This window comes from Bradyrhizobium xenonodulans (genome assembly GCF_027594865.1).
GTDB classification, from domain to species: Bacteria; Pseudomonadota; Alphaproteobacteria; order Rhizobiales; family Xanthobacteraceae; genus Bradyrhizobium; species Bradyrhizobium xenonodulans.
On sequence record NZ_CP089391.1, the window covers coordinates 2,782,223 to 2,897,565 of the forward strand.

94 protein-coding genes (2 of these 94 running past the window's edge) are annotated in these 115,343 nt (G+C 65.3%); 44 read left to right on the plus strand and 50 right to left on the minus strand.

Annotated features, from left to right (window positions below; genetic code table 11):
- The 10 genes from I3J27_RS12880 to I3J27_RS12925 all read left to right on the plus strand — a co-directional run.
- A protein-coding gene (locus I3J27_RS12880; protein WP_270169661.1) for an enoyl-CoA hydratase/isomerase family protein crosses the window boundary here: on the plus strand, positions 1-610 show its 3' portion. 197 nt of this gene lie to the left of the window's left edge; only the last 610 of its 807 coding nucleotides appear in the window; its start codon lies off the left edge, out of view; it ends in the stop codon at positions 608-610.
- Positions 611-682: 72 nt separating this feature from the next.
- Positions 683-2,014 carry an MFS transporter gene (locus I3J27_RS12885; protein ID WP_270169663.1) on the plus strand — a complete coding sequence of 444 codons (1,332 nt, stop codon included), beginning with the start codon at positions 683-685 and terminating at the stop codon, positions 2,012-2,014.
- Positions 2,015-2,281: 267 nt separating this feature from the next.
- Positions 2,282-3,715 (plus strand): NAD-dependent succinate-semialdehyde dehydrogenase, encoded by a 1,434-nt coding sequence (locus tag I3J27_RS12890; protein ID WP_270169665.1) that lies wholly within the window; start codon positions 2,282-2,284, stop codon positions 3,713-3,715.
- A 112-nt stretch (positions 3,716-3,827) separates the two neighbouring features.
- Positions 3,828-5,375: a MocR-like pyridoxine biosynthesis transcription factor PdxR gene (gene pdxR / locus I3J27_RS12895; protein ID WP_270169668.1), complete on the plus strand. Its 1,548-nt coding sequence runs from the start codon at positions 3,828-3,830 to the stop codon at positions 5,373-5,375.
- Between the two features lie 427 nt (positions 5,376-5,802).
- The gene (locus tag I3J27_RS12900; RefSeq protein ID WP_270169675.1) at positions 5,803-7,812 is read left to right on the plus strand and encodes a hydantoinase/oxoprolinase family protein; all 2,010 of its coding nucleotides are present in this window, start codon (positions 5,803-5,805) and stop codon (positions 7,810-7,812) included.
- Positions 7,809-9,389 (plus strand): hydantoinase B/oxoprolinase family protein, encoded by a 1,581-nt coding sequence (locus tag I3J27_RS12905; RefSeq protein ID WP_270169677.1) that lies wholly within the window; start codon positions 7,809-7,811, stop codon positions 9,387-9,389. Before I3J27_RS12900 ends, I3J27_RS12905 begins: the two co-directional genes overlap by 4 nt.
- 10 nt (positions 9,390-9,399) lie before the next feature.
- Positions 9,400-10,695: a class-III pyridoxal-phosphate-dependent aminotransferase gene (locus I3J27_RS12910; RefSeq protein WP_270169679.1), complete on the plus strand. Its 1,296-nt coding sequence runs from the start codon at positions 9,400-9,402 to the stop codon at positions 10,693-10,695.
- Between the two features lie 65 nt (positions 10,696-10,760).
- Entirely contained in the window at positions 10,761-12,374 is a 1,614-nt protein-coding gene (locus I3J27_RS12915; protein ID WP_270169682.1) for a long-chain-fatty-acid--CoA ligase, read from the plus strand.
- A 103-nt stretch (positions 12,375-12,477) separates the two neighbouring features.
- Entirely contained in the window at positions 12,478-13,410 is a 933-nt protein-coding gene (locus I3J27_RS12920; protein ID WP_270169684.1) for an N-carbamoyl-D-amino-acid hydrolase, read from the plus strand.
- Positions 13,411-13,415: 5 nt separating this feature from the next.
- Positions 13,416-14,069: a flavin reductase family protein gene (locus I3J27_RS12925; protein ID WP_270169686.1), complete on the plus strand. Its 654-nt coding sequence runs from the start codon at positions 13,416-13,418 to the stop codon at positions 14,067-14,069.
- Here I3J27_RS12925 and I3J27_RS12930 read toward each other — a convergent pair.
- Positions 14,066-14,728, minus strand: coding sequence for an aspartate/glutamate racemase family protein (locus tag I3J27_RS12930; RefSeq protein WP_270169688.1), 663 nt, complete (start codon positions 14,726-14,728; stop codon positions 14,066-14,068). The genes I3J27_RS12925 and I3J27_RS12930 overlap by 4 nt on opposite strands.
- A 56-nt stretch (positions 14,729-14,784) precedes the next feature.
- On the opposite strand from I3J27_RS12930, the gene hydA reads away from it, so the two are divergent.
- From hydA to I3J27_RS12995, 13 genes are all read left to right on the plus strand, one after another.
- Complete coding sequence (gene hydA, locus I3J27_RS12935) at positions 14,785-16,254, plus strand: dihydropyrimidinase (RefSeq protein WP_270169690.1); 1,470 nt, start codon at positions 14,785-14,787, stop codon at positions 16,252-16,254.
- 16 nt (positions 16,255-16,270) lie between these two features.
- The gene (locus I3J27_RS12940) at positions 16,271-17,245 is read left to right on the plus strand and encodes an NAD-dependent epimerase/dehydratase family protein (RefSeq protein WP_270169692.1); all 975 of its coding nucleotides are present in this window, start codon (positions 16,271-16,273) and stop codon (positions 17,243-17,245) included.
- 1 nt (position 17,246) lies between these two features.
- Complete coding sequence (locus I3J27_RS12945) at positions 17,247-17,996, plus strand: SDR family oxidoreductase (protein ID WP_270169694.1); 750 nt, start codon at positions 17,247-17,249, stop codon at positions 17,994-17,996.
- Positions 17,993-19,429, plus strand: a complete 1,437-nt coding sequence (locus tag I3J27_RS12950; RefSeq protein ID WP_270169696.1) for an NAD(P)-binding domain-containing protein — start codon at positions 17,993-17,995, stop codon at positions 19,427-19,429. The genes I3J27_RS12945 and I3J27_RS12950 overlap by 4 nt, the downstream gene beginning before the upstream one ends.
- A 119-nt stretch (positions 19,430-19,548) precedes the next feature.
- Positions 19,549-21,168, plus strand: a complete 1,620-nt coding sequence (locus I3J27_RS12955; RefSeq protein ID WP_270169698.1) for an ABC transporter substrate-binding protein — start codon at positions 19,549-19,551, stop codon at positions 21,166-21,168.
- A gap of 28 nt (positions 21,169-21,196) precedes the next feature.
- A complete protein-coding gene (locus I3J27_RS12960; RefSeq protein WP_270172725.1) occupies positions 21,197-22,231 on the plus strand; it encodes an ABC transporter permease in 1,035 nt (344 codons plus the stop codon).
- Positions 22,228-23,076, plus strand: a complete 849-nt coding sequence (locus I3J27_RS12965; protein WP_270169700.1) for an ABC transporter permease — start codon at positions 22,228-22,230, stop codon at positions 23,074-23,076. The genes I3J27_RS12960 and I3J27_RS12965 overlap by 4 nt, the downstream gene beginning before the upstream one ends.
- Entirely contained in the window at positions 23,073-24,743 is a 1,671-nt protein-coding gene (gene nikE / locus I3J27_RS12970) for a nickel ABC transporter ATP-binding protein NikE (protein ID WP_270169702.1), read from the plus strand. The genes I3J27_RS12965 and nikE overlap by 4 nt, the downstream gene beginning before the upstream one ends.
- 141 nt (positions 24,744-24,884) lie before the next feature.
- Complete coding sequence (locus tag I3J27_RS12975; RefSeq protein ID WP_270169704.1) at positions 24,885-26,489, plus strand: ABC transporter substrate-binding protein; 1,605 nt, start codon at positions 24,885-24,887, stop codon at positions 26,487-26,489.
- 17 nt (positions 26,490-26,506) lie between these two features.
- Positions 26,507-27,448 carry an ABC transporter permease gene (locus I3J27_RS12980; protein ID WP_270169706.1) on the plus strand — a complete coding sequence of 314 codons (942 nt, stop codon included), beginning with the start codon at positions 26,507-26,509 and terminating at the stop codon, positions 27,446-27,448.
- Complete coding sequence (locus I3J27_RS12985; protein WP_270169708.1) at positions 27,445-28,368, plus strand: ABC transporter permease; 924 nt, start codon at positions 27,445-27,447, stop codon at positions 28,366-28,368. The genes I3J27_RS12980 and I3J27_RS12985 overlap by 4 nt, the downstream gene beginning before the upstream one ends.
- A gap of 19 nt (positions 28,369-28,387) precedes the next feature.
- Positions 28,388-29,377, plus strand: a complete 990-nt coding sequence (locus I3J27_RS12990) for an ABC transporter ATP-binding protein (RefSeq protein WP_270169710.1) — start codon at positions 28,388-28,390, stop codon at positions 29,375-29,377.
- Positions 29,374-30,366, plus strand: a complete 993-nt coding sequence (locus I3J27_RS12995; RefSeq protein ID WP_270169712.1) for an ABC transporter ATP-binding protein — start codon at positions 29,374-29,376, stop codon at positions 30,364-30,366. Before I3J27_RS12990 ends, I3J27_RS12995 begins: the two co-directional genes overlap by 4 nt.
- Before the next feature lie 177 nt (positions 30,367-30,543).
- On the opposite strand, the gene I3J27_RS13000 is transcribed toward I3J27_RS12995, so the two are convergent.
- The 11 genes from I3J27_RS13000 to I3J27_RS13050 form a co-directional block, all read right to left on the minus strand.
- A complete protein-coding gene (locus I3J27_RS13000) occupies positions 30,544-30,831 on the minus strand; it encodes a YciI family protein (protein ID WP_015687161.1) in 288 nt (95 codons plus the stop codon).
- A gap of 75 nt (positions 30,832-30,906) precedes the next feature.
- Positions 30,907-31,881 (minus strand): sugar ABC transporter substrate-binding protein, encoded by a 975-nt coding sequence (locus I3J27_RS13005; protein ID WP_270169716.1) that lies wholly within the window; start codon positions 31,879-31,881, stop codon positions 30,907-30,909.
- Positions 31,882-31,922: 41 nt separating this feature from the next.
- Positions 31,923-32,900 carry an ABC transporter permease gene (locus I3J27_RS13010; protein WP_270169718.1) on the minus strand — a complete coding sequence of 326 codons (978 nt, stop codon included), beginning with the start codon at positions 32,898-32,900 and terminating at the stop codon, positions 31,923-31,925.
- A complete protein-coding gene (locus I3J27_RS13015; protein ID WP_270169720.1) occupies positions 32,897-33,847 on the minus strand; it encodes an ABC transporter permease in 951 nt (316 codons plus the stop codon). Before I3J27_RS13015 ends, I3J27_RS13010 begins: the two co-directional genes overlap by 4 nt.
- Positions 33,840-35,366 (minus strand): sugar ABC transporter ATP-binding protein, encoded by a 1,527-nt coding sequence (locus I3J27_RS13020; RefSeq protein ID WP_270169722.1) that lies wholly within the window; start codon positions 35,364-35,366, stop codon positions 33,840-33,842. Before I3J27_RS13020 ends, I3J27_RS13015 begins: the two co-directional genes overlap by 8 nt.
- The gene (locus tag I3J27_RS13025; RefSeq protein WP_270169724.1) at positions 35,363-36,757 is read right to left on the minus strand and encodes an FAD-linked oxidase C-terminal domain-containing protein; all 1,395 of its coding nucleotides are present in this window, start codon (positions 36,755-36,757) and stop codon (positions 35,363-35,365) included. The genes I3J27_RS13020 and I3J27_RS13025 overlap by 4 nt, the downstream gene beginning before the upstream one ends.
- A 57-nt stretch (positions 36,758-36,814) precedes the next feature.
- The gene (locus I3J27_RS13030; protein WP_270169726.1) at positions 36,815-37,699 is read right to left on the minus strand and encodes an intradiol ring-cleavage dioxygenase; all 885 of its coding nucleotides are present in this window, start codon (positions 37,697-37,699) and stop codon (positions 36,815-36,817) included.
- A 15-nt stretch (positions 37,700-37,714) separates the two neighbouring features.
- Positions 37,715-38,617 (minus strand): NAD(P)-dependent oxidoreductase, encoded by a 903-nt coding sequence (locus tag I3J27_RS13035; RefSeq protein WP_270169728.1) that lies wholly within the window; start codon positions 38,615-38,617, stop codon positions 37,715-37,717.
- Between the two features lie 21 nt (positions 38,618-38,638).
- Positions 38,639-40,003, minus strand: a complete 1,365-nt coding sequence (locus I3J27_RS13040; RefSeq protein WP_270169730.1) for an amidohydrolase family protein — start codon at positions 40,001-40,003, stop codon at positions 38,639-38,641.
- 4 nt (positions 40,004-40,007) lie between these two features.
- Positions 40,008-41,087 carry a maleylacetate reductase gene (locus I3J27_RS13045; RefSeq protein ID WP_270169732.1) on the minus strand — a complete coding sequence of 360 codons (1,080 nt, stop codon included), beginning with the start codon at positions 41,085-41,087 and terminating at the stop codon, positions 40,008-40,010.
- Positions 41,084-41,407 (minus strand): Dabb family protein, encoded by a 324-nt coding sequence (locus I3J27_RS13050; protein ID WP_270169734.1) that lies wholly within the window; start codon positions 41,405-41,407, stop codon positions 41,084-41,086. The genes I3J27_RS13045 and I3J27_RS13050 overlap by 4 nt, the downstream gene beginning before the upstream one ends.
- Before the next feature lie 108 nt (positions 41,408-41,515).
- On the opposite strand from I3J27_RS13050, the gene I3J27_RS13055 reads away from it, so the two are divergent.
- The 8 genes from I3J27_RS13055 to I3J27_RS13090 all read left to right on the plus strand — a co-directional run bounded on the left by I3J27_RS13055 (position 41,516) and on the right by I3J27_RS13090 (position 50,291).
- Positions 41,516-42,439 (plus strand): LysR family transcriptional regulator, encoded by a 924-nt coding sequence (locus I3J27_RS13055; RefSeq protein WP_270169736.1) that lies wholly within the window; start codon positions 41,516-41,518, stop codon positions 42,437-42,439.
- Positions 42,440-42,452: 13 nt separating this feature from the next.
- On the plus strand, positions 42,453-43,898 hold the full coding sequence (xylB, locus tag I3J27_RS13060; RefSeq protein WP_270169738.1) for a xylulokinase: 1,446 nt from the start codon (positions 42,453-42,455) through the stop codon (positions 43,896-43,898).
- Positions 43,899-44,028: 130 nt separating this feature from the next.
- The gene (locus tag I3J27_RS13065; RefSeq protein WP_270169740.1) at positions 44,029-45,552 is read left to right on the plus strand and encodes a sugar ABC transporter ATP-binding protein; all 1,524 of its coding nucleotides are present in this window, start codon (positions 44,029-44,031) and stop codon (positions 45,550-45,552) included.
- Positions 45,545-46,582 carry an ABC transporter permease subunit gene (locus I3J27_RS13070; protein ID WP_270169742.1) on the plus strand — a complete coding sequence of 346 codons (1,038 nt, stop codon included), beginning with the start codon at positions 45,545-45,547 and terminating at the stop codon, positions 46,580-46,582. Before I3J27_RS13065 ends, I3J27_RS13070 begins: the two co-directional genes overlap by 8 nt.
- A 182-nt stretch (positions 46,583-46,764) precedes the next feature.
- The gene (locus tag I3J27_RS13075; protein WP_270169744.1) at positions 46,765-47,607 is read left to right on the plus strand and encodes an ABC transporter substrate-binding protein; all 843 of its coding nucleotides are present in this window, start codon (positions 46,765-46,767) and stop codon (positions 47,605-47,607) included.
- A gap of 128 nt (positions 47,608-47,735) precedes the next feature.
- Positions 47,736-48,203, plus strand: a complete 468-nt coding sequence (locus I3J27_RS13080) for a MarR family winged helix-turn-helix transcriptional regulator (RefSeq protein WP_270169746.1) — start codon at positions 47,736-47,738, stop codon at positions 48,201-48,203.
- Between the two features lie 46 nt (positions 48,204-48,249).
- Positions 48,250-49,959: an FAD-dependent oxidoreductase gene (locus tag I3J27_RS13085; RefSeq protein WP_270169748.1), complete on the plus strand. Its 1,710-nt coding sequence runs from the start codon at positions 48,250-48,252 to the stop codon at positions 49,957-49,959.
- Positions 49,960-50,072: 113 nt separating this feature from the next.
- A complete protein-coding gene (locus tag I3J27_RS13090) occupies positions 50,073-50,291 on the plus strand; it encodes a thiamine pyrophosphate-dependent enzyme (protein ID WP_270169750.1) in 219 nt (72 codons plus the stop codon).
- On the opposite strand, the gene I3J27_RS13095 is transcribed toward I3J27_RS13090, so the two are convergent.
- The 3 genes from I3J27_RS13095 to I3J27_RS13105 all read right to left on the minus strand — a co-directional run bounded on the left by I3J27_RS13095 (position 50,288) and on the right by I3J27_RS13105 (position 54,512).
- The gene (locus I3J27_RS13095) at positions 50,288-51,817 is read right to left on the minus strand and encodes a glucosamine inositolphosphorylceramide transferase family protein (RefSeq protein WP_270169751.1); all 1,530 of its coding nucleotides are present in this window, start codon (positions 51,815-51,817) and stop codon (positions 50,288-50,290) included. The genes I3J27_RS13090 and I3J27_RS13095 overlap by 4 nt on opposite strands.
- Positions 51,818-51,846: 29 nt before the next feature.
- On the minus strand, positions 51,847-53,022 hold the full coding sequence (locus I3J27_RS13100) for a glycosyltransferase family 4 protein (RefSeq protein WP_270169754.1): 1,176 nt from the start codon (positions 53,020-53,022) through the stop codon (positions 51,847-51,849).
- A 143-nt stretch (positions 53,023-53,165) separates the two neighbouring features.
- Positions 53,166-54,512 (minus strand): lipopolysaccharide biosynthesis protein, encoded by a 1,347-nt coding sequence (locus I3J27_RS13105; RefSeq protein WP_270169755.1) that lies wholly within the window; start codon positions 54,510-54,512, stop codon positions 53,166-53,168.
- Between the two features lie 443 nt (positions 54,513-54,955).
- Between I3J27_RS13105 and I3J27_RS13110 the strand changes: the two genes are divergently transcribed.
- Positions 54,956-56,155: an FAD-dependent oxidoreductase gene (locus tag I3J27_RS13110; protein WP_270169757.1), complete on the plus strand. Its 1,200-nt coding sequence runs from the start codon at positions 54,956-54,958 to the stop codon at positions 56,153-56,155.
- 28 nt (positions 56,156-56,183) lie between these two features.
- Here the strand turns inward: I3J27_RS13110 and I3J27_RS13115 are convergent, their stop codons facing one another.
- Positions 56,184-57,320 carry a GNAT family N-acetyltransferase gene (locus tag I3J27_RS13115; RefSeq protein ID WP_270169759.1) on the minus strand — a complete coding sequence of 379 codons (1,137 nt, stop codon included), beginning with the start codon at positions 57,318-57,320 and terminating at the stop codon, positions 56,184-56,186.
- A 229-nt stretch (positions 57,321-57,549) separates the two neighbouring features.
- Here I3J27_RS13115 and I3J27_RS13120 point away from each other — a divergent pair, with 229 nt between their 5' ends.
- Positions 57,550-58,836 carry an O-antigen ligase family protein gene (locus I3J27_RS13120; protein WP_270169761.1) on the plus strand — a complete coding sequence of 429 codons (1,287 nt, stop codon included), beginning with the start codon at positions 57,550-57,552 and terminating at the stop codon, positions 58,834-58,836.
- A gap of 21 nt (positions 58,837-58,857) precedes the next feature.
- Entirely contained in the window at positions 58,858-59,883 is a 1,026-nt protein-coding gene (locus tag I3J27_RS13125) for a glycoside hydrolase family 5 protein (protein ID WP_270169763.1), read from the plus strand.
- 53 nt (positions 59,884-59,936) lie between these two features.
- On the opposite strand, the gene I3J27_RS13130 is transcribed toward I3J27_RS13125, so the two are convergent.
- From I3J27_RS13130 to I3J27_RS13150, 5 genes are read right to left on the minus strand one after another with little or no spacing between them, the layout of a single operon-like run.
- A complete protein-coding gene (locus I3J27_RS13130; protein ID WP_270169765.1) occupies positions 59,937-61,301 on the minus strand; it encodes a four-carbon acid sugar kinase family protein in 1,365 nt (454 codons plus the stop codon).
- Positions 61,298-62,521: a ribulose-bisphosphate carboxylase large subunit family protein gene (locus tag I3J27_RS13135; RefSeq protein WP_270169767.1), complete on the minus strand. Its 1,224-nt coding sequence runs from the start codon at positions 62,519-62,521 to the stop codon at positions 61,298-61,300. Before I3J27_RS13135 ends, I3J27_RS13130 begins: the two co-directional genes overlap by 4 nt.
- Before the next feature lie 4 nt (positions 62,522-62,525).
- On the minus strand, positions 62,526-63,065 hold the full coding sequence (locus tag I3J27_RS13140) for a VOC family protein (RefSeq protein WP_270169769.1): 540 nt from the start codon (positions 63,063-63,065) through the stop codon (positions 62,526-62,528).
- Positions 63,066-63,084: 19 nt separating this feature from the next.
- Entirely contained in the window at positions 63,085-64,974 is a 1,890-nt protein-coding gene (locus I3J27_RS13145; RefSeq protein WP_270169772.1) for a TRAP transporter large permease, read from the minus strand.
- Between the two features lie 26 nt (positions 64,975-65,000).
- Entirely contained in the window at positions 65,001-66,017 is a 1,017-nt protein-coding gene (locus I3J27_RS13150) for a TRAP transporter substrate-binding protein (RefSeq protein ID WP_270169774.1), read from the minus strand.
- Between the two features lie 136 nt (positions 66,018-66,153).
- Here I3J27_RS13150 and I3J27_RS13155 point away from each other — a divergent pair, with 136 nt between their 5' ends.
- Complete coding sequence (locus I3J27_RS13155) at positions 66,154-67,209, plus strand: LacI family DNA-binding transcriptional regulator (RefSeq protein WP_270169777.1); 1,056 nt, start codon at positions 66,154-66,156, stop codon at positions 67,207-67,209.
- Positions 67,210-67,950: 741 nt separating this feature from the next.
- Here the strand turns inward: I3J27_RS13155 and I3J27_RS13160 are convergent.
- On the minus strand, positions 67,951-68,682 hold the full coding sequence (locus tag I3J27_RS13160) for a DUF3750 domain-containing protein (protein WP_270169783.1): 732 nt from the start codon (positions 68,680-68,682) through the stop codon (positions 67,951-67,953).
- 122 nt (positions 68,683-68,804) lie between these two features.
- Between I3J27_RS13160 and I3J27_RS13165 the strand changes: the two genes are divergently transcribed.
- Positions 68,805-69,065 (plus strand): hypothetical protein, encoded by a 261-nt coding sequence (locus I3J27_RS13165; RefSeq protein WP_270172728.1) that lies wholly within the window; start codon positions 68,805-68,807, stop codon positions 69,063-69,065.
- Positions 69,066-69,384: 319 nt separating this feature from the next.
- Positions 69,385-72,489, plus strand: coding sequence for a DEAD/DEAH box helicase (locus I3J27_RS13170; protein ID WP_306417070.1), 3,105 nt, complete (start codon positions 69,385-69,387; stop codon positions 72,487-72,489).
- A gap of 4 nt (positions 72,490-72,493) precedes the next feature.
- On the opposite strand, the gene I3J27_RS13175 is transcribed toward I3J27_RS13170, so the two are convergent.
- From I3J27_RS13175 to I3J27_RS13290, 24 genes are all read right to left on the minus strand, one after another.
- Positions 72,494-73,120 carry an FMN-dependent NADH-azoreductase gene (locus tag I3J27_RS13175; RefSeq protein ID WP_270169788.1) on the minus strand — a complete coding sequence of 209 codons (627 nt, stop codon included), beginning with the start codon at positions 73,118-73,120 and terminating at the stop codon, positions 72,494-72,496.
- A 3-nt stretch (positions 73,121-73,123) separates the two neighbouring features.
- Positions 73,124-74,701 carry an isochorismatase family protein gene (locus tag I3J27_RS13180; RefSeq protein WP_270169790.1) on the minus strand — a complete coding sequence of 526 codons (1,578 nt, stop codon included), beginning with the start codon at positions 74,699-74,701 and terminating at the stop codon, positions 73,124-73,126.
- 22 nt (positions 74,702-74,723) lie between these two features.
- Positions 74,724-75,572 (minus strand): N-acyl homoserine lactonase family protein, encoded by an 849-nt coding sequence (locus I3J27_RS13185; RefSeq protein WP_018318076.1) that lies wholly within the window; start codon positions 75,570-75,572, stop codon positions 74,724-74,726.
- A gap of 28 nt (positions 75,573-75,600) precedes the next feature.
- Positions 75,601-76,485, minus strand: coding sequence for an amidohydrolase family protein (locus I3J27_RS13190; RefSeq protein ID WP_270169795.1), 885 nt, complete (start codon positions 76,483-76,485; stop codon positions 75,601-75,603).
- Positions 76,482-77,603 carry a vWA domain-containing protein gene (locus tag I3J27_RS13195; protein ID WP_270169801.1) on the minus strand — a complete coding sequence of 374 codons (1,122 nt, stop codon included), beginning with the start codon at positions 77,601-77,603 and terminating at the stop codon, positions 76,482-76,484. Before I3J27_RS13195 ends, I3J27_RS13190 begins: the two co-directional genes overlap by 4 nt.
- Positions 77,600-78,481, minus strand: coding sequence for an AAA family ATPase (locus I3J27_RS13200; RefSeq protein ID WP_270169803.1), 882 nt, complete (start codon positions 78,479-78,481; stop codon positions 77,600-77,602). The genes I3J27_RS13195 and I3J27_RS13200 overlap by 4 nt, the downstream gene beginning before the upstream one ends.
- A gap of 12 nt (positions 78,482-78,493) precedes the next feature.
- On the minus strand, positions 78,494-79,516 hold the full coding sequence (locus tag I3J27_RS13205; protein ID WP_270169805.1) for a xanthine dehydrogenase family protein molybdopterin-binding subunit: 1,023 nt from the start codon (positions 79,514-79,516) through the stop codon (positions 78,494-78,496).
- A complete protein-coding gene (locus I3J27_RS13210) occupies positions 79,517-81,112 on the minus strand; it encodes a xanthine dehydrogenase family protein molybdopterin-binding subunit (RefSeq protein WP_270169807.1) in 1,596 nt (531 codons plus the stop codon).
- A 12-nt stretch (positions 81,113-81,124) separates the two neighbouring features.
- Positions 81,125-81,601 (minus strand): (2Fe-2S)-binding protein, encoded by a 477-nt coding sequence (locus I3J27_RS13215; RefSeq protein ID WP_270169809.1) that lies wholly within the window; start codon positions 81,599-81,601, stop codon positions 81,125-81,127.
- 6 nt (positions 81,602-81,607) lie between these two features.
- On the minus strand, positions 81,608-82,426 hold the full coding sequence (locus I3J27_RS13220) for an FAD binding domain-containing protein (protein ID WP_270169811.1): 819 nt from the start codon (positions 82,424-82,426) through the stop codon (positions 81,608-81,610).
- Positions 82,427-82,429: 3 nt separating this feature from the next.
- Entirely contained in the window at positions 82,430-82,873 is a 444-nt protein-coding gene (locus I3J27_RS13225; RefSeq protein WP_270172730.1) for an SRPBCC family protein, read from the minus strand.
- 5 nt (positions 82,874-82,878) lie between these two features.
- On the minus strand, positions 82,879-83,316 hold the full coding sequence (locus I3J27_RS13230) for an SRPBCC family protein (protein WP_015686997.1): 438 nt from the start codon (positions 83,314-83,316) through the stop codon (positions 82,879-82,881).
- Between the two features lie 10 nt (positions 83,317-83,326).
- Positions 83,327-86,227 (minus strand): flotillin family protein, encoded by a 2,901-nt coding sequence (locus I3J27_RS13235; protein ID WP_270169814.1) that lies wholly within the window; start codon positions 86,225-86,227, stop codon positions 83,327-83,329.
- Between the two features lie 26 nt (positions 86,228-86,253).
- Entirely contained in the window at positions 86,254-87,087 is an 834-nt protein-coding gene (locus I3J27_RS13240) for a phosphoenolpyruvate hydrolase family protein (RefSeq protein ID WP_270169816.1), read from the minus strand.
- Positions 87,088-87,090: 3 nt separating this feature from the next.
- A complete protein-coding gene (locus tag I3J27_RS13245) occupies positions 87,091-89,307 on the minus strand; it encodes an ABC transporter permease (protein WP_270169818.1) in 2,217 nt (738 codons plus the stop codon).
- Positions 89,300-90,082 (minus strand): ABC transporter ATP-binding protein, encoded by a 783-nt coding sequence (locus I3J27_RS13250; protein ID WP_270169820.1) that lies wholly within the window; start codon positions 90,080-90,082, stop codon positions 89,300-89,302. The genes I3J27_RS13245 and I3J27_RS13250 overlap by 8 nt, the downstream gene beginning before the upstream one ends.
- A complete protein-coding gene (locus I3J27_RS13255; RefSeq protein ID WP_270169822.1) occupies positions 90,075-91,163 on the minus strand; it encodes a branched-chain amino acid ABC transporter permease in 1,089 nt (362 codons plus the stop codon). The genes I3J27_RS13250 and I3J27_RS13255 overlap by 8 nt, the downstream gene beginning before the upstream one ends.
- A gap of 1 nt (position 91,164) precedes the next feature.
- Positions 91,165-92,175 carry a branched-chain amino acid ABC transporter permease gene (locus I3J27_RS13260; protein ID WP_270169824.1) on the minus strand — a complete coding sequence of 337 codons (1,011 nt, stop codon included), beginning with the start codon at positions 92,173-92,175 and terminating at the stop codon, positions 91,165-91,167.
- Positions 92,176-92,366: 191 nt separating this feature from the next.
- The gene (locus tag I3J27_RS13265) at positions 92,367-93,194 is read right to left on the minus strand and encodes a helix-turn-helix transcriptional regulator (protein WP_270169826.1); all 828 of its coding nucleotides are present in this window, start codon (positions 93,192-93,194) and stop codon (positions 92,367-92,369) included.
- A 131-nt stretch (positions 93,195-93,325) separates the two neighbouring features.
- Entirely contained in the window at positions 93,326-94,576 is a 1,251-nt protein-coding gene (locus tag I3J27_RS13270; protein ID WP_270169828.1) for an ABC transporter substrate-binding protein, read from the minus strand.
- Positions 94,577-94,858: 282 nt separating this feature from the next.
- On the minus strand, positions 94,859-95,449 hold the full coding sequence (locus I3J27_RS13275; RefSeq protein WP_270169830.1) for a HupE/UreJ family protein: 591 nt from the start codon (positions 95,447-95,449) through the stop codon (positions 94,859-94,861).
- 23 nt (positions 95,450-95,472) lie between these two features.
- Complete coding sequence (locus I3J27_RS13280) at positions 95,473-96,078, minus strand: HupE/UreJ family protein (protein WP_270169832.1); 606 nt, start codon at positions 96,076-96,078, stop codon at positions 95,473-95,475.
- A 16-nt stretch (positions 96,079-96,094) separates the two neighbouring features.
- The gene (locus I3J27_RS13285; protein WP_370691974.1) at positions 96,095-97,036 is read right to left on the minus strand and encodes a HupE/UreJ family protein; all 942 of its coding nucleotides are present in this window, start codon (positions 97,034-97,036) and stop codon (positions 96,095-96,097) included.
- Positions 97,037-97,083: 47 nt separating this feature from the next.
- A complete protein-coding gene (locus tag I3J27_RS13290) occupies positions 97,084-97,989 on the minus strand; it encodes a peptidylprolyl isomerase (protein ID WP_270169835.1) in 906 nt (301 codons plus the stop codon).
- Positions 97,990-98,297: 308 nt separating this feature from the next.
- On the opposite strand from I3J27_RS13290, the gene I3J27_RS13295 reads away from it, so the two are divergent.
- The 3 genes from I3J27_RS13295 (at position 98,298) to I3J27_RS13305 (ending at position 101,479) form a co-directional block, all read left to right on the plus strand.
- A complete protein-coding gene (locus I3J27_RS13295) occupies positions 98,298-100,310 on the plus strand; it encodes a hypothetical protein (protein WP_270169837.1) in 2,013 nt (670 codons plus the stop codon).
- A 91-nt stretch (positions 100,311-100,401) separates the two neighbouring features.
- Positions 100,402-100,743, plus strand: coding sequence for a hypothetical protein (locus I3J27_RS13300; protein ID WP_270169839.1), 342 nt, complete (start codon positions 100,402-100,404; stop codon positions 100,741-100,743).
- A 112-nt stretch (positions 100,744-100,855) separates the two neighbouring features.
- Positions 100,856-101,479 (plus strand): putative 2OG-Fe(II) oxygenase, encoded by a 624-nt coding sequence (locus tag I3J27_RS13305; RefSeq protein ID WP_270169841.1) that lies wholly within the window; start codon positions 100,856-100,858, stop codon positions 101,477-101,479.
- 10 nt (positions 101,480-101,489) lie between these two features.
- Here the strand turns inward: I3J27_RS13305 and I3J27_RS13310 are convergent, their stop codons facing one another.
- Together I3J27_RS13310 and I3J27_RS13315 are read right to left on the minus strand one after the other, a co-directional pair.
- Entirely contained in the window at positions 101,490-104,126 is a 2,637-nt protein-coding gene (locus tag I3J27_RS13310) for a spermidine synthase (protein ID WP_270169842.1), read from the minus strand.
- A gap of 106 nt (positions 104,127-104,232) precedes the next feature.
- Positions 104,233-106,395, minus strand: a complete 2,163-nt coding sequence (locus I3J27_RS13315) for a TonB-dependent receptor (RefSeq protein WP_370691975.1) — start codon at positions 106,393-106,395, stop codon at positions 104,233-104,235.
- A 442-nt stretch (positions 106,396-106,837) separates the two neighbouring features.
- On the opposite strand from I3J27_RS13315, the gene I3J27_RS13320 reads away from it, so the two are divergent.
- From I3J27_RS13320 to I3J27_RS13330, 3 genes are all read left to right on the plus strand, one after another.
- The gene (locus tag I3J27_RS13320; protein ID WP_270169847.1) at positions 106,838-107,455 is read left to right on the plus strand and encodes a hypothetical protein; all 618 of its coding nucleotides are present in this window, start codon (positions 106,838-106,840) and stop codon (positions 107,453-107,455) included.
- 469 nt (positions 107,456-107,924) lie between these two features.
- Positions 107,925-109,553 carry a DUF1521 domain-containing protein gene (locus tag I3J27_RS13325; protein WP_270169849.1) on the plus strand — a complete coding sequence of 543 codons (1,629 nt, stop codon included), beginning with the start codon at positions 107,925-107,927 and terminating at the stop codon, positions 109,551-109,553.
- Positions 109,554-109,627: 74 nt separating this feature from the next.
- Positions 109,628-110,224: a hypothetical protein gene (locus tag I3J27_RS13330; RefSeq protein WP_270169851.1), complete on the plus strand. Its 597-nt coding sequence runs from the start codon at positions 109,628-109,630 to the stop codon at positions 110,222-110,224.
- A 79-nt stretch (positions 110,225-110,303) separates the two neighbouring features.
- On the opposite strand, the gene I3J27_RS13335 is transcribed toward I3J27_RS13330, so the two are convergent.
- Both I3J27_RS13335 and I3J27_RS13340 read right to left on the minus strand, forming a co-directional pair.
- Positions 110,304-113,639 carry a LysM peptidoglycan-binding domain-containing protein gene (locus I3J27_RS13335; RefSeq protein WP_270169853.1) on the minus strand — a complete coding sequence of 1,112 codons (3,336 nt, stop codon included), beginning with the start codon at positions 113,637-113,639 and terminating at the stop codon, positions 110,304-110,306.
- Between the two features lie 154 nt (positions 113,640-113,793).
- On the minus strand, positions 113,794-114,360 hold the full coding sequence (locus I3J27_RS13340; RefSeq protein WP_270169855.1) for a hypothetical protein: 567 nt from the start codon (positions 114,358-114,360) through the stop codon (positions 113,794-113,796).
- 478 nt (positions 114,361-114,838) lie between these two features.
- Here I3J27_RS13340 and I3J27_RS13345 point away from each other — a divergent pair, with 478 nt between their 5' ends.
- Positions 114,839-115,343, plus strand: partial view of a response regulator gene (locus I3J27_RS13345; protein WP_270169857.1) — the 5' portion only. Its footprint extends 272 nt past the window's final position; 505 of the gene's 777 nt are visible here — the first part of the coding sequence; its start codon is at positions 114,839-114,841; its stop codon lies beyond the right edge, outside the window.

Below are 115,343 nucleotides of genomic sequence, written 5' to 3' on the forward strand. Positions count from 1 at the left end.
GGTGCGCGGCGAGGGTGAGCATTTCTCCAGCGGCGGCAATATCGGCGGCTTCATGGAGGCGAGCCCGGAGCACGTCTCCAAGCTCGCCTGGAACATCGCCGCGCCCGCGCGCTGCGCGAAACCCGTCATCGTCGCCAACCGCGGCTATTGCTTCGGCGTCGGCTTCGAGCTGTCGCTCGCCTGCGACTTCCGCATCGCGTCCGAGACGACGCAATACGCACTCCCGGAGCAGAAGCTGGGGCAGATCCCGGGCTCGGGCGGCTCGGCCCGCTTGCAGAAAATGGTCGGTATCACCCGAACCAAGGACATCGTGATGCGCTCCAAGCGCATCTCGGCCAAGCAGGCCTACGAGTGGGGCATCGCCACCGAATGCGTGCCGGACGCCGAGCTGGAAAAGGCGACCGACAAGCTGGTCGATGAATTGCGCACCTTCTCGCCGCTGGCGCAGCGCACGGCCAAGAAGCTGCTCAACGACACCGAGGATTCGACGCTCGCCATCGCGATCGAGCTCGAAGGCCATTGCTACAGCCGCCTGCGCCAGTCGGACGACTTCAAGGAAGGCGTCGAGGCCTTCAACACCAAGCGTCCGCCGAGATTCACCGGCCGCTGAGACACGCCAAAACTGCCGCGGTTCGCAATGGCGCGGACCGCGGCGCTATTCAAACGGGGGAGGTCAAACAAAATGGCTGAGATGGATATGCCGGTCGCGGGTGCGCAAGCATCGGCGGATAACAAGCAAATGGTCAATGCGATCATCGCATCGGTGCTCGGATGGGCACTCGATCTGTTCGATTTGTTCATTCTGCTCTACGTGGCGCCTGTTATCGGCGCGCTGTTCTTTCCGTCGAGCAATGCTGCGCTGTCGCTGGCGGCGGTCTACGGCTCGTTCGCAGTGACGCTTCTGATGCGTCCGCTCGGCTCGGCGGTGTTCGGACATTATGCCGACGTGCACGGCCGCAAGCAGGCCATGCTGATCGCCATCGTCGGCGTCGGCCTCAGCACCGCGGCGTTCGGCCTGCTGCCGACCATCGCCCAGGTCGGCGTGATCGCGCCGATCATCTTCCTGGTCCTGCGCCTCGTGCAGGGCATCTTCGTCGGCGGCGTCGTGGCCTCCACCCATACGATCGGCACGGAATCGGTGCCGGCGAATTGGCGCGGCGCGATGTCGGGACTGGTCGGTGGCGGCGGCGCCGGCATCGGCGCGCTGCTGGCGTCCTTCATCTTCCTGATCACGTCCTCGATCTTCCCCGGCGATGCCTTCGCGGTGTGGGGCTGGCGCTGCATGTTCTTCTCGGGCCTTTTGAGCTCACTGCTCGGCTGGTTCATCTTCCGCAACCTCGAGGAGTCGCCTTACTTCAAGGAGCTCAAGCGCCAGCAGGGCAACAAGCAAGCGAAGGTCTCGAAGGCGCCGGTCAAGGACGTGTTCTCGGGCGAGTATCGCGGCGTCCTGCTGATCAACCTGCTCATCACCTTCGGCGGCGGTGCGGGCTATTACCTCACCTCCGGCTATCTTCCGAGCTTCCTGAAGGTGATCAACGCGGTCCCGAACCAGACCTCGTCGCTGATCCTGATGGGCGCGAGCGTGTCGGCGTTCTTCTCCGCGGTGCTGGTGGGCGCGCTGAGCGACCGCATCGGCCGCAAGAAGACGTTCCTGCTGATCGGCGTCCTGGCAGCGGTGCTGCTGCCGCTGTGCTATCTCAATCTCGCGGCGACCAAGGACACGACCCAGATCACGCTTCTTGCGCTCGCGATCGCCTTCATCGGCAATGCCGGCTATGCGCCGGTGCTGATCTTCCTGAACGAGCGTTTCCCGACCGCGCTGCGCGCGAGCGGCACGGGCCTGTCCTGGAACATCGGCTTTGCGCTGGGCGGCATGATGCCGACCTTCGTCTCGCTGGTGAGCGGTAGCCCCGCGGAAATACCGATGTCCCTGGCGTACTTCGCGGTCGGCGTGTTCGTGATCTATTTGATCGGTGCGGTCGTGATCCCCGAGACCAAGGGCAACTTCCGCTGAGCTGGATCGGCGCGGCCGCATCTGCGGCCGCGCCGATCCATCGGATTGCTCGACGTGCCCGGCAGCCTCCGGTAGCTCCTGATCCGGCTCGTTCTGCTCAACGGCACGGCCTTCCAGGCGACGCTCGCGGACGATCGCGCCCCCTGGAGGCTTGCGGCGGCATCATTGATCCCTTTCCGCCGGGGCCCTTTCAGTGTAGCTCTGCGCCCACTTGTTAGGCGGCGGGCGCCAATCCCACTGCCGTGGAAATCATGCAGGAGACCTGGGATGTACCCGAAAGTTCAAATGTTCATCGCCGGCGAGTGGACCGACGGCGCGTCCGGCAAGTCGGAGGACATCCTCAATCCCGCCACCGGTCAGCCGATCGGCAAGACCCCGCATGCCTCGCGCGCCGATCTCGACCGCGCGCTGGAGGCCGCCAAGGCCGGTTTTGAGGTCTGGCGCAAGACCTCGCCGTTCGACCGCTACAAGCTGATGCGCAAGGCCGCCGACATCATCCGCTCGCGCGCCGCCGAGATCGCGCCCGTGATGACTATGGAGCAGGGCAAGCCGGTCGTGGAAGCGCAGGGCGAGACCATGCTGGCCGGCGACCTCATCGACTGGTTCGCGGAGGAATCCCGTCGCGCCTATGGCCGCATCGTGCCGCCGCGGATGGGCAATGTCACCCAGCTCGTGATCAAGGAGCCGGTCGGTCCGGTCGCAGCGTTCACGCCCTGGAATTTCCCGATCAATCAGGCTGTCCGCAAGATCTCGGCCGCGCTCGCCGCCGGCTGCTCGATCATCGTGAAGGGGCCGGAAGAAACTCCGGCAAGCTGCATGGAGCTGGTGCGCGCCTATGCGGATGCGGGCATTCCGGCCGGCGTCGTCCAGCTGGTGTTCGGCGTGCCGTCGGAGGTGTCGGAATATCTCATTCCGCATCCGATCATTCGCAAGATCAGTTTTACGGGCTCGACCGCGGTCGGCAAGCATCTGGCTGCGCTCGCGGGCCTGCACATGAAGCGCGTCACCATGGAGCTCGGTGGCCATGCACCCGCGATCGTTTTCGCGGATGCCGATCTCGACAACGCCGCCAAGATCCTGTCGGCCAACAAATTCCGCAACGCCGGCCAGGTCTGCGTCTCGCCGACGCGCTTCCTGGTGCATGAAAGCGTCTATCAGCCCTTCGTCGACAAGTTCGTGGCGGCCGCCAAGGGCCTCAAGGTCGGCAGCGGCCTCGACAAGGACACCCGCATGGGTCCGCTGGCCAATCCGCGCCGCGTCGACGCCATGGAAGGTCTCGTTTCCGACGCGGTTCATCGCGGCGCCAAGGTGCAGGCCGGCGGCAAGCGCATCGGTAATGAAGGCTTCTTCTTCGAGCCGACGGTCATCACCGACGTGCCGCGCGATGCCCGCATCATGAACGAGGAGCCGTTTGGACCTCTTGCTCCCATCACGTCGTTCCGCAGCTACGACGAAGTGGTGGCCGAGGCCAACCGTCTGCCTTACGGCCTGGCCGCCTATGCCTACACGACCTCGACCAAGACGATGCAGGCAATCGGCGCCGACATCGAGAGCGGCATGGTCTCGATCAACCATCACGGTCTCGCATTGCCGGAAGTGCCGTTCGGCGGCACCAAGGATTCCGGCTACGGCTCCGAAGGCGGCCTCGAGGCGATCGAGGGGTATCTCAACACGAAGTTCGTGACCCAGGCGAGCTCGTAAGGACGGACTTGTAGGGTGGGTTAGCCCCCGTGGCTGCGCGCAGCGCAGTCCGCGCGGCTAACCCACCCTACGCATTGGGGCGAGCTACAACTCCTTGCCTGACGGGCGAGACATGGACAACAGCCGTCACCCAAGCAAGCGCGTGTCCCTTGCCGGGATGCATATCGACCGGGCGTCGGCTGTGCCGCTGCATTTGCAGATCGCGGCCCATATCCGCGACGGCATTTTGCGTGGTGTCTTTCCGGCCGGAACGCAATTCCTCGGCTCGCGCGAGATCGCGCGCGAACTGGGCTGCTCGCGCACGGTGGTGCTGAGCGCCTGGGATCTGCTCTACGCCGAAGGCTATCTTGCGTCGACGCCGCGCGGCAGCGTGATGGTGGCGTCCGTCACGGCACCACATGTGGGGGCTCCGTCCGCCACATCGCCCGCAGCCAAGCCCGCGCATATGTCAGAGCGCTGGCGTTCTCTGCTTTCCTTCGACTACGAGACCAACTGGCCGTCCGAGTTCGCACCCGGCGCGCCCGACATCTCGACGTTCCCGTTCAGGGAATGGTCGCGCCTGCTGCGCCAGAGCTGGCAGAACCCGAAAGAGCAGGAATGCCTCGATCTTCCGTCCGAAGGGCATCCGCGGCTGCGCAGCGAGATCGCAAATTTTCTCGGCTCGGTGCGCGGGCTGGTCTGCTCGCCGGAGGAAGTCGTGGTCACGTCCGGTACATCAGGCGCGCTGGATTTCTGCAGCCGGATGATCCTCGATCCCGGCGACGAGGTCTGGGTCGAGGAGCCCGGCTTCATCGAGGCCCGCTTTGCGCTCACGGCGGCCGGCGCAAAACTCGTTCCGATTCCGGTCGATGACAAAGGTCTCATCGTGTCCGAGGGTATCAGGCGTGCGCCGCGTGCGAAGCTGATCGTGGTCACGCCGTCGCACCAATATCCGCTCGGCATCAGCATGGGCCTTGAGCGGCGGCTCGAGCTGCTGGACTGGGCCAACAAGAACGACGTCTGGGTGATCGAGGACGATTACAATTCGGAGTTCAGGCACCAGGACAGCATGATCGCGTCCCTGCGCTCGCTCGATCGCGAGGGGCGGGTGATCTATTTCGGCACCTTCTCGAAGATCATGATGCCGAATTTGCGGCTCGGCTACATGGTCGCGAACCGGCACTTCATCGAGGGCTTTTCCAAGGGCCGCGCGCGGATCGACGTGCACACCTCCGGCATCGGACAGCTCGCGCTGGCGGAGTTCATGCGCGAAGGGCACCTGCTGCGGCATCTGCGCGGGATGCGGCGGATCTATGCCAGCAGGCGAAAGGCGCTGATCGATGCGATCGCCGCGCAGATGCCTGACGATCTGATCGTGTCCTCCGCCGTCACCGGATTGCATCTGGTGGCGCTGTTCACCGGCGCGATGCAGGCGCGGATGAGCGACCGCGAGGCCGCCGCAGTGCTGAAGCAGGCCGGCATCCACGTGCAACCCCTGTCGCAGAATTTTTTGGAAGCGCCGACGCGGCAAGGCCTGGTGTTCGGCTACGGGCGGCTGCACGTCGAGGATGCCGCGCCGCTGCTTGCGAGAATCGCGGCTTGCATCGGCAGCGGCGACCGCAGCGCACCATCCGCGCGGACAAAACCGTCTCTGACTGTTCGTACAATAAAGAGAAGCTGAGCCGACTGCCGTGCATAGCTCCTAGGCAGCCGAATATTCCGCGCTGCCGTTCAATCGCCTGTAAATTAGACAGACCATTTTAGACGTCCGATTGCAGTGCAGCGGGCGCCACAATTTATCTCGAAGAATCCAAGGGTGCACTGCACCTTTCTCGCGAGAAACGATCCGCGCTCGTGTGCACTCTGTGCGGGCAGTGCTGCACCAAAACGTGCAGCCGATGCTGCACCGCGCGATGCCGGTGGCCTGCTGGCCTAGCGGTTTGCGACAACTCTGGCCCTATCGCGAGCCCATCGCTCTGTCGCACGCTCTCAGTCGGTGGCATGACAAGGGATGCATGATGAGCGCTCTCGGTTTGGCTTTGGTCGTTGCGATGGATGGGAAGGACCTCGCGTCCGGTTCGGACGTTACGCGTAGCTGACGCCTGCACATGAGCTCTTCCGAACATCACTGGGAAGTCGGCACGGATATCGGTGGCACCTTCACCGACATCATCGCCCTCCGGCGCGATTCCAACGAGGCGCGGATCGCAAAAGTGCCGTCTCGGCCCCAGGCGCCGGTTCAGGCTATGCTCGAGGCGATCGAGGCGGTGGGCCTGCGCAAGATCGAGGTCAAGCGCTTCGTCCACGGCACCACGCGCGTCACCAACGCCATCGTCGAGAACCGGCTGCCGAAGGTGGCGCTGGTCGCGACCTCAGGCTTTGCCGACGTGCTGGAGATCGCGCGCTATCGGCGCCGCGATCTCTACCGTCTCGACATTCCCCCGAAATCGCCGCCCCTGGTGCCGCCCGAACGCTGCTTTGGGCTTGCCGAGCGCCTCGATCACGAGGGCCGGGTGCTGAAGGCGCTGGATGACGCCGAGATCGAGCGTCTGGTGGCGTGGCTAAAGCAGACCGGCGTACAGAGCGTCGCGGTCGCTTTGCTCCACGCCTATGCCAATCCGGTGCATGAGAAGATGCTGGGCGAACGGCTCAAGGACGTCGTCGCCCATGTCTCGCTGTCGCACGAGGTCAATCCCGAGGCGCGCGAATATGAGCGGACCTCAGCGACCGTCTTCAACGCGGCCGCAATGCCGATCGCGGTGGAATATCTCAGCGAACTGGAGCAGCGGCTGCCGATCGGTGCCGGCTTGCAGGTGTTTCATTCGGCAGGAGCCATGGTGCCGATCTCCGCCGTGAAGCGGCGGCCGCTGGTGATGGCGATGTCGGGCCCGGCGGCGGGCGTCTCGGCATCGGTCAGCATCGCGCGCCAGCTCGGGACGTCGCGGATGCTGACCTTCGACATGGGCGGCACCACGACGGATGTCTGCCTGATCGTCGACGGCCAGGCGGAAATGACCGACGGCCGCATGCTCGGCGACAAGCCGCTGCGCCAGCCGATGCTCGCGGTTCATTCGATCGGGGCCGGCGGCGGATCGATCGTGCGCAACGGTTCCGGCGGCCTGACGGTGGGCCCGGAGAGCGCCGGCTCCGAGCCGGGCCCGGCCTGCTACGGCCGCGGCGGCACTGACCCGACCATCACCGATGCCAATGCCGTGCTCGGCTATCTCAATGCCGAGACGAAGCTCGGCGACCGCATCGGCATCGATATCGAGGCCGCCAGGCGCGTCATCGCGCCGATCGCGCAGGCGCTGGGATTAAGCCTGACCGAAACCGCACTCGGCATCATCAAGGTTGCCAACGCCACGATGGCGCGCGCGCTCCGCCGCGTCACGGTCGAGCGCGGCATCGACGGTCGCGATTGCACGCTGCTCGCCTTCGGCGGCGGCGGCCCGATGCATGCCGCAGGCCTTGCCGATCTCTACGGGATTTCGGAGGTCGTCGTGCCCAGCGCGTCGAGCGCGTTCTCGGCGCTGGGCTGTCTTACCGCCGATTTCAGCTTCCTCCAGCAGCAGACGCTGCGCGCCGCGCTCGACGGCATTGATCTGGTTCGCGTGTCGGAACGGATCGGGACGCTGATTGACGATGCGTCGGCGCCGCTGATCGCCAATGGTGTTGCGCAAGCCGAGATCCAGGTCGAGCTTGTCGCGCTGATGCGCTACGCTGCACAGAACGACGCCATTCCGGTGCCGTTCACGCTGCCGCTGGATGTCACCAAGCTCGAGAAAGACTTTTTGGGGCGGCATCACGAGCTGTTCGGCTACGCGACCAGCGAGTCTTGCGTCATCGAATCCGTGCGTGTCCAGGCGCGCCGCCCGTCGACGACCGTCGTGAGCCGGCCGGCGACTGCGACGAGGCCGGCGTCCACGGGCAAGCGGATCTGCTCGTTCGACGGTCTCCACGAGACCGAAACCGCCATCATCGATCGCGCCGCGCTGACCGACATCGTCAGCGGCCCTGCGATCATCGAAGACGCGTGGTCCACCGTGATCGTGCCGCCCGGCTGGCAGGCCAAGCCTGATATCGCCGGCAATCTGTTCCTGACGCGGAGGGCGGCATGAAGCTCGATCCCTTCGTCGTCGAGGTGATCAGGCACGGGCTTTCCGCTGCGGCCGAGGAAATGAGCCTGGTGATGACGCGCTCGGCGCGATCGCCGCTGCTGCGTGAGGCCGGCGACCTCTCGTCCGCGATCACCGACGGTCATGGCGGCCTGGTCGGGCAGGGCCGCGACATCCCGATCCATCTCGGCGCGATGGCGTATACGATCCCCGAACTGCTGAAGGTGGTGCCACGCGAAAACCTGAACGACGGCGACGTGGTGATCTACAATGTCGGCGCGCTCGGCGGCAATCATCTCAACGACGTCAAGGTCGTGCGGCCCGTCTTCGTCGACGGCGAGATCGTGGCGTTCGCGGTCAGCCTCGCGCATTGGCCCGACATCGGCGGCACCTGGCCCGGCAGCTATTTCGCCAAGGCCATCGACACGTTCCAGGAGGCGATGCGGATTCCGCCGGTGCTGATCGCGACGGCGGCCGGCGTCAGCGCGCCGATCGTGGAGCTGCTCAAGGCCAACGTTCGCGATCCCGAATCCTGCGAAGGCGACCTGCTCGCCCAGATCGCGGCGACCAAGGCCGGCGAGAAGCGCATCGTCGAGCTCTGCCGCGAGCACGGCAAGGCGGTGTTCATGGCGACGCAGTCGCGCCTGCACGATCTCTCCGAGATCGAGATGCGGGAAGCGCTCCGCGCGCTGCCGGATGGCGTCTACGAGGGCGAGGACCATCTCGACGACGGCAGCGTCAACAACGCGCCGGCGCGCATCCACGTCAAGATTACCATTCGCGGCGACGAGGCGACTTTCGACCTGTCCGGAAGCTGCGACCGCGTCTCCAACTTCTGCAACACGACGCCGTTCATGGCGCGCTCGGCCGTCGCCTATGCCGCCCGCATCATGAGCGGGCGCGACATGAACCAGAACGCGGGTGCGCTCCGGCCCCTGACCATCATCACGCGCCCGGGCTCGATCCTGGAACCGGGCTGGATGGCGTCCGTTGCCGCCGGCAACCACGAGACCTCCATGCGCATCGTCGATGCGATCTTTCGCGCGATGCAGGACACTATCCCTGAGCGGCTGTCGGCCGGCGGTGCCACCACGGCGGGCGTGCTGTTCTTCGCCGAACCGCGGCCGAACGGCTCGTGGAAGATGCTCTACGAGGTCCACGGCGGCGGCGAAGGCGCGCGGCACGATCGCGCCGGCATGTCGGCGACGCGGGTGCATCTGTCCAATACATCGAACACGCCGATCGAAGTGATCGAGGCGAATTACGCGATCCGGCTCGAGCAGCAGGCCATTCGCTGGCAATCCGGCGGCGCCGGCGCGCATCGCGGCGGTGACGGCTCCGTCCGCACTTATCGCATCCTCGCGCCGTCGATGCACCTGACCACCTGCATTGAGCGCATGGTGATTGCACCTTTCGGCATGCAAGGCGGCGAAGCCGGCAAGGCCTGCCGCATCTCACTGGTCCGGCAAGGCGCGAACGTCGCGATCGACGGAAAATCGAATCTGGTGTTGCAGCAAGACGATCTCGTCACGATCGAGATGTGCGGCGGCGGCGGCTACGGCGCCGCGGCTGCAGAGTGAGGGACCTGCGATGAGCAAATTGTTGCGAACCGGGCTGAATGCGGGCGAGGCCGCGCCGATGGCCGTGGTCGGCGGCGAGGGCGTCTACTTCCATCTGTCCGATGGCCGCAAGCTGATCGACGGCAGCAACACCGGCGGCGGGCTCGGCCATCGCCACCCTGCGATGGTGGAGGCGATCCGCCGCGCGGCGGACACGCCGGTCGTGAACGAGGGGTGGACCTGGGTCGGCCGCGAGCAGGCCGCCGACGACCTGATGGCGACCGCGTTCAATGGCGAGGAGGATTGGGTCGGCGCTGTGCGCTTCTGCATCAGCGGCAGCGAGGCCAACGATATGGCTCTCTCGCTCTGCCAGGCGCTGACGCAGCGATCGGCGCTGGCGACGCGCGAGCGCGCCTATCACGGCATCACCGGCCTGTCGCGCAGCATGACGGTGCAGCCGCAATGGCACGGCGGGCTTGCGGTCCACGCGGGCGGCTCGAAGCTGCCGGCGCCGATGGCGCCGGTGCGGATCTTGCCGGCACCCGATGGCGCGATCTATGGCGGCCCAGTCAACAACACCCCGCCCAGCGAATATCTGGCGGATGCCACACGCCTGCTCTCGGACACCGCGGCGACGATCATCGACTACACGCAGGGCGGCATCTACTACGACGGTGCCTATCAGGACGAGGTGGCGAAGTACGCGCGGCAGACGGGCTCGTACTGGATCGCGGACGAGGTCGTGACCGGCGCGGGACGCGCGGGGCGCTGGTTCGCGTTTCAGGGGGCGCAAAGCCGACCCGACATCGTGACGCTCGGAAAGTCGCTCGGCGGCGGCGCGGCCGCGGTCGCAGCCGTCGTGGTGTCGAAAGACATCGTCGAGCGGCTCAAGGGTTCGAGCTGGCAGAACTACGGCACCTTGCGTGGCCATCCCATCAGCATGGCCGCCGTTAGCGCCTATCTGAAGGTCGTTTCCGAAGAGAAGATCCTTGAGCATGTAAAGCGCCTGGAAAAGCTGTTCACCCGCCGCCTGCTTGCGATCGCGCAGAAGCATCCCAGCGTGCAACGCGTGGCGGGGCAGGGGTTGCACTGGACGGTGGAACTGCACGGTCCGGACTGGCGCACCTGGCATGCCGACACCACCGAGGTGCCGATCGCCTCGCGCGTGGCGGAGCGGGCGCTGGAGGCCGGCGCGGTCATTGGCACCAGCGGCGAGCAGACCTCGCTGTTCCTGGCGCCGCCGCTCGTGATCTCCGAGCACGAGGCCGAATGGCTGCTGGACGCGCTCGACCACGGTCTCGACATCGCCGACGCGGAGCACGGGTGAGCGCGGATCACACAGCGCCCCATCGATCTCCGGCCTGGCCGGCGGATGAGTCCTGGCATCTCGCGATGCCCGAGGGAACGCTGTACGACGCCTTGGCACGCGCCGCGCAAGAGCGGCCCTCGCATCCGGCCACAGTGTTCTACGGCGCCAGCCTGAGCTATGCCGAACTGCGCGCGCGGGTCGATGCTTTGGCTGGCTTCCTGCAACACGCTTGCGGCGTGAGGCGCGGCGACCGCGTCATGATCGCGCTTCAGAACTCGCCGCAATATGTCATCGCCTATTATGCGGTGATGCGGGCGGATGCGGTGATCGTGCCGGTCAATCCCATGAACAAGACCGCCGAGATCGCGTATCTTGCCGAGGACAGCGGGGCCAGGGTCGCGATCATCGGCAGCGAGCTGGGCGAGGTCTTTGCGCCGCTGGTGGGCGAGGCCATCACCCATGCGATCGTCGCACAGTATCGCGACGAAGTCCCGGCCGCCACGCCCTATACGCTGCCATCCTGTGTCACCGATGCGCCCTCGGAGGTGCCGTCGTCGCCGGGCTGGCATTCCTGGCCGTCCGCGATCGCGCAGGGCTTGCGGCCAAATGCGATGACCGCCGGGCCAGACGACCTCATGATCCTGCCCTACACCTCGGGCACGACGGGCAAGCCCAAGGCTTGCATGCACGCCCACCGCAGCGCGCTGTTCACCGCCGTCCTGCAGGCGCGCTGGTACAGGCTGGATGGAAGCGAGGTGATGACCGGCTTCATGCCGCTATTCCACGTCGCGGGCATGCAGGGCTCGATGAATGCTGCCGTCGTCACCGGCGCCACGCTGCTGCTGATGGCACGCTGGGACAGGGATCTGCTACCGGATCTGTTCGAGACCTATGGCGTGACCTTCTGGAACGCGGCGCCGACGATGATCGTGGACGTGCTCGCCAGCGCCCGGTTCCGCGACCGTTGTTTTGCGAAGCTGAAAGTGCTCACCGGTGGCGGCGCGGCGATGCCGACGGCTGTGGCCGAGCGGCTGAAGAGCCGCTTCGGCCTCGATTTCGTCGAGGGTTACGGCATGACCGAGACGATGTCGCCGACGCACATCAATCCGATGGCAGCTCCCAAACGGCAGTGTCTCGGCATTGCCGTGCACGAGACTGATGCGCGGGTCGTCGACCCCGAGAGCCTGATCGAGCTCGACGACAATGTCGTTGGCGAGATCGTCGTGCACGGGCCGCAGGTGCTGCAAGGCTATTGGAACAGGCTGCAGGCCAACGCCGAATCCTTCATCGAGCGCTCCGGAAAACGGTTCCTGCGCACGGGCGATCTCGGCTACCGCGACGCCGAAGGCTATTTCTTCGCGGTCGACCGCCTGAAGCGGATGATCAATGTCAGCGGCTTCAAGGTGTGGCCGGCCGAGGTCGAGGCGGCGATGTACCAGAACCGCGCCATCCGGGAATGCTGCATCGTCTCGTCGCCGGACACTTATCGCGGCGAGACCGTCAAGGCGCTGGTGGTGCTCGATGAAGCCGCTCGCGCGACGACGTCCGCGGACGACATCGTCGGGTGGGCGCGCGGCGCGATGGCCAGCTACAAGGCGCCGCGCGCCGTCGTCTTCGTCGACGAGCTGCCGCGCACCGCAAGCAACAAGATCAACTGGCGGCTGTTGCAGGACGCCGAATGGGGGCGGACGGCATGAAAGCTGCTTGGCTGGAAAAATGGCGCAAGACCGCGTTATGCTGCACGCGCCGACACGCCCCTGAAGCAATCCCCAGCCTCGCCAATCAATCAGGAACTCGCTGATGCGTATCGTCAATGTCGCCGCCGCCCAGATGGGCCCGATCCAGAAGGCCGATAGCCGCGAGGCCGTGGTCAAGCGCATGATCGCGCTGATGGACGAGGCGAAAGCAAAGGGCGCCGATCTGATCGTCTATCCGGAACTGGCGCTGACGACATTCTTTCCGCGCTGGTACGCGGAGGACCGCGCCGAGTTCGACATCTGGTTCGAGCGCGAGATGCCGAACGCGGCAACGAAGCCGCTGTTCGAGCGTGCGGCGCAGCATCAGATAGCCATGAATTTCGGCTATGCGGAGCTGACGCCCGACGGCCATCACTTCAACACCGCCATCCTCACCGACAAGTCCGGCAAGATCGTCGGCAAATATCGCAAGGTCCATCTGCCGGGCCATGTGGAGTACGACACCAAGCGCTCGCACCAGCATCTGGAGAAGCGCTATTTCGAGCCGGGCGACCTCGGCTTCAAGGTCTGGCGGGAGCTCGGCGGCATCATCGGCATGGCCATCTGCAACGACCGCCGCTGGCCCGAGACCTACCGCGTGATGGGCTTGCAGGGCGTCGAGATGGTGCTGATCGGTTACAACACGCCGTCGGTGAATGCGGAGAAGAGTGAGGAGGGCGTCGAGAAGCGGCTGTTCCATAATCGCTTATCCGTGCAGGCCGGCGCCTATCAGAATGCGACCTGGGTGGTTGCGGTGGCCAAGGCCGGTGACGAGGATGGCCATCCGCTGTTCGGCGGCAGCCTGATCGTCGATCCCAATGGCGAGATTGTCGCCGAAGCGAAGACTGAGGAGGACGAGCTTCTGGTTCATCCCTGCGACCTCGACGCGACGACCTTCGGGAAGACCACGATCTTCAATTTTTCGCAGCACCGCCGCATCGAGCATTACGGCCTGATCACCAGCCAGACCGGCGCGGTGCCGCCACCGGAGAGGTGACGCCGATGGCGGATCAAGGCATATCCTTGCGCGAGCTCGATCCGCGCGACCGCTACAAGCTGCTCTGCGGCGTGGTGGTGCCGCGGCCGATCGCGCTGGTGACGACGCTGGACGAGAACGGGGCGGTCAATGCCGCGCCGTTCAGCTTCTTCAACGTGTTCTCCGAGAGTCCCGCGCTGATCGTGCTCGGGCTCCAGCACAAGCCGGATCACTCGCCGAAGGACACGACCCGCAATATCCATCGCGACGGCGAGTTCGTCGTTCACATGGTCGACGAGGCGCTGTCGGGCGCGATGAACGATTGCGCGGTCGATTTCCCGTCGGGGGACAGTGAGGTCGCGGCGACGGGGCTTGCGACGCTTCCTTCAACCGACGTGAAGGTGCCGCGCCTCGCCGCTGCGCCCTTTGCGCTCGAATGCCGCCGCCACGTCGTGCTGAATTTCTCGCCAGATCGGGAGCTCCTGGTCGGCGAAGTCTTGCGGATTCATGCCCGCGAGGGCCTCGTCGACGAAGCCAACATGTATGTCGATCTCGACGCCTACCGGCCGATCGGCCGCATGTTTGGCAATCTCTACACGACGCAGCGGGAGACGTTTGCGCTTGCGCGCGAGAGCCATGCGCAATGGCTCGCGCGCACAAAAGAGCTGAAGGACGCCTAGTGAGCCGAGAACCGCACCGTACCCAGCGCCATGGTGACGGCCGCCTGTGTCGGGTCGATCACGGGAATGCCGAGCGCGTCTTCGAGCGGACGGCGGTGCCGTGCCATGCCGGCGCAGCCCATCACGATGGCGCGCGCACCGTCCTCGTCGCGCAGCGCGCGGCCGATTTCGATCATTTTTGCGAGCGTGCCTTCGCCCGAAGCGGTTTCAGCAACGCTCATATTGAGCGGCCGCTCGCCGGCGAGGCGTTCGGTCAGTCCCATCTGCCTGAGGTAGCGCATGTGGCGCGGGATCGAGCGCTGCGCGATCGCGATGACGCCGAACGTCTCGGCGCGGGCCAGCGCCGTCAGCACGCCGCACTCGGCAATGCCGAACACCGGCCGGTCGGTGCCCTCGCGGCAGACCTGAAGCCCGGGGTCGCTGTAGCAGGCAATCACAAATGCGGCCGAGCTGTTGTCGCGTTCGACCAGCTTTCGCAGCGGCATGGCGACGCCGTCGACGTCGGCCTGGCTTTCGATGCCGAACGGCCCCTCGGCCAGCGTCTGGCAGACCAGTTCCGGGCCCTCCTCGAAACCGAGCGGCTTCAACGCGTTTTCCAGTCCTTGCGTGACCGCGGGGTTGGAGTTCGGATTGATGACGAGAATGCGCGGCCGGGACATGATGGTCTTCCTGCAAAAGGGCGATCACTTGGCGGCAGGCTATCATGGAGTGCCTCATGACTGAACCAGTTTACGACCTGATCATTCGCGGCGGCCGAGTCGCCACCATCACCGACGTGTTCGAGGCTGATGTCGCCATCTCCGGCGAGACGATCGCCGCCATCGGCAAGGGCCTTTCGTCCGCCAAGCGCGAGATCGACGCGCGCGGCAAGCTGGTGCTGCCCGGCGGCGTCGACAGCCACGCGCATATCGAGCAGCTGTCCGCCGCTGGCATCATGAATGCCGACACCTTTGAAAGCGCGACCGTCTCTGCGGCGTTCGGCGGCACCACCACGGTGATCCCGTTCGCGGCCCAGCATGTCGGCATGAAGCTGCCGCAGGTGGTGGAGGATTATCACGCGCTCGCAAAGAAGGGCGCCGTGATCGATTATGCCTTCCACATGATCATCGCTGATGCCACCAAAGAGACGGTCGAGGAGCATATTCCGGCGCTGGTGAAGCAGGGCCATGCGTCGATCAAGATCTTCATGACCTATGACCGGCTCAAGGTCGACGACGAGCCGCTGCTCGATATTCTCCTCGCCGCGCGCCAGTCCGGTGCGATGCTGTGTGCGCATGCGGAGAACCACGGCATCATCGCCTGGATGGTGAAGCGGCTGCTCGCGCGCGGCTACACGATGCCGAAATACCACGCCGTCAGCCACGCCCGCGTGTCGGAGGCCGAGGCCTTCACCCGGTTGATCGGCATGGCGGCACTGATCGACCAGCCGATCATGATCTTCCATGTCTCGACCGCCGAAGGCGCCAAGGTGATCCGCGACTCGCGCGGGCAGGGGCTGAAGGTGTTTGCGGAGACCTGTCCGCAATATCTGTTCCTCACGGCCGCTGACCTCGACAAGCCCGGCGCGGAAGGCGCCAAGTGGATGTGTAGCCCGCCGCCGCGGACGCATGCGGACCAGGAGGCGCTGTGGCGGGCGCTGTCGCTCGGCGATCTCCAGACCATCTCGTCGGATCACGCGCCGTATCGCTACGACGAAACCGGCAAGCTGCGCGCCGGGCCCAACCCGAACTTCAAGCAGGTCGCGAACGGCCTGCCGGGGCTGGAGTTGCGGCTGCCGCTGCTGTTCGACGCAATGGTGTCGAAGGGGCGTCTGGGCCTGGAGAAATTCGTCGAGCTGACGTCGACCGCGCCGGCAAAAATCTACAATCTGCATCCGCGCAAGGGCTCGATCGCCGTCGGCGCCGATGCCGATATCGCGATCTGGGATCCCGACCGCGAGACCGTGATCGCCGACGAGATGATGCACGATCTCGCCGGCTACACGCCGTTCGCCGGCCGCAAGCTGAAGGGCTGGCCGGTGTCGGTGCTGTCGCGCGGCCGCGTCATCATCGACGGCAACAAGTGCCTCGCGCCTGCCGGCAGCGGCAAATTCCTCGCGCGCAGCGGCGGCGAGGCGGCAAAGCCCACCGGCCGGCTTGTCGCGGACATGGATCCCGAGCGGAACTTTGGAGCAAAACTGCTGTGATGGTGGATCGCGCGCGATGAAGGTCCTGATCTTCGGCGGCACCGGATTTGTGGGCCTCAATGTTGCAGAGGCGCTGCTCGCGCGCGGCCACGACGTGACGCTGTATGACCGCGCTGAGTTGCCGCCGGCCGCGCGACGATCGCTTGCCGATTACGGCGCACGGCTCAAGGCCGTGCAGGGCGATGTCACCGACGCAGACGCCATCGACGGCCTCATCGCCGAAGGCGTTGATGCGATCGTGCTCGGTGCGGCCATCACCGCCGGCGACGAACTCGAGCGTGCCTCGACTGCGCGCGTTCTCGAGATCAACGTCATGGCACAGATCCCGATCCTGCTCGCCGCGATCCGCCATGGCGTTCGTCGCGTCGTCAACCTCTCGTCGGCATCGGCCTACGGCGCCGCGGGCGCGCGGGTCGAAATCCTGGACGAGGAGACGCCCTGCGATCCGGTCTCGTTCTATGCGATCAGCAAGTTCACCTCGGAGCGTTCCGTCGCGCGCCATGCCGAACTCTTCGGCGGCGATTTCCTGAGCGTGCGGCTGAGCGCGGTGTTCGGTCCGTGGGAGCGCCCCAGTTCGGTGCGCGACACACCGAGCCTTCAGTATCAAATTCTGGCTGCATTCGCCCGCGGCGAGCCGGCGGTGCTGCCTGAACCGGGCATGAGGGACTGGATTTACGCGCCGGATGCAGCCGAAGCCGTGGCGCTCGTCATCGAAGCCGAGCGGCCGCGTCACCGGCTCTACAACATCTCCAGCGGCGGGTTGTGGCCTGCGCTGCAATGGGGTGAGGCGTTTGCGGCGTTAAATCCCGGTCTGGAGTGCCGGCTCGCCGCACCCGGCGAGAAGACTGTCATCAAGCTGCATGGCTCCCATCGCGCGCCGCTGTCGGTGACGCGGATGGCCGACGAGTTCGGCTGGCGCGCGCGGTTCGGCGGTGCCAAGTCTGCCGCGGCGATGAGCGCCTGGCTGAAGCAGCACAAGGAGTGGATCTGAGATGCGGCTTCAGGGACGCACGGCCATCATCACCGGTGCCGGCTCGGGCATCGGCCGCGCCAGCGCGAAGCTGTTCGCAGAGGAGGGCGCACGTCTCGCTCTGGTCGATCGCGATGCCGCGGGCCTTGAGGAAACGCTGAGCCTGACTGGCGAGGCCACGACGCATGTCGGTGACGTCGGCGACGCCGCTTTCGCCGAGACCGTCGTCGGCGATGTCGTGGCGCGCCACGGCCGGCTGGATATCCTCATGACCGCGGCGGGCTTCTCCTGCGGCGGCACGGTGCTGACGACGAGCCCGGAAGACTGGGACGCGGTGTTCCGCGCCAATGTCGGCGGCACCTGGCTGTGGGCGCGGGCGGCGGTGCCGCAGATGCAGCGGCAGCAGAAGGGTTCGATTATCACGCTGGCCTCGCAGCTCGCGATCGCCGGCGGCAAGGGCAACAGCGCCTATATCGCCGCCAAGGGCGCGATCGTCAGCCTGACGCGCACCATGGCGGTGGATTTCGCGACCGACGGCATTCGCGTCAACGCGATCGCACCCGGCGCGATCGACACGCCGATGCTTCGCCGCAGCTTTGCCCGTCACGCCAATTCGGACGAGGTGCGTGAGGCCTCCCGCAACCGCCACGCCATGAAACGGTTCGGCCAGGCGGAGGAGATCGCGCAGACCGCGCTGCATCTCGCCAGCGATGCGTCTTCGTTCACGACCGGCACCGTGATGGTGGTCGATGGAGGGTGGCTCGCGGCATGAGTGACGCGCTGGCACAGCTTGAAGCCGACGTTCGCGCCGATCTCGCCAGGATCGCGCATCCCGGCGCCGCATGGCTCGAACCCAAGACGGGACCGGACGGCAACGTCGCGCTGGACGTGCTCATCATCGGCGCCGGCCAGTCCGGCATTGCCATCGGTTTTGGTCTGATGCGCTCGCGCGTTAGCAACTTCCTTCTGATCGACAAGGCCGAAAAGGGGAAGGAGGGCCCCTGGCTCACCTATGCCCGCATGCCGACGCTGCGCAGCCCAAAGGACTATACGGGGCCGGACCTCGATATCCCGAGCTTGACTTACCAGTCCTGGCACGAGGCCCGCTTCGGCAAGGAGAGCTGGCAACAGCTCAGCCTGATCCTGCGCGAGCATTGGGCGGAGTATCTGCTCTGGCTGCGACGGGCGATCGGTCTGCCGGTGGCCAATCGCTGCGAGCTGATGGAGATCGCGCCTGCATCCGATGGCTTGCTCGCTGCACGCGTGAAGCATGCGGCTGGTGCCGAGACGTTCTACGCTCGCAAGATCGTGCTGGCGACGGGGCAGGAGGGCATGGGTGACTGGATGATCCCCGAGCCGCTGCGCGATCTGCCGGCGGGCTCGGTCGCAACCGTTGCCGACGATATCGACTTCGAAAGCCTGCGTGGCAAGCGCGTCGCCGTGATCGGCGCCGGCGCCTCCGCCTTCGACAATGCCGCGACTGCGCTGGAAGCCGGCGCCGCGCACGTGCATCTGCTGTGCCGCCGCGTCCAGATCCAGGTGATCCAGCCCTATCGCTGGCTGACCTTTCGCGGCTTCCTGCGCCATCTCAGCGATCTCGACGATGCCTGGCGCTGGCGCTTCATGCGCAAGATCCTTGAAATGCGCGAGGGATTTCCGCAAGCGACTTATGACCGCTGTGCGCGTCATGCCAATTTCACATTGCACGAGGGCGCGCCGCTCGAAGCCGTGCGTCAAACCGCTGGCGGCGTCGCATTGCAGACGCCGCGTGGCATGGTCATGGCGGATTTCGTCATCTGCGGCACCGGCATCGACATGAAGTTTTCCGGTCGCGGCGAACTCTCAAGATTTGCCGGCAATATCGCGACCTGGGCCGATCGCTATCAGCCGCCGGAAAACGAGCGCAACGCGCGACTCGGTCGCTTTCCCTATCTCGCCGACGATTACGCCTTCACCGAACGCGTGCAGGGAGAGACGCCGTGGATCCAAGACATCCATCTGTTCGCCATCGCCTCGACCATGAGCTTTGGCCCGTCGGGATCGTCGATCAACGCGATGACGACCGCGGTGCCGAAGCTGGTGAATGGCCTGACGCGCGGCCTGTTTCGCGCCGATGTCGAACGGCACTGGGCCTCGCTTGGCGCCTACGACGTGCCGCAGGCCGTGGTTGCGCGGCCGGCGCGAACAATGGGGGAGCAGCGATGATGATCCATGCGCCGCGGCGACCAAGTGCCCACAGAAGCGTCCCATGGGATTGGCGCGCAAATTGCTTCTTTCTCGACCTGCCTTGCCGGCTTTTCCAGTCGAAATCTTGGGGAAAACCAATGCGTTTTGTGTCTTTCAGGCCCGCGGCCTCTGTCCTCGCAACCACCGCGCTGTTGCTCATCGCCACTGCGCCGTCGCAGGCACAAACCAGGGCGGAGACGTTACGCTATGTGACCGGCTCGGCGGTCAACACGCTCGATCCCAACATCCCCGGCTCGACCCGCGAGTCCTTTGCGCTGAGCATGAGCACCTACGACCGGCTGGTGGCGTTCGGCCGCAAGCAGCTCAACGGCAAATGGGTGTTCGATCTCGACACGATCACCGGCGAGCTCGCTGAATCCTACGACGTCAGCCCCGATGGCTTGAAGCTCACCTTCCGCCTGCGCAAGGACGCAAAATTCCAGGACGGCTCGCCTGTCACGGCGGACGACGTGAAGTGGTCGCTCGATCGCTGCGTCACCGCGCCGATCCTCGGCAAGGCGCAGCTGCTGACGGGCTCGTTGACCTCGGCCGACCAGTTCAAGGTGATCGATCCCCTCACCATCGAGGTGACACTTCCAAAACCCGACAAGCTCGCGCTGCCTAATCTCGCCACCGTCTACCCGATGATCATCAACTCGAAACTGGCAAAAGAGCACGCGACGACGGATGATCCCTGGGCCACCGCATGGCTGAAGGAGCACACCGCCGGTAGCGGCGCCTATGTGGTCGAGACCTTCAAGCCCGGCGAGCAGGTGATCCTCAAGCGCGATGAGGCATGGAATCGCGGCACGGCGAACAAACCGGCTTTCTTCAAGCGCGTGATCATTCAGTCGGTGCCGGAGCCGGCGACCCGCGCCAACCTCGTCGAGCGCGGCGATGCCGACCTCGTCGTCGACCTCCAGGCCAGCGACGTGCAGTCCTTGGAAGCCAAGGGCAAGCTCAAGGTGATCTCGACGCCGCAATACAACGCGATCACCTACGTCTCGATGAACAACCAGATTCCGCCGTTCGACAACGTCAATGTGCGCCGCGCCATCGCTTACGCGCTGCCCTATGACGACATGTTCAAGGCCGCTATGTTCGGCCGCGGCGCGCCGCTGTTCGGCGCAAGCTGGCCTGACGGCAAGCCGCTGAACGGCATCTACCCGTTCCAGCAGCCGGTGAAGCTCGACTTCGACAAGGCGAGGGAATATCTCAAGGCCGCGGGCCTGCCCGAGGGCTTCTCGACCACCTTCAGCTTCAACGTCGGCCAGTCGTCGACAGCGGAGCCGATGGCTGCGCTGGTGAAGGAATCGCTTGGCAAGATCGGGATCAAGGTCGACATCCAGAAGCTGCCGGATGCGCAGATGTCGACGCAGATCAACGAGAAGAAGCTGCCGTTCTACACCGAGGGCATCGTCGCCTGGCTGCCCTCAACCGATTACTTCTACCGCAACTTCTACACCGGCAATCAGCGCTGGAACTACAGCTCGATCAACAATCCGGAACTGGCTGAGATCGCGCAGGGCGCCCGTTTCGAGCCGGATAAGGCCAAGTACGAGGAGGCCGGCCGCAAGCTCAACGCGATGCATTTCGATCTGATGCCGCAGATCATGCTGTGGCAGCCGAACCAGGATGCGGTGATGGCGGCGTCGGTCGAGGGCTATACCTACGAGTTCCACCGTCAGATCGACTATCGCGACGTCAGCCGCAAGTGATAGCGTCGAACGCGGGGAGCTCTGAATGGTGAAGACCAGTCTTGGTGCAACGATGGTGCGTGCGGGCAGGCGGCTGCTGTCGTCGCTGCCGGCGCTGTTCGGTGTGCTGGTCTTCACCTTTCTCCTGATGCGCGTCCTGCCCGGCGACCCCGCGGTGTTCTTCGCCTCGGGGCCCAACGCCGGCAAGGAGGAGATCGAGCAGATCCGCAAGCAGATGGGGCTCGACAGGTCGGTGCCGGAGCAGCTCGTGTTCTATCTCTCCGACATCGGCCGCGGCAATCTCGGCCGCTCCATGATGACGGGGCAGCCGGTGCTGAAGGATTTGCGCGAACGGCTGCCGGCCTCGCTGGAGCTCACCTTCACCGCGCTCCTGATCGCGCTGATCTTTGCGGTGCCGCTCGGCGTCGTCGCGGCCTTGAAGCCGGGATCGGTGGTCGATCACGGCGTGCGGCTGTTCTGCGCGCTCGGCGTCTGCGTGCCGACCTTCGTCTCGGGCCTGCTGCTGATCTATGTCTTCTACTATATGCTCGGGCTCGCGCCCGATCCCACGGGGCGCATCGACGTCTTCACCTCGCTGCCGCCGTCACGCACCGGATTCCTGTCGATCGATTTCCTGCTCGCCGGTGACGTCGAGGGCTGGTGGGCCGCCTGCAGGCAGTTGATCCTTCCGGCGGTGAGCATGGCGTTGTTCGTGATCGCGCCGCTGGCGCGGATCACGCGGGCCTCGATGCTGGTCTCGCTCGGCAGCGATTTCGTGCGCACCGCGCGCTCGGTCGGATTGTCCTGGCGCAAGGTGGTCGTCACCTATGCGCTCCGGAACGCGATCCTGCCCGTCATCACCATCGCCGGCATCGTGTTCTCGACCATGCTCGGCGCCAATGTGCTGGTGGAGAAGGTGTTCTCCTGGCCGGGCGTTGCCTCCTACGCGCTCGATGCGCTGCTGTCCTCCGACTATGCGCCGGTGCAGGGTTTCGTCCTGCTGATGGCCACCCTGTTCGTCCTGGTCAACCTCGTGGTCGACATCTGCTACGGCATCGCCGATCCCAGGGTGTCGATCGGATGACCAGTGCGACGCTCCGCCATTCGGTCTGGATCCTGCGCGGCAATCCGCTCACGGCGGTTGCCGCGGCCGGCGTCGCGGTGTTCGTTCTGCTCGCGATCTTCGGGCCGTGGATCGTGCCTTACGATCCCGTGGTCTCTAACGTTTCGGAGGCCCTGCAGCCGCCAAGCGCGGCGCATCTGGCCGGCACCGACCAGCTCGGACGCGACGTGTTCAGCCGCCTCGTCATCGCGGCGCGGCTTGATCTTGCCATCGCCGTCTCCGCGGTCGGTATCTCCTTCGTGATCGGCGCGGTCGTCGGGGCGTTCTGCGGCTATGCCGGCGGCAGGCTCGATCGCGGCGTCGGCCGCTTCGTCGACGTCATGATGGCGTTTCCGCTGTTCGTGCTGGCGATGGCGATGGTCGCCGCGCTCGGCAACCGGATCGAGAACATCGTGATCGCGACCGCGATCATCAATCTGCCCTTCTACATCCGCTTCGCGCGGGCCGAGGTGAACGTCCGCCGCAATGTCGGTTGGGTCGAAGCCGCACGCGCCTGCGGCGAGAGCCATTTTTCGGTGGTGCTGCGCTTCCTGCTGCCGAACATCCTGCCGGCGATGGCGGTGCAGATCTCGCTCAATCTCGGCTGGGCCATCCTCAATGCTGCCGGCCTGTCCTTCATCGGCCTCGGCGTCAAGCCGCCGACGCCGGAATGGGGCATCATGGTCGCGGAAGGCGCGCGCTTCATCTCGACCGGGCGCTGGTGGCTGGTGGCCTTTCCGGGCCTCGCGCTGATGATGGCGGTGTTGTGCTTCAATCTCCTCGGCGACGGGATGCGGGACATTCTCGATCCCCGGATGCGCACATGAGCGAGGAGCTGCTGGGGATCAACGACCTCTACGTCGCGTTCTCGACGCGGCGCGGCATGGTCGAGGCCGTGCGCGGCGTGACGCTCTCCGTCAACAAGGGCGAGATGCTCGGCCTCGTCGGCGAGAGCGGCTCGGGCAAATCGGTCACCGGCTTTGCGACCACGCGGCTGCTGGATGCGGCCGGGCGCGTCACCGGCGGAAAAATCCTGTTTCGCGGGCAGGATGTGACGAAGCTCCGGGGCGATGACCTCCGTCAGCTCCAGGGCGCTGCCATGTCCATGATCTTCCAGAATCCGCGGGCGGCACTGAACCCGATCCGTGCGATCGGGTTGCAGATCGCGGACGCGATCCTCACCCACAAGCGGATATCGAAAGACGCCGCGCGCGCCGAGGCGCTGGACCTGCTGCGCGCCGTCCAGATCCGAGATCCCGAAACCCGGATGAATGCCTATCCGCACGAGCTTTCGGGCGGCATGTGCCAGCGCGTCATGATCGCGATCGCGATCTCCTGCAATCCCGCGCTGCTGATCGCGGACGAGCCGACCACCGGCCTCGACGTCACCACGCAGAAGGTGGTGATGGATCTGCTCGCAGATATTGCTGCCGCGCGCGGCATGGCGACGATCCTGATCACGCATGACCTCGGGCTCGCCGCCCGCTATTGCCGCCGCATCGCCGTGATGGAGCGCGGCCGCATCGTCGAGGAGGCGAGCCCCAAGGCGCTCTTCAGCGCGCCGCAGCACGCGTATACGAGGCGCCTCGTGGCGGCATCGCCGACAGCGACGTCCCGGATCGAGGATCTCGTCACGGAGGAGGAGCGGGAGCGCCACGCGGCCGTTATCAGCAAGCCCCGACAAGAGCTTCCGCACGGCACGCCGCCGCTGCTGGAGGTCCGCAAGCTCGCCAAGCGTTTTGATGAGGGCTCCGCGGCGGTAGCGGATTTTTCCATGACGATGGCCGGCGGCGAGAGCGTCGGGCTCGTCGGCGAGTCCGGTTCCGGCAAGAGCACGACGTCGCGGATGATCTGCCGGCTGATCGATCCGAGCGAAGGCGACATCGTGTTCGACGGGCAGTCGATCGGTCATGTCGCATCGCGCGACTTTCATCGCTCGCCCTTGCGCAAGGACATCCAGATGGTCTTCCAGGACCCGAACGAGAGCCTCAACCCGCGCTTTGCGGCGTTCGACTGCATCGCCCATCCCCTGATGCGGCTCGGCGGCCTGCGTGCGGGCGACGCGCTGCGCAAGCGAGTGGAAGAGTGTGCAGAGCGGGTGGGCCTGCCGCTGGACCTCTTGCCGCGCTTTCCGCACCAGCTTTCCGGCGGCCAGAAGGCCCGCGTCGGCATCGCCCGCGCCATCGCCTGCCGGCCGCGGCTTCTCGTGCTGGACGAGCCGACCGCCGCGCTCGACGTCTCCGTGCAGGCGGTGGTGCTGCAACTGCTCGATCGTCTCAGGCGCGAGAACGACATCGCGCTGCTGTTCGTCAGCCACGACCTCAACGTCGTCCGCATGCTCTGCGACCGCACCATCGTGCTGCGCAACGGCGGCATCGTGGAGCAGGGGGAGAGCCGGGCGCTGTTCGATAATCCGAAAACCGACTACACGCGCAAGCTGGTCGAGGCGATCCCCCATATCGAGACCGGGCCGGCATTGGTGGCCGCGCTTTGACGGCCTGGCGGACCAAAATGATGGTGAGATCCCGCTGGCGAAGGCCCTATTAGTGGCATACCATTTGCACGCCAATGGGCTCTGGTTTCACCTGCCTTTGGCCAACGATGGCCGGTATCACGGCATTACTGGGAGGACGTCATGGATCGCAGGACCGTATTGAAGGGGCTGGCCGGCGCAGGCGGTCTGGCATTGTCGGGCGGCCTCTCGGCCCCGGCGATCGCACAGGGCGCTTCGGCCCGCACGCTGCGCTTCGTGCCGCAGGCCAATCTCGCCAATTTCGACCCCATCTGGGGCACGCAATACGTCGTGCGCAATGCCGCCGCGCTGGTCTGGGATACGCTTTACGGCATCGACGCGAAGCTTCAGCCGCAGCGTCAGATGGTCGAGTCCGAGGAGACCTCGGACGACGGCAAGACCTGGACGTTCAAGCTGCGCCCGGGCCTCAAATTCCATGATGGCGAGCCGGTGCTCAGCAAGGACGTCGTCGCGAGCCTGTCGCGCTGGGCCGCGCGCGATCCGATGGGCCTGATGATCATTGCGATCCAGCAGGAATTGACCGCCGTCGACGACCGCACCTTCAAATGGGTCTTGAAGCAGCCCTTCCCGAAAATGCTCTACGCGCTCGCCAAGAACAACGCGCCGTGCTCTTTCATCATGCCCGAGCGCATCGCGAAGACCGATCCGTTCAAGCAGATCACCGAGTATGTCGGCTCTGGGCCGATGAAGTTCGCCAAGAGTGAATGGGTCCCCGGCGCCAAGTCGGTGTTCGAGAAATTTGCCGATTACGTGCCGCGGCAGGAGAAGGCGTCGTGGCTGGCCGGTGGCAAGCAGATCCTGGTCGATCGCGTCGAGTGGCTGGTGATGCCGGATCCCGCCACTGCGGCCGCGGCCTTGCAGAACGGTGAGGTTGACTGGTGGGAGAATCCGATCGCCGATCTCGTGCCCGTGCTGAAGAAGAACAAGAACATCAGCGTCGATATCGGCGATCCCCTTGGCAATATCGGCTCGTTCCGCATGAACCATCTGTTCGCGCCGTTTAACGACGTGCGGGCAAGGCGCGCGGTGCTGATGGCGCTGAGCCAGGAAGACTATATGCGCGCGATCGTCGGTGACGACGACGCGCTATGGAAGTCGCTGCCGGGCTTCTTCACGCCGGACACCCCGCTCTACAGCGACATGGGCGGCGAAATTCTCAAGGGCAAGCGCGATTTCGACGCGGCCAAGAAGCTGCTCGCCGAGAGCGGCTATTCCGGCCAGCCGGTGACGTGCCTCGTTGCGCAGGATCAGCCGATCACCAAGGCGCAGGGCGACGTCACCGCCGACCTGCTCAAGAAGCTCGGTATGAATGTCGACTTCGTCGCGACCGACTGGGGCACGGTCGGCTCCCGCCGCGCGGCAAAGACGCCGCCGGGCCAGGGCGGCTGGAATATGTTCCACAGCTGGCATGCCGGCGCCGACTGCATCACGCCGGCCGCCTACACCGCCATCCGCGCCAATGGTGACAAGGCCTGGTTCGGCTGGCCCAACAGCCCGAATACCGAGAAGGAGATCACGTCCTGGTTCGACGCCAAGAATCTCGACGAAGAGAAGGCGGCGATCGGGCGGGTCAACAAGGCGGCGATCGAGGACGTCGTCTATGCGCCGACCGGCTTCTTCCTGACCTACACGGCCTGGCGCAAGAACGTCTCCGGCATCACCAAGGGGCCGCTGCCGTTCTTCTGGGGCGTGACGAAGTCCGCATGATCGTGCGTTGAGGCCAGATGCTCTCCTACATCCTCCGTCGCATCGTCGCGACCTTGCCAGTGATGGCGATCGTCGCGCTGTTCGTGTTCAGCCTGCTCTACATCGCGCCGGGTGATCCCGCCGTGGTGATCGCGGGCGACCAGGCAAGCCCGGAGGATGTGGAGCGCATTCGCCAGAGTCTCGGCCTCGACCGGCCCTTCCTGATCCAGTTCGGAAGCTGGGTCTGGCGCATCCTGCACGGCGATCTCGGGACCTCGATCTTCACCAATTTGCCGGTCTCGACCATGATCGGGCAGCGGTTGGGGCCGACGCTGTCGCTGATGATCATCACGCTGCTGCTCACGATCGTGGTCGCGGTGCCGCTCGGCGTGGTGGCGGCGTGGAAGGCCGGCAGCCTGATCGACCGGGCCATCATGGCCTTCGCCGTGTTCGGCTTCTCGCTGCCGGTGTTCGTGGTCGGTTACATGCTCGCCTATATCTTCGCGCTCGAGCTCGAGTGGCTTCCGGTGCAGGGCTATACGCCGCTCACGCAGGGCTTCTGGCCGTGGCTGGAAAACCTGATCCTGCCGGCGATCGCACTCGGCTGCGTCTACATCGCGCTGGTCGCGCGCATCACCCGCGCCACCATGCTCGAAGTCCTGCAGCAGGACTATATCCGCACGGCGCGCGCCAAGGGCATGGGGCAGGGCGGCATCCTGTTCATCCACGCGCTCAAGAACGCGGCGGTGCCGATCGTGACCGTGATCGGGATCGGCATCGCGCTCCTGATCGGCGGCGCGGTCGTGACCGAAAGCGTGTTCGCGATCCCCGGCCTCGGCCGGCTCACGATCGACGCGATCCTGCGCCGCGACTATCCCGTCATCCAGGGCATCGTGCTGCTGTTCAGCTTCGTCTACGTCCTCGTCAATTTGATGATCGACGTCATCTATACGCTCGTTGACCCGAGGATCCGCTATTGACCGATATGACCGTCAACCCGCAAGCATTGCCGGCCGGCTTCGTTCTCGCGCCGCAACTGCCTGAAATCCAGCGGCCGGTCACGATCCGCCGCGGCTTCATTGGTCTCTTGCGCGGCCATCCCACGGTCGCGATCGGCGGTGCACTGCTGCTGACGCTGGTTCTGATTGCGGTCTTTGCGCCGTATCTATGGACGGTCGATCCGACGGCACTTGCGCCGGCCAAGCGGACACGCGCGCCGTCCGCGCTTTACTGGTTCGGCACCGACGTGCTGGGCCGCGACATCTATTCGCGCGTGATGTTCGGCGCCCGCGTCTCGCTCACGGTCGGCCTGTCGGTTGCGATCCTCGCGTCCGCGGCGGGTCTGGCGATCGGCATCGTCTCCGGCTTCGTCCGCTGGGCCGACGGCATCCTGATGCGCTTCATGGACGGCTTGATGTCGATTCCGCCGATCCTGCTGGCGATCGCGCTGATGGCGCTCACGCGCGGCAGCGTCGGCAACGTCATCCTGGCCATCACCATCGCCGAGATCCCGAGGGTTTCTCGTCTTGTCCGTAGTGTGGTGCTGTCGCTGCGCGAGCAGCCCTATGTGGACGCGGCCGTGGCCTGCGGCACGCGCACGCCGATGATCATCTTGCGCCATATCCTGCCCAACACGCTGGCGCCGATGCTGGTGCAGGCGACTTACATCTGCGCCAGCGCCATGATCACGGAGGCGATCCTGTCTTTCATCGGTGCGGGCACGCCGCCGACCATTCCGTCCTGGGGCAACATCATGGCCGAGGGCCGCGCGCTGTGGCAGGTCAAGCCCTACATCGTGTTCTTCCCGGCGGCGTTCCTCTCCGTCACCGTGCTCGCGGTGAATCTGCTCGGCGACGGCCTTCGCGATGCGCTCGATCCGCGCATGGCCAAGAGCCTCTGATGCTGCGAGGCTGATCGTGATGGCATTGCTCGAAGTCGAGAACCTCCAGACCCATTTCCGCACCCCCGGCGGCATCAACCGCGCGGTGGACGGCGTGTCCTTTCAGGTCAACGAAGGCGAGACGCTCGCCATCGTCGGTGAGTCCGGCTGCGGCAAGTCGGTGACCTCGATGTCCTTGATGCGGCTGATCCCGGAGCCGCCGGGCAAGATCGCAGGCACGATCCGCTTTGCGGGCCGGGACCTGCTGCAACTGTCCGATCGCGAGATGCGCGCCATTCGCGGCAACGACATCTCGATGATCTTTCAGGAGCCGATGACGAGCCTCAACCCGGTCCTGACCGTCGGCCGCCAGATCCGCGAGACGCTGATGATCCATCAGGGCCTCGACCAGGCGGCCGCCGAGGCGCACGCGATCGAGATGCTGACGCTGGTCGGCATTCCCGAGCCGAAGCGGCGCGTGCGCGAATATCCGCACCAGCTCTCCGGCGGCATGCGCCAGCGCGTCATGATCGCCATCGCGCTCGCCTGCAATCCAAAACTCCTGATTGCGGACGAGCCGACCACCGCGCTCGACGTGACGATCCAGGCGCAGATCCTGAAGCTGATGCTGGGCCTGAAGCAGCGGGTCGGCGCCGCCATCATCCTGATCACCCACGATCTCGGCGTCGTCGCCGAGATCGCCGAGCGCGTCATGGTGATGTATGCCGGCCGCAAGGTCGAGGAGGCGCCGGTGGCCGAGCTGTTTCGCTCGCCGCGGCATCCCTATACGCAGGGCCTGCTCGGCGCCGTGCCACGCCTAGGTTCCTCGCTGACAGGCACCGCGCGGCGTCTGGCTGAGATTCCCGGGCAGGTACCCGATCTCCGCAAGCCGATCATCGGCTGCGTCTTCGCCGGTCGCTGCGCGCTCGCGACAGATCTCTGCCGCCAATATGCGCCGGGGCTCGAAGAAAAGGGCCCACGCCACGTCGCCGCCTGCCACTATGCTGCCAAGGGGGCCGTCGCGGCATGAGTCCTCCGCTGCTCCAGGTCAACGACCTCAAGAAGCATTTTCCGGTCAACAGGGGCCTGTTCGGGCGCAAGTCCGAATGGGTCTATGCCGTCGACGGCGTCTCCTTCGAGATCGCGAAGGGCGAGACGTTGTCGCTGGTCGGCGAGTCTGGCTGCGGCAAGTCGACGGTCGGCCGTGCGATCCTGCGGCTGTTCGACATCACCGCGGGGCAGGTCATTCTCGACGGCCAGCGGATCGACGACGCCGCGCCGAGCACGATGCGCCAGATGCGCCGCCGCGTTCAGGTGGTGTTCCAGGACCCGTTCTCGAGCCTCAATCCGCGCATGCGCGTGCGCGACATCCTGGCCGAGCCGATCCGCAATTTCGGCCTCGCGAAGTCCGCGGCCGATCTCGAAACGCGCGTCACGGCACTTATGGACACGGTGCGGCTGCCGCGCGAGGCGCTCAACCGCAGGCCGCACGAATTCTCCGGCGGCCAGCGTCAGCGCATCGGCATCGCGCGGGCGCTCGCGGCCGAGCCCGAGCTGATCGTCTGCGACGAGGCCGTCTCCGCGCTCGACGTCTCGGTCAAGGCGCAGATCGTCAATCTCTTGCAGGATCTCCAGCGCGAGTTCGGCCTCGCGCTGCTGTTCATCAGCCATGACCTTGCGATCGTCGAGCACATGACCCACCGCGTTGCGGTGATGTATCTCGGCAAGATCGTCGAAGTGGCGCCGCGACAGGAGATCTTTGCTGCGCCAAAGCATCCCTACACCAGGGCGTTGCTCTCGGCCGTGCCACTGCCCGAGCCCGGTGCCCACCGCAACCCGATCATCCTCAAGGGCGACGTGCCGAGCCCAATCAATCCGCCGAAGGGATGCCGCTTCCACACCCGTTGCCCGCTCGTCTTCGACCGCTGCCGCACCGAGGAGCCGGTGCTGCGTGCAACCGGACCCGAGCAGTGGGTGGCGTGTCACCTCGAGGACGGCGCGGCGGCGATGAGCGGATAGTCCTCTGTGCTTGCGTCGGGTCTGGATGGAGGGGAGCAGCGGCAATTTGCGATGATGCCATTCTGCTCCTGTTTTGCCCGACGAGTCAAAACCACCCGCGACGCAAAATTCGTCAGCAAAAACAACCCCCGTTCTACTGTGCATGGGGTTGTTTTCGCATTTTTAGTTTGGCCGCGTTCAGCCCTGCCGGCGCAGGAAGCCCGTGATCGTGACCTTCTCCCAGATGCCGGCCGCCGCAAACGGATCGGCACGGTTGAAGGCTTCGACCTCGCTGCGGCCCGGCGCCTCGATCAGGAACAGGCTGCCGATCATGGTCGCGCCGTCGTCGGAGACGAGCGGCCCCGACATCACGATCTTGACGCCGAAGCGCGAAGTATCGCTGAGGAAGGCCTTGTGGGCGTCGTAATTGGCAAGCCGGGTCGGCAGCGCGCCGGCGCGGTCGAGCGCGTGAATGGCGAACAGCATGGTGTCTCCGTTTCTTGGCGTCGTTCTTGGGACGGCCGCGCGTGCGGCCGTCCGGTCCTGACGTGATTGGTGTGTTTACTTGGCGCTGAGCTTGCCCGCGTCCTCGAAGGTCGGGCACGTCCGCTGCTCCAGCGGCACGTCGAACGGCTGGTAATTGTCCTTGGTGATGACGGTCGGCTTCAGCACGATCTCGTTGATCACGGGCTGATTGCGCAAGCTGCGGATCGCCATCATGGTGCCGAGGCAGCCTTGCGCAAATCCGTTGTAGTCGCCGCTTGCGAGCAGCTTGCCGGACTTGATCGCGTCGATCGCCTCCTTGGTGCCGTTGATGCCGATCACCTGGGCTTTCCGGTTGGCGCCGTCGAGCGCCTCGATCGCGCCGACCGCCATGGCGTCGTTGGCCGCGAGAACGCCGTCGATCTGCGAATTCGACTGCATCAGGTTTTCCATCACCTGGAGCGCCTGGAGCCGCTGATAGTTACCCGGCTGCGAGGCCAGCAGCTTGGCGCCCGTGTTCTCCTTCAGCGCGTCGTTGAAGCCGCGGACGCGGTCGACATTGGTCAGCGAGCCCTTGACGCCCTCGATGATGACGATGTTGCCCTTGCCGCCCAGCGCCTTGAGCAGGAAGCGCGCGGTCTCGAGCCCGAGGCTGTAATCGTCGGCGCCGACGAAGGAGAGGAACTTGCCGCCGGCGGAGCGGTCGGTGATGTTGACGACCGGGATCTTGGCCTCGTTGATCTTCTCGACGCCCGGCACCATTGCCTTGTAGTCGACCGGCGTGAACACGATCGCGCTCGGCTTCTTCACCACGACGTCCTCGATCTGGCTGAGTTGCTCGGGGATCGAGTCCGGCTTGGTCGGGATGTATTGCAGGGTCTTGGCGTTCAGCGTCTTCGCCATGTTGTCGGCGCCGACCCGCACGGTCTGGAAGAACGGGTTGGTCTGGTTCTTGGTGAAGACGGCTATGGTCTCGCCGTCGGCGCGCGCTTGCGTGGCGAGAGCCGCGGCCATCAGTAGCGGTAGCGTCAGGTAACCCAGTATCTGTTTCATGTTGCCTCCATCCCTCATTTTGCTTGTTTGAACTCTAGAACTCATTGCGCGCGCCGGCGGGTCTTCATGTCGAGCCAGACCGCGAGAATGACGATGATGCCTGTCACCAGCGGCTGCCAGTTGGCGCTGACCGACAAGAGATTCATGCCGTTCAGCACCAGCGTCAGGATCAGCGCGCCGATGAAGGTACCGAACACGGTGCCGACACCACCGAACAGCGAGGTGCCGCCGATCAGCACGGCCGCGATCGCTGGCAGCGTCAGGCTTTCGCCGATGTCGGCCTCGGCCGAGTTCAGCCGCGACAGGAAGATGATCGAGGCAAGCCCCGCCATGGTGCCGGAGACCGCATAGACCAGCAGCAGGCGGCGCGCGACCGGAATGCCGGACAGGCGCGCGGCGACCGGATTGGCGCCGATCGCATAGATCTCCTGGCCCCAGATCGTGCGCTGCGCAAACAACGTTCCGATTCCGAGGAAGACCAGCAGCAGGTAGACCGGGATCGGCAGCCCGAACAAATAGCCGCTGCCGATCTGGCGGAAGCCCGCGGGGAAGCCGTGCAGCGTTTCGCCCGCCATGTACCAGTAAGTCAGGCCGTTCAGCACCCAGAGCATGCCGTAGGTGGCGATGAAGGAGGGGATGCGCAGCGCGGTCACCATCACGCCGTTGAGGAGCCCGACGATGCCGCCGCAGGCAAGCCCGGTGAGGATGCCGAGCGCCGGCGAGCCGGTCTTGTGGATCACGGTGCCGGCGATGCAGGCGGACAGCGCGACATTGGCGCCGACGGAGAGATCGAGACCGGCGGTCAGCACCACCAGCGTCAGGCCGGAGGCGATGAAGAAGGTCAGGCTCGCTTGCCTCAGCACATTGAGGATGTTGCCGAGGCTCAGGAAGGAATCGCTGAGCACGGCGAGCACCGCGCAAATCAGCAGCGCCGCGAGCAGGCGATAGAACACCTGGATCGCATCCTGCGACAGGAACGAGCGGGGCGGCATCATGGCGTCCTTGGTGATGTCGGTCATGCGCGGCTCCTGATGCCGTCGAGGAACAGGGCGACGATGACGAGGACGCCGACGCTTGCGACCTGTACCGAGGACGGCAGTGAGATCAGGTTCAGCCCGTTGCGCAGCACGCCGACCGAGAGGACCCCCAGCACCGTGCCGAGCAGCCAGCCATTGCCGCGCTCGAACGAGGTGCCGCCGACGGCAACGGCCGCGATGGCATCGAATTCGAGGCCGAGGCCGGCGGTGGGATGGCCGGAGTTCATGCGCGCGGTCATCAACAGGCCCGCGATGCCGGCCATGGCGCCGCCGATCGCGTAAACCGCGATCAGCAGCTTGTTCGGCGAGAGGCCGGCATAGCGCAGCGCCTCGCGGTTGCCACCGAGCGCGAAGATATAGGTGCCGAAGCGGGTGTGATAGAGCAGGCCGTGGAAGGCGGCATAGGTGACGAGCGCCATCACGATCGGCACCGGAATGCCGAGCAGCGTCGCCGAATAGATGTCGCGCACGCTATGGGGGATGCCGACCACGCTCTGGCCGTCGCTGACGATCAGCGACAGGCCCTGCGCCATGCCGAGCGTGCCGAGCGTCGCGACGAAGGGCGGGATGCCGAGGATGGCGACCAGCCAGCCATTGGCGATGCCGAAGGCCGCGCCGACCAGCAGACCGGCTCCAAGGCCCAGCAGCATCGAGTGGGTCGCGAGCGACACGATGGCGACGCAGAGCGAGGTCAGCGTCAGCACCGCGCCCATCGACAGGTCCAGCCCCTCGGTCATGATGATCAGGGTCATCGGCAGCGCGAGCATGGTCAGGATGGTCGACTGCACCAGCACGTTGGAGAGGTTGGCGAGCGACAGGAAGCCGGGTGCGATCGTGCTGAAGAGCGCAATCAAGAGCGCCAGCACGATGGCAACGCCCGGAACGCGCTGCAGTGGATTGGATTGGGTAACGACCGCGGCTTCACGCATGATGCATCCCCAGTCGCACGATGTTCTCCTCGGTCAATTCGTTGCGGGTCAGATGCCCGGCGATGCGGCCCTCGCGCATCACATAGGCGCGGTCGCAGACATGGCAGATCTCGACCTGTTCGGACGAGATCATCAGCGCGGCAGCGCCTTCCGCCACCAGCCGGTCGATCAGCGCAAAGATCTCGGACTTGGCGCCGATGTCGATGCCTCGCGTCGGTTCGTCGAAGATGAAGAGTTTTGAGCCGGCCGCGAGCCATTTTCCGATCACGACCTTCTGCTGGTTGCCGCCGGAGAGCAGGCCGACGGTCTGCCGCGCGCTCGGCGTCGCGATGCGGAGCTGCCGGATCAAGCCGTCGGCGGTGCGCTGCGCGCTGCGCTGGTCGAACAGGCCGCTCGGGAACAGCTTTCGCAGCGCCGACACCACGAGATTTTCGCTCACTGAGCGCAACAGCGCGAGACCTTCGCTCTTGCGGCTCTCCGGGATCAGCGCGATGCCGCGGCGCGCGGCCAGATCAGGCTCGCCGGACATGGTCTTGCCGTCGAAGATGATCTCGCCTGACGTCACGGCGTCGGCGCCGAAGATCGCACGCGCGACCTCGCTGCGGCCGGAACCGACCAGGCCGCACAGGCCGACGATCTCGCCCCGGCGCACTTCGATGTTGATGTCGGAGATGCCAGTCGATGAACTCAGGCCCTTTACCTCGAGCAGCAGCTCGCCGGGCTTGTCGGCGAAATTGCGCGGATAGGTCATGTCGACGTTGCGGCCGACCATCATGCGGACGAGCTGGTCCGGCGTGACGTCGGCGGGACGGACGCCGTCGATGCGACGGCCGTCGCGCAGCACCGTGATGCGATCGCCGAGCGCGAACACCTCGGCCATGCGGTGCGAAATGTAGACGATGGAGACACCGTCGGCCTTCAGCCGCGCGATCAGCGCGAACAGCAGCTCGGTCTCGCGGTCGGACAGCGCCGCGGTCGGCTCGTCCATCACGAGGATGCGCGCGTTCTGGCTGATCGCCTTCGCGATCTCCACCATCTGCTGCTGCGCCACCCCTAACTTGTCGACGGTGGTGGAGGGATCGATGTCGAAGCCGATCGTCTCGAGTACGCGCCTGGCGTCGGCCAGGATCTGGCGGCGGTCGATAGTGCCGGGAATGCGGCCCTTCGGCTCACGGCCGAGGAAGATGTTCTGGGCGATGTCGAGATAGGGGACCAGCGAGAATTCCTGGAAGATCACGGCAATGCCGAGCTTCTGCGCATCCGCGGTCGAGTTGATCGCAACCTTGTCGCCCTTGCAATAGAACTCGCCGGCATCGGCGCGGTAGGCGCCGCACAGCACCTTCATCAGGCTCGACTTGCCGGCGCCGTTCTCGCCAAGCAGCATGTGGACCTCGCCGGGAAAGACGGCAAGGGACACGTCATCCAGCGCCTTGACACCCGGAAACTCCTTGCTGATGCCGCGCAGCTCGAGCAGCGGGACAGGCGAGGAGGGCTCAATGGCCAATGCGGCGTTGCTCATGCGTGCGCTCCGCTCGCAAAGATCTTTCCGGGGTTCATCAGGCCGTCGGGATCGAGTGCAGTCTTGATCGATCGCATCACATCGACAGCCTCGCCGAGTTCGTCGGCGAGGTAGTCGATCTTGCCGAGCCCGATGCCGTGCTCGCCGGTGCAGGTGCCGTCCATCGCGATGGCACGGGCGACCATGCGCGCCTGCAGCGCCTTGGCGCCTTCGGCCTCATCCGGCCGGGCGGGGTCGATCAGGATCAGCATGTGGAAATTGCCGTCGCCGACATGGCCGACGATCGGCGCCGTAAAGCCGTGCGCGTCCGCGTCCCGCCGTGTCTCGGTGAGGCATTCCGCCAGCCGCGAGATCGGCACGCAGACATCCGTGATCACGGCGCGTGCGCCGGGCCGCAGGCCCAGACCTGCATAGAGCGTGTTGTCGCGGGCGTGCCAGAGCCGGCTGCGGTCTTCCTGTGCCTTGGCCCAGGCAAAGCCATGGCCGCCATGGTCGGCGGCAATCGCCTGCGCGGCCTCGGCCTGCTCGGCAACGGACGTTTCGGAGCCGTGGAATTCGAAGAACAGGGTAGGCGCCTCGCGATAGCCGAGCTTGGCGTAGGCGTTGATGCCCCGCACCATGACGTCGTCGAGCAGCTCGATGCGGGCCACGGGGATCGCGGACTGGATCACGGAGATCGCGGTGTCGACGGCATTGTGCAGCGTATCGAAGCTGCAGACCGCCGCTGAAATGGCTTGCGGCACCGGATGCACCTTCAGCGTGATCTCGGTGATGATTCCGAGGGTGCCTTCCGCACCGACGAACATCCGTGTCAGATCGTAACCGGCCGCTGACTTGCGCGCGCGCTTCGCGGTGCGGATCACGCGGCCGTCGGCGAGCACCACCTCCAGCGCCATGACATTGTCCTTCATGGTGCCGTAGCGCACCGCCATGGTGCCGGACGCGCGCGTGGACGTCATGCCGCCGATCGAGGCGTCTGCGCCGGGATCGATCGGGAAGAACAGCCCGGTATTGCGCAGCTCCGCATTGAGCTGCTTTCGCGTGATGCCGGGCTGCACCACGACGTCCATGTCGCTGTCATGCACCGCCAGCACCTTGTTCATACGGACGAAGTCGAAGCAGACGCCGCCGGCGACCGCGGCCGCATTGCCTTCGAGCGAGGTCCCGGCGCCGAACGGAACGATCGGCATGTTCGCGCTCGCGCACAGCTTGACGATCTCGACCACCTCCTGCGTCGTCTCGGGAAAGACGACGATGTCGGGCGGTAGGCTCCGGTAATGCGACTCGCTCTGCCCATGCTGATCGAGCACGCCGCGCGCAACGCTCGCGCGCGGGCCGATCATGCCGGTGAGGCGTTCGGCCAATATGCTCGTGCTGACCCGCGGTCCCATCCTGCTCCCCGTCTGCTCCCTGCGACCGGACTCTTGTTGGTCCGGCACCGTTTTAGCTTATGCGGCTCTTGCGTTGGTCGCGAGCTGCTTCAGACCGAAATCGTAGTTGAGATGAAAATACTCGCTGTCCACCATGCGACCATCCGGCGCACGGCCGGCGGGGTGCCTGACGAATTCGCGGATCAGGCTGTCCTTGACGCCGAACACCACGTCGGAGTCGAGATACTGGTCGCCGGCGACGAACACGTGCGTCACGAGCTGCTCGAAGCCGGGCGCCGAGATCATGAAATGCACATGCGCTGGGCGCCAGGGATGGCGGCCCTGCACCTCCAGCATCTCGCCGACCGGACCGTCATGCGGAATCGGATAAGCCGCCGGCTTGATCGACCAGAAATGGAAGCGGCCGTTGGCGTCGGTGTGGAAGCGCGCGCGCATCGCGAGATCGCCGATGTCGTCGAGCTGCTGCACGTCGTAATAGCCGTCATCGTCGGAGTGCCAGACGTCAACGACGGCGCCCGCAAGTGGTTGTCCATCGACCGTCGAGACCGAGCCGGTGACCAGCATCGGATCGCCTTCCATCGGACCCGAGATGACTGCGCCGATCTCCTTCTCCGGCGCGGCCTGGACGAAGAACGGGCCGAGCACCGTGGTCTCGGTCGCGCCTTCCGGCACCGGATGGTTGATCGCATCGACCAGCATGGAGACGCCGAGCGTGTCCGACAGCAGGATGAACTCCTGACGCTTGTCGTCGCACATGTGGCCGGTGCGGGTCAGGAAATCGATGCCGTATTCCCATTCCTTCTGGGTCGGCCGTACCTCGCGGACGAAGGCATGCAGGTGGCGCACCAGCGCTTCGCTGACTTGCTTGATGCGCAGATCGGTTGCGCCCGCGATCCGCTCCAGCACGGCGTCCGTGATGGTGTTTTCGTTGAAATTGCGCATGCGTGTCTCCGCCGATCAGAGTTTCGGTTCACCAAGCCCGGACAGTCGTTCCAGATGCTTGACGGTCGCGATGAAGTCGGCCTCGCCGTTGCCCTGTGCGACCAGCGAGCCGTAGGTCTCCCGCACCTGTGCAGCGAGTTGTAACGGCACGCCGACGGCATGGCCGGCGCCGAGGATCAGGTCGAGATCCTTGGCCATCTGCTTGCAGGAGAAGGTGGACTCGAAATCGCGCGTCCGTAGCGGCGCGGTCTTGTACTTCACCATCGGCGAAGCCACCGCACTGTCGTCGAGCACCTTCAAAATGTCCTGCCAGGCGATGCCGCCCTTGCGTGCCAGCGCCAGGCTCTCCGCCATCATCGCGGCCGACACCGCGATCATCAGATTGACCGAGAGTTTTGCGTAGCGCGCTTCCTCGGCCGGTCCGAGATAGGTCTGCGCGCGGGTGAAGGATGCGAATAGCGGCCTTGCGTCCTCGAAGGCTTCCTTCGGACCCGAGACGAAGCAGGTCAGGGCGCCGGTGTGGACGATGCTGGCATTGCCGGAGACCGGCGAGCGCAGATAGGCAATGCCGCGGGCCTGCGCCGCGGCGTCGACTTCAGTTGAGGCCTCGACGCTCACGGTGCTGGTCTCGATCAAGACAGCGCCGGGCGCCATCGCACCGATGATGCCGGTGGGACCGAGCAACGCGCCGCGCAGGGCGGCGTCATCGGGCAGGGACGTGACGATCGCCGCCTTGCCGCTGACGGCGTCGGTTGGCGAAGCGGCAATCGTGATGCCTTGCGCGCGCGCCTCGGCAAGCCGCGCGGCGCTCTGATCAAATGCGGTCACGGCGTAGTCGGCCTTGGCGACGAGCACAGACATCGGCAGACCCATCTTGCCGATCCCGATGAAAGCGACAGTCTTTGAAGCGTCAGTCATTGTTGTTGTCCATTGACGCCTTCAGGCGGCGCGTCCCTGTCGTTCGATGTCCTGCACCAGCCGCCGGCCGGATTGCGTCAGCAGCTCCTTCTTCGTCTCCAGCCCCTCGACCAGCAGGCGGCCGTTCTGCTTCTTCCAGGCGCCGCCGATCATCACGGCCTCGATGTTGGCGAGGCTCGTCTGCATCATCACGGTGGCGACGGGATCGTGCACCGGGAAGAGGTTGAGATCGGAGGCGCTGATGATGACGAGGTCGGCGAGCTTACCTGGCGTCAGCGATCCGATCTGGTGCTCGCGGCCGAGCATGCGGGCGCCTTCCGTCGTGATCCAGCGCAGCGCCTCGCGGACGGGAATCGTGGTCGTCGCCGGAATGGTGCCGCTGGTCTTGCGCGACTCCGCATTGTCGAGCGCCCGCTGCATCGACAGTGCGACGCGCGCGGCGGAGAAGAGGTCGCCGGAGAGTATGGATTCGAGATCGATGCCGATCGTCGGCCGCACGCCGCGCTTGAGCAGGCGCCCGGTGATCGGAAAGCCGTGGCCCTGGATCATCTCGTTCTCGGGCGTCACCGAGAAGGACACGCCGAGCTCGACCATCCGGTCGAGGAGATCGTCGGGCAGATCGTTGCCATGGACGATGTTGATGCCGGCGCCGACCAGGCCCGCCGCGATCAGCTTGTCCCAGCCGCCGGGCGTCTTGGCCGGACCGCCGCCCTGATGCATCGAGGCGATCAGCTTGAGCTCGTGCGCCATGCGAAAATCATGCGCGGCGACATCGAGCGTCGAATAATGCGGGCCGAGGATCGCAAGCCCCAGCGTTACGAGGCCGTCGCGGTCGGCGAGGGGGCCGGCCAGCAGCCGCTCGACCTCGCGGCGCGGATGCGGGATCTCCGAGAAATGCGGCTCGCCGGGCTTCGGCTCCGGTTTCGGCGAGCCATGGAAGAAGGCGGCGCGGATGCCGCTCTCGATCAGGCCGCGCACGGCGGCGTCGGTATGGTCGGGTGTCGGATTGTTGTGGCACCAGTCGACCAGCGTGGTGGTGCCGCAATTGATCTGGTTCAGCGCGCCGACCAGCGTCGCGATATGGATGTCCTCGGGCCGGAACACGGTCGCGAGCCCGGAGTGCATGCGGCGGAAATATTCCAGCAGCGTCCAGTTCGCGGCAAAGCCGCGCAAGCCCGTCTGCCAGGTGTGCATGTGTGCGTTGATCAGGCCCGGGATGATGATGCGCCCCGTGCCGTCGACGATCTCCGTGTCGGCCGCGACGTCGATCGATGGCCGCACGCTGGCGATGCGGTTGCCCTCGACCAGCAAATCGCCGGTCGCGAGATCGCCGATCGCCTCATCCATGCTGATGATCGTCGCGGATTTGATCAGCGTGCGCCGCATTGCTTCAAGCCGCCGCTTTGATGGTAACAGGCGGCTCGCCGGCGAAGGCGCGCGCGATCAGGTCACGGATGGCATTGCGCTCCAGCGGACGCGGATTCCAGTAGGCGTTGGTGACGGCAAGATCGGCCGCCTTGTCGATGCCGCTTTCGGGCATGCCGACATCGCGCAATGCCAGCTTCGCACCCAGCTGCTTCGCGAGGTCGTAGAGCCCTCGCGAGGCATCAGCCGCGCCGATCGCACGCGCGATGCGCGCCATCGCGTCCGGCACTGCAGGCGCGTTGTAGGCGAGCGCATGCGGCAGCACGATGGTATGGGTTTCGGCATGCGGAAGGTCGAAAGTGCCGCCGAGCGTGTGGCAGAGCTTGTGATGCAGCGCCATGCCGACGGTGCCGAGGCAGACGCCGCACAGCCAGGCGCCATAGAGCGCTTCGGTGCGGGCCTCGCGATCGTCGCTTTTCGCGGCGATGGCGGGCAGGGCGCGTGCCAGTGCGCGGATGCCTTCCTCCGCCATCAGCGACGTCACGGGATTGGTGTCGCGTGCGTAGAGCGCCTCGACCGCGTGGGCAATCGCGTTGATGCCGGAGGTCGCAGCAAGGCTCGCCGGCAGCGTCAAGGTGAGGTCGACATCGTAGATCACGGTCTCGGGTAATATCGCCGCGTCGCGCACCGTGGTCTTGAGGCCATTCTCGGTCTGGCCGACGATCGGCGTCATCTCCGAGCCGGCATAGGTAGTGGGAATGCAGAGCTGGTTGATTCCGGTGCGGAGTGCGAGCGCCTTGCCAAGGCCGGTGGTCGAGCCGCCGCCGAGCGAGACGACGCAGTCGGCTTCGCACGCCTTCATGGCGGCGAGCGCGCGGTCCGTCACGTCGACCGGCGTGTGCATGGTTGCGCCAGAAAAGAGGCCGGCATAGAGCGGGCCGAGCGCCGTCCCCAGGCTCTTGCCCTGCGCCTCCTGCTGCGGCGTGGTCAGCACCAATGCGCGCTTGCCGCCGAGCCGCTCCACCTCGGCCTTGGCATGAGCCAGCGTTCCGCTGCCGAATACGACGCGGCAGGGCAGGTTTTCAAAGGTGAACGAACCGATCATGCGCCGGTCTCTTTCACGGGATAATCGACCTGGAAGCGCCCGATCCGCAAGTCGCCCAGCGCCTCGCGGACGCGCAAATGTTCGGGGTGGTTGGCATAGGCGCTGAGCGCCGCCTGGTCGGTGAATTCGGAGAACAGGACGACGTCGCAGGCGTAGTCGACAGCGCTGACGTCGACGCCGACCTCGATATGGGTGAGGCCGTCGATGCGGCCCTTGAGGCCCTCGAACAGGGTCTTGACCTTCAGCCGGGCGGCGGAGCGCTCCTCGGGGGTCTCCCCGCGCAGCCGCCACATCACGATGTGCCTGATCGGGCCCGACATTTCCTGATTTCCTCGCCTGCTATCTTGCTTGTGTTGGGGGCATTTTGCCTTGCGGGATACGGAAATAAAGGCCAATAATCGTAAGTCTCTTTTTCTAAAAGTGGAAAAATGGATCGCTTGCTGCAACTGGAGGTGTTCTCCAAGACGGCCGAGCTCGGCAGCCTGTCCAAAGCCGCCGAAGCCTTGCGCATGTCGAACGCGGCGGCGAGCCGCCATCTCAGCGCGCTCGAGGAGCGGCTTGCGGTCCGGCTGATCGAGCGCAACACCCGCCGCTTGTGGCTGACGGAGGCGGGGCAGGAACTCCTTGAACGTGCCAGCAGGGTCCTGAACGAACTGGCGGAGGCCGAGGACGTCGTCAGCGATCGCGCGCTGTCGCCGCAGGGCACGCTGCGGGTCACGAGCTCGCTCTCCTTTGCGGTGATCTATCTGGCGCCGATGCTGCCGGCCTTCCGCGCGCGCTATCCCAAGCTCAACATGCAGATCACCACCGCCAACCGGTATCCCGATTTCATCGAGGCGGGGATCGACGTGGCGATCCGAACGCGCGAGCAGGAGCCGGATTCGAACATCATCGTTCGCCGCATCGGCCAGATGCGGCGCGTGCTTGCGGCCGCGCCCTCCTATCTCGCAAACGCTGGCGCGCCGGAACAGCCTGCCGATCTCGCCCGCCACAACATGCTGGTCTACAATCTTGCGAACGATCCCTATTCGCTGCGCCTGCGCAAAGGCCATGGCGCACAGACCGTCCGGATCACGCCGACGCTCGACAGCAATGACGGCCAGGTCATCCGTGGCGCGGCACTGGCGGGCCTCGGCATCCTCATCCAGCCGCTCTATATCGTCCAGAGCGATATCGCGGCGGGCCGTCTGGTCCCGGTCCTGATGGAGTGGGAGCTGCCGCTGCTCACCATGAACGTCGCCTACCAGAACCGCGCCGGACTGCCCGCCAAGATCAGGGTGTTTTCCGACTTCCTGGTCAGCTACATCCGCGAGCATTCGGAGCCGGGGATCTGGATCGACGCGGCTAAATGAGCGGGAAGCCTCCATGTATCTCGGCATCGATCTCGGCACCTCGGCGGTCAAGACCGTTCTCGTCGACGCTTCCCAGCGCGTGATTGCAAGCGAGAGCCGGCCGCTCGCGACCGCCTCGCCGCAATCAGGCTATTCCGAGCAGGACCCCGCGCAGTGGATCGATGCGACCTTTGCTACGCTGGATGCCTTGAAGACGACGCATCCCGGCGCGTTGGCGGCAGTCGAAGGCATTGGACTGTCCGGCCAGATGCATGGCGCCACGCTGCTCGATGCGAGCTTGAGGCCGCTGCGGCCCTGCATCCTCTGGAACGACGGGCGCTCCGCCGCGGAGTGCCGCATGCTGGAGCAGCGCTGGCCCGCCTTGCGTGCGATCACGGGCAACAAGGCGATGCCGGGATTCACCGCGCCAAAACTGCTCTGGATCGCGGCGCACGAGCCTGAAATTTTTGCGGCGACCAAACTCGTCCTGCTTCCAAAAGCCTATTTGCGCCTGGTGCTATCGGGCGAGGCCGTCGAGGACGTCTCGGATGCATCGGGATCGCTGTGGCTCGACGCCGCGCGCCGCGACTGGTCGGACGCAGCCCTCGCCGCGACCGGCCTGTCGCGCGATCACATGCCGCGTCTGGTCGAGGGATGCGCGCCGGCAACGACACTGCGCGGCGAGCTCGCGCAGCGCTGGGGGATGACCAGGCGACCGGTGATCGCGGGCGGTGCCGGCGACAATCCGGCGGGCGCCGTCGGCATCGGCGCGATCCGGCCGGGAACCGCGTTTGTGTCGCTGGGAACCTCGGGTGCCTTGCTGGCGCCGACCGACAGCATTGCCGCCAACCCCGATCGCGTCGTGCACACGTTCTGCCACGCCGTTCCCGGCATGTGGATCCAGGCCGGTGCGATCCTCTCGGCCGCCTCCTGCCTGGCCTGGGCCGCGCGCCTGTTCGGCATCACCGAAGCCGAATTGCTGTCGCCGCTTGGATCGCGCCCGCAGGCACCGTCGCCCGTGAGCTTCTTGCCCTACCTCGCGGGCGAGCGGACGCCGCACGACGATCCCTTCGTGCGCGGCATGCTCGACGGTTTGAGCCATGGCACCGATCGCGGGACCATTGTGCAGGCGGTGCTCGAGGGCGTTGCCTTCGCGCTTGCCGATTGCCGCGACGCGCTCGCGGATGCCGGCATCGCGATTGCCGAGGCCGATGTCATCGGCGGTGGTTCACGCTCCGGGTTCTGGCTCGCGGTGCTGGCAAACGTGCTGAATGTTCCGATCCATCGCTTTGCCGGGGGCGAGACCGGCGCGGCGTTCGGTGCGGCGAGATTGGGGCGGCTTGCTGTCACCGGTGAGGCGGTCGCCGCCGTGTGCACGCGGCCGCAGCGCATCGAGACGTTCGAACCTGACGCAGGGCTGACCGATGCTTATGCCGAACGGCTTCCAGCGTGGCGCGAACTGTATCGGCCGCGCCACTAGCATCGCCCCTGTGTTGCATTCCCGCGTGTTCGGTATTGCTCTGTGCGTCGGCGTTTTGTTTAATGCGTGAACCGCGCTGACAAGAACATCGAGACGCGGGTAGGAAACGCATTGTGCGTCGGGAGGCACGATGAACGATCCGATCCTCGAGATGCGTGGGGTCTCAAAATCCTTCTTTGGCATCAAGGCGCTGCGTGCCGTCGATCTCACCGTCTATGCCGGCGAAATTCATGCCCTGATGGGTGAGAACGGCGCCGGCAAGTCGACGCTGATGAAGATCCTGTCCGGCGCCTACAGGCCCGATCCCGGCGGCGAAATCCGCATCGAAGGACACCCGGTACGGATCGAAGGTCCGCTCGGCGGGCGCACGGCGGGCATCGCCATCATCTACCAGGAGCTGTCGCTGGCTCCCAATCTCAGTGTCGCCGAGAATATCTATCTCGGCCGGGAAATGTCGCGTGCAGGTTTGCTGGCGCGCGGCGAAATGCGCGAGGGCGTCGGCCCGATCCTGAAACGGCTGGGCGCGGACTTCCTGCCATCGACGCTGGTGGCGCATCTCTCCATGGGCCAGCGGCAACTGGTCGAGATCGCGCGTGCGCTGCACGCGAGATCAAAGATCCTGATCATGGATGAGCCGACCACCGCGTTGTCGGCCGGCGAGAGCGCGCGGCTGTTCGCGCTGATCCGCCAGCTTCGCGCCGAGGGGCTTGCCATCATCTACATCTCGCATCGCATGGACGAGGTCTATGCGCTCGGCGACCGCGTCACCGTGCTGCGCGACGGCCGGCTGGTCGGCTCGCTCGACAAAGAGGACATCCGCGCCGACACCATCGTTCGGCTGATGGTCGGGCGTGACGTCTCCTCGTTCTACAAGAAGGATCATGATCCGGAGGCAGGGCGGGGGCATCCCGTGCTCGCCGCGATCGACATGGCCGATGGCCAGCGCGTCGAGGGTTGCTCGCTGACCGTGCATGCGGGCGAGGTGGTCGGCCTCGCCGGCCTGATCGGCGCCGGTCGCACCGAGCTCGCGCATCTCATCATCGGCGCGTCGCCCAGAACCTCCGGTCGGCTCGAGCTGGAGGGACGTCCGGTCGAGATCCGCACGCCCGGCGAGGCGCTCGAGGCCGGGATCGCCTATCTGACCGAGGACCGCAAGGCGCTCGGCCTGTTCCTGGACATGTCTTGCCAGGACAACATCAACCTCGCGGTGCTCGGCCGCGATGCGAAGCTCGGCTGGTTCCTGGATCGCGACAAGGCGCGCGAGCGCGCTGACAGAGCCTTCGCAGGCCTCAGCATCCGCGCCGCCACCGTCGGCGTTCCCGCCGGTGGCCTGTCCGGCGGCAACCAGCAGAAGGTGCTGCTATCGCGGCTTCTCGCCATTGCGCCGAAGGTCCTGATCCTCGACGAGCCGACGCGCGGCGTGGACGTCGGCGCCAAGTCCGAGATCTATTCGATCATCGACAATCTGGCCAAGGCCGGCACTGCGATCCTCGTCATCTCGTCCGATCTGCCCGAGATCATCGGCATCTGCGACCGCGTCGTCGTCATGCGGGCAGGGCATATCGCCGGCGAAATCGAGCGTGGCGCGACCTCGCCCTTGAACCAGGAAGACATCATGGCACTCGCCACGGGGATGGAGCAACTCGATGCATGACAGCCCTCCGAAGGCGGACACGGCCGGCGCCGCGGGCCTCGCGGCCGCGCAAGAGACGAAGCGCCAGCGCATCAGGCTGCTGATCAGCGCGCTCGGCATGCTGCCGGTGTTGTTGATCCTGTGCGGCGGCTTCCATTTTCTGTCCGAGGGCCGCTTCTTCACCGGACAAAATCTCGGTATCGTGTTGCAGCAGGCCGCCGTGAACACCGTGCTCGCCGCAGGCATGACCTTCGTCATCCTCACCGGCGGCATCGACCTCTCGGTCGGCTCGATCCTGGCGGCCTCCGCGATGGCCGGGTTGACGCTCTCCAAGCTGCCCGAGCTCGGGATGTTGTGGCTGCCGGCCGCGCTGCTCACCGGCCTTGGCTTCGGCATCGTCAACGGCGCGCTGATTGCGCTCCTCCGCCTGCCGCCTTTCATCGTCACGCTCGGCTCTCTCACCGCCGTCCGCGGCCTGGCGCGACTGCTCGGGGCCGACACCACCGTGTTCAATCCTTCCATTCCCTATGCCTTCATCGGCAACGGCTCGCTGACGCTTATTCCCGGCGTCGCGTCGATTCCCTGGCTCTCGGTGATCGCCTTGCTCGTCATCCTCGTCTCGTGGCTGGTGCTGCGCCGGACCGTGCTCGGCGTGCACATCTATGCGGTCGGCGGCAATGAAAGCGCGGCGCGGCTTGCCGGCATCAAGGTCTGGGCCGTGCTGATCTTCGTCTACGGTGTTTCAGGGCTGTTCGCCGGCCTCGGCGGCGCCATGCAGGCAGCGCGGCTCTATGCGGCCAACGGCCTCCAGCTCGGCCAGTCCTACGAGCTCGATGCGATCACCGCCGTGATCCTCGGCGGCACCTCGTTCGTCGGCGGCATCGGCTCGATCTGGGGCACGCTGGTCGGCGCGCTGATCATTGCCGTCCTGTCGAACGGCCTCATTCTCGTCGGTGTCTCCGATATCTGGCAATATGTGATCAAGGGTCTGGTGATCATCGGCGCTGTGGCGCTCGACCGTTACCGGCTGCAAGGCTCCGCCAGAACCTGAGAGGCTCGGCGCACATGGCTTCCGTTGCGGCAACTGGTCTGCCGTGCCGGGGATGAAGACAGACCAGGGAGGAAGTCCATGTTGAAGACGATCACGCTCGCGGCGCCGCGACGGCGCTTGCCCTAAGCAGCACGCCGTCCTTCGCCAAGGAGCTCAAATCGATCGGCGTCTCGCTCGGTTCGATGGGCAACCCGTTCTTCGTCGCGTTGGCGAAAGGCGCCGAGTTCGAGGCGAAGAAGACCAATCCCAATGTGAAGATCACGGCGGTCGGCTTCGAATACGACCTCGGCAAGCAGGTCACCCAGATCGACAATTTCATCGCCGCCGGCGTCGACCTGATCCTGTTGAACCCCGGCGACCCCAAGGCGATCGGGCCGGCGATCAAGAAGGCGCAGGCGGCCGGTGTCGTCGTCGTCGCGGTCGACACAGCGGCCGAAGGCGCCGATGCCACCGTGACCACGAACAACGTGCAGGCCGGCGAGATCTCCTGCCAATACATCGTCGACAAGTTGGGAGGAAAGGGGGACGTCGTCATCGAGAACGGGCCGCAGGTCTCCGCCGTGATCGACCGCGTCGTCGGCTGCAAGAACGTGTTCTCGAAGAATCCCGGCATCAAGGTGTTGTCCAGCGACCAGGACGGCAAGGGCTCGCGCGAGGGCGGCCTCACCGTTGCGCAGGGCTATCTGACCCGCTTTCCCAAGATCGATGCGATCTTCGCCATCAACGATCCGCAGGCGATCGGCACCGACCTTGCGGCGCGCCAGCAAAACCGCAGCGGCATTGTCATCACCGCGGTGGACGGTGCGCCCGACATCGAGGCTGCGCTGAAGGATCCGCAGTCGCCGCAGATCCAGGCTTCCGCTTCGCAGGACCCGTTCTTCATGGCGCGGCGGGCCGTGCAGGTGGGTGTCGGCATTCTCAATGGTCAGAAACCGGCCTCGACCGTCGAGCTCCTGCCGTCGAAGCTCGTCACCAGGGACAATATCGCCGAGTACAAGGGCTGGACCTCGGATCGTTCTCAGTAGAACGCCGCCCTCGGCCGGGAGCGCTCGACATACGAGATGACGGGCGGCGTTTTGACCTACGCCGCCCCGCCCAGCCTCTTGTGCTAGCTTTGCACGATCTCGATTGATCGAATCGGAAAACAGATCTCGTGAAAGCCAGGACATCCGGCACCGCGTGGCGGCATGCCAATATCGGTCGCCTGCTCAACAACGCGGTGCGGCGCTTCGAAGGCCGTGTGCTCGAGCTGATGAGCGGGAAGGGGCATGACGAGACGCGGATCGCGCATGTCGGCCTCACCCGTAATCTCGACGTGGAGGGGACGAGGCTCACGGAGCTTGCCCGCCGCGCCTCCATGAGCAAGCAAGCGATGGGCGAGCTGGTCGATCAATGCGCCGAGCTCGGTCTCGTCGACCGCATCGCCGATCCGACCGACCGGCGCGCGCGCATCGTCATGTTCACGCCGGCCGGGCGCAAATGGCTGGATGCGTTCCGCGATGCTGTCGACGTCGCCGAGCAGGAGATGCGTGCCGAGCTCGGCAAGGCCACGATGGATGCGATCGTGAAGGGGCTGGCGGTCTACGGCGAGAGGTTCGACACGCTCGACGATCCGGATTAGTCAGGTTACTTGACGGTATAGTCAGGCGACCTTACCATGCAGGATAATGCTGGTAGGGAGAACTGTCTTGGAAACACGTTTGACGGCCTCGGTGCTCATCGTGGGCGGGGGGCCATGCGGGCTGATGCTGGCCAACGAGCTCGGTCGCCGTGGCGTGTCCGCGATCCTGGTCGATGAAAAGCCGGGCACCGCCTTCAATCCGCAGGCCAATGCGACGCAGGCGCGCTCGATGGAGCACTATCGACGGCTGGGTTTTGCCGACGAGATCAGACGCGAAGGTCTGCCTGCCGATTATCCGACCGATGTTGCTTACTTCACGCGCTATACCGGTTATGAGCTGGCGCGGTTTGCATTGCCGTCATCGTCGCGCGCGGGGGAACTGATCCGGGGCATGTCGGGCTCCTGGAGCGCAGCGGAGTTGCCGCATCGGGTCTCGCAAAAATATGTCGAGGCGGTGCTGCGCCGGCACGCCGAGCGACTTCCCGGAATTCAGCTCTCCTATGGTCATCGTCTCGTCGGCTACGTCGAAAGCGACGACGGCATCATCGGCGAGATCGAATGTCTCGATGACAATAGCCGATTTCAGGTTGAGGCCGACTTCCTGGTCGGGGCGGACGGGCCGCGCTCGATGGTCCGGCAATCGCTCGGGATCGTCTATGGCGGCGAGACCGGGACGCAGCGCGATTTCATGGGCGGCCGCATGCTGGCCGTCTATCTCCGTGCGCCTGAGTTCTACGCGAGCATCCCGCATGCCAGGGCGTGGATGTACAATTGCTTCAACGGCGACCGCCGCGCGTTCATGGCCTCCGTGAACGGGCGTGACGAATTCGCGTTTCACACGCAGCTCCGGCCGGGCGAGGACGAAAATGCGATCACGGTCAACGAGGCCAAGGCCGCGTTCCAGCGTGCCTGTAACGCGCCGATCGCATGCGAGGTGTTGTCGTTCCTGACATGGACCGCCGGTCACGCGCTGGTTGCGGACGGGATGCAGCGGGGCAGGGTATTCCTCGGCGGCGACGCGGCGCATCTGTTCACGCCGACCGGCGGGCTCGGCTACAACACTGCGATCGAGGATGCGGTCAATCTCGGCTGGAAGCTCGCAAGCGTCGTCAAGGGTGCGAGCCCGGCGACGCTGCTCGACAGCTACGAGGTCGAGCGGCGTCCGGTGGCGCTGCGCAACACCGATTACGCGCGGCGCTTTGCCGACTCCCTCGGTCTGTTCGCGCCCGCGCCGGAGATCGAGGACGCTACCGACGAGGGCGGCGAGGCGCGGCGGATCGCCGGCATTTATCTCGAGCAGCACGCCCGCGCCGAATTCAACATCCCCGGCGTCACTTTCGGCGGACGCTACGACGGCTCGCCCATCATCGTCTCCGACGGCAGCCAGCCGCCGCCCGACGCTGCGAATGTCTACATTCCGAGCGCTTGTCCCGGCGGCCGCGCACCGCATGCGTGGCTGGACGACAGCGTGTCCTTGTACGATTTGTTCGGATTCGAATGGACGCTGCTCCAGTTCGGCGAGGTCGCCGCAGCTCACGCCGCGGTCGCTGATGCCGTCCGCACGCTCGGGGTCGACGTGAAGCTTGTCACGCTGCCGGAATTGTTGCGCGGTCTCTATGAGGCGGACCTCGCGCTGATACGTCCCGACCAGATCGTGGCCTGGCGCGGCAGTGCATCGCAGGCCGGAACGATCGGACACGTCCTGGCCCGTGCGCTCGGACACGATGCGGGCGACGGCGCGCGGCTGGCAGGCTGATCGATTCCCATCGCCGCATCCAAACCTGCGGCCGCGCGGTAATAACAACAGAACGATAATGACACCGGAGGAGGAAACCGCGACGACAAGAGCATTCGAGGACTGCGACGATCATGCCGCCACCGTCGTCGGCGCATCGCCCACCCGGAATCGAGTTGCCCGGGCTCGACTTCGTGGCGCTCGCCAAGGGGATGGGCTGCGCGGGGCGGCGCGTAAGCGCGGTCGATGATCTCGATCCCATGCTGAGCGAAGCCTTGGCTTCGTGCGGCCCCGCGCTGGTCGATATCGCCGTCGACGACGCTACGACGGATCTGTTCAGCCACCCGCGCTAGCTGGCGGTAGAGGGGCTGGTCCGCGCCGGCGAAACGGTCGATGGAAACTTGCTTGCGAATGCGCGGGTCTTGGGTTGAACGCGCGATCCGTCGATCACCTCGAGGCGGCCGCAGCGGTTCAGGGTGTGCAGCTTCCTGCCGGGCCATAGCGGTCCGGGTTTCAGGGAGTGGCGGACGACCTGCTTGAACGTCGTCGGCGACAGTTCGACGACTTCCGCTAGCGCAAGCGCTGCGCCGTATCCGCCGGTGCAGTTCTGGACCGGTCGCCACAATTTGCCATTCATGGTGACGCAATTCCCCGCCGGTCGCGTGCTCGCGCGATCGATCAGGAGCGGGTTGCTGGCATGGGGCAGCCAGGGTCCGAGCAGATGCTCGGCATGATAGATCGCGAGCGAATCCGAATAGCCGCCGGTTCCGTCGCGCCAGGCCCCGAACAGATAGTTCAGCCCGTTGTGCTGCGTGATCGTCGCATCGGCAAGTTCGAGGCCTGACAGCAGCGTCGCGTGCCGTTCCCATTTGTCCGGAAACCGGACGCATTTGTAGAGCGCGACGTCGCCGTTGAGCGAGCTCTCGGGGATCATCCAGAGCTCGCCCTTGTCCTCGATCAGGAACGGATAGGACAGGTGCCAGGGCTCTTCCAGCACCGGCACGACGTCTCCGACCGGGCCGGCCTCGCCGAACTCGATCGCCGAGATGATGCCTTTTCCAACGCGGTGGTCGAGATCTTCGAAGAAGACGAACGTTCGTCCCTGCCACGTGATGGGGAAGGGATCGGCATAGAAATGGCTTCCGGGATCGCCGAGAATGTTCCAGCCCGGCCCGGACAGGTCGCCGGTCTGCCAGACGCCTGCGCCGTCATTGAAGCGCCAGCCGACATGCCAATGCGGCGCGTAGCAGCACAGGCGATAGATCTCCTTGGCGATCGACACGGCGAGGCCGCGTACAACGTAGGCCGCTGGTCCAGGACCGTTGCCGCTTTGCATCGGGCGGGCGAGCTGCGGCACGATGCGCGGCCGTCCCGACAGGATCGCCGCCAACATGGTCAGGGTTCGCGCCATGACCGTTTCGAGCCCGCCGCTCAGACCGGCCGCAATCTCGCTGGAAGGATGGCCGCGATCGACCACGGCGCCGTCAACCTCGTTGACGATCTCGATGACGGGAAGGTCGCCGCCGAGAATGGCGGCGAGCGCGGCGTTCTCGCCCGCGGCTCCATTGAACAGCGGGCGGAGATAGAGCTGTGCCGAAGAGTTCGGATCGCGCGGAGCGCTGGTGAAATCGACGATCACGTCGGCGGTCCCGGTGTGCGCCTGTTCCGGGATGACCTTCAGCCTGTCGGCGCCGCCGGGCTTGCCCTTGTGCAGCACCAGGCGCTCCAGGGAGAACAGGGCGTCGAGACCTGCGGGCCGCGGCTCCGCCGTTGCCGTCCACGCGATTTGCACCGGGACGTTCAGGCCGTCGATCGACAGCGTCTCGCGGTGCATCCACCGCCGCGCATAGTCAATTTCGCAGCGAAACTCGATGATCACGTCGAGCCAACCTATTCCGGCGCATAGAGTCAGACGACTTCGCTGAGGATCTTGACGTATTCCTCAACCATCGCATCGACCGAATAGCGCAACCTCAGGCCTCGGGCATTTTGTTGTAATTCGTCGCTCAGTGCTTGGTCGGTCAAAAGTCGGGAGACGGCAGCCGACAGCTTTGCCTGGTCTGAAGCATCGACGAAGAGGGCGGTGGGCCTTCCTTCAAAGGAGAGCACCTCGCGCAGCACGGGAAGATCCGTGACGACGGAGGGCACGCCGGCGTTGGCGGCTTCGACCGCGGCAAGGCCGAAGGTTTCGGCTTGCGTCGGAAACACGAAGATGTCGAGGCAGGCGAGAAAATCCGCGATCTGCCGCGGGGCGATTTCGCCGAGCAGATGCAATCTGTCCGCTACGTTCAACTCGTCCGCGAGCTGCCGCAGCCGCGTTTCGTCGGCGCCCTGGCCGGCGAGGGCGAGGTGCCAGGAGGGTTCATCCGGCAACAGGCGGATCGCCGCATCAAGCCGCTTGTGCGGGTGCAGCCGCGCTGCACAGCCGAGCAGGATGCGATCGGTCGGCAGATTGAATTTCCCTCGTGCGGCGTCCTTGGGCAGGATGAGTGCCTTGTCCTCGAAACCGTGCGGAACGTGCACCATGCGCGATCGGTAGGCTTGCGGATAGCGCGAGTACTCGCGCTCCATGTCCTTCGAGTTCAGCGTGATGCGGTCGTAGAAGCCGAGGCTGCCCATGACGATGTCGGCCGTGCGGACCGGCCGGCTCATCGCCAGTGCGGACGAGACCTGATTGGCGATAACGGGTGCGCGGCTGACGAGGCGGGTCACGCCTGCGCCGATCACGTTGCCGAAATGCTGGAAGGTCAGGACGGCGTCGGGCCGTGTGCTCCTGATATGACCGCCGAGCGTCCACAGCATCTGCAGCAACGCCAATGGATTACCCGGCCGGCGCGAGGCGCCATAGAACGTCTCGGGCGGCTCGTCGAACGAATCCGATTTGCGGAAGAAGAACAGGTTGGTGACGCGATGGCCACGCGCGGTGAGGCCGGCGCCGAGCAGTCTGGAGATCTCCTGAGCACCCGCGTTCTCGGCCTGGGTCTGCACGAGAAGCACGCGCAGCTTTCGTCCGCTACCGTCTGGACGCAGGAATGCTGTCGCGGTCGTCTCGGCCAATTCCCTGTTCGGCTGGTAGTGGAGCACGGATCCCGACCCGCTAAAGAAACGAAATCTTCACCTTCTTGACGCCGTACCTATCATGCAGGCATCGGGCAGACATCGACTAGCAACAAACGGAGTTAATGCGCGGCAGTTGCGGATTAACCAAGCGAAAGGGCGATCGATACTTATTCGGCCGGGTCGGCGCCGCGGACTGCATAGATGCGGCGTTTCCACGCCGAGACGCGCAACAGCACGAGAACGGAAGGATCGACCCCGGTTCGCCGCCGGCACAGGATGTTGAGCGCGATGGTCGTGAGCGCCAGCGATACGGTGGCCGAAACCGCCGCGCCAAGCACGCCAAGCCAGGGGATCAGGACGAGGAACCCGACCAGCCGCAGCGCGACGTTCGCGGCAACGACGGGAACATAGATGCGTTCATGGCCGGTCAACTGGAGGATCGCCGCAGATGGACCGCCGGCAGCCTGGATTGCGGTTCCGATCGCGAGCACGATCAGGACCGAGTGCTGCGCGGTGAAATGCGGCCCGAACAGGTTGAGGAGAGCGGGGCCGCCAATCCAGATCAAGGCGAGCCCGGCGACCACGCAAAACGCGGTCACTTCGGCCATGAGCTGCAATGTCCGCTCGAACTCCTGATGGTTCTTGCTGAAGTACAGCGAAGGAAGCCGGCGCGCGCCGAACGTGTACAGCGCGGCGGACAGCATGGCGAAGATGTTGGCGAGGCGCGAGGCCGCGAAGTAGATGCCGGCGGTCGCCGGATCCAGCATCCAGTAGACCAGAATGACGTCGAAATACTGGTTGGCGACCTCGAGGATGGACGCGAGCCAGAAATGCAGCGCGCTCGATCGCCAGCGCGATGCTTCGGAATTTGCTGCCGTCGTGCGCAAATCCGGCAGCGCTCGCGCAATCGCGATGATCTGCGCGACCAGGCCCACCGACATGGCAATCGTCATCACCGCAATCAACTCGGCGGGATCGAGCTGCCGATGCCCGAACAGCATGGCGAGCAGAAACAGGACGACCATGACCCGCCAGAAGAACTCGCGGTTGCCTTCGCCCATGAGAATGCTGACCAGCGAGCGTGCGATCTGGCTGCCGAGCATCAGCCCGGCGCTCACGGCGGTGTAGGCCGAGACCGCGAGGATCAGCAGCCAGAGATCGCCCCTGACATGCGCGATCAAGGCGACCGCAGCGATCGCGATCAGCATCGCGACGGCGGCAATCCTGAGGCTCGAGAGCAGGACGCCTTTGGTGAGGTCAGGCCTTTCGCCGACCTCATATTCGTTCAGGAAGCGCACCAGCAGCGATTCCTGGCCGACCAGTCCAACCACCGCTGCGATCTGCGCAACCGAAAGCCAGGTCGCAAAGATGCCGAATCCATCGGGCGACATCGTTCGTGCCGCCAGCGAGAACAACGCAAACGCGAGCGCGCCGCTGCCAACCTTGAGAAGGATGGTCCCGACGACACCGCGCGTGACGTCACGCCGCAGAAACTGGACAATGGAATCGATCATCGAAGATGCGGGGCGTCCCCAGGGGATACGCGTTGCAAGTGTGGCGGCAGCCTAGCATGGTCGAACAGGGTGAGTGTTAATGCGCGCTCTCCCGATCCTGCCGCCCGGGCTCGACGAAGGTCGTACGCCGCTGCGTCACTGTGGAACAGCGGTGCTCCTGATGTCCCGGATTGGGCAAACATCGGCTCGCTCGAAAGCCGATGCGATGCTGCGCCGGTGCCCTGCAGGAACGGATTCGGACCACCGGTTCGACGAACGAGCGGGATTCGAGGCTGTTCCGAGCAAGGCGCGTGCCGCGACGGATCTGTCCCACGCCCCATTAACCTCAACTTTCGGAAATGATCGCGTTCGGCCCGTTGATGCGACATCAGGCCAGGGAATTGCTCTTGGAACAGTACTTGGAACTGTACTTGGAACCACCGTTAACCGTGGAGCCCTAAACCATGACGACGGATAGAGCCGGGGCCGAAGTGATCGCTACAGACATCGCGATCGTCGGCGGCGGCCTTGCGGGATCGCTCGCCGCTGCCGTGCTTGCGCGGGCAGGGCATCGCGTCGCTTTCGTCGACAAGCGCGCGGTGCATCCGGAAGAATTCCGGGTTGAGAAGATCGGCGGCCAGCAGCTCGAGATGCTCCGCAAGCTGGGCTTCCTCCATGCGCTCGAAGCCGTTGCCTGCCGATATGACCGGGTGCTCAATATCAGGGAAGGCAAGGTGGTCGACGTCAGCGTCGGCCAGGCTTACGGATTTTCCTATGCCGACCTCGTGGCCATGGCGCGCAGCCAGCTCCCCGATCCGTCCAATCTGATTGTCGACGAAGTCACCGCAATCAGCTCCAGCGACGATATCCAGCATATCGAGCTCGCATCCGGACGGCGCCTGGACGCACGTCTCGTCGTTCTCGCCACCGGGATGGCGGGTGTCCTCAGCTACAAGCTCGGCATCAAGCGGCGCGTGCTGGCCGAGCGCCATTCGGTGTCGTTCGGCTTCACGATCGCCCGCAAGGACGGTGCGCCGTTCGATTTCGAGGCATTGACCTGTTACGGCGAGCGCACGGCAGACGGTATCGACTATCTCAGCCTGTTTCCCGTGCGGGCCGGCATGAGGGCCAATCTCTTCATGTTCCGCGACCCGACCGATCCGATCATGCGCGAGCTGCGTCGTGAGCCGGAAGCGACGGTGTTGCGCCTGCTGCCGGGACTGCGGCCCTACCTCGGCGATTTCCACGTCACCGACAAGGTGCAGAATTGGGTGATGGACCTGACCGTGGTGGAGGGACACCTTCAGCCGGGCGTTGTCCTGATCGGCGATGCGTTCCAGACCAACTGTCCGGCCGCCGGCACCGGCGTCGCCCGCTTGCTGGTGGACGTCGATCGCCTGTGCACCGAATATGCGCCGCGCTGGCTCGCAACTCCCGGCATGGGCACGGAGAAGATTGCGCAGTTCTATTCCGATCCCGACAAGCTCGCGGCAGACCAGCGCTCCCTGAAAATGGCGCATTTCCGTCAGGCCCTGACATCCCGGAACGATATCGGATGGGATGTGCGGCGCCGGTTGCACTTCCTGCGGCGCAGCCTCGCGCATCGCGTCGATCAGATGCACCCGGGCTGGCTCGGACGCGTCCGCGGCGCTCTGCGCGCGTGAACTCCGCGCTCCTTGGCCCGCGCGCCGGTCAGCGCGTGGGCGTCGGGGCGCGCGCCGGCAGGAGCCTGAAATCCGACAGCCGCTTGGCCGCCAGCTTGAGCCAGGGCGCCTGCCTCAGTGCGAACAGGCTGATCGCGCCCGCCGTGCTGCCGGCCTGTGTCACCATCCACATCGGTGAAGGCTGCCCGCCGAACAGCTTCTTGTACGGCTCGTCGCCGATGGTGAAGTCGAGCATCTGATCGCCGCGCTCGATGCAATCCCTGGCGACCTGCTCGAACATCAGCGAGCCCAGGGACTGGCTCTTGTATCCGGCAATGTCGAAGGCGCTCAAGATGACGAGGAAGCTGCCGCGATGGCTGAGGCCCAGCACGGCTGCGATCACGGCGCCATCCATCTTCATGGCATAGAGCCGGACGAACGAGCCGAGACCGCGGACCGCCACGTCGGAATAGAAGCCGTAATATTCGGGGCGCTGGAGCAGATCGCCATCGCCCTGGGCCTGAAACCGCGGGCCGCGATATTGCTTCATCGCCTCCATCGCCTCGGAGACGGAGGCGCTGTCGTCGCAGCAGAAAAAGCTCAATGCTCCCTTCTTCTGGAGCTGGCGATATTTCTTGGCGAGCTCCTTCTGATAGGAGCGATCCAGTGCGCTGGAACGCCATTGCTCGAACGGGGCGACGAGAACGGTCGCGTAGGCGTTCGTCTCCATCAAGACCCGGCGTGGCGCGCCGAGGAGGCTTTCGATCGGAAGCCGTCCGTCGGGCAGCTTGGTCATGCGCAGCAGGTCGAACGGGCGCACGAGGCGCCTGATCTCGGCGCATGCACCTTCGTCTTCCAGCAGGCTGGCAAACATTTCGGGACTGCAGACCGGCGCCAGATAGTCGGAGACACGCAGGTCGGCGAATTCGATGGTGCGGATCGGACCGCGCCGGATTCGAAGCAGTGGCAGCACCATCGCCAGTGCGCCGTTCGCGCGGCGGCGGACCACGACGACGAGAGGCCTCGCCCCCGCATGGGCGGCGAGCCTGGCGTAGAGACTGTCCAGCCAGAGCGGATGCTGAAACGCCGTCGCGGCGGAGCCGTCGAACAGCGCCGCGTAGTCCGGGGACAGGAAGTCGAACGCCTCCTCGATAGCGATATCGAATGTATTGCTGGGCTTATTCATGCCTGACCAGGAAACCGGATGATCCGGAAAAGTCGATCGCGCCGGATCTCGCGCTTTTATAGCAGGGTCGTGACGGCCGAGACACCGGCGGTGTGCGATTTGCATTAACGCATCCAGCACGGGCCGGATCGTCATCAATCCCCCGAAGTTTCGAGATTTCGTAGTGCGAAGGCCGGGAGATCAACCCGCAGTAGCAGATAATTAACCATGCTTAAGGGAAAATCGCCTCATGGCGATCCTGCAGACCGAGAGAGACTCCGAGGCACTCACGAGCGCGATCTGGAAGGCGCGCAGTGCTGGCGTCGAGAGGATCGCCAGGCGCGTCATCATCGTATCGATCACCGTCAATGTCGTCGCGTCGATGGGGACATTCAATACGGCGATACTGCCGGCGGGACTGACTTATCTGCAACAGGCGGTTGCCCTGCTGATGTGGAGCATCCTGATCTACGCAAGCGCATTCGTGCGCCCGCGTCTGCAACTGGCGTTCAACCCCGATCTGATCGCGCTCCTCGCATTCTACACGCTGGCGATCGTCTCGGTGCTGTGGACCACCCTGAATGCCGCAGCCGTCATGAAGAGCGCCGCTCTTGCAATGACGACCTTTGGCGCGTTCTGTCTGATCACGCGGATCGATATCGACGACGTCGTGAAGGCGACATCCTCCGGGCTCTTCATACTGGTCGCCGCATCGGCGCTTTGCGCAGTCGCCGTGCCCGATATCGGGATTGATCATAGCTGGATGCACAATGGTCAATGGCAGGGCGTCTATGAATCGAAGCAGACGCTGGGCTTTGTCGGGGCGTATCTGATGTTTTTCTCCTGCTACCGGAAGATGACGGGGCAGGGGTGGCTGGCGTTCCTCGTCGCGTTCCTGCTGGCGTCGACCTGCGTCCTCGCGTCGGAATCTCGCGGCGCCGGTGCAGTCGCCCTGGCGGCTTGTGCGCTGCTCGTGACGTCGATGTGGTCGGTCGGCTGCATGAGGCTCTATGCGATCCTGCCGTTCGTCATGTGCATTCTGGCCGGCCTCCTGATCGCTTATTTCTACGGGACGGGATACGACGCCATCCACATTGGCGATGCGACCGTCAATTTTACCGAGCGGACCTTCATCTGGCACTACGCCATAAGCCATTTCGACGATGCGCCGCTGCTCGGCTTCGGAATCAACGGCTTCTGGACGATCCCGTCGATCTACGATTATTTCGAGCAGAACCACGGTTGGGTGCTCGACAACTATCATAGCGGCTATCTCGCGATTCTGATGGAAACAGGATTTCTGGGCTACGTGCTTTTCGCCGCGAGTGTTCTTCTGTTCTCGAACAAGGTTCTCTATTTGATATCCGCACGGTCGATCCACCGGGCGCACTGTGCCCTCATCATCGGATTTGTCGCCCTCAGCTTTCAGACCAATTTCACCGAGACGACGTTCCTTCGCTCGACCATGTTCACGTCGGTGCTCCTGGTGGCGTTCCTCCTTGCAACGTGCAGGCCGGTACCGGAGACCGATTTCTAACCCTTACGGAATGGAAGCAAGATGACCGCCCCCCGCGCTCGCTGGTCGAGAAGCTTCAATCTTGCCGCAGCGGCTTTCGTCTTCGCATCGCTCTTCTCGGACGCTCATGGCGCCGGGCAGGTCGCGCTTCGTGATGCGGCAAGGCTGGGGCGCGGGATCAACATTCTCGGTTACGACGGTATCTGGGAGGGCGGTCAGAACGCGCCGTTCCGCCTGGACAATTTGACGGCGATCAGAAAGGCCGGATTCTCGCACGTCAGGATCAATTTCTTCGGCTTCAAGTTCATGGATCGCGGGAATGTGCTGGATGAGATCGTGCTGAGAAGACTCGATGCCGTCATCGAGGAAATTCTCGCCAGGAACCTCGTTCCCGTTGTCGACGAACACGACACGCATGTCTGTCAGCGCGATGTATCCGAATGCGGCGAGAAGCTCAGGGCATTCTGGCGACAGATCGCGGAGCGCTATGCCGGAAGATATCCCAGGCTCGTCTTCGAGGTCTTGAACGAGCCGGGAGGACAGATGACGTCCGCCAGTTGGAATTCGCTCCTCAACGAATGTATCGGCATCATCCGCCGCACCAATTCCGAGCGGCGGGTCATTGCCGCCGTTCTCAACACAGACGAGATTCCCATCGACGATCTGGCTCTTCCCGCTGACGACAGGAATCTCATCGTCACCTTTCATTATTACGCGCCGATACGCTTCACGCATCAGGGTGCGCCATGGTCCGAGGCGTTCGCGCGCATCGGGCCGCTGGATTGGGGCGGGCCGGACGACGAAGCCAAGGCGGCCGCTGATTTCGAGAAGGTCAGCCGGTGGTCGGAGAGAGAGAAACGCCCGGTTTATCTCGGCGAGTTCGGGGTCTACGAACGGGCTCCATCCGCGAGTCGCCAGAGATACCTGTCGTTCGTGGCGCGAAGCGCCGACAGACGCGGCTGGGCATGGGCGTATTGGCAGTTCGACCATGATTTCGCGGCCTTTGACAGCGCCCGTCAGGCCTGGAAGCCCGACATCCTGCGCGCCCTGATCCCGCCGGCGCGTTGAAGCCGCAGTTTACGGCCCATACCGGCCAGATCACGATCGCCTTGCGGTGACGGCTATCCGCCGTCTCTGGCCCGGCAGAACAGATCGATGCCGCCGACCTGTCCGCCCTTGAGCGCGATCTCGATGTTCCCATGCGCGCGATCCGACGATGCGCGGTTGAGCGGCGCGCCTTCCGTGAGCGGAGCGATCGCCGTCAGCGCGTAGATGCCCATCGCCTGCAGCGCATGGCCGGATGTGTCGCCACCGGCGACCACGGCGCGCGGGAGCCGCGCGGTTTCCAGAATGGCGTCCAGCGCCTGGCCGAGCCCGGCGCCGATGCGCTCGTTCACGGCGCTCGCGGATGCGCCGCTCGCCCCGATCGCGGCGTTGAGCGCATCTATGGCGGGATCGTCGGGGCCGCTCGCGGTAATCAGCAGCGCATCGCGCCCCGAGGAGAGCGCGGCGAGCGCACGCCCAACGGCGCGGCCGATTTCCTTGCTCCATTCTGCCGCATCGACGGCGCGCGTCGCATCGAGCCGCTCGATATCGAAGCCGTTGCTTGCGGCATGAGCGATCTGCGCGGCGGTGACGGGCGAGCAGGAGCCGGAGACGCAGGCGATGCGCTTGACGGCGGCAAGGCGCAGATCGGGCTTGCTGTCGGAAATCAGGCCCGCCGAACGCCAATAGGCGACCAGGGCCTGCTCGACGCCTTGCGAGCCCGCAACAAACAGCCGTTTGCCGCGATGTTCCCAGATCAGGCGGCCGGCTTCGATCAGTGAGGCCTGGTCGAGCACGTCGAGCGAGACGATCTCGGCGCCGGCGGCCTTTGCGCGCGCCAGTGCCTGATCCGCGCCGCCATTGGCCATGGTGACGAAGTCGATCAGTCCGATCGATCGCGCCGTCTGCTTTGCGAGATGCCGGCGGAGATCGGGCTCGTCCATCGGCGTCACCGGATGACGCGACATGGTCGGATGCCGGTCGAGGCGATAGCCGACACCATTTGCGGCCGCGAACAAATGGCCGAACATCTGGTAGCGGCCCATCGCCGGCGTTCCCACCAGCAAAGGATGCCAACTGCCGCCGAGCCGCGGCACGGCGAGATCGATTGCCCGCCCGATCGAGCCGACATGCGGCGCGGAATCGAAGGTCGAGCACACCTTGTAGTGCGCGATCGGCGCGCCGATGCCGGCGAGCACGTCGAAGGCCGGCGGAAGATTCTGCTCCATCCAGACCGGGTCCTTGGCCCGCGCCGTGCCGGCAATGCCGATGCCGCGAAACTGGCGCGAGGCGGCGAGACGTTCCGGCGTCGGAGGCTCGAGGAACAGGATCGTCGGCAGGCCCGCGAAGGTGAGGGCCTCCATCGCGGCGGACGAGCCGGTGTAATCGTCGCCATAGAAGGCAACGAGCGGGCCGTCGGGCAGGGCGGACGCGCCGCTCATGGCTTGCCCGCGATCGCCGCGTCGCCTGCGATCGCGGCGTCCCACGCCGCGCGCAAATCGGAAACGCCGGCCGCCGGTCCATCGGGATGGGCGAGAATGCCGCCACCGGCTGCGAAGATCAGATCGGTCGAGCCGAGCGCGCGCCAGGTCGGTAGCGCCTGCGCCGGCGTCTGGCCCGACGAAAACACGGGCATCGCGATGCAAGGCTTGTGCGCGAACATCGGCGTCAGCGCGGCCTTGGCGGATGTGACCACGCTGTCGTCGGTCTCGCTGAATTTGTTGCCGATGCCGTTGACGTGCATGTGGTCGGCGCCGGCCAGCCGCCAGAGCTTGTGCCACGCCGTATAATCCCAGCCGAGCGCGGGATGACGGTTGAGCGCGCCCCAGCCGTTGCGATGCGCATGAACGGGAAGCTGCGTGTGGCGGCCGAGCTCGACCATGCCGGCGAGCCCGACCGAGTTGATGCTCGCCATCACGCAGGTGCCGCCCTCGCCGAGCACGAGATCGTGGCGGCGGCGCATCTGGTCGATCTCGCCGGTGACGTTGAAGGCGATCATGACCTTCTTGCCGGCTCGGTTCGCATGGTCGTTGACGACGCGCATCACGGCGCGCACGCGTTGGTCGAACGGGCAATAGGCGCCGTCCGATTGCAGCTCGTCGTCCTTGATGAAATCGATGCCGGCCTCGCACAATTCGGCGACCAGAGCGGCCGTCTCGGCCGGGCTGAGCCCGATGCTCGGCTTGATGATGGTGCCGATCAGCGGACGGCCGTTGACGCCGGTCAGCTCGCGCGTGCCGGCGACACCGAACTTCGGTCCGGGATAGGCAGATGCAAAAGCGAGCGGCAGGCGCAGGTCGAGCAGCCGCAGGCCGGTCAGCTGGCGCAATTCCCAGAGATTGCCCGCGATCGCCGTGACGAGGTTGGGCAGCGATGCGCCGATATTGTCGAGCGGCCACGACAGTGTGACGCGCGCGCGATGCCAGGGGCCGTCGGGGTTGATGGGACGGGCGACCGGAAGCGACGGCGCGGAGGCCGCATCAAGCAGCTCGAGGCTCTCGACCCGCGCCGCCGCACGCGCCTTCAGCTCCGGCGTCTCGCCGGGCACCGCGACGAACGTGCCGCTCGACTGCTCGCCCGCCATCGTTTCCGCGGCAAGCCGCGGATCGACCGGCGTCTCGATCAGATAGTCGGCTTCGATGCGAACAGGATTTGCCGTCACGGGATTAAAGTTTGGTGAGATCGGGGAACGGCCGAACCGGGTCGCGCCCGTCCCAATCCTTCGCGGCGGCGCGGATCAGGTCGAACATCTTGCCCTTGGGACCTGCAACTTCAGACAATTCGATCACCGTTCCCGGATGATATTCCGTATCGAAATAGACGAAACGTCCGCGCGCGCCGACTTCGCCGCTCATGACCGGCTCGAACCCCTCGGCTTCGAGGCGGGCGAGATCCGCATCATAGTTTTCGGTCCAGTAGGCGACGTGCTGAAGACCCCTATGCCCGGCCTTCAGGAAGTCGGCATACATCGAGGGTGCATCGTTGCGGATCTGGATCAGCTCCATCTGCAACGGTCCGGAATTGGCCAGCGCCACCGAATTGTGCGGCTCATAGGCCTTGCCGCGATAGTGGTAGTTCACGATCGGCACCCGCGGATTATAGAACCACGGCCCGATACCGAGCTCCCGGCTCCAATAGTCCATCGCCTTTTCGATGTCGTCAACGACGTAGCCGGCTTGCCGGATCTCGCCAAAAAAACGGCTCATTGCATCATTCCCACTGTCTTCAGAATTTGAGGAAGCCGATCGACAACCACGGCACGGCGGCGACGACGGCGAGACCGATGAAGAGCGCGGCGACATAGCTCCAGATGTGCTTGAGGCCTTCGTCCGGCGATATCTTGCTGATGGCGCAGGCGCCGTAATAGCCGACGCCGAAGGGCGGTGCGAACAGGCCGATGCCCATCGCAAGGATCACGACCATCGCATAGTGCACTTCATGCACGCCGGCCTGCTTGGCGATCGGAAACAGCAGGGGCCCGAACAGCACGATGGCCGGGATTCCTTCGAGCACGCTGCCGAGCACGACGAAGGCCAGGATCGAGATCGCGAGGAAGCCGTAGGCGCCGCCGGGGATCGCCGCCATCGTCTTCGCCAGTTGCTGCGAGAAGCCGGATTGCGTCAGGCCCCAGGCCATCGCGGTGGCGCAGCCGATGATGAAGATGATCGCGCCCGTCAGGGACGCGGTCTCGACCAGCATGGATTTCAGCCGTCGCCAGGGAAACTGGCGGTAGACCAGAAGGCCCATCAGCACGGCGTAGGCGATGCCGATGGTCGAGACCTCGGTGGCGGTGGCGACACCTTCGACCACGGCGGTGCGGATCACGAAGGGCAGCAGGATGGCGGGCAGGGCGACGATGGCGAGTTTTGCGATCTCGCGCTTCGAGGCGCGCCGCACATGGCTGAGATCCTCATGCCGGTAGCGCCGCCACACCACCACGCAGAGCGCGGTGCCGACGACCAGGGCGGGCAGCAGCCCGCCCGTGAACAGCGCCGCGATCGAGACGCCGGTCACCGAGCCGATGGTGATCAGCACGATGCTCGGCGGAATGGTCTCGGTCTGCGCGCCGGTGGCCGAGAGCAGTGCGACGAGATCGCCGGGCTTGGCGCCGCGCCGCCGCATCTCCGGCAGCAGCACCGGCGCGATTGCGGCCATGTCGGCGATCTTCGAGCCGGAGATGCCGGAGACCAGATACATGGCGCCGATCAGAACGTAGGACAGGCCGCCCCTGACATGCCCGAGCAGGCTCGCCAGGAACTGGATCATGGCTCGCGCCATGCCGGTCATCTCGATCAGCGCGCCCAGGAAAATGAACAGCGGCACCGCGAGCAGGATCAGGTGCGACATGCCCTCGTCGAGACGGCCGACCATCACCATCATCGGCGTGCTGGTCGTCAGCGCCAGATAGCCGAAGGTCGCGAGCGCAAAGGAGAAGGCGATCGGCACGCCGGTGAACACGTTGGCCGCGACCACGCCGACGAAGAAGATGATTAGGTTGGTGCGTCCGAGCGGAGCGAGGAGTGGTCCGGCAAGCCAGAACGCGGCGATCAGGACGGCTGTCGTGGCAAAGGCCGCGACGATCAGCGCGGGCCGGTGATGCGTTGCGAGCCGGATCGCGGCGACGACGGCCATCAGGGTCATCCCGACGGGAATCGCGGCTGCGCGCCAAGCGTTGCTGATCTCCAGCGCCGGGGTGACGATGATCTGCTCCTCGCTCGCATAGTCGAAGGCGGGATGCAGGATCAACGCCAGCAAGGCCAGCGGCGCCACCGCCGCGATCGTGTCGAGAAAGGCGCGCGCGCCCGGGCCGACATGGCTGACGAGCCCCGTCATGCGCATGTGCTCGCCCCGGCGCAGCGCGATCACCGCGCCCAGCATCGAGAGCCAGAGAAACAGGATCGAGGCCAGCTCGTCCGACCAGATCAGCGGATTGTGGAAGACGTATCGCATGACGACGCCGGCGAGCATGATGCCGATCTCGACCAGAACGAGGCCGGCAGCAATGGTCTCGACCACCGCACCGAACCAGCGGTCGGCGCTGCGGAAAGCGCCCGCGAAATTGCGCGCGCCTGCATTGGAAGCAGTCGGAGCGGCGACCTCCATGTAGTCCGTCATCTGATGCTCTGCGATCGTCATCGTGCTCAGGCCAGCTTGCCGACGGCGCCTTCGAGCAGCGCCCAGGTCTCGTCGCCGAAGCGGCCCTTCCACTCGCCGTAGAAGCCGGAATCGCGCAGCTTGGCGCGGAACGAGTCGGGCGCAGGCTTGGTGAAGGTCATCCCCTTGCTCTGGAGATCGGCCTGCACGGTCGCATTGAACGCCTTGATGTCCTCGCGCTGCTTCAAGCCGGCGTCGTTGATGGCGTTGCTGACGATGGTCCTGAGGTCGGCGGGAAGGGCGTTGAAGGCGCGGGCGTTGGCGATGAACCAGAACCCGTCCCAGATGTGATTGCTGATGGCGCAATATTTCTGCACCTCGTAGAGCTTCGCCACCTGGATGATCGGCAGCGGATTTTCCTGCGCGTCGACGATGCGGGTCTGAAGCGACGAATAGACCTCGCTGAATTGCAGGCTGGTCGGCGAGGACGAGAGCGCCTTGAACATGGAGATGCTGAGCGGAGACACGGGCACGCGGATCTTGAGCCCGTCCATATCCTTGGCGCTCTCGATCGCCTTGGCGCCGCTGGTGATCTGGCGGAAGCCGTTGTCCCACATCTTCTCGAAGGTATGGAGGCCGACCTTGGCCATGGCGGCCCGGACATGAGCGCCAAGCGCGCCGTCCATCGCTTTCCAGACCTGATCGTAATCGGCAAAGGCAAAGCCGACCGCGTTGATCGCGGCGACCGGCACCAGGGTCGCGACCACGAGCGCGGAGGGCGTGAAGAAGTTCAGTGCGCCGCTGCGCACCTGGGCGAGCATGTCGGTGTCGCCGCCGAGCTGGTTGTTCGGGAAGATGACGATCTCGACCCGCCCGTTGCTTTCCTTGGCGATACGGTCTGCCGCTTCCTGGGCGCGGATGTTGAGGGGATGCGTCAGCGGCAGATTGTTGCCGTATTTCAGCGAAAATTCGGCCGCCCGGGCCGGGCGCGAGAGGCCGCCGATCAGACCCGCCGCGGGAAGGGCGGACAGGGCTTGCAAGGCGCGCCGGCGGGTCAGGGGCATGGGCTTCTCCTCCAATGACGATTTGATGTTATTTGATGTTTCTGAGACAATGTTGATGCGAAAATTGCGAGTTCGAGCTACGGTGTCAAACGGAAATGATGATGGTTTTTGATGTATCCGACGTCTGGGTCCTGAGATGGACAAACCGGCAGCCCCCTCGCTGAGCCGCATCGCCGATGTGGCGCGCCGGGCCGGCGTATCCACGGCGACTGTCGACCGCGTGCTCAACCGCAGGCCCGGTGTGCGGGCGATGACGCAGCAGCGCGTGCTCACGGCTGCGTCCGAGCTCGACTACATGCCGGCCGAGGATCTCATGGCGGCGATGCGGCCGAAGCCGATGCGGCTGCTGTTTCTGCTGCCGGAGGGTACCAACCGCTTCCTGTCCTCGCTCGGACAGCTCATCGCGCATTCCGACGGCCGGCTCGCGCCTTTCAACGTCCGTTGCCAGGTCGACACCATCAAGAGCTTCAATCCCGAGCTGCTGGCACGCCGCCTCTGGCAGTCCCGCGACAAGGCCGACGGCATCGCCTTCATGGCGCTCGAGCATCCGGTGGTGAGGGAAGCCGTCGACAGGCTGGCGGAGCACGGTGTACCGACGGTGACGTTGATCTCGGACATCCTGAACGCGCGCCGCGCAGCCTATATCGGACTGGACAATCGCTCCATCGGGCGCACGGCCGGCTATCTGATCGCGCGCTTTCTCGGCGAGCGTGCGGCCAAGGTCGCGATGATCGCGGGCAGCCGCAGCTACCGCGCGCATGAGGAGCGCGAGATGGGCTTCCTCCATGTCTTCGAAGAGCTATTCCCTTCCATCAAGGTCGTGGGCCTGCGCGAAGGCCACGACGACGCCGACCGCAACTATCGCCAGACGCGCATGCTGCTTGGCCAGCATCCGGATCTTGCCGGAATCTACAACATCGGCGGCGCTGCCGACGGCGTCGCCCGGGCCCTGAAGGAAATGAACCGGGAGCGCGACGTGGTCTTCATCGGTCATGGCCTGACGTCGGACACGCGCGGCTTCCTGCTCGACGGAACGATGGATGCCGTCATCACCCAAAATCAGCTCAACACGATGATGAGCTGTGTCGGCATCTTCGACAATCTGCGCGCCGGCCGCAGCGCCATGCACGGCATCGAGGCCCCGCGCAGCGAGATCATCTTTCGCGAGAACATTCCGGCGCTGGGGAGCTAGGAGAGCGCGCAACCCACTGTCGGGCTTTGACCCGTCGGGCAAAACAGCTGCGGTTGTGTGTCAATCCCAATCAGCGAAAATATTCCACTTTACCGAAATTCGGGTTTGGCGTATGTGTCGGCCATCCCGGCTCATCCTTGAGGGGCGATCATGAGGTCGTCATTTTCGCGAGCCGGGCTTGCGGTGGACGCGGCAGCGTCGGCACGAGAGGGTACGGGCAGGGCGGGTAGTCCCTGTGAGCCCGAAACCGCGTGCGGACGAACGGCGCTGTCAGGCTTCGTCTCGTCTGTAAGTTTTCGGCTCCGTCGACAGGGCCGGGAAAACTGCGGCGAAATGGCGGGCCGTGCGTACGGCAAAACCGTGTGGTCCTGGCCGTCGTTGCTACGGTTAAGCCTGTCGCGGAGATGTGCGCGAGCCCAACCGGGCGGACGGCATCGTCAATTCGCGGGGCGAGGGAGGCCAGAAGGAAAGTTCGGCTCCCGGGAGAGCACGGCATAAGCCGTCCGACCATCGCGCAGGGAAGGCCGAGTGATTGGCACCACCTGTATGCTGCTGTGCGGTTCTCTTGCGCACCATCTTCGCGCAGCGGACCGCGGGTGCGAGGTCAGCACCCGGCCTTCCCTGCGCCCTCTTGGATTCGAGGGCGGAGTGACGAAGCAAAGCTCGGGCGAAATATGCCGCGAGGATGCGAAAGTGTGTCTGCTGACGATCTCAATGGAAATATCGCCGGAAGCGTCAGCCCTACAGGCCGGCCGGGACTCCAAAGCGGCCGAGGCCGGGGAGCTTGAGCGCCGGCCGCCGGATGTCGATGCCGAGGACCGCGCCGAGAAAGTTGATCTCGACGCCTTCGACCCAGCCGATCGTCATGCCGAGGTAACCCGAGAGCGAGGCGTAAAGGCCGGTGCCGGAAGGCGTGATGCCGGTCCAGCGTCCGTTGTAGGGATAGTCCTTGCCGACCGCCGTCGGTGGCAACACAGCCCGAAGCTCGGGAACGGCGTCCAGCGCCGCCTGCACGAAGGTGTTGGAGTTCGGTCCCGGCCAGGCGCTGTAATCGCCATAGGCGCGGAACTTGTAGGTTTCGATGACGTGGCGGATCTTCGGGATCAGCTCTTCGGCCTGCGCGCCGTCGACCGCCACGACGGTCTCCGGCAGGGCGCCGAACCAGCGGCCGTCAGGCGCAAATCCGTTGCTGCGGATCGGGTCGCCCCACGCGGTGTAGTCGTATCGGCTGTAGCTGCTGGCGCCCTTTTCCTTGACGACGATCCAGGTGTGGACGGCGAAAATACTGCGCCACCGGACCGTGCGCGCGGCAAAGACCCGGATCAGCGCCTCCGGATTGGCCGACGCCGGTGGCAGCAGGCCTGCACTGGAGCGGTCCGCCGTCTGCCAATTGCTGCGGCCGTCGCCGAACAAATAATAGCGTCCGGCCGACAGTCCGATCGGCACGACAATCAGCAGCAGGAAGAGAGTCAAGAGTTTCCTCAAGGGCGGACAGCAGTTGGGCGGGACAACACGATGAATATAGTCCGCCCGGCGGGCCGCGCCAGCGCGCTCCCACTCTTGCATTTGGGCAGTGCGTCCCCATGTTCCCGGTTATGATGAAGCTGTCACTCATCGAAGACCAGGCCATCCAGGCGCGAATCGCATTCATCGCGGGCGCCGAGACGTTCGATCGTCTCTTCGCCGGCATCCGATTCGACGAAGTCGACGGCAATCTGCTGTTTGCCATTGCCAGGGACGAAGACTGCGCGGCCGAGATCGAGGACGAGTTCTCGCATCACCTTGCGCTGGTTGCGACGCAAGTCCTCGGGCAGAGCGTCGATGTGGTCGTGGTGCTGCCGAAGGTCCTGCAATAGGCCTTATTTTTGCCGTCCAAGGCGGTCGTCCGGGCCTGCATCCGTGCTTTTCAACGCAATCTCGAAATTGTAATGACGTCCTTGGGCGCTCAGGCCCGAATTGCGTTGTCGACGGAGCTCTACAGCCGAGCTCGTCGACGCACGCCTCCATTTGCGAAACAAAGTTGGATACAAATTGGCGCCCACCAGGAAAGCCCGAGCCGCGACCGGCGCGAAAAAGACCAAGAGCAAGAGCTCGAAGAGCAAGGACGCCAAAAGCAAGAGCTTCAACAGCAAGAGTTCATCGCGTTCTGCGGTCTCGTCCTCATCGCCGCTCGGCATGCTGGCGCTGCATCTGCTCGAGCAATGGGAGAAGTCCGGCCGCGATGGCCTGGTCTTCCTCTGCGACGACGAGAACAGGGCGGAGCGTCTGGGCGGCGTGATTCACGCGCTCGATCCGTCGGTCGACGTGCTGGTGTTCCCGCGACTGAACAATCTGCCATTCGACGGCCTGGAGCCGTCGCGCGAGATCGCGGGCAGGCGCAGCTCGGTGTTGCGGCGCCTTGCCAAGGCAAAGAAGCCTGTCTTCCTCGTGTCGACCGCCGAGGCCATCATGGACCGGCTGCCGCTGCCGGCGAGCTGGTCAAAGACCAGTCTCAGCCTGAAAGTGGGGGCGGCCTATTCGGAAGCCGAGCTGGAGAGCCGTCTGGAAGCGCTCGGCTATGATCTCGACGAAGAGGCGGAATATCCGGGAGGCGTCCTGTTCCACGGCAAGACGTTCGAGGTGTTTCCCGCCGGCGCGCTTGGCCCGTTCAGGATCGAGCATTCCAATGGTGTGCTCCGCAAGATCGTCGCCGTCGATCCGATCGAGCATGAGGTCGTCTACGAGACCAAGGAGTTGCTGATCGATCCGATGTCCGAGCAGATTGCGCTCGGCGGCAAGCGCGGGCAGCGCGCGACGCTGCCGGACTATTGCGATCGCGCGCGGTGGATCGTGGATGCCGGCGTGCCGGCCCATGCCGACAGCTGGCTGGGGACGATCGAGGAGGCGGCGGGCCGAAGGGATCCCGAGCGCGAGTACCTCGGGCGGGATGACTGGAAGCGGCTCAAGAAGCGCATGAGCGTGCTGCCGCAGAAATCGGCTTTCACCCCGACGCCGGATTTCTCGAAGGCCTCCTCGCCGAGAAAGATCCTCCGCGCATTCATTGACGATATGCAACGCGCAGGGTCGCGGCTGCTGTTCGTCGCGGCCGTCGAGGACGACCTTCGGGCGATGGAGCGGATGAGCGGCATCAAGGCGGAGCGCTGTGCCGATTGGAGCGAGGCGACCAATGGTCGGGATCGCGAGACGGCGTTCCTGGCCGACTTCGATGCCGGCTTCGTCGGAGCCGGCCGCAAGCCGCTGGTCGTCGTGACGGCGTCCGACGTGCTCGGCAGCAGAGCCCATCATCCGCAGCCGATGGCAAGAGTCTGGACGGCCGCTTTCGATCATCCCGACGTACCGGAGCGCGGCACGGCGGTGGTTCATTTGCAGCGCGGGCTGGCCCTGCTCGACGGCTTGCAGACCTTCGACATGGGGAAGGGCTCGCGGCGCGAGATGGTTAGGCTTGCGTTCGCGCAAGACAACGCCGTCCTCGTTCCTCCGGCCGATCTTGCCTTGATCTGGCCGTATGCGGCCGAGCCCGGCAAGCTGGCGCGCGACAAGGCCGACGGAAGCACCTGGTGGGCGCGGCGGACCGAAGCCGAAGCGGAAATTCAGGTCGCGGCGAAGGCGCTTGCCAAGCACATCAGTCAGCGCCATCGCCGCCGTGCACCCAAGCTCGTCGCGCCGGGGCCGGTCTATGAGCGGTTCGTCGCGCGGTTTCCCTATTTCACGACGCCCGACCAGGCCAAGGCCATCCAGGACGTCCTCGACGATCTCGCGGCAGGTCACCCCATGGACAGAGTCGTCTGTGGTGACGTCGGATTTGGAAAGACCGAGGTGGCGCTGCGTGCAGCGGCCGCCGTGGCGTTGTCCGGGAAGCAGGTGGCGATCGCGGTGCCGACAACCGTGCTGGCCCGGCAGCATGTCGAAACGTTTCGCAAACGCTTTAGCCCTCTCGGTATCGAAGTCGGAAGCCTGTCGCGGGCGACGTCGGGGCCGGAGACGCGAGAGACCAAAGAGGGGTTGCGAAGCGGCCGATTGAAAGTCGTCGTCGGCACGCAGGCGCTCTCTGCAAAGGACGTGAAGTTCGCCGACCTCGGCCTCGTCATCATCGACGAGGAACAGCATTTCGGGGCGGCTGAGAAGACAAAGCTGTCAGGACTGGCCAAGAATGCGCATACGCTCTGGATGAGCGCGACGCCGATCCCGCGCACGCTTGCGGCGGGCCTTGCAGGCTTCCGGGATCTCAGTGTGATCGCAACGCCGCCGGTTCATCGGCTTCCGATCGTGACCAAGATCGCGCCGCTGTCGGATGCGGCCATCGCCGGCGCATTGCTGCGCGAGCGGCGGCGGCACGGTCAGAGCTTTCTGATCTGCCCGCGCATCCAGGATCTGGAGCCGATGCTGGCGCGCGTGCAGGCGCTGGCTCCGGACCTGCGCATCGTCTGCCTTCATGGCAAGATGCCCGTCGACGAGCTCGACGACCGCATGATGAGCTTCGTCGACGGCGAAGCGGACGTCCTGCTGGCAACCAACATCGTCGAAAGCGGTCTCGATATTCCGCGCGCGAACACGATCGTGGTGTGCTGGCCCGAAAAGTTCGGCCTCGCACAGCTGCATCAGCTCAGGGGACGGGTGGGACGCGGCGGAACGCGCGCCTTTGCCTATCTGCTGACGGAATCGACGTCGGAGCAGTCCGAGAAGCGCCTGGCCGTGCTCGAGGAGTTCAGTAAGCCGGGGGCCGGCTTTGCCATCAGCGAGCGCGACCTGGACCTCAGGGGCGCCGGCGATCTGTTCTCGGAGCAGCAGTCCGGGCACGTGCAGGTGTTCGGACCGGTGCTCTACAGCCATCTCCTGAAGCTCGCCGCGGAAAGAATCAACGACTCAGGCGCCTTTCTGTGGGTGCCTGATCTCAATCTGCCTGTCGGCGACATGTTGCCTGAAGGCTATGTGCAATCGGAAGCGATGCGGCTCGAGATCTATGGCCGCGCCGCCAGGTGCCGGAGCGATGACGATCTGGAAGATCTGGAGGAGGAGATTTCGCGTCGGTTCGGCCGGCTCCCGCCGGAGGCGCGCGATTTCTTTGCAGCCGCCAGACTCAGGATCGATTGCAAGCGGCGCGGCATCGTCAGGCTCGATGTCGGGCCCGAGGCCGTCGCCGCGACATTCCTCCCCGGACGTTTGCGGAAATCCAGAGCGCGCTCGCTCCAGCGTGATGGCGACCGCGTCGTCTACGCCGGCAATGGGCGCGAAGATCCCTTCGACCGGGTGGAGGAACTGTTCGAACTTCTCGACGAGTGAGCGCTCAGAACCGCTTCGCCATGTCAGCGAGACGGCGATGGGCGGTGTCGCGGGCAGCGCGGATCGGCTCGGTTGGACCCACCGTCGGTCCGATCGGCACGAAGCGGACATCGCGGACGCCGATGAAGCGGAGCGCCTCGCGCAAATAGGGCGTCGCCATGTCGATGCGGCCCCGGTTCATGCCGGTGGCAAAGTCGCCGCCCGAGGCGAGGATGACGATGGTCGGCCGGTCCTTCAGCAGGGGAAGATAACCCTGCGCCGGATCGAAGCGGAATGTCAGTCCGGGCTGGATGACGATGTCGAACCATTGTTTCAGCTTGTAGGGGATGCCGAAATTCCACATCGGCGTCGAGATCAGCACGCGATCGGCCAGTGAGAAGCGCAGCGCGATCCGCTCGGCTTCGGCAAAGCTGTCCCGCTCCGCGTCATTGAAGGCCTGCGCCTTCATGCGCGCATATTTGGCTTCGACGATGGGGCCGGCAAACTCCGGCATCCGTTCGCGCCAGAGATCGGCGACATCGATGTCCCAGTCGGGCCGTGCCTGGCGAAAGCCGTCAAGGAAGACGCGCGCGCCGGCACTCGATTCGGAGTCGGGGCGCGGCGAGCAGGAGAGATGCAAAAGCTTCGCCACCGCTCATCCCAGCGCTCTGATGACGGCGTCGGCACGGGTCACGATCGCGACGTTCTGCATGGCAAAATTGATCGAGGCGGAGTGCCAGTCGGCGTTCATGGTCGAGCAGCAGTCCTCCGGTACGATCATGAAATAGCCCTTGTCGGCGCCGGTGCGCGCGGTGTGCTCGACCGACATGTTGGTCCAGGCGCCGGTGTTGATGATCATGTCGCGACCGGTGGCTTTCAGGATCGTCTCCAGCCGCGTGCCTTCCCAGGCGCTCATGCGCATCTTCTCGACGACGAAATCGCCGGGTCGCGGCTCGAGGCCCGAGACCGGCGCGGCGCCCCAGCTGCCGCGCACCATCGCCTTGCTGTCGACGAGACCTTCGAACAGCGGCGCATTCAGCGTCACGCCGGGGGCGCCGGGCTCGACCACGAACCAGACATGGACGATGGCAACACCGCGCGCCCGCGCGGTCTCCGCGAGGCGGCGGACATTCTCGACGACGTGCTGCTGCTTGGCGTGCCCAGGCGCGCCTGACTCGGCGAAGGCGCCACCATCCATGATGACGTCGTTCTGAAGATCCTGGATGATCATGGCGCAGCGATTTGGATCGAGCCGCATTTCGCCGTCGGCAAGGATCGGCGCTGCGGCCGCGGGACCCGCGCTTGGGGCTCCGCCGCTGCTGCGCCTGCCGCTCATATAGGGCTCATGGCGCGGCCCGGCCTTGGTCGGGATGGCGTAGACCGAATGGGTCGAGGTCAGATAGAGCGTGCGGAAGTCCGGCCCGCCCCAGGCGAGGTTGGCGACCATCTCGGGGACGCGGAGCTTGCCCAGCAGCTCGCCGCGCGGCGAGTAGACCCAGACGCCGCCGGGCGCAGTGACCCAGACGTCGCCGTGCTGGTCGCACTTCATGCCGTCGGGCAGGCCGGCCTCGAGCTCGGAGCGGATGCCGCTTGCGAATACCCGGGCATTCGACAGCGTACCGTCGGCGTTGACGTCAAACACGCGGATCAGCGCCTGTACGGTGTCGTTGACATAGAGCAGCGTTTCATCGGGCGAGAAGCACAGCCCGTTCGGCTGGTCGAACAGGTTGCGGTCCACGACGAGCTTCGGCTCGCCGCCGGGCACGACACGATAGACACCCTGGTAGCCGAGCTGGCGCGGCCGCTCGACGCCATAGACCGGCATGCGGCCATACCAGGGATCCGAGAAATAGATCGCGCCGGACGAGTGCACGCAGACGTCGTTGGGGCTGTTGAGCTCCTGTCCCCCGAAGTGCGAGGCCAGCACCTCGCGCCGCCCGTCGGGCCGTTCGCGGATCAGCGATGACGTTGCGTGCTCGCAGACGATCAGGTTGAGCTCGGCGTCATAGGTCATGCCGTTGCATTTGTTCGACGGGCGCTTGACCTCGGCAACGCCGCGCCGCGCATCCCAACGCCGGCGCACGTCGCCCGGCATGTCCGAGAAGAGCAGGTAATGATCGACGGGATGCCAGATCGGCCCTTCCGTGAAGTCAAAACCCGTGCCGACCTGCGCGACCGGCGCGTAGGGGTCGATCAGCGTCTCGAATTCGGAGCGCAAGGTGACGTGAGTCATCGGTCGATATCCTGAGGTCAGGTCAAGCCGGGAACCAGTTGCGCGCAGGCAGGGATTGCACGATCGGTCCGGGGACCTGATCGTGCAGCCGCCCCACGACATTGCCGCCTTCGATCTTGGCGGGGCGATCGTGCACCGGCAGCAGATAGCGCGAGTTGCTGAGCAGCTTCTTGATCGAGGCCTTTTCCGCGCGCTTGCTGGTGCCGTGATTGCCCGTCGTGCGCGGCTCCCAATCGTGGATCTCGTTGAAGGGCGTCACGATCTGGTCGTTGAAGTCGTAGATGACGTCGCCGCAGATCGTGGCGATGCCGTCGGCGGTTTCGACGATGACGTTCATCGAGCCCTCGGTGTGGGCGTTGGCGGCGTCACAATAGACGCCGGGCATCAGCTCGATCGGGCCGGTGATCTCGAGGTCGAGGAAGCGCAGCGCGCTCTTGGTGTGCAGGCGGTCGATCAGATGCTTGATGTCGGGCGCCGGATATTGCGGATGCATCAGGCCGGAGACGGAATATTCGAGCTCCTTGCGGTTGAGGACCACGGTCGTGTTCATCGGAAACAGATCGTCCTTGCCGGCATGGTCGATGTGCAGATGGGTGTGACAGACGAAGCGGACGTCGCCCATGCGCACGCCGTGGCGCGCGAGCTGGTTCTCGATCATGTTCTCGTGGTACTGAAGGCCGCGCATACCCAGCGTCTCCATGATCTGGTTGGAGCGATAGCCGGTGTCGACCACGACCGGATATTTGCCGCCGAGGATCAAAAAGCCGAGCGTGAGGACGCGGCGGGTGCGGCCGCAGTCGCGACCGAGCACCAGAAAGCTCGATTCCAGCTCGATATCGCCGTAGTCCAGGATCTTGATCTCCAGCGCCATTCGTTGGCCTCCCTATGTTTCTTGTCTGTCAAAGCCGGTAGACGCGCGTGGCGGTGCCTCTGAAGATCGCGTCCTGCTGCTCGGTGCTCAGCGGCGCAGCGGCCGCGCGAAACGCGGCGACGAGCTCGCGGTAGCTGGTCCACAATTTCTCGATCGGAAAGTTGGAGCCGAACAGGCAACGCTCGGCGCCGAAGATCGTGACGGTGTCGGCCACGATGGCCGCGATGTGCGCGAGGTCGTTGCGATGGATGAAGGTGCCGAGCCCGGAGAGTTTCGAGACCACGTTCGGGCAGGCCGCAAGCCGCGCCATCCCGGCGCGCCAGGCCGCGCGCCCCGCGGGTGAGAGATCTTCCAGCATGCCGGCATGCTGGAGGATGAAGGTCACCTCGGGGCAGGACTCCGCAAGCCGCGCCGCATCCGGCATCTGCGGCGTAAAAACCTGGAGATCGAAGCTCCAGCCGTAATCGGCGAGGTACGCGATGTTGCGGCGAACCGCGGGATCGACGCAAAGATCTGGCTTGGCCGCGAAGCGATAGAGTGGGTTCTCGTGCCAGTGCAGCTGCATCCGCGCGCCGCGTACCAGGGAATAGTGCTTGAGGCGGTCGAGCTGCGGGCGCACGTCTTCGACGGCAAAATTGGCATAAGCGACGATCGCGTGGGGCCAGCCGTGGTCTTCGGCGGTCTCTTGCACCCACGCCGTCTCATCCTCGAAACGATCATTGGCCCAGTTGGTCTGGACGTAGACTGACCGGGTCACGCCGGTGCCCTTGAGATCGTCGAGATACTCCTGGATCGGATAATCGCGCCGGATCGGCTCGTAGGGTCCGAAGATGCGGGGCTGCATGGGGCCGGTCAGCCAGGGCAGGTCGGCCTGCCGCCAGATGTGATGATGCCCGTCGACAATCTCGGTCACGCAACTCTCCTTCGTCCCAGTGCCAGTACATGCGCAACGATCGACGCGCTCGAGCCGCCGTCGACGAGGTCGTCGACATGGCGCGCGATCGCAATGAGTCCTTCGGTCTGCGGGCGGAAACCCGGTCCGGTCGCGAGCGGCGTCAGCCAGCTCACGCGCCAGGCCCGCCGCGACAGCTTTGCCACGGCGTCGCGCAGCGCATCGATTTCGCCGCGCTCCAATCCGTCCGAGATCACGACCACGGCTGCGCCGCGCGCATAGCCGCCGAAGCGGGGCACCGCGAGGAAGGCCTGCAGCGCATCGCCGATGCGGGTGCCGCCGTCCCAATCGCTGACGAGGTGCGCGGCCGCGTTCAGCGCCTGCTCGCGGCGCTTCAGCCGCAGCGCGCGGGTGACACGGGTCAGCCTTGTGCCGAAGGTGAAGACCTCGACATTGGGCGCGGCCTGCACCAGCGCATGGGCGAGCTTCATGTTCTCTTCGGTCCGGCTCTTCATCGAGCCGGAGACGTCGATCAGCAGCAGGAATTTTCGCGGGCGCTGGCGCCGCTTCATGTGACCGAGCCGCAGGATCTCACCGTCGCTGCGGACGGAGTCGCGTAAGGTGCGGCGGAGATCGGCGAAGGGCCCGCGGCGGGCCCGCATGCGGCGATGGCCGCGCCGTCGTGGCAGGCGCCGCGGCGCCTCGCGCGCCAGGCGGCGCAGTGCGTCGGTCGTCGACAGCTGAGCAAAACGGCGCTCGACGAGTGCTTCGGTGCGGGTTGCGGTCAGGCCGGATTCGTTGGCGTCATCGGACAGCAGTGGCTCCTCGTCGCCGCGGCCCTCTTCCTGGAGCCGGACGGTCTCGTCGTCTTCGCCATCGTCGACGCGCTCGATCGCCTCGCTGCCGCGGAAGTGCAGATCGAACAGCCGGTCGAAAGTGGCGCGGCGCTCGGGTGGCGGGGCGAGGGTGGCCAGCGCTGCCTGCCTGATATCCCCGAGGTCGCGCGGGCCCAGCAGCTCGATCGCGGTGAGGAACGCGGTGGTCTGCTCCGGCGCGACGGCAAAGCTGTTGGCGCGCAGCAGTGCGACAAAGGACACGAAGACGCGGGCGGCACGCGGAAGCTGGGGTTCGGTGCTCATGCGGTTGCCTCCGCGAGCATGGCGTCGAGCCGGGGCGAGATGAAGTGCAGGTCCTCCTCGTCCTTGAGCGCCACGCCGATCGAGCGCTTGAAGGCGTCGGGCCAGCGCGCGCCGCCCTTGTGCAGCAATGTTGCCGCTTCGGCCCAATCGACGGCCTCGGCGATGCCCGGCGCCTTGCTGAGCGGCTCGCGCCGGAGCTTTCCGACGGCCGCAACGACGGCGCGCGCGGTTGCTTCGGCAACGCTGGAGGCCCGCAACATCACGATCCGTGCCTCGCGTTCTTCCGTGGGGTAGTCGATCCAGTGATAGACGCAGCGGCGGCGCAGCGCCTCATGCAGGTCGCGCGTCCGGTTCGAGGTCAGCACGACGACAGGCCGTTCGGTGGCGCGCACCGTGCCGCGCTCGGGGATTGAGATCTGGAAGTCGGAGAGGAATTCGAGCAGGAAGGCCTCGAACTCCTGGTCGGCGCGGTCGATTTCGTCGATCAGCAGCACGGTGGAATCAGGCGCACGTAGTGCCGCCAGCATCGGCCGTTCGATCAGAAACGTCTCGCCATAGATGTCGATGCTCTCGTCGCCGGCCTGGCGGATCGCGAGCATCTGGCGCGGATAGTTCCACTCGTAGAGCGCCGCAGAGGCGTCGATGCCCTCATAGCATTGCAGCCGAATAAGCCGGCGGCCGAGCACGGCGGCGATGGCCTTGGCGGCTTCGGTCTTGCCGACGCCCGGCGCCCCCTCGAGCAGCAGCGGCTTGCCCAGCGCAAGGCCGAGATAGGCAGCCGTCGCAAGCCCCTCGTCGGCGAGGTAATAGGCCGCGCGCAGCGCTTTCTCCAGCGCCTCCGGACTGTCGATGCCGACGATGTTGCTGCGGACCGCCATGGACGAAGACCTCTAGCGCCGCGCCTGCGGCCGCGCGCCGCCCTGGGCCTTGATCGCGCGCAGCACCTTCTCAGGTGTAATCGGCAGATCGTCGATGCGCACGCCGACGGCGTTGAAGATCGCGTTCGCCACGGCCGGCAGCACCGGGTTCGCACACATCTCGCCGGGACCTTTTGCGCCGAACGGACCATCGGGCGCAGGGCGCTCCAGCACCGCAATGTCATGCGGGCAGATGTCGCCGGGGCCCGGCATCAGATATTCGACGAAGTCGCGCGGGCCGTGCACGGGCTCGGGATAGTACGGCTCCGGCGTCTCGTAGAGCGCGTGGCTGACGCCCATCCAGGCGCCGCCGACGAGCTGCTGCTCGACCAGGCGCGGATTGAGCGCGCGGCCGAGCTCGTAGGCCGAGTCCATCCGCACCATCGCGACCTCGCCGGTCTCGTCATCGACATCGACCTCGGCGACGAGACAGGCATGGGCATAGCATGTGGCCGGCGACATCTCGCCGGTTTCAGGATCGACATTCGAGAGCGGCACCAGGAAGATGCCGCGGCCGGAGATGGTCTTGCCCTGCTTGAATTGCGCCGCGATCGCGACGTCCTTGGTCGAGATCGAGCGGTGCGGCGCGCCCTTGACGTGGATGTTGCCGCGGCCGTCGGTCTCGAGATCGGCGGCGTTGACCTCGAGCTCCTCGGCGGCCGCTTCCATCATCACGCCGCGGGCCTCGCGAGCCGCTGCCATCACGGCATTGCCGACCCGGTGGGTGCCGCGCGAGGCGAACGAGCCCATGCAATGCGGACCGGTGTCGGAATCCGCGGTGTCCACATAGACGTCCTCGACGGGTACGCCCAAGGTCTCGGCACAGATCTGGCGCGTCACCGACTTCATGCCCTGGCCCAGGTCGATCGACGACAGCGCGACGGTGAACTTGCCGCTCGGGTTGGAATGCACCAGCGCCTGGCTGGGGTCGCCGCCGAGATTCATGCCGATGGGATAGTTGATCGACGCGATGCCGCGTCCGCGATGCCGGGTCATCTAGCGCCTCCTGGTGCCGAAGACGGAGGAGAAGCGGGTCGCGCCATGCGAAGGCGCGGCCGGCCGCGGCGAGGGCGGCGGCGGAGCCGGCGGTGGCGGCTCGCGCGGCGGTTCGCGGGTGACGTTCGGCGGCAACCGGTCGTAGCTGGTGCGCTGCTGGATTGGAGCGGCCGGCCTCGCGCGCGAAGAATCCGTTGGCGTCGGCGGGATCACGGCGCGGCTGCCGCCGCCGTCCTTGCGCGAGGAGGCCCGCTTGAACTCCTCGCGAAGCGGCCATTTGGCTTTCTCGGCCGCGACCTGAACGCATTCGACCAGCGCCGTGTTCTTGGCCTCGCGCCGGTGCGCCTTCATGTCTCCGTCGCGGTAGGCATTCAGGATCCGGAACTCCATCGGGTCCATGTTGATGAGATGCGCCAGCTTGTCCATCTGGCACTCGATGGCAAAATCCATCGCAGTGACGCCGAAGCCGCGCATCGCGGTCGCCGGCGTGCGGTTGGTGAAGACGCAATAGACGTCGCCATAGACGTTCGGGATGGTGTAGGGCCCCGGCAGATGCGCGGCGCATTTTACGGCGGCGTAGCTGGACAGCCGCGTATAGGCGCCGCTGTCGAAATAGGCGCGGATTTTTCGCGCGACGATGCGGCCGTCACGCATCACGCCGTCCTTGATGTAGATGCGCTCGGCGCCGCGCGGCGGGCCGTATTGCATCTCCTCCTCGCGGCCGAACACGTAGCGGACGGGGCGCCCGGTCAGCATTGCGCCGAGGATCGCGAGCGGCTCGGTCAAGGTATCGACCTTGCCGCCAAAGCCGCCGCCGACGGTGCCGCCGATGAAGTGGAAGGTGTTGGACGGCACGTCCAGGATCTTGGCGCAGGTGTCGACCGAGAAGAACAGCGCCTGTGTCGAGGTGTAGACGACATAGCGGCCGTTGGTGTCGGGTGCCGCGATCGCGCCGTTGGTCTCCGTCGGCGCGTGCTCGATCGGCGACATTTGGTAGCGCTGTTCGAGGACGTGGTTGGCGGTCGCGAGGGCCGCATCGGCGTCGCCGAAGCGCAGCCTCTGGTGGTCGTAGGTCTCGTGATAGGTGAACGTGTTCTTCGGGTAGGTCTCGTTGACCACGGGCGCACCGGGCTTCAGCGCGTCCTCGACGTCGAACACTGCCGGCAGTGGCTCGTAGTCGACCTTGACCTTGGCGACTGCCTCAAAGGCCTCGCGCTCGCTGTCGGCGACGATGGCGACGATCGGCTCGCCCTTGTAGCGGACCTTGTCGACCGCCAGCGAAGGCTCGTCGTCCTTGCCGAAATTGATCAGGCTGAGAAGCGTGTTGAGATTGACCGGCACGTCAGCGCCGCGAATGATCCGGCGCACGCCGGCCGAGCGCTCGGCCTCGGCCGTGTCGATGCGGCGAATCCTTGCATGGGCCTGCGTCGAGCGCACGACCTTCAAATGCAGCATGCCTTGAAGCTTATGATCGTTGAAATAGCTCGAGGTGCCGGTGACGTGGCCGAGCATGTCCTGGCGCTGGGTGCCCTTGCCGATCTCCTTCAAATTGTCGTCGCGCTCGTCGGCGAAGATGTCCTTGCGCAGTTCCAGCATGGTCGCGTTCCCTTACGCGCTGACCCGGCCGCCGGCGGCGGCGAGGATGGCGTTGATGATCGGCTCATAGCCGGTGCAGCGGCAGATGTTGCCGGAGATGGCCTCGATGACCTCCTCGCGGCTGGGCGAGGGATTGCGGTCGAGCAGGGCTTTGGCGGCCATCAGCATGCCCGGCGTGCAATAGCCGCACTGGGCGGCAAAATTATCGGCGAACGCCCGCTGAAGCGGATGCAGGTTCGGGCCCCGCTTCATGCCGTCCAGCGTCTCGATCGAACGGCCGGCGACGGTTTCCGCCAGCGTCAGGCAGGAGAGCTGAAGCTCGCCGTCAACAAGCACGCTGCAGGTGCCGCAGCCGCCCTGGCCGCAGCCGAATTTGGGCGTCATGTCGCCGATCAGCTCGCGCAGCGCGACTAGGAGATTGGTGCCGCCGTCGACGAAGATCGCGACGTCGCGGCCGTTGTGACGAAATTGCAGGGGTATCTTGGACATGGGGCTCTATTCCTGTCCCGACAGCAGACGGCGCAGATGGACGCCGACGACCTCACGGCGATACCAGGCGCTGCCGAGCGCGTTGTCGGAGGGCGATGTTCCCTCAGTGGCGGCGGATGCGGCGGCGGCAATGGTTGCGGCGTCCAGCGAGCGTCCTTCCAGCGCCCGCTCGGCGGCGCGGGCGCGAATCTGCGTTGGTGCCATCGAGCCCAGCGCGATGCGCGCGCCAGCGATCCGGCCGCCGCTGATCGGCAGATGCGCTGCCAGCGTGATGACCGAGCCGCCCTTCGGCTTGATCCGCGCGATCTTGCGATAGCGAAACGCCTCGCTGCTCGCCGGTCGGGTGCAGGAGACCGACAGCACCAGGGTTCCGGCCTGCCGCTCGCGCGCCTGCAAGAATTCCTCGATCGGGATGTCGCGCGCGCCAAAGCCGCCGGCGACCGCGACGGTGGCATCGAGCGCCAGCAGCGCCACGGTAAAATCGCCGTAGGGGCTTGGCGCAAAGAGATTGCCGCCGATCGTCCCCATGTTGCGCACGGCGGGGCCGCCGATCGAGCGGGCAGGGGCGTGCAGGAAGCCGAGGTCGCGTTCGGCAAGGATGCGTGCGAAGGTGACGCCGGCGCCCAGCGTGATGCGCGGGCCGGAGGCATCGATCCGGGCCAGCGCGTGATCCTGCGCGCGGACCACGGTCGAGATCGAGACATCGCCTTCGTTCAGCGCCCGCATCACCAGCGTGCCGCCGCCGAGATAGCGTGCGCTGCGGTCCGAGGACAGCGCCCCCGCTGCCTCGCTGGCGCTGGCAAAAGTCTTCACTGTCACGGCCATGGCTTACGCGGCCTCCTTCAGATGGCGGCGGATTGCTTCGAACCCGGCCTGGTAAATGTCTTCCGCGACCATGTGGGTGATGCGGTCCCTGTCTTCGGGCTTGGTCGTGAAGCGCGACTCCCAGTGCCAGAACGTGCGGTCGCCATCGGTCACCGGGAGCAGACGGACATGGGCGACGTAGTTGAACATCGGGATCGGGGTATCGAGCAGGCAGTAGCTGAAGCTCTGCTCGAGATCGGACAGCGCCAGCAATTGCTCGCGCAGCTCGGCGCCGTCCTTCAGCTTGAACCGCCTGATGCAGCCGATCTTGTCGGAGGAATGTGCGCGCTCGATCGAGGACGTCGCAACCGCCGGATGCCAGCGGTCATGCCCGTTGAAATCGCGCAGCATTGACCACGCCGCATCGGTCGGCGCGTCCAAAATCGTGCTTTTGACGATGTGCGGCACCGACATCAGCCTCCGAACACACGCTTCAGCGCGTCGAACCCGCCCTGGAACACGCCGCCGCCGATATTGCCGACGAGTTCGGTCTCTCGTTCCGGCGCGCAGTCGAACTCGGCGGTCCATTCCACAAACGTCTGGTCGCCGTCGGTCACGGGCGTGAGTCGCAAGGTCGCGACGTAATTCTCGACGCCCATGGGGGATTCCAGGATCGAGTAGGTGCAGAACATGTCGTAGTCCGAAAGACCGAGCAGCTTCTCGCGGATGCGGTCGCCGTTGCGCAGGCGAAAGTCGCGCACGCACCCGATCTTGTCCGAGGGCTCGCCGCCCTCGATGCGGCTTTCGGCGATGGCGGGATGCCAGTTCGGCAGGCCGTTGAAGTCGCGCACCCGCGCCCAGACGCGGTCGTTGCGCGCATTGACGACGGTGGAGACGTAGACGCGGGGCATAGGTCAGACCTCAGCTCTTCTTCCGCGGACCGCGCTCGGCCGGCGGTTCGCCGCCGCCCTCGGTCGCGGGCGGGGATGCCGCCGGCTTGTCGCCGCCGCCCTTGCGTGCGGACTCCTTGATGCCCTGCATGTCGCGGGCCTCGCGGATCAGGCCCGGCATCTTTGACAGGCTGCCGCCTTCGACGCCGATGTCGGACAGGATGGAGTCGATCAGGGGCGCCTGGACGCGGTAGCGCAGTGCCGAGTCGATCACCTCGTCGGTGGCACTGCGGCCGCCATTCCCGCCATGTCCGTTGCCGTTGAGGCCGTCGACCTGAAGGATGCGGATGCCCTCGATCTTCTCCATCGGCTTGACGCTCTCGCGCACGATGCCCTCGATGCGGTCGAGCAGCTTTCGGCGGAACAGCGAGTAGCGCGCCTGGTCGGTGAGCACGTTCTCGGCCTCGTTGAGCATTCGCTGCGCCTCGGCCTCGACGGTGGCGCGGACGCGCTCGGCATCGGCGGCAATCCGGGTTTCCTCGGCCTGTTTCTCGGCGATCAGCACTTCGACGGTCTTGCGGCGTTTTGCAATTTCGCTCTCGCGCGCGGTGATGACGCGTTCGGTGGCTTCGGTGGCGCGCATCCGCGCTTCCTCCGCCATCGCCTTGGCGGCCGATTCCTCCAGCGACTTCTGATGGATCGCAATCGCCTTTTCCATCAGGACCGTCTCGACCTCCTTCTCGCGGTTGACCTCCAGCTTGCGCAGCTCGCGCTCGCGGCCGACACGGGCTTCGTCGAGGCCACGATCGGAGGCAATGCGCGCGCGCTCGACCTCCTCGCGGGAGGCGATCTCGGCCTCCTGGAGCGACTGGACGCGGGCGACCTCGAGCTGCTCGATCGCGCGGCGGCGCTCCAGACGGGCGGCTTCCAGCGCCTGCTCGCGCGAGACATCGGTGGTCTCGACCTCCTTGCGGGCGACGATCTCGGCCTGCCGGACCTGGCGGTCGGCGTCGATCCGCTCGGATTTCTTGGCTGACAGCGCGATGACGCGGTCCTCGTCGGCGATCTCGACTGCTTTCTTCTGCTCGATATTGAGCACCTCGCGCTTCTTGGACGAGTTGATCCGCTCGGCCTCGAGCGCGAGATCGACGGTGATGCGCTGGCGCTCGATGGCGTCGCGCCGCTTCAGCTCGGCGGCTTCAAGCACACCTGTGCGTTCGATTTCGAGCGAGCGCGTGTCGCGCTCGGCCTGGATGCGTTCGGCCGCGACCGCCTTCTCCTGGGCGATGCGCGCGGCTTCGATCGCTTCGCGGGAGGCGATGTCGGCTTCCTCGACGGCGCGATTGCGCGCGATCTCCAGCGAACGGACGCGCTCTTCCTGCGCGATGCGGGAGGCCTCGGTGGTCTCGCGGGCGGCGATGCCGGCGACCTCCAGCGTCTGGTTGCGCTCGATCTCGAGCTGCCGCGTGTTCCGTTCGGCGGCGATGCGCTCGGCAGCGAGCGTCCGCTCGCGGGCGATGCGGGCGGCTTCCACCGCGCGCTGCGCCTCGATCTCGGCCTCCTGAATGGTGCGGACCTGCTGGATCTCCAGCGCGCGGGTGCGTTCGTCGGAGGAGATGCGCTCGACATTGACGATCAACGTCTGGGCGATGCGGGCCTTTTCGGTGGCTTCGCGTGCGGCGATCTCGGCCTCGTCGACGGCGCGGGTGCGCTCGATCTCGCGGCGCCGGGTCTCTTCCTCGTTGGCGATGCGGGCGTCGGTGACGACGCGGTCCTGCTGGATGCGGGCCTTCTCGATGGCCTCGCGCGCCGCGATCTCGGCTTCCTCGACGGTGCGCATGCGCTCGATCTCGCGCTGGCGGACCTCGCGCTCGCTGGCAATGCGCGTCGTGTCGATCGAGCGCTGGTTGGCGATGCGGGTCTTCTCGATCTCCTCGCGCGCCAGCAGCTCCTTCTCCTCGATGGTGCGGGTGCGCTCGATCTCCTTCTGGCGGGTCTCGCGCTCGGAGGCGATGCGGGCCTCCGCGATCGCCTGTTCATTGGCGATCCGTGAGCGCTCGATGGCCTCGCGGGCCGAGATCTGGGCCTGCTCGGCCTCGGTCTCGCGCAGCGCGCGTTCGCGGGCGACTTCCGTGCGCTGGAGCGCGCGGCGCATCTCGATGTCGCGCTCCTGCTCCAGCCGGGCGGTCTCGCTTTCGCGCTCGATCTCGAGCGCCTGCCGCTCGGCTTCCAGGTTGCGGGTGCGGATCTTGATCATCGAGTCCTGCTCGATGTCGTTGCGCAGCTTGCGCCTCGCCTCGATGTCCTCCATCAGCTTGGTCAGGCCTTCGGCATCGAAGCGGTTCGAGGGATTGAAGAATTCAAGGTCGGTCTGGTCGAGATCGGTGATGGCGACGGATTCCAGCTCCAGGCCGTTCTGGGCGAGGGCTTCCGCCGCATTGGTCTTGACGCGCGCGACGTATTCGCCGCGACGTTCATGCATCTCTTCAAGGGTCATTTCGGACGCGACCGAGCGGATCGCGGAAATGAATTTGCCGGCCAGCAGCGCATGGAGCTGCTCCGGCTCCATGGTGCGGCGACCGAGCGTTGCGGCTGCGATCGAGACGGCTTCCCGGGTGGCCTGGACCCGGACATAGAAGTCGGCCTCGATATCGACGCGCATGCGGTCGCGGGTGATCACCGCGTCCTGCCGCGAACGCACGATTCCCATCGGCTGCACGTTCATGTTGACCGGCGTGTAATCGTGAATGAACGGCAGCACGAAGGCGCCGCCGTTGATCACCACGCGTTCGCCGAGGAGGCCGGTCCGGACGAACGACACCTCCTTGGAGGAGCGGTGGTAGAGCCAGTTGACGATGTAGACGCCAACCACGATCACGATGATGGCGACGATCAGCCAGAGGATGAGCTCGCCGACCAGGATCCCTGACATGTTTCCCTCCCTCAATCTGACAGGCGTTATCGCGCGCCGATCGCCTTGAATTTGCGTACCTGGTCCGTCAACGCTTGCTCCACCGGAAGCCGCTCCATCGAGGAGGCGCCGTAGAAGCCGTGGCAGTAACGGGTGTTCTTCATGATGAAATCGGCATCCGCGGGATCGGCGATCGGGCCGCCATGGGCGAGCACCAGAATGTCGGGATTGACGCTGAGCGCGGCGGAGGCCCAGGTGTCGATGCGCGCCGGGCAGTCCGTCAGTTTGAGCGCGGTCTGCGCACCGATCGTGCCGCCGGTGGTGAGTCCGAGATGGCAGACGATGATGTCGGCGCCGGCGATCGCCATCGCGGCGGCTTCCTTCTCGCTGAAGATGTAGGGCGTCGTCAGCATGTCCTTCTCGCGCGCCTTGGCGATCATGTCGATCTCCAGCGCGTAGGACATTCCGGTCTCCTCGAGATTGGCGCGGAAGACGCCGTCGATCAGCCCGACGGTCGGAAAGTTCTGCACACCGGCGAAGCCGAGCGCCTTGAGCTGGTCGAGGAACACATCCATGTCGCGGAACGGATCGGTGCCGTTGACACCGGCCAGCACCGGCGTCTTGCTGACCACGGGCAGCACCTCACCGGCCATCTCCAGCACGATGGCGTTGGCGTCGCCATAAGGCATCAGCCCGGCGAGTGAGCCGCGCCCGGCCATGCGATAGCGGCCGGAATTGTAGATCACGATGAGATCGACGCCGCCGGCTTCCTCGCACTTGGCCGACAGGCCGGTGCCGGCGCCGCCGCCGACGATCGGCTCGCCGCGCTTCGCCATCTCGCGAAACCGCTTCAGAAGTGTAGCGCGTTCAAACCGGGCCATCGGTCACCTCGCTAGTCTCCGGCGCGCCCCGGCGCGGCCGAACAGCGTTCGGAACGCGGTCACGATGGTCGAGGCGAACTCGGGATCGTTGATGTTCTGCTTGACGCGGATGAGCTGGCGGTTGCCGGTCTGCCGCACCGTGCGCTCCAGCGCGCGGAGCAGGGCGGTGTCGGCCTCCGGGTCCCAAAATGGCTGGCCGCGGGCATCGAGCGCGGAAACGCCGCCCTCGGGCAGGAAGAAGCGCACCGGCCCGTCCATCTGGTTGAGCCGCTCGCCGATCCAGCGGCCCATCCGCTCGTTCTCCTCCGCCGTGGTACGCATCAGCGTCACCTGCGGATTGTGGACGTGGAACTTGCGCCCGCGATAGCGCTCAGGGATCGTGTCGGGCGCGCCAAAATTGACCATGTCGAGCGCGCCGACCGAGCCGATATAGGGCACGCGGGTGCGGATGACCGCGCCAAAGCGGTCGTCCGTCGCCGGAAACACGCCGCCCATCAAGAGGTCGCAGATCTCGGTGGTGGTGAGATCGATCACGCCGGCAAGCTGGCCGGAATCGACCAGCTTTTCCATCGAGCGGCCGCCGACGCCGGTGGCATGGAACACGAGACATTCGAAGTCATCGCGCAGATCGGCTGCGATCTTCTGCACCGCCGGCGTCGTCACGCCGAACATGGTGATGCCGAGCGACGGCAGGGCGGCGCTGGACGAGCGTTCCCTGGCTTCGCGTTGGTCGAGCCGCGCCTTGACCATGCCTGCCATGGCGTTGGCGCCGTTCGACAGCACCGCGCGCGAGATCGAGTTCAGGCCCTGCACGTCGGTGACCGAATACATCATGGTGATGTCGGCCGGGCCGACATAGGGCGCGACGTCGCCGGAGGCGACCGACGAGATGATCAGCTTTGGCACGCCGACGGGGAGGGTGCGCATGGCAGGGGCGACCAGCGACGCCGCGCCCGAGCCGCCCGCCGAGATCACCCCGGCGATATTGCCCTGGCGCCGCATCCAATTGGAGAATGCATCCGCCATCGCCGTCACCGCGACCCCGCGATCGGAGCCGAACACGGCCGAGCCGCCGCGGCCGTGGTTCAGGGCGATCTCCTGTGCGGAGACATCGCATGTTGCGTGCTTGCCACCGGTGGAGACATCGACCAGACGCGTGCGGAGGCCGCTCTCGGCGATGATGTCGCGGATGAAGCGGAGCTCGGTGCCCTTGGTATCGAGTGTGCCGACGACCAGCACCACCGGCGCGCCGGACGTTTGCGCTGTCACCGGCTCACGCTTGCGCCGCGCGGTCTCGTCCAGGCGCGCAACTTGCGTCGACAGCGTGCGCGCTGCCGCTTCGATACGTCCGATCGGGACCGGCTGAGACCAGCGTGTCGGCGGCGAGGGGTTCGAAATGTAGATGCGGATCGGGCCGCTCGCGCGTGCGGGCTGTGGCGCCGGTTTCGCGTCGCCGCCGGCTGCGGGCGCATCGATGTCGGGCTCGAGCTCGGCATGAAGTCCGACTCCGAGCAGGCGCTGCTGAAGCTCGCGGTCGGCGGCGAGGCGCACGGAGTCGATGATGCGATTGATGCGGCCGTTGACCATGATCGCGACATTGCGTGAAATGGCGGTCGCGACGCCAATGTTCTGCTCGATCACAAGCACGGCCATGTCGCCGTCCTCGCCGAGCTGCAACAACATTTCTTCGACCTGCGCGACGATGACAGGCGCGAGCCCCTCGGTCGGCTCGTCCATGATCAGCAGGTGCGGATTGGTCAGCAGCGCGCGCGAGATCGCGAGCATCTGTTGCTCACCGCCGGAGAGCTGGCCGCCGCCATGGTCCTTGCGTTCGGCGAGGCGCGGAAAGGTGTCGTAGATGCGCTCGACGGTCCAGGCACCGGACCGCATCCCGCCGGCAAGTCGCAGATGCTCGTCGACGCTGAGCGAGCGCCAGAGCCGGCGGCCCTGCGGCACATAGCCGACGCCGAGGCGCGCGATGTGAGCGGGCGGCCGCCGCGTGATGTCCTCGCCGCGGACCCGGATCGAGCCGCCGCTGACCGGGACGAGGCCCATGATCGCCTTGCACAGCGTGGTCTTGCCCATGCCATTGCGGCCGACCACGGAGAACACACCGGCATCGAGCGAGAGGTCGACGCCCTGGAGCGCGTGCGAATGGCCGTAATAGACGTCGAGGCCCCGGACCTCGAGCGCTGCTGCGGTACGGCGGGCCTCATTCATGGCCGCCTCCGAGATATAGCTCCTGCACTTCGGGGTCGGACTGGATCTCTTCCGGCAGGCCTTCCTTGAAGATGCGGCCGTTGTGCATCATCGTCACGCTCTCGACGACACGTAGCGCGACATCCATGTCGTGCTCGATGATGATGTAGCCGATATGGGCCGGCAGCGAGGTCAGGATCTCGACCAGCTCGGCCCGCTCGGTCGGCGAGAGACCGGCGGCGGGCTCGTCGAACAGCACGAAGCGCGGCGCACCCGCGAGTGCCAGCGCGATCTCGAGCTGGCGCTGCTGGCCGTGCGCGAGCTCGGCGACGCGCTGGTCCTTCACGGCGCTCAGATGCACGGCCTGCACCAGACTGTCGGCGGCGTGCATCAGCGCGTCGTTCTGCCCGGAACGCAGGAACGAGAAACGTCCGCGCGAGACACCGCGGCAGGCGAGGTAGACATTGTCCTGCACGGTAAGGCCGGGAAACAATGCGGAGATCTGATAGGTCCGCCGCAGGCCACGCCGGATGCGCTCATAGGGCGGGAAATGCGTGACGTCCTCGCCGAAGAAGCGGATCGTGCCGGAGGAGGGCGGAAAGTCGCCGGTGATGCAGTTGAACAGCGTGGTCTTGCCGGCGCCGTTGGAGCCGAGCACGGCGCGCCGCTCGCCGGGACGCACGGTGATGGTGACGTCGGTCAGCGCCGCCAGCGCGCCGAACAGCCGCGTCACGCCGCGCAGTTCCAGCGCGGCGCCGGCACCGACGGCGGAAAGACGCCGCGCGACGCTATCCATGGCCGGACCCTCCGCCCGGACGGTCGGCTTGCCGACGTTGGCTCTGGCGCCAGCGCTGCCACAGGCCGATCACGCCGTCCGACGACCAGAACACGATGGCGAGAAAGCCAAGCCCGATGAGGAGACGAAAGCGGTTGCCGTCGAGCCCGATCTTGACCAGGAAGTCGAGCGCGAAGGTCCGCAGCAGGACGAACACCAGCGCGCCGATATAGGGGCCGACCGGACGGGTGATGCCCCCGACGACGGCGATGATGAGGACGTCGATGCACGCGCCGACGCTGACTGTGCCCGGCGAAATCTGGCGATAGTTCCAGACCTGGAGTACGCCGGCGAGGCCCGCGATGAAGGACGCGACCGCATAGGCGGCAACACGGTGCGCGTTGACGTTGAAACCGAGTGCGGCCATGCGGCGCGGGTTGTCGCGCACGCCCTGCAGCGCCAGGCCGAACGGCGCGCGCGAGATGTAGTCGACCGCGAAGTAGCAGAGCGCGGCGACTGCGAGCACGATGTAGTAGAAGGGGATGTCGGCGCGCCAGTTGACGCCCCAGAAATGCGGCGTCGCGACGTTGTTGATGCCGGTGTGGCCGTTGAAGATCGCCCAGTTCTGGTTGGTGAAGTAGTAGAACGCCGCGCCGATCGCGAGGGTGATCATGATGGTGTAGATACCCTCGGTGCGCACCGCGAGCGCGCCGCCGAGCGTGCCGAAGATGGTCGCAAGCGTCAGCGCCATCGGGACCGCCAGCCACCACGGCCAGCCCAGGCTGATATTGGCGTTGCCGCTGACACCGAACACCGCGACCATGTAAGCGCAAAAGCCGGCGATGGTGAGCTGCATCAGGCTGACCATGCCGCCATAGCCGGCCAGGAACATCAAGCTGAGCGCGATGGTGCCGAGGATCAGGGTCGTCGCAAAGATCTCGATCAGGAAGAAGCCGTTGGCGATCAGTGGCATGATCAGCAGGATGGCCGCCACGATCCAGGCTGCGGGATTGTTGACGTCCGGCCAGCCGCGCACGGCCGGGCGCTGCACCGCGGAAGTGGGCTTGTGAACCTGGATGCGGGCATCGTGGGTGACGGACATGTCAGCGCCTCGCCAGCAGGCCTTGCGGCCGAAGCGCCAGCACCAGCACCATGATCAGGAAGGTCACGACGATGGCGTAGGTCGGGATGTAGACCGAGCCGAGCTGCTCGGCGAGGCCGATGATCAGCGCGCCGAGCGCAGCGCCCGGGATCGAGCCCATGCCGCCGACGATCACGACCACGAGGGAGGCGAGCAGGAAGCGGATGTCCTCGCCGGGGGAGAGGGACTGGAAGGTTCCGCCGACGACGCCTGCGATGCCGGCAAGGCCCGCGCCGAGCGCGAAGACGAGCACGAAGACGATCTGGATGCGTACGCCGGTTGCGGCGAGGATGTCGCGGTCGTCGACGCCGGCGCGGATGATCATGCCGATCCGGGTGCGGTTGAGTGCGAGCCACATCGCGATGCCGATGATGACGGACGCCAGGAAGATCACGAGCCGCACCAGCGGATAGCGCAGATACACCGGCTCCCCTGAGGATTTCACGGCGGTGATCAGCGGCAGCTCGATCGGGCCGATCAGCCAGCTCGGCGTCTGGATCTGGTAGAAGTCGCCGCCGCAGGCCCACAGCATCAGATCGGCGAACACGATCGAGAGCCCGATCGTCACCATGGTCTGGCGCAAATCCTGGCCTTCCATGCGGCGGAAGACGAGGAGCTGGAGCAGGACGCCGACCAGCGCGGTCAAGATGAAAGCGACGATGAACGAGAGGATCCAGGACCCGGTCGAGGCGCTGATGGCATAGCCGACATAGCCGCCGAACAGATAGAGCGAGCCGTGCGCGAGATTGACGTTGCGCATCAGGCCGAAGATCAGCGTGAAGCCGCTGGCGACGAGGAAATAGAGGCCGCCGAGCGTGATGCCGTTGAAGAGCGCGTTGAGGAATACCCGCTTGCGGCCGATGGCCTCTTCGAGACCGGGTGGCCACACCGCGAAGATCAGCCATAGCGCCACCGCGATCGCGATGATGACGATCAGAGCCCAGGCGGGATGGCGCTCGACAAAGCGGGTCATGGCTTCACCTCGTCCCGCTTGCGGGGCGAGGTCGCACGCAGACCGTTGCCGGCCGCAAGCCCTGTCATGCAAGCCCTGCCATGAACGTACGCTCCCTATCGCGCGCGATCCTCTTGGCGGGACCGCGTTCCGCGCATCCTAATCGGGCTGACGGGGGCGCATTTGATCGTGAGTATCTTTTCGCACGCCGGTCAGGCGCGCAAAACCTTGGCCGCGCGGCGATAATCGGTCGGCGCCATGCCGACATTGGCGGCGAAGAAGCGGGTGAAACCGCTCTGCGAGGAGAAGCCGAGATCGAAGCCGATATCGGCGATGGGCGCCTCGCTCGCCACCAGGGCCTCCAGCGCCTGCTCCATCATCAGCGTGTTGAGATAGAGGTGCGGCGTGACGCCGGTCTGGGTACGGAACAGCCGGTAGAAATGCGGCCGCGACAGTCCGGATTCGCGCGCGATGGTGTCGAGCTCGATCTCGGCGCCGGGGCTCTCCGACATCATCTTGATGCACTTGCGTACGCGAAAATCGGTGACCGAGCCGTTGGCGCGCGGATCGCGCGCAGTCGCCGCCTGCTGCCAGCTTTCGTCGTAGCAGATGTCGATCAGCCGTCTCAGCTCGCCATCGAGGCTGTTGAGCGAGGGTGCGCCGCACACCAGGGCGGCCGCGTGCCTGATCTGCCTGTCCAGCGCGGCCGACCGCGTGAGCTGGGTTCGGCCGAAGCGCAGGCGGTCGGCGCCGGGCGCATCGGGCGCGAACCACTCCGCATTGACATAGAGCACGAAGAAGACGGCGCCGCCGTCGAGATCGGACGGCAGGAAATTGTGCGGCTCCCATGGATTGACCGCGACCACGGAGCCTTCAGTGAGCTCGTAATGACCATCGCTGACATCGATGCATGCGGAGCGTCCCCCGACATGGAAGATCAGATGACCTTCGCGATGTGCGTGGATGTTGAAGGGGCGGTTCAACTGATAGACCGTCGCCCGGCCAAAGCGGCCGTGGAAGACGGCGAGCGCCCGGCTCATGCCTTCCCTCCCAGAAGCTCTTGTCATTTTTTGGTAACGTCGAACAACCGGGGAGAGAATGCAAGGGCGCTCGTGTCGCGCTCTTTGCAAATCTCTCCCCGGTCAGTCACGGCGTCGCTGACGCGACTACGTCAGTACTTCTTACATTCCGGTACTGTACGGCTTGGCAAACCGATCTTGGCGAACACCGCGGGGTCGTAGCCCAGCGTCTGGTTGACGTTCGGGATCACCTTCACGACCTTGGAGAACAGTGCACCCTTGCCGTCGTCGACGACCTCGGTGACGAAGTTGGTGCCGATCGCCTGGCGGTTGGAGTCGAGCTTGATCTTGCCGTTGGGAGCGTCGAGCTCGATCTTGGCGAGGGCTTCCTTGTACTTGGTCTGGTTGTTGGAGAGGTCGCCGTTGACCTGACGCAGCGCCAGGATCAGCGCCATGGTCGCGCCGTAATAGTTGGTGGCGAGCAGCGACGGGCTCGGGAAGCGCTTGTTCGGCGGGAAGGCGTCCTGATAGTCCTTCACGAACTTCTGCCAGCCCGGATCCTCCCAGGTGTCGGCCTGGCCGCTCGCGGCCAGCGTGCCGACCAGTGCGTTCTTGGCGTTGCCTTTGGACGACAGGATGGTCTGGTCGATCATGATCGAGCCGCCCATCAGATGCGCTTTGCCGCCGGCCTGCTGGTACTGGTTGAGGAAGTTGACGGCGTCGGCGCCGCCGAGGCCGAGATAGATCGCATCGACATCGTCGGGCAGGGCGGCGATGACCGAGGCGAAGTCCTTGGTGCCGAGCGGCACCCATTGGCGGTTTGTGACCTGTCCGCCCGCGCCGCAGAATTCGAGCACGAGGCCGAACACCTGAGTGTAGATGAAGGAATAGTCCTCGCCGACGGTCGCGATCTTGCGATACTTCTTTTCCTCATACGCGTATTTGCCGAGGCCCACCTGCCACTGCGCGCCGTCCATGTTGTAGCGGAAGAAGTTCGGAGCCGGATCGACATAGGTCGTTTCCTGGGCACCCGAAGCGGCATTGACGAAGGTCAGCTCCGGATGGGTCTTGGCAAAGTTCTTGACCGCGATGCCTTCGTCGCCCGACAGCGGCGACAGCAGGATCTGCACCTTGTCCTGCTCGATCAGCTTTCGTACGGCGCGGACGGCGGAGTCCGGCGTCGCGTCGGTCGAGGCGATGACGAATTCGAGCTCCTTGTCGCCGACCTTCTTGCCGAGCACGTTGAGTGCGGTCTGGAAGCCGCGGATGCCGTCCTCGCCGAGCACGGTGTAGGTGCCTTCGAGCGTCGCCGTGACGCCGACCTTGATCTTCTCCTGTGCGAAGGCGGTGCCCGACAACAACAGGCTGCTCAACGCGATCAGTCCTAGACTGCCTTTCAACATTGCTCTCCTCCCTGGGGCGTTCTTGTCGCTGTTTTTCACCGCACTCTCGCCCCTCCGCCGCCCGGTGCGGCGTTTTGGCAAGGTCAACGGTTCTTCGACGGTTTCTTGGGATGGAGGCTAGCCGAACTCGGATGCAGCGCACGCGCCGGAGCCACGCGCGGCTTAACGGGCAGTCTCATTTTGAATGGTGCGTCGCAAATCGTTCCGCGGTGCAATAGACGTCGGCGCGCGGGAAATCTCGCGCGCCGCTATCGTTGTTGTCCAGGAAGACGCGACCTCAATTCAGGAAGCGAGAACAAGGCTCGCCATCATCAGGCCGATCGCCGCGATCCAGCCTCCGAGTGCACGAACGGCGATGGCTCGCCAGGATGCCGGGCCGTCCGAACGTGCTTGCTTGAAGAGGACGGTCAGCGCCATCGTCAGCGTGATGACGCCGTAGCCCGCGCAAGCCAATCCTGCTGCAAACAGCACCCGGTCGGTTTCAGGCAAGAGGTCGGCGCCGTTCGCAGCGCCCCGTATCACGGCCACGGCGAAGGCAATGGCGCACAGCAGGAGTGTGGGAACTTGCGCGGCTGCCGCAAGCAGCATGCCGATTGCCAGCATCATTGCCGCGTCAGCGAACTGTGTGGAAGCCGCGCCGAAGACGTGTCCAAGCGGCAATCCAACCAGCAGTCCAAGCGGAAACACCGGGATAAGCCAGCGCCCTTTGGAAGCTCCAAGCGTACCAGCCAGCATGCCGGTCGCAGTCCAGAGAAGGACATCCGCAAGATCGGTGAAGGGATGCGACGCACCCATGTAGAAATCGCCGAGGCGGGCCGCGACGATATGCGCTTCGGCCGCGTTCGCGCCGGCCAGCAGCATCGCGGCGGCCATCAAGGCTCGTGCGGACTTCAGCTTCATGCGAGGGCTCCGACGCCCTGTGCGAGGAAATAGCAGCCAATTCCCGCGATGCCGGCCCCAAGTCCCTGAATGACGCGCTCGCCGGCGGGCCAGCGCGTCAATGTGCCGATCATGATGCCGCACAGATGCAAGAGGCCGGTGGCGGTGACAAAGCCGACGCCATAGGCCAGCGCATTCGCCGCGCGTGGAAGCTCGGCCCCGTGTGCGTGCCCGTGAAAGATCGCGAAGACCGCAACGACGAGCGCGGCGGCGGCAAAGGGCAGTCGCAGTCGGGCAGCGACTGCCACCCCCAGGATCACGGCCGAAACGGCGATCATCACCTCCGGCATCGGGAGCGGGACATGCAGCACACCCAGCACCCCGCCGATCGCCATGACGAGCGGGAACGTGATCGGCAGGACCCAGATTGCGGGAGCGCCGAGCTGCGCGCCCCAGATTCCGACAGCCACCATTGCGATCAGATGGTCGATGCCCGTGATCGGATGCAGCAGGCCGCTGACGAGGCCGCCGGCCACGCCAGCTTGCTCGTGCGCGAGAGCCGGCTGCGTCAGTGCGAACGAAACGATCGCAGTCGTGAGGGCTCGGGAGATGCGTAGGGACATTGTGTGCGACTCTCGCTCAGATCACGGCGAATACGCGCGCCAGACGGCCGAAGAACCAGAACATCGACACCGACCCGATGAGGTAGGCCGGGAGGGCCTCGCTCCAGCGCGGCACAACGGCATCGAGCCGTCGGTGCGCCCAGATCAATGCGAGCACGAGCAGCACGAAGGCGAGCTGCCCGATCTCCACGCCGACGTTGAAGAACAGCAACGCTGCGGGAAGGAGTCGGCGTTCGAGCCCAAGTCCCGCCAGCGCACTCGCGAAGCCGATGCCATGCACCAGGCCGAAGGCAAACGCCACGATCCAGGGATAGCGGGCGGTGATCCCGATCTCGCCGCGCTGCTGCTTGACGATCTCCACCCCGACGAACGCGATGCTCAAGGCGATGCAGGCGTTGAGCGGGCGTTCCGGCACGCCGATCAGGCCGAATGCCGCCGTGGCAAGCGAGGCGCTGTGGCCGATCGTGAAGGCGGTGATCGTTTTCACCAGACGCCAGCCGCCGCCGACGATCCAGATCAGGCCGAGCACGAACAACAGGTGATCGGCTCCGAGCAGAATGTGATCGATGCCGTAATTCACGTAAGTCTTGGCCAGCTCGATCCACGCGTCGAGCGTCGGGGCGCCCGTGCCGAGGATGGAGACGACGGGATTGGCCGTCGAGATCGTGTAGCTGCGCGGCTCGCCCTCGATCGGAATGACCTTGATCAGGACGACCGACATGTTGGAGCCGAGATTGGAAATGGTGATCGAGCCAACCAGCCCCTTCTCGCCGCAGTTCATCTCGGGCAGGCGGAGAAAGCAGTGGGGCGGCACCCGCAGATCGACCCGCGATGCGCCGATCGACGGCTCGATGCTCCAGCGGCCGACGAATGCGCCGGGCCGAACCTCGCGGAATTCGAGCACGCCCATCGCGGCCTCGTGCGCGCTGAGCGCCGAGGGCCGCATGAGCACGGCCATCGCGAGGGTCAAGGCCAGCAGCGCGAAGCGCAGAGATTGAATCGCCGTCACGGCTCGTACCGCACCTGATAGGACGCCTTGAGCCGCTTGACGGCCTCCCAGGCCAACTTGCGGGTCTCCTCCGTATGCCAGATCCTGGCGGCCTCATCCCGAACCTTGTCGAGGTTGGCAAGATTCCCCGGACGCCGGGAGTCCAGCCGGGCGATGTGCCAGCCGTCCTTGGATTGCAGCAGCCTCCATTCCCCTTCCGGCATCGCCAGCAGCTGATCGCGGAAACCTTCGCCGAAGGCGGCGGCAAGACTGTCGACCGGCCGGGCGAGGATGGCGCGCGTGAGATGTTGCAGTTCCTCGGATTCGCGCTGCTGGACGATGTCGTCGAGCTGGCGCTGTGCCGTCGCCTGTTCCGTAGGTGGGGTGATGTAGAAGGAGACGCGCTCCGGCTCGTCGAAGCGGGCGTGATTTTCGGCAAACCATGCCTGCAGCTGCTCGTCCGTGGGACGCGGGACGCGGATCTGGTCGAAGATCAGCAATTGCATCTTGTAGGCAATCCGGTCGCGGATCGTCTCGTCGCCGCGGTCCACGGCAAGCGTCTTGCCTTCGCGGTAGAGGATCTCGCTCGCGACCCAACTGTCGATCATCTTCTGGAGCTGGTCGCCGGAAGGGGTGCGCTCCTTGTCCTCGTCGAAATTGTCGATGAACGACTGGCGCATCGCCTTGGTGACGGTGATGACCTTTTCGTCCTTGGCGGGCGGATGCAGCACGGCGTCGATGCCGAAGATGAGCGCTCCCAGCAAGGCAAAGTGCAGCAGGGGATCGCGTGAGAGCCGCACGAGCACAGAGACGAAGGAACGCGACGGCCTCGTCTCGCCGCGGGCGACGTCATTCGGATCCGGACCTTCGGTACGCGATATCGGAAAGGACTGTACTTCAATTGGTGTGGCTTGCATTGACATCTAAGTGTCACAAATCCCCGCGGCACGCATGGCTACGCGCTTTATGCGATAGCGCCGTTCGTCTGTCATCTGCAAACACTCGCGCCATGAAAAAATCGCGGGAGGAAAAATCGCGGGAGGACAGTGCGGCGCCGGCTGATCGGATCGCGCGCCGATCATCACACAAAACCTTCATGAAGTTGTATCGGAACTCTGGTCTCTATCGTGGCCGTAGAGATTCCGTTCGGCGCGATGGGGATTGGGCGATCGATGCCCGCCGCGGCGGTTCATGAGTTTGCGAAGATAAGATCCAGAAACAGGGGCGATAGATGTTTTCGACCACCAAGACCATCCTGTTGACCGCAGCTTCGGCATCGTTGGCGTTGACTCAGAGCGCGACGGCCGAGGAGTTCGGTCGCGGCGAGCGCCGGGGCAATCCCTATGTCGCCGGTGACATGCACAATCACAACACCTGCACGGACGGTTCTGTGGCCGCCGGTTACACCATCGACCGCGCGGTCGGGCGCGGCACCGCGTCCGCGGGCGGCAACAATTTCGACCTCGACTGGTTCACGCTCGGCAACCACGGCGGTTCCGGCAATCGCGACTGCCGTTTCAGCGACACCAGCGCCAATATTCCGGGACAGACCACGACGACCTGGAGCCAGACGCTCGGCCAGACCATCGACGGGATCACCATCAGCAGCCTGAAGGGCACCCCGAACGGCTCCGGCACCGGCGCGCAGATGTGGCGCTGGCAGTCGATCCGCGAGGTCGAGTATCCGACCATCGTCGATCGTTCGGCGAAGTATGACAAGGTGCTGATCGAGGGTCTCGAGTGGATCGCGCCCGGCCATGAACACGTCGACGTTGCCGTCATCACCGGGCAGCACCCGATGCACCCGAGGAAGGGGCCCGGTAACGCTGACAAGATGGCGGAATTCGAATACCGCTTCGACCGCGCCGATACTGACGCGATCGGCCCCGTCATCGACACCGGCGGCAATCAGCTCTGGCCGGGCAAGGACAACGTCAACAACACGGGCACGGCGGGCCACCAGAAGGCGCTTACGGGCGTCAAGTGGCTGCAGGCGAACTATCCGCTGCAATCCTACATCATCCCGACGCACACCGAACGCCAGGGGCCGTTCAACGCGACCGCCAACAAGGGCTACAACATCGAGCACTTCCGCGACTTCAACAACGCGGGCCCGACGGTTGCGTTCGGCATCGAGGCGCCCGGCCACTTCGCCGAAGGCGGAGCCAATGGCGGCTCCGGCTCGTACACCGCCAACGCGGTCGGCGGCGGCACCTACGGCATGAGCGGCATCTACACCGCGAAAGTCGGCGGCCTGTGGGACGGACTGCTGGGCGAAGGCCGCAACTTCTTCATGTATGTGAGCTCCGACTGGCACAGCCGAGGTGCGGGCGGTGCGCGCGACTCCTTCACGACCGCCGATTTCATTCCCGGCGAATACACCAAGCTGTACGTTCCGAATGCGGGTCGCTTCTCGTCGCAGCACGTCGTCGACGGCATGCGTTCGGGCAATTCCTACTCGGTCAACGCCGACCTGATCGGTCCGGATATGGTGTTCCGCGCCAAGACGCGCGGCGACGAGTGGAAGACCATGGGCGAGACCCTGGTCGTGAGGCCCGGCGAAAAGATCACGGTCGAGATGGAGTTGACGGTCCCGAGGGAAAACAACAGCCCCTATAGCTTCAACAACCCGCTGTTGTTGCCGGTGGGAATCAAGCAGCCGCTGAACAAGCCGACGCTCGACCACGTCGATCTGATCACGGGCCAGATCACCGGCGTCGTTGCGCCTGATGCGGCCAATTACGCGGTGGCGAATGCCGCGGGCACGGCCGGTGCGGCGATCGTGTACAATCCGTCGGCGACCATTGCCCGGCAGATCTCCGCGGAGCAGATGCACCGCGAGCATCGGGGCGACCGCGACGGCGTGCGGCTGCGGTTCACGACGACGTTTACCGCGGGTACCAAGCCGTTTTACATCCGTGCGCGCGGAACCAACATTCCGAATGGCACTCCGAACGTCTCCGATACCGCTGGAAATCCGCTGCTCGACGCGAACAACGCGCAGGTCAGCTGCACCGATCCGGCGTGCCCGGCGCATCTGGAGACCGTGAATGGCGCCAAGAAGGTGACCCACGACGTTCAGGCCTATTCGAACGTCTGGTTCTACGCCAACCCGATCTTCATCCGGCCGCAAGGTTCTCCGAAGCTTCTGGTCGAGACCAATGCCGAGCTGGCGCGCAAGCTCGGACAGCAGGCCGACAACGACCACCACGATCACGACGATCATCATCACGGCCACCACTGACGTGATGTGATTCCATCCGGCGGGGCGCAACGATCGGTGCGTCCCGCCGCACTTGTTTCGAAGCGGGCTGGCTCTGCCCGGCGCGACCGACATGCATCTGTTTCGTATCACCTTCTGCGCACTGGGCCTCCTCGCTGGCCTCGGCTGCGCCGTGGCCACACCCGGTGCTGCCGTGCCCGCCTCGGACGAGCCGACCCGGGAAGATTGCAACGCCGCGGTTGCGGAGGCTCGCGCCTTGGCGTCCGCTTTGCCGGCTGATCATCTCTCGCGCTACTTCGCCGAGCGGCACTTGCATCAGGCCCTGGTGGAAGCCGGTAACGGCGAGTTCGACGAATGCCTCGACATGGCGGCGCGTGCCTCCGACGAGGTGCGCGAGCGGCGCCACGAGCTGCGGCCGGGCGAACGGCTGAAAGTGCTCGGGGTCGACGAGTAGCAGGATCGCAGAATTTGGCAGATCCTGCACGCTGTCATCGCAGCGTCATCTTTGCCCGCGCATTGTCGGCTCCGCTCCAGGAATGGGTTCAAGAACAGGTAGATGTCGCGACATGGATCAGATCGAGCCGCTTTTCCCGATTCCTCTCCTGCGCTCGCCTGGGCTGCTCCCGCCATCGCTGAACGAAGCGGCCGTGGCCGCGATCCGCAGCACCCGGATCGAAGGTAATCTGCGCTCGGGCCAGCTCTTCCACACCGAGGTCGCCGACCCCCGCGACAACGAGCTGTTTCGGCAGATCGCCGAGCTTGCCGTCCCGAAGCTGGTCGATTTCGGCGTCCTGCTGTTCGGCGAAGAGCTGCGCTGGACCGTCAAGGAGATGTGGACCAACATGCTCGAGACCGGCGGAAACCAGACGCTGCATTCCCACGCCAACAGCTTCGTCTCCGGCATCTTGTATCTGACGCCCTCGCATCCGGCCTGCAAGACGGTCTTCGTGCGGCCGCCCGGCGGTTCCGACTTCTCCTTCCGGCACCACACAAGAAGCGCCGCCATCGGACCCTTTAATGCGGGCAAGTACGTCCTGCCGGAGGCCGAGCCAGGTGATCTCGTGCTTTTTCCAAGCTATCTCTACCACGAGGTGCCGAGAAACCAGGGCGGTCAGAGAATTACCATCGCCTTCAACGCCATTCCCGATCATCTCGACTGCTGGGGCTATCGCGTCAACTTCGCGCCTTGAGAGAGGCCGATCACTCGTTTCTCAGGCCGAATTCACGAAGCAGCAAATCCCTTGCCTCGCCACGCGACGGCGCCGCCTGATTGATCTTGCGGAGCAGGCGCGCGGCCGCCGCGCGGTCCGAACCGATCAGGGATCGCGCCATCCCCATCAGCGGCCCGTAAGCCGGATCGAATTCCGCGCTCAGGCGAAGTGCGTCGATGAGGCCCGGTGACGCCGCTTCGATCAGGGCAGTTCCGCGCGGATCGCCCGGCAGAGAGGCTCCAGCTTCGAGAAAGCGGTTGCGCGCGGCCCAATAGGCGTCGAGGCGCGCGCCCAGCGCGTCGTGCTCGGCTCCGCGCGCGAGGAGTTCGTTCGAATCCGGTTGAATATCTTTCGTGACGGCAAGCAGCAGCGACCAGGGTGCTGCCGTGAGTGCACGGACATTTCGCCGCGCATCGAAGGTCACGAACGGATAATCATCCGTGTTGCGCGGACCTTCGCCGGCGAATGCGGAGAGAGCGTGCGGGCCCCCGAGATATTGGCCGAGGAGATCGATCGGCGCCTCGAACCCGAGCGGGCGTACAACGGACCCGATGGCGGGATCGCGAAGCCGCGCAGCGAGCGCCTCGGTATCCAAATGGCCGCCATCGCGCGTTCCGATGAGCGCCAGCATCGGTGTACGGATGCTGTAGTGATTGAGCCAGGCCGAGCCGTCGGGATAGACGTCGAGAAAGCCGCGGACGATGGCGCGCAGGGACGGCAGATCGAGCTGGTACAGCGGCAGCCATTGGCAGAAGATGCCGCCGGGCGCCAGCCTGCGTTTCACTGCTCCGAAATGCTCGACGGTGTAAAGCGCACCGCTGCCGTCGAGCGCGGGATGAAACAGGTCGGCGATGATCACGTCATGCTGGCTCGTATCTGCAGCAACGTAGCGACGGGCATCCGCCACGGTCACCCGCGGCGCCGATGCCGGCGGCGGATTGACGAACCAGGGCAGAAGTTCCACCACTTCCCGGGAGAGTTCGACGCCGCGCACGCTGACATGAGGCATCTGCGAGCCGCCGACCACGGTGGCGCCCGTGCCGATGCCCAGAAACAAAGCCTGGTGCGGAGCCGTGTGAAGCAACAGCGGGAGCATCGCCTGCCGGTAGTCGGATCGAACCGAGCTCGTCCCGCCCATGCGGAAGTGCCCGTTGACCTCGAGGTAGCGCGTACCTGCGGCGTCATCGACGACGCTGGCCGTCGCCATCGGCCCTTCACGGACCGCAAGCAGCGCTCCGCCCGGCGGCACGCGCGTCAACGATGGCGCAGGATTGAGCCACAGCACGAGCGCGGAAATCGCCGGAGCAGCAGACCACGGCAGTGCCGATCGGCCGGGCGGCAGCAGCAGCAGATAGCCCAGCGCAACGGCAAGCAGCGCCGTCCATGCACCAAGAGCCGGAATCAGGAATTGCGCCGCCACCAGCGGCGCGACGCAGGCGCCAAGACTGTTGACGCCGACGGCGGATCCGACCGAGCCGCGCTGATCGCTCACCCGTTGTGCCAGCAGGCCGAACAGTGCGCCCATCGCGGTCGCCGGTACCAGGAACAGCGCGACCGCCACGGCCAGCTCACCGAATATCTCCGCAGACGCCACGGTCTCGACCAGGCGACGGGCATAGGGCACAAGCACCGCGGTTGCGATGCAGGCGAATGATGTTGCGGCGAGCAGCCCGCGGAGATTTCCATCCTGCGCATCTCGCCCGCTCCGCTGCCAGAGCAGGCCCCCCACCGCGGTGCCGAGCAGATAGGCGGCCAACAGTCCAGCGAACGTATAGACGGTGTCCTCCATCACCTGCGCGGCGAGCCGGACCACGATGACCTCGAAGGAGAGTCCCAGCAGTCCCGTGGCAAACAAGGTGATCGTGAGCCGCAGGTCGCGAATCCGTTCCGGCCGCCGTTCCTCGGCCGCGGCCTTGCCCGCCGCCGATCCGAGCACGAGCGCACCGAGGGCACAGAACGCGTTGACACCGGCGAGGCAGAGCAGCGTTCCCGAAAATCCGAGCGCCGGGATCAGGAGGAATGTGGAGGCGAGCGTGCCGGCCAGAGCCCCGGCGGTATTCGCTCCGTACACGCCTGCCGTGACGCGGGCCTCGCCGCGCGCGTCACGCATCATCCGTTCCAGCGCGGCCAGGGTTCCGCCCATGGCCATCGCTGCAGGCAGCAGCACGAGTGTTGGCAGCGCCAGGCTGCCGGCCCAGAGCAGGGCTGGAGACGGTTCGGTGCCGAGCAGAGGGGACAGGGCGCGACCGGCCGAGGGCAGCAGCCAGACGCTGATCAAGCCCCAGACGGCAATGACCGCTTCAAGCGTCGCATAGACGCGCCAAGGCGATCTCGAGCGGCGGATCGGCCGATCGAGCGCGAACGCGCCCAGGGCCAGACCGCCGAAGAACCCGGCAATGACCCCAAGGACCGCCATCATTTCGGTGCCCAGCGCAAGGCTCAACTGGCGCGTCCAAACGATCTCGTAGCCGAGGCCCGCAAATCCAGACGCCGTCACGATCGGGAGGAGGAGGGCCTGGGCGCGGCTTGCGCCCTGACGGGTGTGCGCCGATGTGACCTGATCCTGCACCGCGCGCGCGAACCGGCCCGCCGAAGCGATCGCGGTGCTGTTCGGCTCAGATTGCATTCGCCTCACTCCTCGAACTCTCGGGCGATCAGAGCATCCGCTCTATGTCAGATTTTTTCAGTATTTATGACAGCCGATCAGAGCCGGCCGTTTTCGCCCGGTGCGGTCAGAACCTCGCCGCCACCGTCAGCCGTACCGCGAGGGGCTCGGCCGGGTGGACGTGGCGATCGGCGACGCCGTCGATGGGTTCTCCCGGCAATCGCGACAGATAGTAATATTCGATCTGGTTGGTCTGGGCGTTGAAGAGGTTGAGCACGTCGAGTTGCAGCCGCAGGCCGTTGTCGAACTTGTAGCCGGCGCGCGCATTGAAGATCAGCGAGGACCGCGAGCGGACGCTGTCGTCTTCGACGAGAGGACGCGGACCGAAATAGCGCGCCTTCAGCGCGCCGAACCAACCAGTGTCGCCACCAAGGGTGACCGCGCTGCTTGCGACCCACGCCGGTGCGCCGGGGATGCGGGCCCCGGCGGGATCGAAATCGGTGAAGCGCGCCTGGGTACGGGCCACGTCGAGATCGACCGTCATCCAGGGCAGTGGCTTGTACTGGTTCGTCCACTCCACGCCAACGCGGCGGCTCGGACGGCTCGGCTCCGTGGTGCCGGCGTCGCCGACGAACAGCAGCTCGGAGTCGAAGTCCAGCACGAAGATCGCGAGCGAGCTGGTCAGGCCCTCGATCACCCTGGTGCGGATGCCGAGTTCGGCGCCGCGAGAGCGCACGAGCAGCGGCACGCGCTCGAGCGGCGTCACCCTGTCGTTGGGATCCACGGCGATCGTCGCGCCGCGGATATCGTTGCTGTGCAGGCCGTAGCCAGCATTGCCGTAGAACTCGGTCTTGTACCAGGGGCCGAGCACGAGTCCGACCTTGGGGCTCGTCATCGACGCCTGCGCGTTGCCCGAATTCTGCGCTGTATCGCTGAAGACGTGGCCGGCGAAGACATCTTCGCGGATTCCGACCGTGGTGTGCAGCCAGTTGTTCCAGTGCGTGGTCGTATCGGTCCAGAAGCCGACATTGCCCTCCTGCACGCGATCATCGCGGATGGTCGAAAGCCATGCGCGCTGCTCCGTCTTGAACAGGCCGACATGGATGTCGTCGTAGCGGCTCTGCAAGCCGACGCGGGTTTGCCCTTCGAGGCCGCCAAAGCGCCAATCGAAACTATGCCGCGCATCGACGCCGCCGAAACTGCGGCGGTCGAGCTGGCTGAACTGGTCGCCGTTGAGGGGATTGTCGAGGAAGTAGGTGAAATCGTTGAAGAGCCGGAGGTCGGAGCGCACGACATAGGCGCTGATATTGGTCTGTCCGTAGTCGCCCGACTGTGCCCAATTGCCGGACAGGCTGAAGCGGCTGGACGTGCCGCCATCGGTCGGATTGAGCGTGCCGAGGCGGTTGATCAGGCCCTGGTCGATCGTGCGTTGTGGGACCTGGTCGGTCGAATTCCAGCCATTGGAGTAGGCCATCGCCGTCAGCGTCAGGCCGTCGGTCGCGGTGCCCTGGCTGTAGCGCATGACGCCGTTCAGCTTGCGGACATCGTCCGCCACATCCCATGGTCCATCATATTTGACCGCCTCGACCGCCGCCAGCAGCGTGCCGCTGCCGACCGGGTTCGATCCCGCCGCCAGCGCCCGGCGATAGCCGAAGCTGCCAAAGGTCATTTCCGCGATGTTGTTCGGCAGCTTGTTGACGTAACCGATCGCCACGGCGCCGGCGGACGCGAAGTCGCCCTGGTCGGCGAAATACGGCCCCTTCCGCACATCGACGGACTGGATCAGCTCGGGGATCAGGAAATTGATGTCGGCGTAGCCTTGCCCATGCCCATGCGTCGGCATGTTGACGGGCATGCCGTCGACGCTGATCGCGAGATCGGTGCCGTGATCGAGATTGAAGCCGCGCAGGAAATACTGATTGGCTTTGCCCTCGCCGGAGTGCTGGGTGACGATCAGGCCCGGCACCACTTCCAGCGCTTCGCCCGGCCGCGAGAACGGGACCGCGTTCACTTCCGCGCCGCTGATGCTGACTGCGCTGGCGGCGGGCGGCTGCAACGCGGACGACGGGGCGGCCGCCGCACCGCTGCCCTCGGCCGGGCCGTCCGAGCGCGTGGCGGTCTGGTTGCGCAGATCACGGTTTTTCGGTCTTGTGCGGGGGAGCCGTTTGGGCGGCTGATCGTCTTGCGCCGCAACGGTCACCGGCGGAAGCTCGGTTGGCGCGGCCGAGCCGCGCTCGTGGGCCGCGACCGGAAGCGTACACAGGGCGGATGATGCGGCGGCGGAAAACATCCGCAACAAGGCCCTACGCACTGACACGCCTCCGCACGGCAACCGATATAGTTCAGCAATGTCCCGCTATAGATGGTGAGTATGACGATCTAGCAACAACGTCATACTGGTGCCCGGCGGTCGTGGCAAGCCGCCGAATTCCGGCATCGCAATCAGCGTGACACATCGAGCGGGTCGGGGGTGCCAATTTGTCTGCGGTTCTGCTGCAAACGAAACAGGCAGTGGAAACATCGGAAAGATGACCGCCGCTTCGCACAGGTGTCACATGGAAAACCGATAAGCCTTGCTCCCCTTCGGAGACCTGTACCTGACAAGTCCAGCTTGTCCGGTGTATGCAGATCGCCAGCTTTCCTTGAGCGAAAATCTTGCGCGTTGCCATCCAGTGACGAGGAACATGCGAGGACGTCAGGCGAGACGGTGGATATCGGTGCGGCTCGCGCCCATGTTGGCTCCTTTGCTCGGTGTTTCCGCCTCCACCTCGGCGCTGCCGGTGGATTTTTCGGATGTCGACGTGCCAGGCTTCGTCGGGCTGGAGTCCAGCCGCCCGCTCCTGGAGCCTCCTGCGACGCGGGCACCGGCAGTCAATCCTGCGGCGGTGTCGCCGACCGCCATCAAGCGGGAGGCGATGCGCGGCAATCCGCTCTGGGCGATCCCGCTCGCAACACTGTCGGAGACGGACGAACGACCGATCTTCTCGGCCTCGCGGCGGCCGCCGCTGCCGGTGGCTGAGCCGTCTGTGTCGAAACCGCCGCCAATGTCGCCGAGCCCGCCGCCGGTCGAGCTGCGGCTTGTGCTGGTCGGAACGGTTATCGGCGGGGATCAGAGTATCGGGATATTCGTTGACGAGACCAGCAAGGCCACGTTGCGTCTGAAGCTCGACGGAGACTATCAGGGCTGGAAGCTTCTCTCGGTGCATCACCGCGAAGTGACGATGGCGCACGGTGAGCTGACCGAGACGCTGACATTGACAAAACCAGGCGAGAGCACGTCCGCAATCAGGCCCGCGGTCGCTGAAAGCGCGGTGAGGCGAGGAAGCTCGCACACGGCCCAGTACGACTGAGCGAGTCGATGCCACGATCTATGAAAGTTTGTCCAGCTTGAGCTGGTCATTCACGATCTATCGAGGTGTTTGACCATTTCCGCCAAAGACGGACTCGCAAGCCTTACCTTGCCGCACGCGTGGTCGACGATCGGCCAATCAAATCATTCAAGAGTTCTTGGCTCGCGGACGCGCATGTTCCTTCCGCACAATCGTCAGTTTTCTGAAAGCTAGCCTCGATAGGCTTTCCGTGAATTCGACGGTCGCGACGTGTTCGTCGAATCGCGGAGGAACAACGGTGGGAGCACTTCGCTCGCCGCCCAGGTCCGTTGTTGCCCTCTCAAACAACGATACCGCAGCGCTCACCAAGACGGGGTGAGCGGGTGGGTTTTGATGGGTCTCGGCGCGCGAGCAAGTGCCGGGGCCTCGGTTGATCGTGCGGGCCGGCTTTGCCTGGTCTCGCTTCCTTAGGCAACAGGAGTGAATGGAAATGACGTCTCTCTCGCTGGTAGGCGGTTTCAATTTGGCGGTGAACGGCTTATTGCCGCAGGGCGCGGCGGATGGCGCCGTCTTCAACATGCTGTTCGGGCAGCTCGGCGGTGGCGGCGGCTCGTTCGTGAATGAGGTGCGCTCGGCGCGAACGTCCACTGAAAAAAGCGCCTTGATCAATGCGTATGCGCAAGGCTTTGCCGCAGCGAGCGGGGAGGGGGGCGCCTCGTCATCCGAGGTTCCGCCGCAATCCTACCAGGCCAATCGGGGCAACGTACTTTCGGTGAATATCTCGGCAAACATCGCGGGCTCCTCGCAAGGTGCCAGCATGCCCGAAGTCATGCAGGGATTCGGCTCGCTCGCGAACCTCGTCGATCAGTCGCAACTGCCCGAGCCCGTCCAGCGCCAGACGCTCGACGGCATCGCAGGCCTGATGGCGCAGCTTCAGGGACTGTTCCACTCGCAGCAGCCGACGCCGCCCAATTTGGGGACGCCCCCTTCGATCCTGCCCGCTCCGGTCAACCAGAGCTCTACCTCTGCCGATCCGGTGTGGACGCACGAGACGGGTGACGGCAAGGCGACGATCCGCCTCGGCGACAAGTACACGATCACTGCCGACGAGAAGGACGCCAGCTGGACCGTCCGCAACAACGAGACCGGTCATGTCACCAAGGTCCACGGAGATCCGCACGTTGACGACGATGGCGACGGCAAGAACGACTTCGATTTCAAGAAGGACATGACGTTCCAGCTTGAGGACGGCACAAAGATCACCGTGAATACGGTGCCCTTCGGCAATGGGCAGACCCTGTCATCGAAGCTCACGATCACCAACGGCAACAACGCCATCACCGTCGAAGGCCTCGGCGCCGACAAGGATGGTGCCAATAACCTGAAGGTGACGCAGTCGAATGCCGGCGCGACGCTCGATCAGCTGACCTCGGATGGCGCGCAGACGATCTATGAGCGTGGTCAGGACTGGACCAATGGCTCGGGTCAAACGGTAAACCAGGCGCTGATCAACGCCGGCGAGGCCGGCCAGCAGAACGGCGCTTCGTCGTCTCAGAACCCGGGATTGTCGTTCAACATTCCGACCTACATCTTGCCGGCTGCTCCCGTGACGACCGATCCCTGGTCGCACGAATCCAAGGATGGCAAGGCAACGATCCGGCTCGGCGACAAGTACACGGTCACCGTCGACGAGAAAGACGCCAGCTGGACCGTGCGCAACAACCAGACTGGTCATGTCACCCAAATCAGCGGTGACCCCCATGTCGATGACGACAATAACGGCAAGAACGACTTCGACTTCAAGAAGGACATGACCTTCCAGCTCGAGGATGGCACCAAGATTACCGTGAACACGGTGCCCTACGGCAATGGCCAGACCCTGTCATCGAAGCTCACCATCACCAATGGCAGCAATGCCATCACCGTCGAAGGTCTTGGTGCCGACAAGGATGGTGCCAATAACCTGAAGGTGACGCAGTCCAATGCCGGTGCGACGCTTGATCAACTGGCCTCGGATGGCGCCGACACCATCTATGAGCGCGGCCAGGATTGGGTCGACCGCTCCGGCGCGCAGGTCAATCAGGCGATGATTGACGCGGCGGAGCAGGCTTTCGCCTGATTGCCGTCCGAGCTGCACTGATCGAAAGCGGGCGTCTTGGCGCCCGCTTTCTTGTCGTGTCAGGAGACCAACAGATGATGACCCGGCTTTTGCCCGTTGCCTTTCTCGCGATCGTCGTGTCGACGTGTTCTGCGGTCCCGGCGTTGATCGCAGCCGAGGTCGTGCGGGACGAGGCGACGGGGCTCACGGTCACACCGCCGGATGGCTATGCCGTGCAGCGCGAGGAGCCGCCCGCGGTCCACGCCGCCGTCCGTTTCGCAATCCGAAAGCCTCTCGATCCGCCATCGACAGGCTGCACGGTCGAGGCGCAACTCCTGCCCGCGATCGATAGCGCGGATAGGGGGCTGGCGCGAACATTGTCCGCGCGGTCGCAACAGGGAAAGACCTCCTGGCGTGACAAGGCACTGCTGCAAATCATGTCGTCCGTCCTGGTGCAGGCGAGCCGGCCCTTTTCCCAAGATGGTATCGAGGCATTGCAGGTTGATGGATGGCCGCGCGAGGCAACGGACGCATCCGGATCGAAGGTGGATCGAACGATGCAGGTGCGGATCGTCGTGCTGAAGCTCGACAATGGCTACGTGAACGTGACCTGCCGTGCGGGAACGGCGGCGTTCCCGGCCAGGCGCGCCGAGTTCGAGCAAGTGGTCCGCGGTGTGAAGACGTCCCGCTGATCCCGAAGAAAATCCCTGACCGGCCGTAAAGGGGGCTGGTCAGGGATCGATGACTCCTTGGCGCTTGACGAGTGAGCGACTAGCCGAGCACCGGCTGTCCGAACAAGGCGCGTGCATAGTCGCGTAGCGCCGTCAGGCTGTGCGCATTTGGATCCTCGTTCAGATATGCGCCGCCGGCACCAACACCGTAGCCGCCCCGGTAGCGCGTATCCTGGGGATCATAGAGGTAGTGTCCGCTCGAATGCGCGCCGGGCGCCCAGACGGTACGATCGTTCGCAGCGGTGAGCGGGTAGTTGCCCTTGTCGTCTGGCTCGACCGTCCAGGCCTCGTGAATGAGGTCGTGGACCTTGTCCGGGTCCTGCTTGTTCAGGCGTTGCATCAGCTCTTCGGGGCTGATCCCGAATTGTCGGGCTGCGGCGGCAAGAGCGGGGCCGGCGCTGCGGCCGTCGTTGTTGTCGTAATCGGCCAGGGCCGAGGCGACTTTCGGATCGTACCCGGCGGATTCGAGGAACTCGCGGCTCGGCCCTTCGAAGCGCGCCTTGTCCTTGGCATCGTTGTAGAGATAGAGACCGACGGCCGATGCCAGCACCACGCCAGCTCCAACCGGACCGCCAAACGTGGCAAGCCAGCTGTCGCTCGCCGCGACCGATCCGGCTGCCGCGAGAAAACCGCCGCCGGCGCTGGTGCCATAGAGCAACGCCGCCGGCATGTCGCCTTTCGACGCTGCGTCGACCGCATAGCCCGCATCGATAAGGCCGCCGCCGATCTTGAAGAAGGTGCTGAACCGGACCCAGCCGGGCTCGGACAGCAATCCGGTGCGGTTGGCTTTCTCGAGCAGCGTGCCGGAGAGTTGCTGCGCGCCGGGAATGCGGTCGAGACCGAGCCAACCGCGTTGCGCCATCACGGCAAGCCCTTCGGCCGACTCCTTCACGGTGCCCATGGCGTAGTAGACCGCCTTGGTCTTATCCAGCATGGTGGTGCCGCCCTTGGCGAGCTTCTCGTAGGACAGGTAGGTCTGATAGCCGCTAAAGGCGGCACCAAGGCCGTTCATGCCGCCGCCGAACAGCGACATCTTCTTCGGATCGACCGCGACGCTCTGGCCCGTGAAGAGATCTGTTACCTTGCGTGCTGCTCCCGTGTTGCTGGCACCGATGGCGCCGAGCGCGGAAGGCTGGCCCTGCATGGCGGCGTTGCCGAGCTCCTTGACGAAGTTGCGCGAACCGCCGATCGAGGAGTTTGGATTGGCCTTGGCGCCGGCCGGCACCTCGTTGGCCAGGACCTGCCGCAGGACCTCGTCACTGGCCTTGTCGCTTATGCCGACGGCGAACTGCGCTTCCTTGCTTTCGCCAAGGTCCTTCTTCGCGTCGGCGAGTTGCGCGGTCTGGCTCAACCCCTGAAGCTGCGGCAGCGCCGCATCGATGGCGAGATTGGTGCGTGCGACCGCATAGCCGTCGCCATCGAGCGCGTTATAGCTCTGATCGAATTTCGGAAGAACGCCGGGATTGCGGTTGAGATAGTCGATGGTCGCGGCGTCGAGCTTGTCCTTCGACATCACGCCCGACCAGTCGGCCCGGAGGCGGGTGATATCACCGGATGCTTCGCTGAATGTCTTGACGTCGTCCTCTACGCGACCCTTCAAGCCCTGTGCGCCGACCGAAATGGCGCTGACCAGGCTGTCCGCCTCCGAGGTGCGGCCCGACGCCTTGAGCTGGGTTGTGGTCGCGAGCTGAAGCGAAGCGCCCTTGCCGTCGAGCACGCTCTGCATCACGGCCTGTTGGTAAGGTTGCAGCGGATAGGATGGACTATCCTGGAACTGCGGCTGGAATTTCTGGCTCGGAAGGTGCCGGATCATCGTCGCAGCGACGTCGTCCACGACTTTCTGGCCATTGGTGCCTCGAGCGGCCATGTCGGTAGCCGCCGCGAGATCGCCATAGACCGCGTTGTAGTCCTTGTACGAGATCGGCCCGTCGCCGTTGCGCATGCTCTTGTCGAGGTCGGCCGCAATCGCGTCGATGGTCGGCATGCTGGCCGCGACGATCTGCTTGGCCGTCTCGGGCGAGACGCTCGAGGTCTGGGCATTGAGGGCGTCGGCCGCCGCTTTCGCGCCATCCTTCTTGTAGGCCGCCTGGACGGCATCGACGCCGGGCTTCACGGTCTTGTTGTAGGCCGCCTCGTCGACGAGCGAGGAGAAGCCTTCCTCCTGCGGTCCGTTGCTCTGGATCAGGGCGGCGCGGGCGGCGATCGCGAGCTCGCGCTTGTCCTTCGGGACCTTGCCGGCCACGTCGTCGAGCTGGCGCTCGATCTCCTGGCGCACGGCGTTCTGTGCGGTGGTCAGGTTTTGCTGAAGCTGCGGAGCGTTCGCGGTGCCGGTCTTCTTCGCTTCGTCGACCGCGGACTGGGCCTTCCGGACATCGTCGTACTTGTCGACGACGACGCCCAGCGTGTCGCGCGTCCAGCCCTGATCGTGCCATTCGCCGGTGACCGTCTTGTAGGCGTCGTCCACCTGGGAGCCAATCTTGGGATCCTTGGCAAAGTGCTGCTTGATTTCGTCGAGTTGCGTCTTCACGCGCTCTTCGGGATAGGCCTGTCCATTGCCGAGATCGCGAAGACGGTTCTCGATCGCGCCGCGAACGTCCTTCCAGGCTGCGTCAGCCCCTGGACCGCTCGCCTTGTTGGCCTTGTCCACCAGCCCTTGGAAATGCGACAGGCTGATGCCCTGCTTGTCCCAATCGGATTTGACGGTCGCCTGAGCACGATCGACGGCGCTCTGGTAGCCCTGATCTTTCGGCAGCCGCCCGCGAATTTCCCCGACTGCAGCGTTGGCGGCGTCGTCCGGAAAGAACGAGGTCTTGCCGGCGTCGCGAAGATCGGTCTCGATCGTCTTCTGTACGTCGTCCCAACGATGTCCGACCTCGGCGCGTGCATCAGCGAGTTGCGAGGCGGCCACTGCGCGCGACTGGTCGGTTCCCTTTGGATCATGCGCGAGGTGCTCCAGCGATGCGACCGAATCTTCCGCCTTGTGGGCGGCATCCACCTGTTGTTCGGCGGTGACGACGCGCTGATCGGCATTCGGCACCGTGACGTGATCGCCGGGATGGATGAGGTCGGGATTCTTGCGGTCCTTGTTGGCGTTGAGGACGTCCGCGTAAGACGTTCTGTAGTGCTTCGCAATTCTCGCCAGCGACTCTCCGGGCTCAACCTTGTGATCGATCGTGGTCCGGGGCGTATTGTCCGCAGGCTTGGTGTCGGACGCCGGCGTCGCGGAACCGGGCTGGTTGTCCTGCTCGCGCTTGGCCGCCGCGAGAGCCGTATCAAAATCCTGCTTTTGGCTTGGCTTCGGTTGTGCGACCGGCGTATCGGCCTGTTCAGCACGGGTCTTGCGGGGGGCGGCGTCTGCGGCTGCGGCAACGGCCATGATCGTTCCTCTCTTCATGGTCGGTGCGGCACACATTCCGAAGCGGGCGCCCGGAGTGCGTCGTCTCTATTGCCCGGCCCGCATGGTCCGCACCTTCGGTGCAAACGCTAGGTACGCAAGCTGATCGCAACCTGACAGTGAGGCTGAAGCGCCGCTACGGCCTGGGCGGCTCTACTCCGTGCGCCGCTTCGAGGAAGGCCGCGCGCCGGTGCTCGAACGCTTCTTTTTCTGCGGTGCAGATAATTGTTGTGCGCCCTTTGGCCGTCTCGAGAATTGCCATGAAATTCCGCAACGCCTTCGCGCGATCCGGAGCCGCAAAGGTCGGCTTCATTTCGGCGATCATCGACACGCCGACAATGCCGGACTGGGTGTAGGGCTGCTCTTCGCTGACATTCGAGAACGCGGCGATCGACCACCGCGCGCGTTCGCGCCAGTCGGCGTCGCCCGCAATCCGATTGATGTCCGCCTGGGAGAGACGCGCGTTCTGCGGCAGCGGCTCGAACGCCACCTGACAGCCGGTATCGCGATCGCCGGGTTCCTTGACCGAGGCGCGCACTGAAAACGGCGCGGTCAGGCTCATCGGATGAACCGTGTAACCGGCCGGTGGATTGATGCGCAATCCCGACGCGGCATCCGACCATGTTTCGGCTGCTGCGTGCCCGAGGGCCGCGAGCTGCGAGGCAACGACGATGGCGGCATATTGAAGGCGGACCGAGATCATCCAATCATTCCTTTGACAGCGTTTTGCTCGATAACGCATTTCCATATCAATGAGTTCTGCGGGCATCGTGATGGTGAGAGGGCATCGGCGTGCATGCCTGCCTTGCCGCGTGAGCTGGTGTTGCGCAATCGACGCAACGGGAACGCGAGACCGACGCGGGCATCGGCCACTGGTCGAGTCGGCTCCCGGGGCCGCCCGCGGTGCACGTAGCTGTTGAACTACATTCCTTAAAAAATAGGGGTTTCGATCATCGGCCTGCTGCAACCTAGAGCAGCGTGATGATCGCGTTGGTCTCAAGACAGCTGGCCTCATCGTGAATGACGTATGACAGAAGCAAGGTAACTCCAAGGAAAGGCGTGTGCAGGCGTTGCCCGGTGTAAAAAAACTTTCGCATGATTTCTTGGTTACCCGTCCCTAGGTTCGCGCCGCACAGGGATCACCAGTAAAAAGGTGAGGCGCCATTACCGGGATGGAGCCCATGAGAATTTTGCTCATTGAAGATATGAACGTTCTTGCCGCGATGATGGAGGAGGCGCTCACGAGTGATGGATTCGTGGTCGATGTCGTAGAGGCGCTCGAGGACGCCGCCGCGGCGATCGAATGCGCGCCGTACGACATCGTGCTGCTTGACCGCAAGCTTCCGGATGGAGACGGGCTAAGCTGGCTGAGAGCCCGTCGGCGCTGCGGCTTCGCGTGCCCTACCATCATCACGACGGCGGTGGCGGGAGTGCACGATCGTATCGAAGGCCTCAATGCGGGCGCTGACGACTACCTCGTAAAGCCCTTCAGCGTCGACGAACTGATTGCACGGATTCGCGCAGTCCTGCGCCGGCCGCCCTCCTTGCAGAATCCCAGTCTCCGGGCCGGCAATCTCGAATTCGACACCGTGAGCCGACAGGTCTGGATCAATGGTTGCGAGGTGCGGATTCCCCGTCGGGATTTGTGCTTGCTGGAGGTGCTGGTCAGGCGCTTCGAGCGTGTGG

Coding starts and splice junctions, on each gene's coding strand:
- I3J27_RS12885 (WP_270169663.1), top strand. CDS start 683: ATGGCTGAGATGGATATGCCGGTCGCGGGTGCGCAAGCATCGGCGGAT.
- I3J27_RS12890 (WP_270169665.1), top strand. CDS start 2,282: ATGTACCCGAAAGTTCAAATGTTCATCGCCGGCGAGTGGACCGACGGC.
- pdxR (WP_270169668.1), top strand. CDS start 3,828: ATGGACAACAGCCGTCACCCAAGCAAGCGCGTGTCCCTTGCCGGGATG.
- I3J27_RS12900 (WP_270169675.1), top strand. CDS start 5,803: ATGAGCTCTTCCGAACATCACTGGGAAGTCGGCACGGATATCGGTGGC.
- I3J27_RS12905 (WP_270169677.1), top strand. CDS start 7,809: ATGAAGCTCGATCCCTTCGTCGTCGAGGTGATCAGGCACGGGCTTTCC.
- I3J27_RS12910 (WP_270169679.1), top strand. CDS start 9,400: ATGAGCAAATTGTTGCGAACCGGGCTGAATGCGGGCGAGGCCGCGCCG.
- I3J27_RS12915 (WP_270169682.1), top strand. CDS start 10,761: ATGCCCGAGGGAACGCTGTACGACGCCTTGGCACGCGCCGCGCAAGAG.
- I3J27_RS12920 (WP_270169684.1), top strand. CDS start 12,478: ATGCGTATCGTCAATGTCGCCGCCGCCCAGATGGGCCCGATCCAGAAG.
- I3J27_RS12925 (WP_270169686.1), top strand. CDS start 13,416: ATGGCGGATCAAGGCATATCCTTGCGCGAGCTCGATCCGCGCGACCGC.
- I3J27_RS12930 (WP_270169688.1), bottom strand. CDS start 14,728: ATGTCCCGGCCGCGCATTCTCGTCATCAATCCGAACTCCAACCCCGCG.
- hydA (WP_270169690.1), top strand. CDS start 14,785: ATGACTGAACCAGTTTACGACCTGATCATTCGCGGCGGCCGAGTCGCC.
- I3J27_RS12940 (WP_270169692.1), top strand. CDS start 16,271: ATGAAGGTCCTGATCTTCGGCGGCACCGGATTTGTGGGCCTCAATGTT.
- I3J27_RS12945 (WP_270169694.1), top strand. CDS start 17,247: ATGCGGCTTCAGGGACGCACGGCCATCATCACCGGTGCCGGCTCGGGC.
- I3J27_RS12950 (WP_270169696.1), top strand. CDS start 17,993: ATGAGTGACGCGCTGGCACAGCTTGAAGCCGACGTTCGCGCCGATCTC.
- I3J27_RS12955 (WP_270169698.1), top strand. CDS start 19,549: ATGCGTTTTGTGTCTTTCAGGCCCGCGGCCTCTGTCCTCGCAACCACC.
- I3J27_RS12965 (WP_270169700.1), top strand. CDS start 22,228: ATGACCAGTGCGACGCTCCGCCATTCGGTCTGGATCCTGCGCGGCAAT.
- nikE (WP_270169702.1), top strand. CDS start 23,073: ATGAGCGAGGAGCTGCTGGGGATCAACGACCTCTACGTCGCGTTCTCG.
- I3J27_RS12975 (WP_270169704.1), top strand. CDS start 24,885: ATGGATCGCAGGACCGTATTGAAGGGGCTGGCCGGCGCAGGCGGTCTG.
- I3J27_RS12980 (WP_270169706.1), top strand. CDS start 26,507: ATGCTCTCCTACATCCTCCGTCGCATCGTCGCGACCTTGCCAGTGATG.
- I3J27_RS12990 (WP_270169710.1), top strand. CDS start 28,388: ATGGCATTGCTCGAAGTCGAGAACCTCCAGACCCATTTCCGCACCCCC.
- I3J27_RS12995 (WP_270169712.1), top strand. CDS start 29,374: ATGAGTCCTCCGCTGCTCCAGGTCAACGACCTCAAGAAGCATTTTCCG.
- I3J27_RS13000 (WP_015687161.1), bottom strand. CDS start 30,831: ATGCTGTTCGCCATTCACGCGCTCGACCGCGCCGGCGCGCTGCCGACC.
- I3J27_RS13005 (WP_270169716.1), bottom strand. CDS start 31,881: ATGAAACAGATACTGGGTTACCTGACGCTACCGCTACTGATGGCCGCG.
- I3J27_RS13010 (WP_270169718.1), bottom strand. CDS start 32,900: ATGACCGACATCACCAAGGACGCCATGATGCCGCCCCGCTCGTTCCTG.
- I3J27_RS13015 (WP_270169720.1), bottom strand. CDS start 33,847: ATGCGTGAAGCCGCGGTCGTTACCCAATCCAATCCACTGCAGCGCGTT.
- I3J27_RS13020 (WP_270169722.1), bottom strand. CDS start 35,366: ATGAGCAACGCCGCATTGGCCATTGAGCCCTCCTCGCCTGTCCCGCTG.
- I3J27_RS13025 (WP_270169724.1), bottom strand. CDS start 36,757: ATGGGACCGCGGGTCAGCACGAGCATATTGGCCGAACGCCTCACCGGC.
- I3J27_RS13030 (WP_270169726.1), bottom strand. CDS start 37,699: ATGCGCAATTTCAACGAAAACACCATCACGGACGCCGTGCTGGAGCGG.
- I3J27_RS13035 (WP_270169728.1), bottom strand. CDS start 38,617: ATGACTGACGCTTCAAAGACTGTCGCTTTCATCGGGATCGGCAAGATG.
- I3J27_RS13040 (WP_270169730.1), bottom strand. CDS start 40,003: ATGCGGCGCACGCTGATCAAATCCGCGACGATCATCAGCATGGATGAG.
- I3J27_RS13045 (WP_270169732.1), bottom strand. CDS start 41,087: ATGATCGGTTCGTTCACCTTTGAAAACCTGCCCTGCCGCGTCGTATTC.
- I3J27_RS13050 (WP_270169734.1), bottom strand. CDS start 41,407: ATGTCGGGCCCGATCAGGCACATCGTGATGTGGCGGCTGCGCGGGGAG.
- I3J27_RS13055 (WP_270169736.1), top strand. CDS start 41,516: ATGGATCGCTTGCTGCAACTGGAGGTGTTCTCCAAGACGGCCGAGCTC.
- xylB (WP_270169738.1), top strand. CDS start 42,453: ATGTATCTCGGCATCGATCTCGGCACCTCGGCGGTCAAGACCGTTCTC.
- I3J27_RS13065 (WP_270169740.1), top strand. CDS start 44,029: ATGAACGATCCGATCCTCGAGATGCGTGGGGTCTCAAAATCCTTCTTT.
- I3J27_RS13070 (WP_270169742.1), top strand. CDS start 45,545: ATGCATGACAGCCCTCCGAAGGCGGACACGGCCGGCGCCGCGGGCCTC.
- I3J27_RS13075 (WP_270169744.1), top strand. CDS start 46,765: ATGGGCAACCCGTTCTTCGTCGCGTTGGCGAAAGGCGCCGAGTTCGAG.
- I3J27_RS13085 (WP_270169748.1), top strand. CDS start 48,250: ATGCTGGTAGGGAGAACTGTCTTGGAAACACGTTTGACGGCCTCGGTG.
- I3J27_RS13090 (WP_270169750.1), top strand. CDS start 50,073: ATGCCGCCACCGTCGTCGGCGCATCGCCCACCCGGAATCGAGTTGCCC.
- I3J27_RS13105 (WP_270169755.1), bottom strand. CDS start 54,512: ATGATCGATTCCATTGTCCAGTTTCTGCGGCGTGACGTCACGCGCGGT.
- I3J27_RS13110 (WP_270169757.1), top strand. CDS start 54,956: ATGACGACGGATAGAGCCGGGGCCGAAGTGATCGCTACAGACATCGCG.
- I3J27_RS13115 (WP_270169759.1), bottom strand. CDS start 57,320: ATGAATAAGCCCAGCAATACATTCGATATCGCTATCGAGGAGGCGTTC.
- I3J27_RS13120 (WP_270169761.1), top strand. CDS start 57,550: ATGGCGATCCTGCAGACCGAGAGAGACTCCGAGGCACTCACGAGCGCG.
- I3J27_RS13125 (WP_270169763.1), top strand. CDS start 58,858: ATGACCGCCCCCCGCGCTCGCTGGTCGAGAAGCTTCAATCTTGCCGCA.
- I3J27_RS13130 (WP_270169765.1), bottom strand. CDS start 61,301: ATGAGCGGCGCGTCCGCCCTGCCCGACGGCCCGCTCGTTGCCTTCTAT.
- I3J27_RS13140 (WP_270169769.1), bottom strand. CDS start 63,065: ATGAGCCGTTTTTTTGGCGAGATCCGGCAAGCCGGCTACGTCGTTGAC.
- I3J27_RS13145 (WP_270169772.1), bottom strand. CDS start 64,974: ATGACGGACTACATGGAGGTCGCCGCTCCGACTGCTTCCAATGCAGGC.
- I3J27_RS13150 (WP_270169774.1), bottom strand. CDS start 66,017: ATGCCCCTGACCCGCCGGCGCGCCTTGCAAGCCCTGTCCGCCCTTCCC.
- I3J27_RS13155 (WP_270169777.1), top strand. CDS start 66,154: ATGGACAAACCGGCAGCCCCCTCGCTGAGCCGCATCGCCGATGTGGCG.
- I3J27_RS13165 (WP_270172728.1), top strand. CDS start 68,805: ATGATGAAGCTGTCACTCATCGAAGACCAGGCCATCCAGGCGCGAATC.
- I3J27_RS13170 (WP_306417070.1), top strand. CDS start 69,385: ATGCTGGCGCTGCATCTGCTCGAGCAATGGGAGAAGTCCGGCCGCGAT.
- I3J27_RS13180 (WP_270169790.1), bottom strand. CDS start 74,701: ATGACTCACGTCACCTTGCGCTCCGAATTCGAGACGCTGATCGACCCC.
- I3J27_RS13185 (WP_018318076.1), bottom strand. CDS start 75,572: ATGGCGCTGGAGATCAAGATCCTGGACTACGGCGATATCGAGCTGGAA.
- I3J27_RS13195 (WP_270169801.1), bottom strand. CDS start 77,603: ATGAGCACCGAACCCCAGCTTCCGCGTGCCGCCCGCGTCTTCGTGTCC.
- I3J27_RS13200 (WP_270169803.1), bottom strand. CDS start 78,481: ATGGCGGTCCGCAGCAACATCGTCGGCATCGACAGTCCGGAGGCGCTG.
- I3J27_RS13205 (WP_270169805.1), bottom strand. CDS start 79,516: ATGACCCGGCATCGCGGACGCGGCATCGCGTCGATCAACTATCCCATC.
- I3J27_RS13210 (WP_270169807.1), bottom strand. CDS start 81,112: ATGCTGGAACTGCGCAAGGACATCTTCGCCGACGAGCGCGACGACAAT.
- I3J27_RS13215 (WP_270169809.1), bottom strand. CDS start 81,601: ATGTCCAAGATACCCCTGCAATTTCGTCACAACGGCCGCGACGTCGCG.
- I3J27_RS13220 (WP_270169811.1), bottom strand. CDS start 82,426: ATGGCCGTGACAGTGAAGACTTTTGCCAGCGCCAGCGAGGCAGCGGGG.
- I3J27_RS13230 (WP_015686997.1), bottom strand. CDS start 83,316: ATGCCCCGCGTCTACGTCTCCACCGTCGTCAATGCGCGCAACGACCGC.
- I3J27_RS13235 (WP_270169814.1), bottom strand. CDS start 86,227: ATGTCAGGGATCCTGGTCGGCGAGCTCATCCTCTGGCTGATCGTCGCC.
- I3J27_RS13240 (WP_270169816.1), bottom strand. CDS start 87,087: ATGGCCCGGTTTGAACGCGCTACACTTCTGAAGCGGTTTCGCGAGATG.
- I3J27_RS13245 (WP_270169818.1), bottom strand. CDS start 89,307: ATGAATGAGGCCCGCCGTACCGCAGCAGCGCTCGAGGTCCGGGGCCTC.
- I3J27_RS13250 (WP_270169820.1), bottom strand. CDS start 90,082: ATGGATAGCGTCGCGCGGCGTCTTTCCGCCGTCGGTGCCGGCGCCGCG.
- I3J27_RS13255 (WP_270169822.1), bottom strand. CDS start 91,163: ATGTCCGTCACCCACGATGCCCGCATCCAGGTTCACAAGCCCACTTCC.
- I3J27_RS13260 (WP_270169824.1), bottom strand. CDS start 92,175: ATGACCCGCTTTGTCGAGCGCCATCCCGCCTGGGCTCTGATCGTCATC.
- I3J27_RS13265 (WP_270169826.1), bottom strand. CDS start 93,194: ATGAGCCGGGCGCTCGCCGTCTTCCACGGCCGCTTTGGCCGGGCGACG.
- I3J27_RS13270 (WP_270169828.1), bottom strand. CDS start 94,576: ATGTTGAAAGGCAGTCTAGGACTGATCGCGTTGAGCAGCCTGTTGTTG.
- I3J27_RS13275 (WP_270169830.1), bottom strand. CDS start 95,449: ATGGCCGCCGCGATGCTGCTGGCCGGCGCGAACGCGGCCGAAGCGCAT.
- I3J27_RS13280 (WP_270169832.1), bottom strand. CDS start 96,078: ATGTCCCTACGCATCTCCCGAGCCCTCACGACTGCGATCGTTTCGTTC.
- I3J27_RS13285 (WP_370691974.1), bottom strand. CDS start 97,036: ATGGCCGTGCTCATGCGGCCCTCGGCGCTCAGCGCGCACGAGGCCGCG.
- I3J27_RS13290 (WP_270169835.1), bottom strand. CDS start 97,989: ATGTCAATGCAAGCCACACCAATTGAAGTACAGTCCTTTCCGATATCG.
- I3J27_RS13295 (WP_270169837.1), top strand. CDS start 98,298: ATGTTTTCGACCACCAAGACCATCCTGTTGACCGCAGCTTCGGCATCG.
- I3J27_RS13300 (WP_270169839.1), top strand. CDS start 100,402: ATGCATCTGTTTCGTATCACCTTCTGCGCACTGGGCCTCCTCGCTGGC.
- I3J27_RS13305 (WP_270169841.1), top strand. CDS start 100,856: ATGGATCAGATCGAGCCGCTTTTCCCGATTCCTCTCCTGCGCTCGCCT.
- I3J27_RS13310 (WP_270169842.1), bottom strand. CDS start 104,126: ATGCAATCTGAGCCGAACAGCACCGCGATCGCTTCGGCGGGCCGGTTC.
- I3J27_RS13315 (WP_370691975.1), bottom strand. CDS start 106,395: ATGTTTTCCGCCGCCGCATCATCCGCCCTGTGTACGCTTCCGGTCGCG.
- I3J27_RS13320 (WP_270169847.1), top strand. CDS start 106,838: ATGTTGGCTCCTTTGCTCGGTGTTTCCGCCTCCACCTCGGCGCTGCCG.
- I3J27_RS13325 (WP_270169849.1), top strand. CDS start 107,925: ATGACGTCTCTCTCGCTGGTAGGCGGTTTCAATTTGGCGGTGAACGGC.
- I3J27_RS13330 (WP_270169851.1), top strand. CDS start 109,628: ATGATGACCCGGCTTTTGCCCGTTGCCTTTCTCGCGATCGTCGTGTCG.
- I3J27_RS13335 (WP_270169853.1), bottom strand. CDS start 113,639: ATGGCCGTTGCCGCAGCCGCAGACGCCGCCCCCCGCAAGACCCGTGCT.
- I3J27_RS13340 (WP_270169855.1), bottom strand. CDS start 114,360: ATGATCTCGGTCCGCCTTCAATATGCCGCCATCGTCGTTGCCTCGCAG.